This is a genomic window from Streptomyces vilmorinianum (genome assembly GCF_005517195.1).
GTDB classification, from domain to species: Bacteria; Actinomycetota; Actinomycetes; order Streptomycetales; family Streptomycetaceae; genus Streptomyces; species Streptomyces vilmorinianum.
Genome location: NZ_CP040244.1, coordinates 6,627,682 through 6,739,474, shown reverse-complemented (window position 1 = coordinate 6,739,474; position 111,793 = coordinate 6,627,682). Strand labels below are relative to the sequence as shown.

Annotated in this window: 109 protein-coding genes and 1 riboswitch (1 of these 110 cut by a window edge); of the genes, 63 read left to right on the top strand and 46 right to left on the bottom strand. The window is 72.2% G+C overall.

The window, feature by feature from the left end; genetic code table 11:
* The first annotated feature begins 19 nt into the window (after positions 1-19).
* Positions 20-427 (top strand): cobalamin B12-binding domain-containing protein, encoded by a 408-nt coding sequence (locus FDM97_RS31190; protein ID WP_137993850.1) that lies wholly within the window; start codon positions 20-22, stop codon positions 425-427.
* Positions 428-870: 443 nt separating this feature from the next.
* Here the strand turns inward: FDM97_RS31190 and FDM97_RS31185 are convergent, their stop codons facing one another.
* Positions 871-2,457, bottom strand: coding sequence for a DUF5691 domain-containing protein (locus FDM97_RS31185; protein WP_137993849.1), 1,587 nt, complete (start codon positions 2,455-2,457; stop codon positions 871-873).
* A gap of 37 nt (positions 2,458-2,494) precedes the next feature.
* The gene (locus tag FDM97_RS31180; protein WP_175439300.1) at positions 2,495-3,844 is read right to left on the bottom strand and encodes an SWIM zinc finger family protein; all 1,350 of its coding nucleotides are present in this window, start codon (positions 3,842-3,844) and stop codon (positions 2,495-2,497) included.
* A gap of 117 nt (positions 3,845-3,961) precedes the next feature.
* Here FDM97_RS31180 and FDM97_RS31175 point away from each other — a divergent pair, with 117 nt between their 5' ends.
* The 5 genes from FDM97_RS31175 to sucD all read left to right on the top strand — a co-directional run bounded on the left by FDM97_RS31175 (position 3,962) and on the right by sucD (position 11,637).
* Positions 3,962-5,116 carry an ATP-binding protein gene (locus FDM97_RS31175; RefSeq protein WP_137993848.1) on the top strand — a complete coding sequence of 385 codons (1,155 nt, stop codon included), beginning with the start codon at positions 3,962-3,964 and terminating at the stop codon, positions 5,114-5,116.
* A gap of 524 nt (positions 5,117-5,640) precedes the next feature.
* Positions 5,641-7,923 carry a DUF5682 family protein gene (locus FDM97_RS31170; protein ID WP_137995136.1) on the top strand — a complete coding sequence of 761 codons (2,283 nt, stop codon included), beginning with the start codon at positions 5,641-5,643 and terminating at the stop codon, positions 7,921-7,923.
* Between the two features lie 56 nt (positions 7,924-7,979).
* Positions 7,980-9,158: a VWA domain-containing protein gene (locus tag FDM97_RS31165; protein WP_137993847.1), complete on the top strand. Its 1,179-nt coding sequence runs from the start codon at positions 7,980-7,982 to the stop codon at positions 9,156-9,158.
* Between the two features lie 395 nt (positions 9,159-9,553).
* Positions 9,554-10,732, top strand: coding sequence for an ADP-forming succinate--CoA ligase subunit beta (sucC, locus tag FDM97_RS31160; RefSeq protein WP_137993846.1), 1,179 nt, complete (start codon positions 9,554-9,556; stop codon positions 10,730-10,732).
* Positions 10,733-10,752: 20 nt separating this feature from the next.
* Positions 10,753-11,637, top strand: coding sequence for a succinate--CoA ligase subunit alpha (gene sucD, locus FDM97_RS31155; RefSeq protein ID WP_137993845.1), 885 nt, complete (start codon positions 10,753-10,755; stop codon positions 11,635-11,637).
* Between the two features lie 103 nt (positions 11,638-11,740).
* Here sucD and FDM97_RS31150 read toward each other — a convergent pair whose 3' ends face one another.
* Positions 11,741-13,102: a helix-turn-helix domain-containing protein gene (locus tag FDM97_RS31150; RefSeq protein WP_137993844.1), complete on the bottom strand. Its 1,362-nt coding sequence runs from the start codon at positions 13,100-13,102 to the stop codon at positions 11,741-11,743.
* A 119-nt stretch (positions 13,103-13,221) separates the two neighbouring features.
* On the opposite strand from FDM97_RS31150, the gene FDM97_RS31145 reads away from it, so the two are divergent.
* The gene (locus FDM97_RS31145) at positions 13,222-14,748 is read left to right on the top strand and encodes a cell division protein PerM (protein ID WP_254705814.1); all 1,527 of its coding nucleotides are present in this window, start codon (positions 13,222-13,224) and stop codon (positions 14,746-14,748) included.
* Between the two features lie 9 nt (positions 14,749-14,757).
* Here the strand turns inward: FDM97_RS31145 and FDM97_RS31140 are convergent, their stop codons facing one another.
* Positions 14,758-15,465, bottom strand: coding sequence for a hypothetical protein (locus FDM97_RS31140; RefSeq protein ID WP_137993843.1), 708 nt, complete (start codon positions 15,463-15,465; stop codon positions 14,758-14,760).
* Positions 15,466-15,734: 269 nt separating this feature from the next.
* On the opposite strand from FDM97_RS31140, the gene purN reads away from it, so the two are divergent.
* Both purN and purH read left to right on the top strand, forming a co-directional pair.
* Positions 15,735-16,349 carry a phosphoribosylglycinamide formyltransferase gene (purN, locus tag FDM97_RS31135; protein ID WP_137993842.1) on the top strand — a complete coding sequence of 205 codons (615 nt, stop codon included), beginning with the start codon at positions 15,735-15,737 and terminating at the stop codon, positions 16,347-16,349.
* Positions 16,346-17,914: a bifunctional phosphoribosylaminoimidazolecarboxamide formyltransferase/IMP cyclohydrolase gene (gene purH, locus FDM97_RS31130; RefSeq protein ID WP_137993841.1), complete on the top strand. Its 1,569-nt coding sequence runs from the start codon at positions 16,346-16,348 to the stop codon at positions 17,912-17,914. The genes purN and purH overlap by 4 nt, the downstream gene beginning before the upstream one ends.
* A 132-nt stretch (positions 17,915-18,046) precedes the next feature.
* Here purH and FDM97_RS31125 read toward each other — a convergent pair whose 3' ends face one another.
* Positions 18,047-18,484, bottom strand: a complete 438-nt coding sequence (locus FDM97_RS31125; protein WP_137993839.1) for a peptidoglycan-binding domain-containing protein — start codon at positions 18,482-18,484, stop codon at positions 18,047-18,049.
* A gap of 145 nt (positions 18,485-18,629) precedes the next feature.
* On the opposite strand from FDM97_RS31125, the gene FDM97_RS31120 reads away from it, so the two are divergent.
* Positions 18,630-19,658, top strand: a complete 1,029-nt coding sequence (locus FDM97_RS31120) for an ArsR/SmtB family transcription factor (RefSeq protein WP_137995134.1) — start codon at positions 18,630-18,632, stop codon at positions 19,656-19,658.
* A gap of 120 nt (positions 19,659-19,778) precedes the next feature.
* Entirely contained in the window at positions 19,779-21,230 is a 1,452-nt protein-coding gene (locus FDM97_RS31115) for a DUF2079 domain-containing protein (RefSeq protein WP_175439299.1), read from the top strand.
* 55 nt (positions 21,231-21,285) lie between these two features.
* Here the strand turns inward: FDM97_RS31115 and FDM97_RS31110 are convergent, their stop codons facing one another.
* Positions 21,286-21,867, bottom strand: coding sequence for a hypothetical protein (locus FDM97_RS31110; RefSeq protein ID WP_137993835.1), 582 nt, complete (start codon positions 21,865-21,867; stop codon positions 21,286-21,288).
* 245 nt (positions 21,868-22,112) lie between these two features.
* On the opposite strand from FDM97_RS31110, the gene FDM97_RS31105 reads away from it, so the two are divergent.
* The 4 genes from FDM97_RS31105 (at position 22,113) to FDM97_RS31090 (ending at position 25,785) form a co-directional block, all read left to right on the top strand.
* The gene (locus FDM97_RS31105) at positions 22,113-22,973 is read left to right on the top strand and encodes a bifunctional methylenetetrahydrofolate dehydrogenase/methenyltetrahydrofolate cyclohydrolase (RefSeq protein ID WP_137993833.1); all 861 of its coding nucleotides are present in this window, start codon (positions 22,113-22,115) and stop codon (positions 22,971-22,973) included.
* Between the two features lie 2 nt (positions 22,974-22,975).
* The gene (locus FDM97_RS31100; RefSeq protein ID WP_432816264.1) at positions 22,976-23,485 is read left to right on the top strand and encodes a DUF3017 domain-containing protein; all 510 of its coding nucleotides are present in this window, start codon (positions 22,976-22,978) and stop codon (positions 23,483-23,485) included.
* Positions 23,486-23,730: 245 nt separating this feature from the next.
* Positions 23,731-24,633, top strand: coding sequence for a helix-turn-helix domain-containing protein (locus tag FDM97_RS31095; RefSeq protein ID WP_137993830.1), 903 nt, complete (start codon positions 23,731-23,733; stop codon positions 24,631-24,633).
* A gap of 162 nt (positions 24,634-24,795) precedes the next feature.
* Positions 24,796-25,785 (top strand): malate dehydrogenase, encoded by a 990-nt coding sequence (locus tag FDM97_RS31090; protein ID WP_137993829.1) that lies wholly within the window; start codon positions 24,796-24,798, stop codon positions 25,783-25,785.
* Positions 25,786-25,884: 99 nt separating this feature from the next.
* On the opposite strand, the gene FDM97_RS31085 is transcribed toward FDM97_RS31090, so the two are convergent.
* Complete coding sequence (locus FDM97_RS31085) at positions 25,885-26,649, bottom strand: isocitrate lyase/PEP mutase family protein (protein ID WP_137993828.1); 765 nt, start codon at positions 26,647-26,649, stop codon at positions 25,885-25,887.
* Positions 26,646-27,158 carry a carboxymuconolactone decarboxylase family protein gene (locus FDM97_RS31080; RefSeq protein ID WP_137993826.1) on the bottom strand — a complete coding sequence of 171 codons (513 nt, stop codon included), beginning with the start codon at positions 27,156-27,158 and terminating at the stop codon, positions 26,646-26,648. The genes FDM97_RS31085 and FDM97_RS31080 overlap by 4 nt, the downstream gene beginning before the upstream one ends.
* A 47-nt stretch (positions 27,159-27,205) precedes the next feature.
* Here FDM97_RS31080 and pdxR point away from each other — a divergent pair, with 47 nt between their 5' ends.
* The 3 genes from pdxR to FDM97_RS31065 all read left to right on the top strand — a co-directional run bounded on the left by pdxR (position 27,206) and on the right by FDM97_RS31065 (position 30,232).
* Positions 27,206-28,621, top strand: coding sequence for a MocR-like pyridoxine biosynthesis transcription factor PdxR (pdxR, locus tag FDM97_RS31075; RefSeq protein WP_137993825.1), 1,416 nt, complete (start codon positions 27,206-27,208; stop codon positions 28,619-28,621).
* 142 nt (positions 28,622-28,763) lie between these two features.
* On the top strand, positions 28,764-29,042 hold the full coding sequence (locus tag FDM97_RS31070; protein ID WP_137993823.1) for a hypothetical protein: 279 nt from the start codon (positions 28,764-28,766) through the stop codon (positions 29,040-29,042).
* The gene (locus tag FDM97_RS31065; protein WP_137995133.1) at positions 29,042-30,232 is read left to right on the top strand and encodes a glutathionylspermidine synthase family protein; all 1,191 of its coding nucleotides are present in this window, start codon (positions 29,042-29,044) and stop codon (positions 30,230-30,232) included. The genes FDM97_RS31070 and FDM97_RS31065 overlap by 1 nt, the downstream gene beginning before the upstream one ends.
* An 84-nt stretch (positions 30,233-30,316) precedes the next feature.
* Here FDM97_RS31065 and rocD read toward each other — a convergent pair whose 3' ends face one another.
* On the bottom strand, positions 30,317-31,522 hold the full coding sequence (rocD, locus tag FDM97_RS31060; RefSeq protein ID WP_137993821.1) for an ornithine--oxo-acid transaminase: 1,206 nt from the start codon (positions 31,520-31,522) through the stop codon (positions 30,317-30,319).
* Positions 31,523-31,630: 108 nt separating this feature from the next.
* A riboswitch (ZMP/ZTP riboswitch) is annotated at positions 31,631-31,719 on the top strand.
* A 116-nt stretch (positions 31,720-31,835) separates the two neighbouring features.
* Here rocD and FDM97_RS31055 point away from each other — a divergent pair.
* Complete coding sequence (locus FDM97_RS31055) at positions 31,836-33,101, top strand: serine hydroxymethyltransferase (RefSeq protein WP_137993819.1); 1,266 nt, start codon at positions 31,836-31,838, stop codon at positions 33,099-33,101.
* Positions 33,102-33,144: 43 nt separating this feature from the next.
* Here FDM97_RS31055 and FDM97_RS31050 read toward each other — a convergent pair whose 3' ends face one another.
* Complete coding sequence (locus FDM97_RS31050) at positions 33,145-33,954, bottom strand: hypothetical protein (RefSeq protein ID WP_137993818.1); 810 nt, start codon at positions 33,952-33,954, stop codon at positions 33,145-33,147.
* Entirely contained in the window at positions 33,947-34,531 is a 585-nt protein-coding gene (locus tag FDM97_RS31045) for an RNA polymerase sigma factor (RefSeq protein ID WP_137993817.1), read from the bottom strand. Before FDM97_RS31045 ends, FDM97_RS31050 begins: the two co-directional genes overlap by 8 nt.
* Positions 34,532-34,587: 56 nt before the next feature.
* On the opposite strand from FDM97_RS31045, the gene trpS reads away from it, so the two are divergent.
* Entirely contained in the window at positions 34,588-35,601 is a 1,014-nt protein-coding gene (gene trpS / locus FDM97_RS31040) for a tryptophan--tRNA ligase (RefSeq protein ID WP_137993815.1), read from the top strand.
* Between the two features lie 94 nt (positions 35,602-35,695).
* Positions 35,696-36,286 carry a 2'-5' RNA ligase family protein gene (locus FDM97_RS31035; protein ID WP_137993813.1) on the top strand — a complete coding sequence of 197 codons (591 nt, stop codon included), beginning with the start codon at positions 35,696-35,698 and terminating at the stop codon, positions 36,284-36,286.
* A 27-nt stretch (positions 36,287-36,313) separates the two neighbouring features.
* Here the strand turns inward: FDM97_RS31035 and FDM97_RS31030 are convergent, their stop codons facing one another.
* Together FDM97_RS31030 and FDM97_RS31025 are read right to left on the bottom strand one after the other, a co-directional pair.
* Positions 36,314-37,069, bottom strand: a complete 756-nt coding sequence (locus tag FDM97_RS31030) for a decaprenylphospho-beta-D-erythro-pentofuranosid-2-ulose 2-reductase (RefSeq protein WP_137993812.1) — start codon at positions 37,067-37,069, stop codon at positions 36,314-36,316.
* 25 nt (positions 37,070-37,094) lie between these two features.
* Positions 37,095-38,459 carry an FAD-binding oxidoreductase gene (locus FDM97_RS31025; protein WP_137993810.1) on the bottom strand — a complete coding sequence of 455 codons (1,365 nt, stop codon included), beginning with the start codon at positions 38,457-38,459 and terminating at the stop codon, positions 37,095-37,097.
* 169 nt (positions 38,460-38,628) lie between these two features.
* Here FDM97_RS31025 and FDM97_RS31020 point away from each other — a divergent pair, with 169 nt between their 5' ends.
* The 3 genes from FDM97_RS31020 (at position 38,629) to FDM97_RS31010 (ending at position 41,180) form a co-directional block, all read left to right on the top strand.
* Positions 38,629-39,228 (top strand): phosphatase PAP2 family protein, encoded by a 600-nt coding sequence (locus FDM97_RS31020; protein ID WP_137993809.1) that lies wholly within the window; start codon positions 38,629-38,631, stop codon positions 39,226-39,228.
* Between the two features lie 91 nt (positions 39,229-39,319).
* Positions 39,320-40,195 carry a decaprenyl-phosphate phosphoribosyltransferase gene (locus FDM97_RS31015; RefSeq protein WP_254705987.1) on the top strand — a complete coding sequence of 292 codons (876 nt, stop codon included), beginning with the start codon at positions 39,320-39,322 and terminating at the stop codon, positions 40,193-40,195.
* 79 nt (positions 40,196-40,274) lie between these two features.
* On the top strand, positions 40,275-41,180 hold the full coding sequence (locus tag FDM97_RS31010) for a YihY/virulence factor BrkB family protein (protein WP_137993808.1): 906 nt from the start codon (positions 40,275-40,277) through the stop codon (positions 41,178-41,180).
* Here FDM97_RS31010 and FDM97_RS31005 read toward each other — a convergent pair.
* Positions 41,110-42,375: a D-alanyl-D-alanine carboxypeptidase family protein gene (locus FDM97_RS31005; protein WP_254705812.1), complete on the bottom strand. Its 1,266-nt coding sequence runs from the start codon at positions 42,373-42,375 to the stop codon at positions 41,110-41,112. The two genes, FDM97_RS31010 and FDM97_RS31005, sit on opposite strands and share 71 nt — an antisense overlap.
* A gap of 118 nt (positions 42,376-42,493) precedes the next feature.
* On the opposite strand from FDM97_RS31005, the gene FDM97_RS31000 reads away from it, so the two are divergent.
* The 3 genes from FDM97_RS31000 (at position 42,494) to FDM97_RS30990 (ending at position 45,979) form a co-directional block, all read left to right on the top strand.
* Positions 42,494-42,739 (top strand): SCO4848 family membrane protein, encoded by a 246-nt coding sequence (locus FDM97_RS31000; RefSeq protein WP_137993805.1) that lies wholly within the window; start codon positions 42,494-42,496, stop codon positions 42,737-42,739.
* 12 nt (positions 42,740-42,751) lie between these two features.
* Positions 42,752-44,230 carry a metallophosphoesterase gene (locus tag FDM97_RS30995; RefSeq protein WP_137993804.1) on the top strand — a complete coding sequence of 493 codons (1,479 nt, stop codon included), beginning with the start codon at positions 42,752-42,754 and terminating at the stop codon, positions 44,228-44,230.
* A 192-nt stretch (positions 44,231-44,422) separates the two neighbouring features.
* Positions 44,423-45,979 (top strand): ABC transporter substrate-binding protein, encoded by a 1,557-nt coding sequence (locus tag FDM97_RS30990; protein ID WP_137993803.1) that lies wholly within the window; start codon positions 44,423-44,425, stop codon positions 45,977-45,979.
* A gap of 100 nt (positions 45,980-46,079) precedes the next feature.
* Here FDM97_RS30990 and FDM97_RS30985 read toward each other — a convergent pair whose 3' ends face one another.
* The 3 genes from FDM97_RS30985 to FDM97_RS30975 are packed head-to-tail and all read right to left on the bottom strand — an operon-like array spanning position 46,080 to position 47,795.
* Positions 46,080-46,895: a TetR/AcrR family transcriptional regulator gene (locus FDM97_RS30985; RefSeq protein ID WP_432816263.1), complete on the bottom strand. Its 816-nt coding sequence runs from the start codon at positions 46,893-46,895 to the stop codon at positions 46,080-46,082.
* 11 nt (positions 46,896-46,906) lie between these two features.
* Positions 46,907-47,338 (bottom strand): thiol-disulfide oxidoreductase DCC family protein, encoded by a 432-nt coding sequence (locus FDM97_RS30980; protein ID WP_137993801.1) that lies wholly within the window; start codon positions 47,336-47,338, stop codon positions 46,907-46,909.
* A 7-nt stretch (positions 47,339-47,345) separates the two neighbouring features.
* On the bottom strand, positions 47,346-47,795 hold the full coding sequence (locus FDM97_RS30975; RefSeq protein WP_137993800.1) for a hypothetical protein: 450 nt from the start codon (positions 47,793-47,795) through the stop codon (positions 47,346-47,348).
* 135 nt (positions 47,796-47,930) lie between these two features.
* On the opposite strand from FDM97_RS30975, the gene FDM97_RS30970 reads away from it, so the two are divergent.
* Entirely contained in the window at positions 47,931-48,734 is an 804-nt protein-coding gene (locus tag FDM97_RS30970; protein WP_175439297.1) for an alpha/beta fold hydrolase, read from the top strand.
* 7 nt (positions 48,735-48,741) lie between these two features.
* Here FDM97_RS30970 and FDM97_RS30965 read toward each other — a convergent pair whose 3' ends face one another.
* Positions 48,742-49,749, bottom strand: coding sequence for a hypothetical protein (locus FDM97_RS30965; protein ID WP_137993799.1), 1,008 nt, complete (start codon positions 49,747-49,749; stop codon positions 48,742-48,744).
* A 45-nt stretch (positions 49,750-49,794) separates the two neighbouring features.
* Entirely contained in the window at positions 49,795-51,048 is a 1,254-nt protein-coding gene (locus FDM97_RS30960) for an MFS transporter (protein WP_137993798.1), read from the bottom strand.
* An 86-nt stretch (positions 51,049-51,134) separates the two neighbouring features.
* On the opposite strand from FDM97_RS30960, the gene FDM97_RS30955 reads away from it, so the two are divergent.
* Positions 51,135-51,701, top strand: coding sequence for a MarR family winged helix-turn-helix transcriptional regulator (locus FDM97_RS30955; RefSeq protein WP_137993796.1), 567 nt, complete (start codon positions 51,135-51,137; stop codon positions 51,699-51,701).
* Positions 51,702-51,716: 15 nt separating this feature from the next.
* Here FDM97_RS30955 and FDM97_RS30950 read toward each other — a convergent pair whose 3' ends face one another.
* From FDM97_RS30950 to FDM97_RS30920, 7 genes are all read right to left on the bottom strand, one after another.
* On the bottom strand, positions 51,717-52,787 hold the full coding sequence (locus FDM97_RS30950) for a serine hydrolase domain-containing protein (RefSeq protein ID WP_137993795.1): 1,071 nt from the start codon (positions 52,785-52,787) through the stop codon (positions 51,717-51,719).
* Between the two features lie 75 nt (positions 52,788-52,862).
* Positions 52,863-53,375 (bottom strand): hypothetical protein, encoded by a 513-nt coding sequence (locus FDM97_RS30945; protein WP_137993794.1) that lies wholly within the window; start codon positions 53,373-53,375, stop codon positions 52,863-52,865.
* Between the two features lie 81 nt (positions 53,376-53,456).
* Positions 53,457-54,215, bottom strand: coding sequence for a succinate dehydrogenase iron-sulfur subunit (locus FDM97_RS30940; RefSeq protein WP_137993793.1), 759 nt, complete (start codon positions 54,213-54,215; stop codon positions 53,457-53,459).
* Entirely contained in the window at positions 54,215-55,969 is a 1,755-nt protein-coding gene (gene sdhA / locus FDM97_RS30935; RefSeq protein WP_137993792.1) for a succinate dehydrogenase flavoprotein subunit, read from the bottom strand. Before sdhA ends, FDM97_RS30940 begins: the two co-directional genes overlap by 1 nt.
* Positions 55,970-55,994: 25 nt before the next feature.
* Entirely contained in the window at positions 55,995-56,468 is a 474-nt protein-coding gene (locus FDM97_RS30930; protein ID WP_137993790.1) for a succinate dehydrogenase hydrophobic membrane anchor subunit, read from the bottom strand.
* Between the two features lie 8 nt (positions 56,469-56,476).
* Positions 56,477-56,857 (bottom strand): succinate dehydrogenase, cytochrome b556 subunit, encoded by a 381-nt coding sequence (gene sdhC / locus FDM97_RS30925; RefSeq protein ID WP_137993788.1) that lies wholly within the window; start codon positions 56,855-56,857, stop codon positions 56,477-56,479.
* Positions 56,858-57,049: 192 nt separating this feature from the next.
* Complete coding sequence (locus FDM97_RS30920) at positions 57,050-57,565, bottom strand: 2-oxo-4-hydroxy-4-carboxy-5-ureidoimidazoline decarboxylase (RefSeq protein WP_137993786.1); 516 nt, start codon at positions 57,563-57,565, stop codon at positions 57,050-57,052.
* A gap of 216 nt (positions 57,566-57,781) precedes the next feature.
* Between FDM97_RS30920 and FDM97_RS30915 the strand changes: the two genes are divergently transcribed.
* The 3 genes from FDM97_RS30915 (at position 57,782) to FDM97_RS30905 (ending at position 60,831) form a co-directional block, all read left to right on the top strand.
* Positions 57,782-59,413, top strand: coding sequence for a beta-N-acetylhexosaminidase (locus tag FDM97_RS30915; protein WP_137993784.1), 1,632 nt, complete (start codon positions 57,782-57,784; stop codon positions 59,411-59,413).
* Between the two features lie 171 nt (positions 59,414-59,584).
* Positions 59,585-60,223, top strand: a complete 639-nt coding sequence (locus FDM97_RS30910) for a DUF4328 domain-containing protein (protein ID WP_137993783.1) — start codon at positions 59,585-59,587, stop codon at positions 60,221-60,223.
* Positions 60,224-60,282: 59 nt separating this feature from the next.
* Entirely contained in the window at positions 60,283-60,831 is a 549-nt protein-coding gene (locus FDM97_RS30905) for a hypothetical protein (RefSeq protein ID WP_137993782.1), read from the top strand.
* Positions 60,832-60,925: 94 nt separating this feature from the next.
* Here FDM97_RS30905 and FDM97_RS30900 read toward each other — a convergent pair whose 3' ends face one another.
* Positions 60,926-61,660 carry a Clp protease N-terminal domain-containing protein gene (locus FDM97_RS30900; protein ID WP_137993781.1) on the bottom strand — a complete coding sequence of 245 codons (735 nt, stop codon included), beginning with the start codon at positions 61,658-61,660 and terminating at the stop codon, positions 60,926-60,928.
* Positions 61,661-61,930: 270 nt separating this feature from the next.
* Between FDM97_RS30900 and FDM97_RS30895 the strand changes: the two genes are divergently transcribed.
* The 8 genes from FDM97_RS30895 (at position 61,931) to FDM97_RS30860 (ending at position 68,916) form a co-directional block, all read left to right on the top strand.
* The gene (locus FDM97_RS30895) at positions 61,931-62,326 is read left to right on the top strand and encodes a hypothetical protein (RefSeq protein WP_137995130.1); all 396 of its coding nucleotides are present in this window, start codon (positions 61,931-61,933) and stop codon (positions 62,324-62,326) included.
* Positions 62,327-62,442: 116 nt separating this feature from the next.
* Positions 62,443-63,021 carry an RNA polymerase sigma factor gene (locus FDM97_RS30890; protein ID WP_137993780.1) on the top strand — a complete coding sequence of 193 codons (579 nt, stop codon included), beginning with the start codon at positions 62,443-62,445 and terminating at the stop codon, positions 63,019-63,021.
* Positions 63,018-63,707, top strand: a complete 690-nt coding sequence (locus tag FDM97_RS30885; RefSeq protein WP_137993778.1) for a hypothetical protein — start codon at positions 63,018-63,020, stop codon at positions 63,705-63,707. The genes FDM97_RS30890 and FDM97_RS30885 overlap by 4 nt, the downstream gene beginning before the upstream one ends.
* Before the next feature lie 173 nt (positions 63,708-63,880).
* Complete coding sequence (locus tag FDM97_RS30880) at positions 63,881-65,020, top strand: hypothetical protein (RefSeq protein ID WP_137993777.1); 1,140 nt, start codon at positions 63,881-63,883, stop codon at positions 65,018-65,020.
* 140 nt (positions 65,021-65,160) lie between these two features.
* Positions 65,161-65,598, top strand: coding sequence for an NfeD family protein (locus FDM97_RS30875; protein WP_137993776.1), 438 nt, complete (start codon positions 65,161-65,163; stop codon positions 65,596-65,598).
* Between the two features lie 30 nt (positions 65,599-65,628).
* Positions 65,629-66,738, top strand: a complete 1,110-nt coding sequence (locus tag FDM97_RS30870) for an SPFH domain-containing protein (protein ID WP_137993775.1) — start codon at positions 65,629-65,631, stop codon at positions 66,736-66,738.
* Between the two features lie 379 nt (positions 66,739-67,117).
* Positions 67,118-67,783 carry an RNA polymerase sigma factor gene (locus FDM97_RS30865; RefSeq protein WP_137993774.1) on the top strand — a complete coding sequence of 222 codons (666 nt, stop codon included), beginning with the start codon at positions 67,118-67,120 and terminating at the stop codon, positions 67,781-67,783.
* Positions 67,783-68,916: a hypothetical protein gene (locus FDM97_RS30860; RefSeq protein WP_137993773.1), complete on the top strand. Its 1,134-nt coding sequence runs from the start codon at positions 67,783-67,785 to the stop codon at positions 68,914-68,916. The genes FDM97_RS30865 and FDM97_RS30860 overlap by 1 nt, the downstream gene beginning before the upstream one ends.
* 204 nt (positions 68,917-69,120) lie before the next feature.
* Here the strand turns inward: FDM97_RS30860 and FDM97_RS30855 are convergent, their stop codons facing one another.
* Positions 69,121-69,978, bottom strand: coding sequence for a L,D-transpeptidase family protein (locus FDM97_RS30855; RefSeq protein ID WP_137993772.1), 858 nt, complete (start codon positions 69,976-69,978; stop codon positions 69,121-69,123).
* 207 nt (positions 69,979-70,185) lie between these two features.
* Between FDM97_RS30855 and FDM97_RS30850 the strand changes: the two genes are divergently transcribed.
* The 3 genes from FDM97_RS30850 to FDM97_RS30840 are packed head-to-tail and all read left to right on the top strand — an operon-like array spanning position 70,186 to position 73,327.
* The gene (locus FDM97_RS30850; protein WP_137993771.1) at positions 70,186-71,766 is read left to right on the top strand and encodes an acyl-CoA mutase large subunit family protein; all 1,581 of its coding nucleotides are present in this window, start codon (positions 70,186-70,188) and stop codon (positions 71,764-71,766) included.
* 48 nt (positions 71,767-71,814) lie between these two features.
* Positions 71,815-72,468: a leucine efflux protein LeuE gene (gene leuE / locus FDM97_RS30845; protein WP_137993770.1), complete on the top strand. Its 654-nt coding sequence runs from the start codon at positions 71,815-71,817 to the stop codon at positions 72,466-72,468.
* Between the two features lie 37 nt (positions 72,469-72,505).
* On the top strand, positions 72,506-73,327 hold the full coding sequence (locus tag FDM97_RS30840) for a MerR family transcriptional regulator (protein ID WP_137993769.1): 822 nt from the start codon (positions 72,506-72,508) through the stop codon (positions 73,325-73,327).
* Positions 73,328-73,400: 73 nt separating this feature from the next.
* On the opposite strand, the gene FDM97_RS30835 is transcribed toward FDM97_RS30840, so the two are convergent.
* Positions 73,401-74,750, bottom strand: a complete 1,350-nt coding sequence (locus tag FDM97_RS30835; protein WP_137993768.1) for an alpha-2,8-polysialyltransferase family protein — start codon at positions 74,748-74,750, stop codon at positions 73,401-73,403.
* Complete coding sequence (locus FDM97_RS30830) at positions 74,747-75,751, bottom strand: glycosyltransferase family 2 protein (RefSeq protein ID WP_137993767.1); 1,005 nt, start codon at positions 75,749-75,751, stop codon at positions 74,747-74,749. Before FDM97_RS30830 ends, FDM97_RS30835 begins: the two co-directional genes overlap by 4 nt.
* A 187-nt stretch (positions 75,752-75,938) precedes the next feature.
* Between FDM97_RS30830 and FDM97_RS30825 the strand changes: the two genes are divergently transcribed.
* From FDM97_RS30825 to FDM97_RS30770, 12 genes are all read left to right on the top strand, one after another.
* Complete coding sequence (locus tag FDM97_RS30825; protein ID WP_137993766.1) at positions 75,939-77,222, top strand: DUF6716 putative glycosyltransferase; 1,284 nt, start codon at positions 75,939-75,941, stop codon at positions 77,220-77,222.
* Complete coding sequence (locus tag FDM97_RS30820) at positions 77,222-78,598, top strand: N-acylneuraminate cytidylyltransferase (RefSeq protein WP_137993765.1); 1,377 nt, start codon at positions 77,222-77,224, stop codon at positions 78,596-78,598. The genes FDM97_RS30825 and FDM97_RS30820 overlap by 1 nt, the downstream gene beginning before the upstream one ends.
* Before the next feature lie 14 nt (positions 78,599-78,612).
* On the top strand, positions 78,613-79,506 hold the full coding sequence (locus tag FDM97_RS30815) for an N-acetylneuraminate synthase family protein (protein WP_137993763.1): 894 nt from the start codon (positions 78,613-78,615) through the stop codon (positions 79,504-79,506).
* The gene (locus FDM97_RS30810) at positions 79,503-80,753 is read left to right on the top strand and encodes a hypothetical protein (protein ID WP_137993761.1); all 1,251 of its coding nucleotides are present in this window, start codon (positions 79,503-79,505) and stop codon (positions 80,751-80,753) included. Before FDM97_RS30815 ends, FDM97_RS30810 begins: the two co-directional genes overlap by 4 nt.
* A 116-nt stretch (positions 80,754-80,869) precedes the next feature.
* Complete coding sequence (locus tag FDM97_RS30805) at positions 80,870-82,129, top strand: amidohydrolase (RefSeq protein WP_137993760.1); 1,260 nt, start codon at positions 80,870-80,872, stop codon at positions 82,127-82,129.
* 185 nt (positions 82,130-82,314) lie between these two features.
* Complete coding sequence (locus tag FDM97_RS30800) at positions 82,315-82,644, top strand: hypothetical protein (RefSeq protein ID WP_137993759.1); 330 nt, start codon at positions 82,315-82,317, stop codon at positions 82,642-82,644.
* A 244-nt stretch (positions 82,645-82,888) separates the two neighbouring features.
* Entirely contained in the window at positions 82,889-83,929 is a 1,041-nt protein-coding gene (locus tag FDM97_RS30795; protein ID WP_137993758.1) for a BMP family lipoprotein, read from the top strand.
* A 208-nt stretch (positions 83,930-84,137) separates the two neighbouring features.
* Positions 84,138-85,730 carry an ABC transporter ATP-binding protein gene (locus FDM97_RS30790; protein ID WP_137995129.1) on the top strand — a complete coding sequence of 531 codons (1,593 nt, stop codon included), beginning with the start codon at positions 84,138-84,140 and terminating at the stop codon, positions 85,728-85,730.
* Positions 85,727-86,839, top strand: a complete 1,113-nt coding sequence (locus tag FDM97_RS30785; RefSeq protein WP_137993757.1) for an ABC transporter permease — start codon at positions 85,727-85,729, stop codon at positions 86,837-86,839. Before FDM97_RS30790 ends, FDM97_RS30785 begins: the two co-directional genes overlap by 4 nt.
* On the top strand, positions 86,836-88,125 hold the full coding sequence (locus FDM97_RS30780) for an ABC transporter permease (RefSeq protein ID WP_137993756.1): 1,290 nt from the start codon (positions 86,836-86,838) through the stop codon (positions 88,123-88,125). The genes FDM97_RS30785 and FDM97_RS30780 overlap by 4 nt, the downstream gene beginning before the upstream one ends.
* On the top strand, positions 88,122-88,520 hold the full coding sequence (locus tag FDM97_RS30775; protein ID WP_137993755.1) for a cytidine deaminase: 399 nt from the start codon (positions 88,122-88,124) through the stop codon (positions 88,518-88,520). Before FDM97_RS30780 ends, FDM97_RS30775 begins: the two co-directional genes overlap by 4 nt.
* An 81-nt stretch (positions 88,521-88,601) precedes the next feature.
* The gene (locus FDM97_RS30770; RefSeq protein WP_137993754.1) at positions 88,602-89,879 is read left to right on the top strand and encodes a thymidine phosphorylase; all 1,278 of its coding nucleotides are present in this window, start codon (positions 88,602-88,604) and stop codon (positions 89,877-89,879) included.
* A gap of 71 nt (positions 89,880-89,950) precedes the next feature.
* Here FDM97_RS30770 and FDM97_RS30765 read toward each other — a convergent pair whose 3' ends face one another.
* Entirely contained in the window at positions 89,951-90,619 is a 669-nt protein-coding gene (locus tag FDM97_RS30765; protein WP_175439296.1) for an HAD family hydrolase, read from the bottom strand.
* A 22-nt stretch (positions 90,620-90,641) separates the two neighbouring features.
* Between FDM97_RS30765 and FDM97_RS30760 the strand changes: the two genes are divergently transcribed.
* The gene (locus FDM97_RS30760) at positions 90,642-90,944 is read left to right on the top strand and encodes an STAS domain-containing protein (protein ID WP_254705810.1); all 303 of its coding nucleotides are present in this window, start codon (positions 90,642-90,644) and stop codon (positions 90,942-90,944) included.
* A 12-nt stretch (positions 90,945-90,956) separates the two neighbouring features.
* Here the strand turns inward: FDM97_RS30760 and FDM97_RS30755 are convergent, their stop codons facing one another.
* From FDM97_RS30755 to FDM97_RS30745, 3 genes are all read right to left on the bottom strand, one after another.
* Positions 90,957-91,907, bottom strand: coding sequence for a sigma-70 family RNA polymerase sigma factor (locus tag FDM97_RS30755; RefSeq protein ID WP_137993753.1), 951 nt, complete (start codon positions 91,905-91,907; stop codon positions 90,957-90,959).
* Positions 91,908-91,988: 81 nt separating this feature from the next.
* Positions 91,989-92,636, bottom strand: coding sequence for a L,D-transpeptidase family protein (locus tag FDM97_RS30750; protein WP_254705985.1), 648 nt, complete (start codon positions 92,634-92,636; stop codon positions 91,989-91,991).
* A gap of 125 nt (positions 92,637-92,761) precedes the next feature.
* Entirely contained in the window at positions 92,762-94,030 is a 1,269-nt protein-coding gene (locus FDM97_RS30745; RefSeq protein WP_137993752.1) for an MFS transporter, read from the bottom strand.
* A 63-nt stretch (positions 94,031-94,093) separates the two neighbouring features.
* On the opposite strand from FDM97_RS30745, the gene FDM97_RS30740 reads away from it, so the two are divergent.
* Positions 94,094-95,047, top strand: coding sequence for a LysR family transcriptional regulator (locus FDM97_RS30740; protein WP_137993751.1), 954 nt, complete (start codon positions 94,094-94,096; stop codon positions 95,045-95,047).
* A 593-nt stretch (positions 95,048-95,640) separates the two neighbouring features.
* Here the strand turns inward: FDM97_RS30740 and FDM97_RS30735 are convergent.
* Positions 95,641-96,417 (bottom strand): alpha/beta hydrolase, encoded by a 777-nt coding sequence (locus FDM97_RS30735; protein ID WP_137993750.1) that lies wholly within the window; start codon positions 96,415-96,417, stop codon positions 95,641-95,643.
* A 115-nt stretch (positions 96,418-96,532) separates the two neighbouring features.
* Between FDM97_RS30735 and FDM97_RS30730 the strand changes: the two genes are divergently transcribed.
* Together FDM97_RS30730 and FDM97_RS30725 are read left to right on the top strand one after the other, a co-directional pair.
* Complete coding sequence (locus FDM97_RS30730; RefSeq protein ID WP_137993749.1) at positions 96,533-97,687, top strand: adenosine deaminase; 1,155 nt, start codon at positions 96,533-96,535, stop codon at positions 97,685-97,687.
* A 174-nt stretch (positions 97,688-97,861) separates the two neighbouring features.
* On the top strand, positions 97,862-98,224 hold the full coding sequence (locus FDM97_RS30725; RefSeq protein WP_137993748.1) for a hypothetical protein: 363 nt from the start codon (positions 97,862-97,864) through the stop codon (positions 98,222-98,224).
* A 98-nt stretch (positions 98,225-98,322) separates the two neighbouring features.
* Here the strand turns inward: FDM97_RS30725 and FDM97_RS30720 are convergent, their stop codons facing one another.
* The 5 genes from FDM97_RS30720 to afsQ1 all read right to left on the bottom strand — a co-directional run bounded on the left by FDM97_RS30720 (position 98,323) and on the right by afsQ1 (position 102,078).
* Entirely contained in the window at positions 98,323-98,523 is a 201-nt protein-coding gene (locus FDM97_RS30720; RefSeq protein ID WP_137993747.1) for a PspC domain-containing protein, read from the bottom strand.
* A 94-nt stretch (positions 98,524-98,617) separates the two neighbouring features.
* Complete coding sequence (locus FDM97_RS30715) at positions 98,618-99,214, bottom strand: VanZ family protein (RefSeq protein WP_137993746.1); 597 nt, start codon at positions 99,212-99,214, stop codon at positions 98,618-98,620.
* Between the two features lie 58 nt (positions 99,215-99,272).
* The gene (locus tag FDM97_RS30710; protein ID WP_137993745.1) at positions 99,273-99,887 is read right to left on the bottom strand and encodes a hypothetical protein; all 615 of its coding nucleotides are present in this window, start codon (positions 99,885-99,887) and stop codon (positions 99,273-99,275) included.
* Positions 99,884-101,404, bottom strand: a complete 1,521-nt coding sequence (locus FDM97_RS30705) for a sensor histidine kinase (RefSeq protein WP_137993744.1) — start codon at positions 101,402-101,404, stop codon at positions 99,884-99,886. The genes FDM97_RS30710 and FDM97_RS30705 overlap by 4 nt, the downstream gene beginning before the upstream one ends.
* Complete coding sequence (afsQ1, locus tag FDM97_RS30700) at positions 101,401-102,078, bottom strand: two-component system response regulator AfsQ1 (RefSeq protein ID WP_175439295.1); 678 nt, start codon at positions 102,076-102,078, stop codon at positions 101,401-101,403. Before afsQ1 ends, FDM97_RS30705 begins: the two co-directional genes overlap by 4 nt.
* Positions 102,079-102,237: 159 nt before the next feature.
* On the opposite strand from afsQ1, the gene FDM97_RS30695 reads away from it, so the two are divergent.
* Complete coding sequence (locus FDM97_RS30695; RefSeq protein WP_137993741.1) at positions 102,238-102,963, top strand: SigE family RNA polymerase sigma factor; 726 nt, start codon at positions 102,238-102,240, stop codon at positions 102,961-102,963.
* 115 nt (positions 102,964-103,078) lie between these two features.
* On the opposite strand, the gene FDM97_RS30690 is transcribed toward FDM97_RS30695, so the two are convergent.
* Positions 103,079-103,774, bottom strand: coding sequence for a uridine kinase family protein (locus tag FDM97_RS30690; RefSeq protein WP_137993740.1), 696 nt, complete (start codon positions 103,772-103,774; stop codon positions 103,079-103,081).
* Between the two features lie 54 nt (positions 103,775-103,828).
* On the opposite strand from FDM97_RS30690, the gene FDM97_RS30685 reads away from it, so the two are divergent.
* Positions 103,829-104,224 (top strand): hypothetical protein, encoded by a 396-nt coding sequence (locus FDM97_RS30685; protein WP_137993739.1) that lies wholly within the window; start codon positions 103,829-103,831, stop codon positions 104,222-104,224.
* Here the strand turns inward: FDM97_RS30685 and FDM97_RS30680 are convergent.
* Positions 104,154-105,692 carry an MDR family MFS transporter gene (locus FDM97_RS30680; protein ID WP_254705809.1) on the bottom strand — a complete coding sequence of 513 codons (1,539 nt, stop codon included), beginning with the start codon at positions 105,690-105,692 and terminating at the stop codon, positions 104,154-104,156. The two genes, FDM97_RS30685 and FDM97_RS30680, sit on opposite strands and share 71 nt — an antisense overlap.
* A gap of 3 nt (positions 105,693-105,695) precedes the next feature.
* Positions 105,696-106,283: an NADPH-dependent FMN reductase gene (locus FDM97_RS30675; protein WP_137993738.1), complete on the bottom strand. Its 588-nt coding sequence runs from the start codon at positions 106,281-106,283 to the stop codon at positions 105,696-105,698.
* A gap of 112 nt (positions 106,284-106,395) precedes the next feature.
* Between FDM97_RS30675 and FDM97_RS30670 the strand changes: the two genes are divergently transcribed.
* Complete coding sequence (locus FDM97_RS30670) at positions 106,396-107,124, top strand: TetR/AcrR family transcriptional regulator (protein WP_137993737.1); 729 nt, start codon at positions 106,396-106,398, stop codon at positions 107,122-107,124.
* Between the two features lie 157 nt (positions 107,125-107,281).
* On the opposite strand, the gene FDM97_RS30665 is transcribed toward FDM97_RS30670, so the two are convergent.
* From FDM97_RS30665 to deoC, 3 genes are read right to left on the bottom strand one after another with little or no spacing between them, the layout of a single operon-like run.
* Positions 107,282-108,172: an aldehyde dehydrogenase family protein gene (locus tag FDM97_RS30665; RefSeq protein WP_137993736.1), complete on the bottom strand. Its 891-nt coding sequence runs from the start codon at positions 108,170-108,172 to the stop codon at positions 107,282-107,284.
* Positions 108,165-109,601, bottom strand: a complete 1,437-nt coding sequence (locus FDM97_RS30660; protein WP_137993735.1) for an aldehyde dehydrogenase family protein — start codon at positions 109,599-109,601, stop codon at positions 108,165-108,167. Before FDM97_RS30660 ends, FDM97_RS30665 begins: the two co-directional genes overlap by 8 nt.
* A 5-nt stretch (positions 109,602-109,606) precedes the next feature.
* Entirely contained in the window at positions 109,607-110,563 is a 957-nt protein-coding gene (gene deoC / locus FDM97_RS30655) for a deoxyribose-phosphate aldolase (protein WP_137993734.1), read from the bottom strand.
* A gap of 254 nt (positions 110,564-110,817) precedes the next feature.
* On the opposite strand from deoC, the gene FDM97_RS30650 reads away from it, so the two are divergent.
* Positions 110,818-111,793: the 5' portion of a hypothetical protein gene (locus FDM97_RS30650; protein WP_137993733.1), read on the top strand. 188 nt of this gene lie beyond the right edge of the window; 976 of the gene's 1,164 nt are visible here — the first part of the coding sequence; its start codon is at positions 110,818-110,820; the stop codon falls past the right edge of the window.

Below are 111,793 nucleotides of genomic sequence, written 5' to 3'. Positions count from 1 at the left end.
GTCGCATGTGGAGGCAGTGATGGGTGTGACCGGTCCGATCCGCGTGGTGGTGGCCAAGCCGGGTCTCGACGGCCACGATCGCGGTGCCAAGGTGATCGCGCGAGCACTGCGCGACGCCGGCATGGAGGTCATCTACACGGGGCTGCACCAGACGCCCGAGCAGATCGTGGACACGGCGATCCAGGAGGACGCCGACGCGATCGGCCTGTCGATCCTCTCGGGCGCGCACAACACGCTGTTCGTGAAGGTCCTGGAGCTGCTCCGGGAGCGCGACGCGGAGGACATCAAGGTCTTCGGCGGCGGCATCATCCCGGACGCGGACATCGCACCGCTGAAGGAGAAGGGCGTGGCGGAGATCTTCACGCCGGGCGCGACCACGGCGTCGATCGTCGACTGGGTCAACGCGAACGTCCGCGTCGCCGCGTAGCCCCGCGGAGCGGGGTGCGGCGGGCGTCCCCGTCGTGACCCGCCATCCGGGCCATCCGGGCCATCCGGGCCATTGGGCCGTCGGGCCATGGGCACCGGGCAGGCTTGCCGCCGGCCATCGGACCACGAGACCCGCGGATCCGTGACTGCCGGATCCCTGACCACTGGACACGAGACTGCCGGACCTCGGACCGCCGGACCACAAGTCCGCCGGGGGTCGGACCGCCGGACGCCGGACCCCGGATTGCTGGATCACGGGACCGCCAGACGCCGGACCACACGACTGCCGGGCGTCGGGACGGCGGGCAGGCCTGCTGCCGGGCCATCGGACCGCCGGGGACACCAGATGCCGGCCCTCCTGAAGACAGCGCGGCCGTATGGCGGGTAGCCGGTTCGCTGGCGGCATCTGGTGACCGGCCAGTCCGGCCGTGGGCCCCAGGGACGTCAGCCCGCCAGCTCCGCTCGCATCGACGCCCGCAGGTGCAGCGTCGACACCAGACGCTGGAACGCCTCGGACCAGTACCCCCCGGCTCCCGGGGACGCGTCCTCCGCTTCCGCGGGGAGCGCGGTCAGGGACTCGAGCTGGGCCGCCGCGTCCGGGGACAGGCAGCGCTCCGCGAGTCCCATCACCCCGCTGAAACTCCAGGGGTAGCTGCCCGCTTCCCGCGCGATGTCCAGGGCGTCGATCACCGCGCTGCCCAGCGGCTCCGCCCAGGGGACCGTGCAGACGCCGAGGAGTTGGAAGGCCTCCGACAGACCGTGCGCCGCGATGAACGAGGCGACCCAGAGGGCCCGTTCCCCGTCCGGGAGCGTCGAGAGCAGCTTCGCCCGTTCCGCGAGGGACGAGGTGCCCGGGCCGGTCGCCGGCGGGACGGCCGGGGCGCCGAGCAGGGCCCGTGACCAGTCGGCGTCCCGCTGCCGTACCGCCGCGCGGCACCAGGCGGCGTGCAGTTCCGCCTGCCAGTCGTCGGCGACCGGCAGGGCGACGATCTCCTCGGGCGACCGCCCGCCGAACCGCGCCGGCCAGCAGGACAGCGGCGCCGACTCGACGAGCTGCCCCAGCCACCAGGAGCGCTCGCCCCGGCCCGTCGGCGGGGTGGGTATGAGTCCGTCCCGCTGCATTCCCGCGTCGCACTCGTGCGGCGCCTCGACGACGATCGTCGCGCCCCCTTCCGTACGGTCCAGGGAGACGCAGGACTCCGCGCGCCGTGCCATCCGCCCCGCGAGCGCCGACTGGGGCAGCGCGGAGAGCAGTTCGGCCGCGGTGGAGCGGACGTTGCGGCTGCGGTCGGACAGCGCCGCCTCCAGGAACTCCTCGTCCGCGTCCGAGAGTCCGGCCCGCAGGGAGTCAAGGAACATCAGCCGGTCCTCGGCCCGCTCCGCCGCCCAGGTGGAACGGAGCAGCGCCAGGGCGGCCGCCGGGTCCGCGGCCCGGAGGGAGCCGAGCAGCGCGACCCGCTCGGCGAACAGGCCCTCCTCCCACAGCGCCCATACCGCCTCGCCGTCCCGGGTGTCGGGGAGCGCGGTGCTTCCGGCGGCCCCGCGCAGGGCGAACTTCCAGTCCGGGTTGAGCCGGGCCAGCCACAACCCGCGCGGCCCGGCCAGGGCGAGCGCCTGGGGCCGCAGATCGGTACGGGCGCGGGCGGCGTCGAGGAGGGCGGGCAGCGCGGAGGCGGGCGCCCGGTAGCCGTGCTCGTTGGCGGCGGCGAGCCACTGCGGGAGCAGCTCGGCGAGGTCGGGCGCGGCCCCGCGTCGCCCTCCTGACGGTGCGGGCGTGGCGCGACCCGCGAGAAGCTGACCGAGACGGCGGCGGGCGGCTTCGGGCAGGGGCGTGCGGTCGTCCGCGGGGGCGGGCTCCGGCGCCGCACCGGCGGGCCCGGGCCGCAGCCCCGCCCTGCGCCGTACGGTGTGCAGCGCGGCGGCGTCGAGCAGCGCGACGGGTGCGTCGCCGGCAGCCGCGCCGGGGAGCGAGGGCGGCCGCCGGTCGGTGCCGAGCAGCGCCGAGGTGACGAGTTCTTCCCAGGCGTCCATCGAAGCCTCCAGGCTGGCGTCGTTCGGTCGTGAGGGGTCAGTGGAGCGGGACGGTCTCGCCGGGGGCGTCGGCGGACCACGCGGCGAGCGGGGTGAACCCCCGGTGCCCGCACTCCCCGAACACGGTCACGGGCCCGCCCCCGGAGAGCGCGGCGAGCCGCCACAGCCCCGGCCGGGCGGCCGCGGGACCGGTGAGCGGCAGCGCCTCGCCGCCGCCCGCGCCCGGTGCCGCGTCGGCGAGCTGCCAGCCGTGCTCCGTCGGTATCGGTACGACGTCGCAGAGCGTCGCCGGCCAGGAGTCCAGCCAGGGATCCTCTTGCAGGGCGCGCCCGTAGTCGCTGAGCGCGTCCCCGACCGTTCCGCCCCGGGGCGGGGCGTCGAGCGGGACCGGGGCCGCGAACTGTTCGCCCAGCTCGGCCCGTACCGCTCCCGCGCCCGTGTGGAGGGTGAGCGCGGCGTCGACGACCACGCCTACGGGGAGCGCCAGTTGGGGCGCGCGTCCCGCGGCTCCGAAAGAGAGGAGCAGCGCCGTGCGCCCGGTGTCCCGGCCCTGGAGCCAGATGCGGCGGGTCGTCAGCTTGCCGTCGGCGGAGTCGTACTGGGAGAGGACCAGCCAGCGGTCCCGTACCGAAGGGCCTTCCGCGGGCGTGGTCAGGCCCACCCGGGTGCGGACGGTCGCCGCCAGCGGGGCGGGGAGCCGGTCGACGCGGAGCCAGGCCCGGTCGAGGAGATGGGTCAGCGCGCACTCCTCCAGGAGCCGGACTGGCCAGCCAGGGCCCGAGCCCGGTATCGCGCCCAACTCCCTGACCCGGCCCGCGAGCCCCGGTGCCTGGGCGTCGACCATGCGGGCCGCGGTCTCCTCCCAGAGGCCGTAGCCCGACTGATCGGCCGAGGCCAGTCCGCCGCGCAGCAGGTCGGCGAGCCGCTGCTCCAACTCCTCGGCGCCCGCGGTGATCCGGGCCGCCCGGCGCTCCGCCCTGCGGCGTGCGGCCGCCGGGTCGGCGGGGCCTGCGGGGCCGGCCTCGCTCTGCTGCTGCTCGGCGCGCTTGCGTCTGCCCTCGAGCCACTGCGCCGCCCAGTCCGGAACGTCCGTGCCCGCGACGGCCGTCGTGTCCGACGCCCAGAGCAGCAGCAGCCCCAGCGCGTGCTTGCACGGGAACTTCCGGCTGGGGCAACTGCAGGTGTACGCCGGGCCCGTGGTGTCGACGACCGTGCGGTACGGCGTGCTGCCGCTGCCGCGGCACAGCCCCCAGACCGCCCCGCCGTCGCTGCCGGCACCGGACCACGGCCCGGCCGCGCCGAGCTTGCTTTCCGCTCTGCGTGAGGCGTCGTCAGGAGCCAGAGCCAGCACCTGATCCGCCGTCCAGCGCACCCCCTGTGTGTCCATGCCCACGACCGTAGGGGGCGCCACTGACAACGGGTCCGACCTGCGGCGACGGTCGATTGTCAGTGGCGTGGTGCACGGTGGGTCACACATCAGGTCGAACGATCTGGAGGGGGATCCATGACCGTGCCCGAAACCATCGCGAGCCACGTGTCCGACGCCGGGGCCGACGCCGACGCCGACGCCGACACCGGGGCCGAGGCCCTGCGGCCGCACGCCGAGCACGCCTTCGCGGACGAGCTCAAGGCGCTCGCCGCCGCCGACGACCGGCCGAGGCCCGTCCGTTGGCAGCTCTCGCCGTGGGCCGTCGCCACCTATCTCCTCGGCGGCACGCTCCCCGACGGGACGGTGATCACACCGAAGTACGTCGGGCCGCGCCGGATCGTCGAGGTCGCCGTCACCACGCTCGCCACCGACCGGGCGCTGCTGCTGCTCGGCGTCCCCGGCACCGCCAAGACCTGGGTCTCCGAGCACCTCGCCGCGGCCGTCAGCGGCGACTCGACTTTGCTGGTCCAGGGCACGGCCGGGACGCCCGAGGAGGCGATCCGGTACGGCTGGAACTACGCCCGGCTGCTCGCCCACGGCCCCAGCAGGGACGCGCTCGTGCCCAGCCCCGTCATGCGCGCGATGTCCGAGGGGCTCACCGCGCGCGTCGAGGAGCTCACCCGCATCCCAGCCGACGTGCAGGACACGCTCATCACGATCCTGTCCGAGAAGACCCTGCCCGTGCCGGAGCTGGGCCAGGAGGTGCAGGCCGTCCGCGGCTTCAACCTCATCGCCACCGCCAACGACCGCGACCGAGGGGTCAACGACCTCTCCAGCGCGCTGCGCCGCCGCTTCAACACCGTCGTGCTGCCGCTGCCCGCCACCCCGGACGCGGAGGTCGACATCGTCGCGCGCCGCGTCGACCAGATCGGCCGCTCGCTCGACCTGCCCGCCGTGCCGGAGGGCGTCGAGGAGATCCGCCGGGTCGTCACCGTCTTCCGCGAGCTGCGCGACGGAGTCACGACGGACGGCCGCACCAAGCTCAAGTCCCCTTCGGGGACGCTGTCGACGGCCGAGGCCATCTCCGTCGTCACCGGCGGCCTCGCCCTCGCCGCCCACTTCGGCGACGGCGTCCTGCGCCCCGGCGACGTCGCCGCCGGCATCCTCGGCGCGGTCGTCCGCGACCCGGCCGCGGACCGGGTCATCTGGCAGGAGTACCTGGAGACGGTCGTCCGGGAGAGAGACGGCTGGAAGGACTTCTACCGCGCCTGCCGCGAGGTGAGCGCGTGACGGCGCCCTCGACGGTGACGGGGGCGGCTCCGGCCCCGGCGGGCCCGAGCGCCCGCACTGCGTCCGCCCTCCCAGGACCCGCGGCGCCTCCGCCCGGCGCCGATACCGCCGAGCGCGGGGAGGCGCGGCGTGGCTCGGCGGTGGGGGAGCGGGTCGGCGGAGAGGCCGACGAGCGCCGGGAGCTGCGGCGTGACTCGGGGGTGGGGGAGCAGGCCGGCGCCGGGCCCGCCGGGCCCGCCGGGCACTGCGGGCCCGGGGAGCGCGCGGAGGCGGGGCGTGGCCTGCCGGTGGGGGAGCGGGCCGGCGCCGGGCCCGCCGGGCACTGCGGGCCCGGGGAGCGCGCGGAGGCGGGGCGTGGCCTGCCGGTGGGGGAGCAGACCGGCGCCGGGCCCGCCGGGCACGCCGAGCCCGGGGAGCGCGCGGAGGTGCGGCGTGGCCTGCCGGTGGGGGAGCGGGCCGGCGCAGAGGCCACCGAGCCCTCCGGGCGCGGGGAAGTCCGACGTGGGTCGGGCGGAGGGGATCGCGTGTCCGGTGGGCGGGGTGCGCCGCTGGTCCTTGGCGTGCGGCATCACGGGCCCGGGTCCGCGCGGGCCGTGCGCGCGGCGCTCGACGCGGCGCGGCCCGCGGCCGTGCTGATCGAGGGGCCGCCCGAGGCCGACGGGCTTCTCGCGCTCGCCGCCGACGACGGGATGCGGCCGCCGGTCGCGCTGCTGGCCCACGCCGTGGACGATCCCGGACGGGCCGCGTTCTGGCCGTTCGCGGAGTTCTCGCCCGAGTGGGTGGCCATCCGCTGGGCCCTGGCCCACGGCGCCGCCGTCCGCTTCGTCGACCTCCCCGCCGCGCACACCCTCGCCGGCGCCGAACCCACCTGGGGCGACGGCGAAGCCGGCCAGGGAGGCCTGCGGATCGACCCGATCGCCGAGCTCGCGCGGGCCGCCGGATACGACGACCCCGAGCGCTGGTGGGAGGACGTGATCGAGGTGCGCGGGGCCGACGCCCCCGCCGACCCCGTGGCTCCGTTCGAGGCGCTCGCCGACGCCATGGGTGCCCTGCGCGAGGCCTACGGCCACGGCGGCCACGCCCGCGACCTGGTCCGCGAGGCGTACATGCGCCTCCAACTCCGCTCCGCCCGCAAGGAGTTCGGTGACGACGTGGCCGTCGTCTGCGGCGCCTGGCATGCGCCCGCGCTGACCCGCAAGGCGACCGCCACGGCCGACCGCGCCCTGCTCAAGGGCCTGCCGAAGGTCAAGACCGAGATGACGTGGGTCCCCTGGACCCACCGCCGGCTCGCCCGCCGCTCGGGCTACGGCGCCGGTATCGACGCGCCCGGCTGGTACGGCCATGTCTTCGCCGCCCCCGACCGGCCGGTCGAGCGCTGGATGACCAAGGTCGCGGGCCTCCTGCGCGCGGAGGACCGGATCGTGTCCCCCGCCCATGTCATCGAGGCCGTACGGCTCGCGGAGACCCTCGCGGCGATGCGCGGCCGGCCGCTGGCGGGGCTCGGCGAGACCACCGACGCCGTACGGGCCGTGATGTGCGACGGGTCCGACGTGCCGCTCGACCTCATCCGTGACCGCCTCGTCGTCGGCGACGTCCTCGGCGAGGTTCCCGCCGCCGCCCCCGCCGTACCGCTCCAGCGCGACCTGGCCCGCCTCCAGCGGAGCCTGCGCCTCAAGCCCGAGGCTCAGGAGCGGGAGCTGGAGCTCGACCTGCGCAAGGAGAACGACGCCGCCCGCAGCCGGCTGCTGCACCGACTGCGGCTCCTCGCCGTCGGCTGGGGCGAACCCGTCGCCGGACGCGGCAGCACCGGCACCTTCCGGGAGAGCTGGCGGCTGCGCTGGGAGCCGGAACTGCACGTCCGGGTCGCCGAGGCCGGCGTCTGGGGCACCACCGTCGCCTCCGCCGCCACCGCCAAGGCCGAGGCCCGCGCCCTGGAGGCCACCGCACTCGCCGATGTCACCGAGCTCGCCGAGCAGTGCCTGCTCGCCGGACTCGGCGAGGCCCTACCCGTCGTGATGACGGCCCTCGCCGACCGGGCCGCGCTCGACACCGACGTCGGCCACCTCGCCCAGGCCCTGCCCGCGCTCGCCCGCTCCCTGCGCTACGGAGACGTACGCGCCACCGACACGGCCGCGCTCGCCGAGGTCGCGGCCGGGCTCGCCGACCGGATCTGCGTCGGCCTTCCCCCCGCCTGCACCGGCCTCGACACCGACGCCGCCGCCGAGATGCGCGGCCGTCTCGACGCCGTCCACACCGCCCTCGGACTGCTGCCCGACAGCGCGGAGCGCACCGACCGCTGGACGGGAGTGCTCCGCGGGCTCGCCGCCCGCGACAGCGTGCCGGGAGTCATCCGGGGCCGGGCCGCCCGGCTGCTCCTCGACGAGGGACGGCTCGACGAGGACGAGGCGGCGCGGCTCATGGGCCTCGCCCTCTCGCCCGGGACCCCGCCCGCCGACGCCGCCGCCTGGATCGAGGGCTTCGTCGGCGGCGCCGGCGGGGGAGGAGGCATGCTCCTCGTCCACGACGAACGGCTGCTCGGCCTGGTCGACGACTGGCTGACCGGTGTGACGGGGGAGGCGTTCACCGACGTACTGCCCCTGCTGCGCCGCACGTTCTCGGCGTACGAGCCCGGCGTGCGCCGCACCCTGGGCGAACTGGTCGCACGCGGCCCCTCCGCGGCCGCGACCCGTTCCGAGGCCGGAACACCCGGCTTCGCCGAGGGCCTCGACGAGGAGCGGGCCGACGGAGTGCTGCCGGTGCTGCGGCTGCTCCTGGAAGACGACGAGCCGGGAAGGGCGGACCGATGAACGGACCGATGAACGGACCGATGAACGGACCCACGAGCGGACCCACGAGCGGACCCATGCGCGGAACGACGAACGGAGCCGGGCAGGACGAGCGGCTGCGGCGCTGGCGCATGGTCCTCGGCGGCGGCGAGGCGGACGGCACCGGCCGCTCCCTCGCCGGTACGGACGCCTCGATGGACGGGGCCCTGACCGCGCTCTACGGACGCGGCCCGGCCACCCCCACCCCCACCGCCACCGGGCGCGAGCGCTCGGCAGGCCTCGGCGCCTCGGCCCCCTCCGTCGCCCGCTGGCTCGGCGACATCAGGACGTACTTCCCCAGCTCCGTCGTCCAGGTCATGCAGCGCGACGCCATCGACCGCCTCGGCCTCTCCACACTGCTCCTGGAGCCCGAGATGCTGGAGGCCGTCGAGGCGGACGTCCATCTCGTCGGCACGCTCCTCTCCCTCGACAAGGCCATGCCCGAGACGACCAAGGAGACGGCGCGCGCGGTCGTGCGCAGGGTCGTCGACGACATCGAGCGCCGCCTGGCCACCCGTACCCGCGCGACCCTCACCGGCGCGCTCGACCGCTCGGCCCGGATCAGCCGCCCCCGGCACCGGGACATCGACTGGGACCGCACGATCCGCGCGAACCTCAAGAACTACCTGCCCGAGTACCGCACGGTCGTACCCGAACGGCTCATCGGCTACGGCCGGGCCGCCCGCTCGGTCAAGAAGGACGTCGTCCTCTGCATCGACCAGTCCGGCTCGATGGCGGCCTCGGTCGTCTACGCGTCGGTGTTCGGCGCGGTCCTCGCCTCGATGCGGTCGATCGCGACCCGGCTCGTCGTCTTCGACACGGCGGTCGTCGATCTGACCGACCAGCTCGACGACCCGGTCGACGTGCTCTTCGGCACCCAGCTCGGCGGCGGCACCGACATCAACCGGGCCCTCGCGTACTGCCAGTCGCAGATCACCCGCCCCGCCGACACCGTCGTCGTCCTCATCAGCGACCTCTACGAAGGGGGGATACGCGACGAGATGCTGAAGCGGGTCGCGGCGATGAAGGCCTCCGGCGTGCAGTTCGTGGCCCTGCTCGCGCTCTCCGACGAGGGTGCCCCGGCCTACGACCGCGAGCACGCGGCCGCCCTCGCCGCGCTCGGCGCCCCGGCGTTCGCCTGCACCCCGGACCTCTTCCCCGAGGTGATGGCGGCGGCGATCGAGAAACGCCCCCTGCCGGTACCGGACGGCCACTAGCGGCTGCGGAATCCGCAGCCCCGCCGCGACCCGGCAGGGCCCGCACCGCCGCACTGAGGTCCATATCACAACCGGTCCGGCGGGCCCCTCACCCCGTGGACGGGCGCGTCGTGAGGTCCGCAACCCCCCGTCCCCACCTGTGTCGTGGGCTCAGGGGGCACCCCCGTGGCCCCCTACGCACCGCCTCCTCACCCCTACGATCTGTGACCCGTATCACCGCTCCGTTGTGATCTGCGATTTAGGGACCCACGTCCCTCGGGGATAACCTGCGAGACGGACATGCCGCGTCCACGGACACCGTGTACGCCTCCCTTGTGACAGCGCAGTCACGTTGCCCTCCGCGGCACGCCCACGCAGACAACGAACCGCGATCATCAGAAAAGGGACGGACGCGCGTGGACCTGTTCGAGTACCAGGCGAGGGACCTCTTCGCCAAGCACGGTGTACCGGTGCTGGCCGGTGAAGTCATCGACACGCCTGAGGCGGCGCGCGAGGCCACCGAGCGTCTTGGCGGCAAGTCGGTCGTCAAGGCGCAGGTGAAGGTCGGCGGCCGCGGCAAGGCCGGCGGCGTGAAGCTGGCCGCCACCCCGGACGAGGCCGTCGCCCGCGCGACGGACATCCTCGGGATGGACATCAAGGGCCACACGGTCCACAAGGTGATGATCGCGGAGACCGCTCCGGAAATCCTCGAGGAGTACTACGTCTCGTACCTCCTCGACCGCACCAACCGCACCTTCCTGGCCATGGCCTCGGTCGCCGGCGGCATGGACATCGAGGAGGTCGCCGCGACGACCCCCGAGAAGCTCGCCAAGGTGCCGGTCAACGCCAACGAGGGCGTCTCCATCGAGAAGGCCCGCGAGATCGTCGCCCAGGCGCAGTTCCCGGCCGAGGTCGCCGAGAAGGTCGCCGAGGTCCTCGTGACCCTGTGGAAGACCTTCATCGCCGAGGACGCGCTCCTCGTCGAGGTCAACCCGCTCGCCAAGGTCGCCTCCGGCGACATCCTGGCCCTGGACGGCAAGGTCTCGCTCGACGAGAACGCCGACTTCCGCCAGCCCGAGCACGAGGCGCTCGAGGACAAGGCCGCAGCCAACCCGCTCGAGGCTGCCGCCAAGGCCAAGAACCTCAACTACGTCAAGCTCGACGGCGAGGTCGGCATCATCGGCAACGGCGCCGGCCTGGTCATGTCGACCCTGGACGTCGTCGCGTACGCCGGTGAGAACCACGGCGGCGTGAAGCCCGCCAACTTCCTCGACATCGGCGGCGGCGCCTCCGCCGAGGTCATGGCGAACGGCCTGGAGATCATCCTGGGCGACCCGGACGTCAAGTCCGTGTTCGTCAACGTCTTCGGTGGCATCACCGCCTGTGACGAGGTCGCCAACGGCATCGTCCAGGCCCTGGAGCTCCTCGCCTCCAAGGGCGAAGAGGTCACCAAGCCGCTGGTCGTGCGCCTCGACGGCAACAACGCGGAGCTGGGTCGCAAGATCCTGTCGGACGCGAACCACCCGCTCGTGCAGCGTGTGGACACCATGGACGGCGCGGCCGACAAGGCCGCCGAGCTCGCGGCTGCGAAGTAAGGGACGAGGTCAAGCACACCATGGCTATCTTCCTCACCAAGGACAGCAAGGTCATCGTCCAGGGCATGACCGGTGCCACGGGCATGAAGCACACCAAGCTCATGCTGGGTGACGGCACCAACATCGTCGGTGGCGTGAACCCGCGCAAGGCCGGTACGTCCGTCGACTTCGACGGCACCGAGGTCCCGGTCTTCGGCTCCGTCGCCGAGGCGATGGAGAAGACGGGCGCCGACGTCTCCGTCCTCTTCGTCCCGCCGGCCTTCGCCAAGGCCGCCGTGGTCGAGGCGATCGACGCCGAGATCCCGCTCGCCGTCGTCATCACCGAGGGCATCGCCGTCCACGACTCCGCCGCCTTCTGGGCGTACGCGCAGGCGAAGGGCAACAAGACCCGCATCATCGGCCCGAACTGCCCCGGTCTCATCACCCCGGGCCAGTCCAACGCCGGCATCATCCCGGGCGACATCACGAAGCCGGGCCGCATCGGCCTGGTCTCGAAGTCCGGCACGCTGACGTACCAGATGATGTACGAGCTCCGTGACATCGGCTTCTCGTCCGCCGTCGGCATCGGTGGCGACCCGGTCATCGGCACGACGCACATCGACGCCCTCGCGGCGTTCGAGGCCGACCCCGACACCGACCTGATCGTCATGATCGGCGAGATCGGCGGCGACGCCGAGGAGCGTGCGGCGGACTTCATCGCGAAGAACGTCACCAAGCCGGTCGTCGGCTACGTCGCGGGCTTCACCGCGCCCGAGGGCAAGACCATGGGCCACGCCGGCGCCATCGTCTCCGGCTCCTCCGGCACGGCCGCCGCGAAGAAGGAGGCCCTCGAGGCCGCCGGCGTCAAGGTCGGCAAGACGCCGACCGAGACGGCCAAGCTGGCGCGCGCGATCCTCGCGGGCTGAACAGCGGGCTGAAACAGCGGGCTGAACAACTGCGTGACCGCACAGGTGGGCCCCGCCCCTCCCGGGAAACCGGGCGGGGGCGGGGCCCACTCGCGTACGCCGCCTAACGCGCGTCCGGGATCAGCCGCTCCGGGCCGGAGTGCGGCTGGGAGCGGAGCTGGTCGCGCAGCTGCCTGTCCTGCGGGGTGAGCTTCTGCGGGCCCCCGCGGACGGGGACGCCGTCGACCGTCTCGCCGGGGGCGTTCACCGGGATGTACTGGGTGGGCGCGGTCGCCGCCGTGAGCGCGGTGACCGCGATGAGCGCCGCGGTCACGCCGAGCGTCGTACGCGTCCACAGCCTGATGCGCCGCTCGCTGCCCGTCCGTACGCTCCGCGCCGCGGGCAGGGTCGCCGTGGGCGCCTCCGCGACGAGCGCGCTGAGCCGCCGTTGCAGGGCGTCCGGGTCGGCGAGCTCGGGCACGCGCTGCCCGATGACCGTACGGGCGTGCAGCAGCCGGTTGGCGGCTGCGGGGGTGCTCGCCTCGGTCTCGGCGGCCGTCTCGGGCAGGTCGAGGCCGAGCCCGTCGTAGAGCAGGACGGTACGGCGGTACGGGGGCGGCAGTTCGAGCAGGGCCGCGAGCAGGTCCCGCCGCCCGGCCTCGGTGGGCGGGGCGTCCGGGTGCTTGTGGGTGCGGCGCAGCCGGTGCCAGGGGGAGAGCGCGTACTCGTACGCCGCCGCCCGCACCCAGCCCACCGGGTCCGCGTCGACCGCGACCTCGGGCCAGCGCTGCCAGGCGTGGTGGAAGGCGTGCTCGACGGACTCCCGGGAGAGGCGCCGGCGGCCGGTGAGCAGGTACGTCTGGTGGACGAGACCGGGGGCGGCGTAGGCGTACAGCGCGTCGAAGGCCTCCTCGGGGGTGAGGGAGGACCTCGTCGGGGGCTGGGAGGCCGTGGCTCCCGGTGCCTCGGGTGCCCCGGGTGTCGCGGCCGGCGCCTCGGGTTTCAGACGCTCCGGGGGCTGCTGGGCGGCCGGGGCACCTGCCCGGACCGGCCGGGAGGCCTTCGGGCCGGGGGAGGCCGGCGCGGGGGCGTTCGGCGGCTTCGCGGCGCGCTTGGCCGCGGCCCGGGGCCGCGTGTGCGCGGGGGGCGCGGCGGGCGCAGCGGACGCGGCGGGCTTGGTGAGCTTCACGGGCTTGACGTGCGTCGGGGGCTCGGGCGCCGCGGGGGACGGCGCGGGCGCCGTGGCGGAGGGCGTGAGCTCGTCCTCGTACGACCGCAGGAGCTTCGCGTACGCCTCCCGCTTGCGCCCCCGTGGATCGGTGCGGCCGGTCTCCCAGGACCGGACGGTGGCCCGCGTGACGCCGATCGCCTCGGCCACATCTTCCTCGCTCAGAGCCATGGCCTCGCGCAGTCTGCGTCGCTCCTTGGGGGACGGCAGTGCGACGGCGGATGCCGAATCGGCGCTTCCCCGACTCGTCGGACTCATCGGTGACGACCTCCCGCAGTGCTGCTCCGGGCCGAAAAGTACATAAACGTATCTTGAGCGACACAACGGCGGTTTGCCTGTTACGCGTGAAAAGCGCGTGTCGTTGGGAGCATGGGCGCGTGACCCACCTGACCGAGCAGAGCGCCTTGCCGACGGCCGATCCGCTGGTCCAGGGCGGCCGTTCCGCCGCGCTGGCCACCGCCTTCGTGCGCGGCGGGGTCGCGGCGGGGCTCGGGCTCGGCGCGCTGGCGGTGCTGGTGACGGCGGCGTGGATCAGTTCGCCGTACCCCGACAGCGGGCCGGGCGGGGCCCTGCACACGGCCGCCGGGCTGTGGCTGCTCGCCCATGGCGTGGATCTGATCCGCACGGAGACCCTCTCCGGGGTGCCCGCGCCCCTCGGGATCGCCCCGCTGCTGCTCATGGCCCTGCCGACGTGGCTGGCGCATCGGGCGGCCAGGGACACGCTGGAGTCGTACGCCGAGGAGACAGCCCGGCCGAGGCCCTCCGCGGGCGGGGCGGTGGCCGCGGTGGCGGGGGGATATCTGCTGGTCGCGGCCGGTGTCGTGCTCTACGCGGCGAGCGGTCCGTTCCCCGCGGACCTGCTGACGGCCGGGCTGTGGCTGCCGGCCGTGGTGGTCGGCGCGGCGGGTCTGGGCGTCTGGACGGCGAGCGGGCGGCCACTGCCGGAACAGGAGCAGGCGGCCGTCGCTCTACGCGCGGCCGGACCGGCGCTCGTGGCCCTGCTCGGCGGCGGGGCGGTCCTCTTCGGCGCCTCGCTGGTCTGGCACGCCGGCGCGGCCCAGGAGTCGTTCGACTCGCTCACGGGTGAGTGGTCGGGGCGGGTCTCGGTCCTGCTCCTGGCCCTCGCGCTGGTGCCGAACGCGGCGGTGTGGGGTGCGTCGTACGGACTCGGCCCCGGATTCGCGCTCGGTACGGGTGCTTCGGCGACGCCGCTGGGCCTCACCGGCGCCGCGGCCGTCCCGCCCTTCCCGGTCCTGGCCGCCCTGCCCGGCGAGGGCCGCGGCATGTGGCTGCACTGGACCGCCGCCACGATCCCGCTGGTCGCGGCGCTGGTCCTGGGCGCGTACGTGGGGCGGTCGGCGCGGATGTGGACGGGCCGGGAGACGGCGCTGACGGCCGTGACCTGCGCCTGGGTGTGCGGGGCGGCGGTGGCGCTCCTCGCGGCGGCCGCGGGCGGGCCGCTCGGGTCGGGCCGGCTGTCGGCGTTCGGCCCGGTGTGGTGGCAGGCGGGGGCGGCGGCGGTGTTGTGGTGCGCGGCGCTGGGGGTGCCGGTGGCGCTGGGGGTACGGGCCTGGGCGCGGCGCGGCCTGAAGCCGGAGGCCGGGACATCGGCCCCCGCCCCGGCGCCCGCCCGCGCGGACGAGGCCGGGCCGCTCGCCACCGTCCCCCCGGCGCCCGGGTTCGAGCCGTTCGCCGAGGAGGACGACGACGAGGCCGGGTTCGAGCCGTACGACTTCCTCCCGGCGGCCTGGGAACCGACCCTGCCGCCCCCGCCGCCGCCCCTTCCTCCGGCCCCGGCCCCGGCCCAGGCACCGGCCCAGGCACCGGCCTCGGCCCAGGGCCCGGCCCCGGCACCGTCGCCTGCGCCGGAGCCGGAGACCGGGACCCCGGCCGAAGGCGACTGACCGGAGTCCCTACTCCCGTACGCCGAAGACGTCCCGCAGCGGCTCCGGCAGCAGGTCGTTGCAGGCCAGCTGGCCCGACTTGGTCAGGGCGTCGTCGGCGCAGGTGTAGAAGTCGCGGTAGACGAGCTGGATGGTGAACGTGCCCGCGACGATCAGCAGCGCCAGGGCCGCCGCGACCAGGCCGCTCACGGCCGCCGTGCGCTGGGAACGTGCCGGGGCGGTGGAGGCGGGCGTGGGAGGACCGGGCGGCGCGGGCGTCGCGGAGAGATCCGCGACCGTGGCCGTGGCGGGCTTCGGCTTGGCGCGCAGCGCGCTGATCGCCCAGTACAGAGCCAGCGCGCCCAGGAGCAGCGCCAGTTCCTGGATCTCGAAGATGGCGAAGAAGAACGCCCACATGCCCGCGAGCAGCGCGTACCGCGCCCGCCGCTGCGCCGGGTCCGTCGGGTCCCACTTCGGGCCCGGCGTCTGACCCTGGTCCGGGCCACCCGGGCGTTCGGGACGGCGGCCGAAGCCGTCGGAGGAGCGGCCGGGCTGCCGGCTGCTCCAGCGACCCCCGGAGCCTCCGGAGCCCTGGGAGCCGTCGGAGGACCCGGACGACCCGGACGACGCGTCGTCGTCCGAGCCCTCCGGCCGCCGCGGCTGCCACGGCTGGTCCGGCTGCCCCTCGGGCGGCGGCGCGAACGGATTGTTGTCGTCCGTGGACTGGCGTTCCGGCATCTGCTGAACGTCTTCCCTCTGTCGTCGCAACTGCTGTCTCAACTGCTCTCGATCAACTGCCGGCTCAACCGCTGGCTCAACCGCCGTGTCGACTGCTGTCTCGTCTGTCGTCGAACCCCGACGCTACCCCCCGCCCGTCCCCCCGTCCCGTGGGGGCCGTCCGGTGTGCCGGTATCGTTGCTGACGGTCGGGCCCTTCGTAGGGTTCCCCGTATCGAGGGGCACGATTCGTTTGTGCGACCGTACAAACACCACGGAAAGAGTGACCCTGTGGCCGCCGCCCGCCTCGTCGTCCTGGTCTCCGGCTCCGGCACCAACCTCCAGGCCCTGCTCGACGCCATCGCCGCCGACCCCGACGGCTACGGCGCCGAGATCGTCGCCGTCGGCGCCGACCGCGACTCCATCGTCGGCCTCGAGCGCGCCGAGCGCGCCGGACTGCCCACCTTCGTGTGCAAGGTGAAGGACTACGCGACCCGCGAGGAGTGGGACCGCGCCCTGACCGAGGCCACCGCCGCCTACGAGCCCGACCTCGTCGTCTCGGCCGGCTTCATGAAGATCGTCGGCAAGGAGTTCCTCGCCCGCTTCGGTGGCCGGGTCGTCAACACCCACCCGGCGCTGCTCCCCAGTTTTCCCGGTGCCCATGGAGTGCGGGACGCACTCGCGTACGGCGCGAAGGTCACCGGATGCACCGTCCACTTCGTCGACGACGGCGTCGACACCGGCCCGATCATCGCCCAGGGCGTGGTCGAGGTCCGGGACGAGGACGATGAAGCCGCTCTCCATGAGCGCATCAAGGAAGTCGAGCGCTCGCTGCTCGTCGAGGTCGTGGGGCGTCTGGCCCGGCACGGCTACCGCATTGAGGGACGAAAGGTAACAATCCCGTGACCGCCGAAGGTACGAAGCGCCCCATCCGCCGCGCACTCGTCAGCGTCTACGACAAGACCGGCCTTGAGGAGCTGGCCCGCGGCCTGCACGAGGCGGGTGTCGTCCTCGTCTCCACCGGCTCCACCGCCTCCAAGATCGCCGCGGCCGGCGTCCCGGTCACCAAGGTCGAGGAGCTCACCGGCTTCCCCGAGTGCCTGGACGGCCGCGTCAAGACGCTCCACCCGCGCGTGCACGCCGGCATCCTCGCCGACCTGCGCCTGGAGGATCACCGGAACCAGCTCGCCGAGCTGGGCGTCGAGCCCTTCGACCTGGTGATCGTGAACCTGTACCCGTTCAAGGAGACCGTCGCCTCCGGCGCGACCCCGGACGAGTGCGTCGAGCAGATCGACATCGGCGGCCCGTCGATGGTCCGCGCGGCCGCCAAGAACCACCCCTCCGTCGCGGTCGTCACCAGCCCGGCGCGCTACGCGGCCGTCCTCGCGGCGGCCAAGGACGGCGGCTTCGACCTCACCGCGCGCAAGCGCCTGGCGGCGGAGGCCTTCCAGCACACCGCCGCGTACGACGTCGCCGTCGCCTCGTGGTTCACCGACAGCTACGCGGCCGACGAGGACGCGGAGCTGCCGGAGTTCCTCGGCAAGACCTGGGAGCGCAAGTCGTCCCTCCGGTACGGCGAGAACCCGCACCAGAGCGCCGCGCTCTACACGGACGGCCTGCGCGGCGGGCTCGCCAACGCCGAGCAGCTGCACGGCAAGGAGATGTCCTTCAACAACTACGTGGACACCGAGGCGGCCCGTCGCGCCGCCTTCGACCACGACGAGCCCTGCGTCGCGATCATCAAGCACGCCAACCCGTGCGGCATCGCGCTCGGCGAGGACGTCGCCGAGGCACACCGCAAGGCGCACGCCTGCGACCCGCTGTCCGCGTTCGGCGGCGTCATCGCCGTCAACCGTCCGGTGTCGGTCGCCATGGCCGAGCAGGTCGCGGAGATCTTCACCGAGGTCATCGCCGCTCCGGACTTCGAGGACGGTGCTGTCGAGATCCTGGCCCGCAAGAAGAACATCCGCGTCCTGAAGGTCGAGGGCTACCCGGCCGCGATGATCGACGACATCAAGCCCATCTCCGGTGGCGCCGTCGTCCAGCACCTCGACCTCTTCCAGGCCGAGGGCGACAACCCGGAGAACTGGACCCTCGCGACCGGCGAGCCCCTCTCCGCCGAGGACCTGGCCGAGCTCGCCTTCGCCTGGAAGGCCTGCCGCGCGGTCAAGTCCAACGCGATCCTGCTCGCCAAGGACGGCGCCTCGGTCGGTGTCGGCATGGGGCAGGTCAACCGCGTCGACTCCGCGAAGCTCGCGGTCGAGCGGGCCGGCGAGGAGCGGGCGCGCGGTGCGTACGCCGCGTCGGACGCGTTCTTCCCGTTCCCGGACGGCCTGGAGATCCTCACGGAGGCCGGCGTCAAGGCGGTCGTGCAGCCGGGCGGATCGGTGCGCGACGAGCAGGTGGTGGAGGCCGCGAAGAAGGCGGGCGTGACGATGTACTTCACGGGCACGCGCCACTTCTTCCACTGACCTTCCGACCTTCCGACCTTCCGACCTTCTGGCCTTCTGAGCATTTGGTCTTCTGGTCTTCTGGTCTTCTGGTCTTCGCGCTGGGTGAGGCACCGCGGGCCGGCACGCGCCGGCCCGCGGTGCCTCCGTGCGTCAGCGCTTCGCGCAGTAGCCGGTGAAGCGATGGGTGCTGTCGGAGAACCGGGGCCACTTGATCGCGTCACGGGTGTTCGGCCCGTAGATGCCGTCCGCCGTGACACCCGCCGCGCGCTGCGCCGCCTTGAGTGCGGATTCCGTCGCCGGCCCGAAGCTCCCGTCCGAGGAGATGCCCGCGCTGTAGCAGTGGTTCAGGGCGTTCTGCAGGGCCCGGACGTGTGTGCCGTTGGATCCCTCGGCCATCTCGCAGGTGATGCCGCTGCTGGTGGCGGGCAGCCGGATGTAGGTGGTCGACGTCTTCTCGATCACCCGCGTCGTGGTGCACCAGGTGGCGGCGGCGCCGAGGTCCGCCGCGGCGGCGGTCGGGGCCATGGCGCCCAGGCCGGTGAGCAGGAGCGCGGCGGTACCGAGCGTCGCCCCGAGCTTGATCCTCATCTGTTCCCCCTTCAGGGTCGGTTCAGGCCTTTCACCGGCGAGGAGTCCCGCCCGTGTTCCGGCGTGTCCACCTTGGCCCGGCGTCACCGGCCCGGCCATGCTGTTGACGCTGAACGCAAAAGCCGAGCTCATCGGGGGGAACGAGATGCTCCGCGTCCATTTCAGCGACGCCGACCTGGGCAGGACACGGGTGGCCGCCGCACCGGATCCGCTCTGGGAGATCGCCACCAGCCTGCACCGGCTCCAGACCCGGACCGGCCGCTGGGCCTACGCGGGCTGGTACCGAACCGTCCGCACCCGTCTGCGGGAGCACGGCCTCGAACGCGCCCTGCGCACCGTGCTGTTACCGCTCTTCCCGCGCGCCGCCTACTTCCCGGACTTCCTGACCCCGGCCCAGTCGGCCGAGGGCTTCGACGCCGGTCTCGACGCGATCGTGGCGGCCCCGCCGTGGCGGATCCGGTACGAGATGGCCACCCTCGACCGCGTGGTCGGGGCTCCCTCGTGGGCCCCACGCCTGGCCGAGACCCAGACCCGCCACGAACTCGTACGGGTGCTGCGCGCCTACTACGAGGTCGCCGTCACCCCGTACCGCGAACAGATCCAGGTCCGGATCGACGCCGAACGGTCCGCGCGCGCCCGCGGGATCCTGGACGGCGGTGTCGAGGGCATGCTGGACGGCCTCGGCCCCGCGATGCGCTGGCGACGGCCCGTCCTGCACGTCGAGTACCCGACGAAGGACCGCGATCTGCTGCTGAACGGCCGGGGCCTCACCCTGGTCCCGTCCTATTTCTCCTGGCGTACGCCGAACAGTCTCGCCGACCCCGCGCTGCCACCGGTCCTCTGCTATCCGGTGCTGCGCGAACCGGCCGCCCCGCCACCGGGCATCGGCATCGGCACCGGCATCGGAAGCGAGGCCGGCCACTCGGCCGCCCCGCTGGCCTCCCTCCTGGGCCGGGCCCGTGCCGCCGCCCTGCTGGCTGTGGCCGGCGGTGCCACGACCGGTGAGATCGCCCGGGCCGTGGGGGTCTCCGCGTCCGCCGCGAGCAGACACGCCACCGCGCTGCGCGACGCGGGACTGATCACCACCAGCCGGCACGCCGCGAGCGTGCTGCACACCCTCACACCGGTCGGCGCCTCCGTGCTCCGGGCCGGTACGCGAGCGGCGCAGCCCTGAGGGCGCCCGTCCCGTACGGAGCGGTGGGGGACGAACGCGGAACGTGACGCCGGGGGTGCGCGGCGCCCCCTCTGGTCTAATGGGTTGCTCTTTTGTCGGCGGCTGGTGGGTGGGGGCGCGGTGTTGGATGTGCGGAGCGGGGCTGCGGCGGAGACCTCTGCCCCCGAGGCCGGTGCCGGGCCGCCGGAGGGCGGTCTCTCCGAGGCGCCCCTACGCCCGTACGCGCTCGTGGCGGGCGTGCTGTGCGCCCTCTACTTCCTCTACTCCTGGGTGCAGTACGAGCAGTTCCGTACGCCCTCCTGGGACCTCGGGATCTTCAACCAGTCCGTCCGGGCCTACGCCGAGTTCCGGGCGCCCGTCGTCGACATCAAGGGCCCCGGCTTTCTCATACTCGGGGACCACTTCAGTCCGGTGACCGCGCTTCTCGCGCCCCTGTACTGGATCTGGTCCTCCCCGCTCGCCCTCCTCTTCGCGCAGGCCGCGCTCTTCGCCGCCTCCGCCGCCGTCGTCGGGCGCACCGCCCAGCAGGTGCTCGGCAGCCGCGCCGCCGGCCTCGGCCTCACCGTCGCGTACGGCCTGTCCTGGGGCCTCCAGGAAGCGGTCAAGTCCGACTTCCACGAGATCGCCTTCGCCGTCCCGCTGCTCGCCCTGACCTGCCGGGCGCTGCTCCTGGGGCGCTGGACCGCGGCCGTCGCCTGGTCCTCCCCGCTCGTCCTGGTCAAGGAGGACATGGGGCTCACCGTCGCCATGGTCGGCGCGGTGCTCTTCGTACGGGGCCAGAAGCGGCTCGGCGCCGCGCTCGCCGCCTTCGGCGCCGCCTTCTTCGCCCTGACGGTCCTGGTCCTGATCCCGGCCGCGAGCCGGGTCGGCCAGTACGACTACTGGGCCAAGATCGAGAAGTCGAGCGAGGGCGCGGACGTCTCCCTCGTGGACGCCGTGCTGACCTCGCTCGGCTCCGGTGTGAAGTGGGAGATGCTCTTCTTCCTCGTCGGCATCACCGGCTTCCTCGCGCTGCGCTCTCCGCTGATGCTCCTCGTGCTGCCGACGCTCGGCTGGCGCTTCCTCTCCCAGGACCCGAACCACTGGGGGATGATCTGGCACTACAGCGCCATCCTGATGCCGGTCGTCTTCCTGGCCCTGGTCGACGCGGTCCGTACCGTCCGCACCTCACCCCGGCCCTGGCTCGTCTCGTACGGGAAGGTCGTCGTCCCGGTCGTCACGGCGGTCGCGATCGTGATCGCCCTGGACCTGCCGCTTCGGGAGCTGCTGCGCTCGGAGACGTACCGTACGGACGCCCGGACCCTGGAGGCCCGCAAGGCGGTGGACGCGGTGCCCGAGGGGGCGAGCGTGGAGACCAATGTGACGCTCATGGCCCATCTCACGGCGGACCACAAGGTCTACTGGGTCGGCGGGGCGAAGGGCGTCAGCCCCGACTACCTCGCGCTCGACCTCGGCTCGGGCTGGTCCCAGCCGGTGACGGACCCGGTCGGCCTCGCCTCCCAGCTGCACCCGGAGGCGCGGTACGCGGTCTCGTTCCAGGCGGGGCAGTTCGTGGTGCTCAAGCGGACCTGAGAGACAGCGAAAGGGCCCGGTTCCTGGTGGAACCGGGCCCTTGTGCGTGAGTGGATCAGTACTGCTGCTTGTTGCGGTTGAACCAGGCCGCGCCGTCCGCCTTCGACACGAAGACGATGATCAGGATGCCGAGCACGAGGCTGATGATGCCGGCGGGCAGCGAGAAGAGGCTGAACAGCACGATGAAGCCCGCGTACACGATCGTGCAGACGCGGACGCCGCTGCCGCCGGACTTGAACTTGGCGGCCAGCACCATGCCGAGCACGGCGAAGATGATCGAGAAGACGGCCATGCCGATGAGCAGGCCCTGGCCGAAGTCCTGGAACATCTCGGCGTCGGAGGACGAGGCACCCGTGGTGTCGAGCTCGTCGACGGCGAAGGACAGCGCGAAGATCGCCAGTCCGCCGAGCAGGTTGAGGGCGCCGATGATCCACAGCATGACGCGGGCCGACTTCACGCCGCCCGGCATCTCCATGACCGCGCCCGGGTAGCCGCCGCCGTAGGGCTGGACCGGGGGAGCCTGCGGGTAGCCGTACTGCGGGGGGACACCCTGCGGAGTCTGCTGCGGGTATCCGTAGCCGGGCTGCTGCTGGCCCTGCGGCTGGCCGTAGGGGTTGTTCGGTTCGCCGAAGCTCATCGCGGGTTTCCTCCGTGGGGTTGTGCGGGGACCACGCGGCCCGCACGGAGGAGATTTCACGGCTTATGAGTGATGTGCCCCCCGGCGCTGCGCGTGGCGCTGCGCGGTCATCGTCCTCGGAGCATCGACTTTTTGTCCAGTCGGAATGCCGGGAGTTGTGCAAGTGCAACTTCTCCGTCCGCCTGCGGACGGGTCGCGCGCGACCGAATTGGAACTAGCGAGGGGTCATCCGGGAGGATGGCTCCATGAGCGCCCAGATTCTCGATGGCAAGGCCACCGCGGCCGCGATCAAGTCCGACCTGACCGCCCGTGTGGCGGCCCTGAAGGAGAAGGGCGTCACGCCCGGCCTCGGCACGATCCTGGTCGGCGACGACCCGGGCAGCCAGAAGTACGTCGCGGGCAAGCACCGCGACTGCGCGCAGGTCGGCATCGCCTCCATCCAGCGCGAGCTGCCCGCCACCGCCACCCAGGAGGAGATCGAGGCGGTCGTACGGGAGCTCAACGAGGACCCGGCGTGCACCGGCTACATCGTGCAGCTCCCGCTTCCCAAGGGCATCGACGAGAACCGTGTCCTGGAGCTGATGGACCCGGCCAAGGACGCCGACGGCCTGCACCCGATGAACCTCGGCCGTCTCGTCCTGAACGAGCCGGCCCCGCTGCCGTGCACCCCGAACGGCATCATCACGCTGCTGCGCCGCCACGGCGTGGAGATCAAGGGCGCGGAGGTCGTGGTCGTCGGTCGCGGTGTCACCATCGGGCGCCCGATGCCGCTGCTGCTCACGCGCCGCTCGGAGAACGCGACGGTGACGCAGTGCCACACGGGCACGCGTGACCTGGCGGCGCACCTGCGGCGGGCCGACATCATCATCGCGGCCGCCGGTGTGCCGCACCTGATCAAGCCGGAGGACGTGAAGCCGGGCGCGGCCGTGCTCGACGTCGGCGTCTCGCGCAACGGCGAGGGCAAGATCATGGGCGACGTCGACCCGGGCGTGGCCGAGGTCGCCGCCTGGATCTCGCCGAACCCCGGCGGCGTGGGTCCGATGACCCGCGCGCAGCTCCTCGTCAACGTCGTCGAGGCCGCGGAGCGCGCGGCCGCGGCGCTCTGACGGTGACCTCGCGCGTGGGTGCGGTGGGCGCCTCCGGCGCCGAGAACCCGGACGTGGAGCCGGCCGACTCCGTGGCGCCCGTCGTTGCGGAGACGCCCGACGGCCCCGCCCAGGGGCGGACGCGGCGGCCGGCCGCCATGACGACCGACACCGCGCGCCCCGAAGGGGGCGGGCGGGCCGCGTCCGGAGGGGCGTCGGCGCCGGCGCGGCAGTGGCCGCTGCTGACCGTCCTCGCGCTGGCCGCGCTGGGGCTGTTCATCGTCGGGACCGATCTGTTCGCGCAGTCGTTCCGGGTCGGGGCGATCCTCGTCGGGGTCGCGCTGCTCACCGGCGCGGCGCTGCGGCGCGCGCTGCCGTCGGTCGGGATGCTCGCCGTGCGCTCGCGGTTCACCGACCTGGTCACGTACGGGGTGATGGGCGGGCTCATCGTGCTGCTCGCGCTCATGGTGCAGCCGGACCCGTGGCTGAAGATCCCGTTCCTGGAGGACATCCTCCACCTCACGGTGACGTAGCTCCTGGGCCCCAGGACATCGCGACGGCGCCCGTCCTCTCCCCCGAGGGAGGACGGGCGCCGTCTCTCTTCGAGGGTCATGTACGCGCCAATGTGGATCAAGTGCCGTCGGCTCCCTGTGGCACGGAAGTGACCATTCCGCTACGTCCCCGGGGCGCGCGCGATTCGTACGCACCCGTAGGCACCCGTGCGCTCCTGCCCCCGGAACTGCCATCCTTGCCCCGAGCAGGCGAGGGGGAACCACACATGCCCACAAGAGAGTTCGCGAGCGAGTTACGGCGCCTGATCGACCGCAGCGGACTGAGCCTCGCCGCCGTCGCGGACCGCACCGGTCACAGCACGGCCTCGTGGGAGCGGTATCTCGACGGGCGACTCCCCGCGCCCAGGAGTGCCGTCGTCGCGCTCGCCGAGGTGACCGGCACCGACGCCGGGCGTCTCACGGCGATGTGGGAGCACGCCGAGCGTGCCCGGAGCAGCTCCGCGCCGCCCCCCGACGGCGCCCCCGCGGAACCGCCGCCGCCACCGTCACCACTCCCGCCCTCAACCCCGCCCCCGCCCCCGCCCCGGCAGGGCTCCGGCGCGTCCCGCGTACGCCGTGCCGCCCTGCTGCTCACCGGGATCCTCGGCGCCCTGCTCGTCATCGCCGCCGCAGTCCTGCTCACCGACCTCGGACGCGGCGCCACCGGCGCCACCGGCGCCACCGGCGGAACCGGCCCCGCCGGCGGAAAGGGAGGCGGGACGCAGGCCGCCGGTACGCCGACGGCGACCCCGAGCTCCACCCCGGGCACGCCCCTCCCCGCAGGGGTGAAGTGCACCGGCACCGGCTGCACCGGCCAGGACCCCGAGACCATGGGATGCGGCGGCACCTTCGCCACCACCGTCGCCCGCGCCCAAGTCGGCCCGGCCGGCGGCCAGGTGGAGCTGCGGCACAGCAGGACGTGCGGGGCCGCCTGGGCCCGTATCACCGGAGCCGTACCCGGCGACACCATCCATGTCACCGCCGCCGGCGCCGTCCAGAACGCGGTCGTGGACGCGGACGCCGCCGCGTACACCCCGATGGTCGCCGTGACCAGGGGCGCGGACGCGACGGCCTGCGCCACGCTCAGGAGCGGAGAGCGGGCATGCGCCGCCGGCCATCGGCCCCAGTAGGGTGGCAGTGAGCCGGACCACAAGGGGGTGGGGGTTCGAAGGGGTCCGGGTCGGATAGCCTGACCGCTGGATATCTCTTCACGTCGAGACACCGATCGATCAGAGGGCTATCCAGCACCCGGGGCAGGGACCCCCACCGCCAGCTGTCTTACGGAGATCGCCATGACCCGCACTCCCGTGAATGTCACCGTCACCGGCGCGGCCGGCCAGATCGGCTACGCGCTGCTCTTCCGCATCGCCTCCGGCCACCTGCTCGGCGCGGACGTGCCGGTCAAGCTGCGCCTCCTCGAGATCCCGCAGGGCGTCAAGGCCGCCGAGGGCACCGCCATGGAGCTCGACGACTGTGCCTTCCCGCTCCTCAAGGGCATCGACATCTTCGACGACCCGAACCAGGGCTTCGAGGGCGCGAACGTGGCGCTGCTCGTCGGCGCCCGCCCGCGCACCAAGGGCATGGAGCGCGGCGACCTGCTCGCCGCCAACGGCGGCATCTTCAAGCCGCAGGGCAAGGCCATCAACGACCACGCCGCGGACGACATCAAGGTCCTCGTCGTCGGCAACCCGGCCAACACCAACGCCCTCATCGCCCAGGCCGCCGCCCCCGACGTGCCGGCCGAGCGCTTCACCGCGATGACCCGCCTGGACCACAACCGCGCGCTCTCGCAGCTGGCGGCCAAGACCGGCGCGTCCGTCGAGGACATCAAGCGCCTCACCATCTGGGGCAACCACTCGGCGACCCAGTACCCGGACATCTTCCACGCGGAGATCGCCGGCAAGAACGCCGCCGAGGTCGTCAACGACGAGCAGTGGCTGGCCGACACCTTCATCCCGACCGTCGCCAAGCGCGGCGCCGCGATCATCGAGGCCCGTGGCGCGTCCTCGGCCGCCTCCGCCGCCAACGCCGCGATCGACCACGTCCACACCTGGGTCAACGGCACCGCCGCGGGCGACTGGACCTCCATGGGCATCCCGTCGGACGGCTCCTACGGCGTCCCGGAGGGCCTCATCTCCTCCTTCCCCGTCACCTGCAAGGACGGCACGTACGAGATCGTCCAGGGCCTGGACGTCAACGAGTTCTCCCGCGCCCGCATCGACGCCTCGGTGAAGGAGCTGGCCGAGGAGCGCGACGCCGTGCGCGAGCTGGGCCTCATCTGAGTCCCGCGCAGCTGAGCACGAGCTCCGCCCCCAGCCGTTCGCGGCCGGGGGCGGAGCTTTTTCGGCAGCGGGAGATCCTGACGACGGCGCCCACCTTCCTCACGCCCGGGGCGGCCCGAACTCCCCTAACTCCCCGAACTCCCCGAGCTCTCGGGCCAGTTCCGCGACGCCCCGCAGCGTGCGCAGCAACAGCCCCTGGCCGAAGGTGATCCGGGCCGCGCCCAGCCGTCCGAGCTCGGCGAACGGCGGGCCGCCGGGCAGGGCCAGGGCGTTGAGCGGCGCGTCGATCCCGGCGCGCAGCGGCGGAAGATGCTCCGCCGGCGCCGTGATCGGGTAGACGCAGTCCGCGCCGGCCGCCGTGTAGAGCCGGGCCCGCTCGATCGCGGCGGCCGGGTCGTCCACGCCGTGCACATAGGTGTCCACGCGCGCGTTGACGAAGAGGGCAGGCCCGGCCTCGGCCCGTACCTCCGCCAGCCAATCGGCGTGCCGCCGCGGGTCCTTGAGTCCTCCGGACCGGTCGGAGTCCTCCAGGTTCACGCCGGCCGCGCCCGTCTCCAGGACCCGCGCCACGAGCTCCTTCGGCGCCAGGCCGTAGCCGTCCTCCAGATCGGCCGTGACCGGTACGGAGACCGAGCGGACGATCCTCGTCACGGCCGCGAACATCTCCGCGGCCGGGGTCCGGCCGTCCTCGTACCCGAGCGAGGCGGCGATCCCGGCGCTCGGGGTGGCCAGCGTCGGGAAGCCGGCCTCTTCGAAGGCCCGGGCGCTGGCCGCGTCCCACGGCCCCGGCACGACCAGCGGATCGTCGGCGGCCCGTCCGGAGTGCAGCGCCCGCAGGGACCCCGTCAGGGCGTCGGCGGTCACTTCTTGTACTGACCGGGGGTGTAGTGGCCGGGGGTCAGGCGGGTGGTCACGGCGATCCGGTTCCAGGCGTTGATGACCGTGATCGCGGCGATGACCCGGGCCAGTTCGGTCTCGTCGAAGTGGGCCGCGGCCCGCTCGTACACCTCGTCGGGGACGAATCCGTCGGTGAGGACGGTGACGGCCTCGGTCAGCGCGAGCGCCGCGAGCTCGCGCTCGGTGTAGAAGTGCCGCGACTCCTGCCAGGCGGACAGCTGGACGATCCGCTCGACGGACTCACCGGCCGCCAGTGCGTCCTTGGTGTGCATGTCGATGCAGAACGCGCAGCGGTTGATCTGCGAGGCGCGGATCTTGATCAGTTCGTACAGGGTCGGGTCGATGTCCTTCGCGGCGGCCGCGTCCAGCCGGATCATCGTCCGGTAGAACTCGGGGACCTTCTCGGCCAGCGCGAGGCGGGGGCCGTGCTCGGGGGCGTACTCCGTCTTCACGTGATCGGTCGTCGTGGTCGTCATGCTCATCACCGTACGGTCGTGATGGCTCAGGAGTATGGTCCATTCCCATGGCAAACGACTGGGCCACTTTCGGGTCCGACCTCCATCTGGAGCTGCGCGGACCGGGGCTGCGTACGGGACTGATGGACGCCCTGCGCGAGGCGGTGCGCAGCGGGCGGCTGGAGGCGGGCGTACGGCTGCCGTCCTCGCGCTCGCTCGCCGCGGATCTCGGCGTGGCCCGCAACACGGTCGCCGACGCGTACGCCGAACTGGTCGCCGAGGGCTGGCTGACGGCCCGGCAGGGCTCCGGCACCCGGGTCGCCCAGCGGGCTGTGCCGCGCAGGCCGGCCGGCGCGGGAGCCCGGCAGGCGGTGCCCGCGTCCCGGCCCCGGACCGGACGGCCCGCGTACGACCTCAAGCCCGGTGTGCCCGACCTCGCCTCCTTCCCGCGCGCCGAATGGCTCAAGGCGTCCCGGCGCGCGCTGACCGCCGCGCCCCACGAGGCGTTCGGCTACGGCGATCCGCGCGGCCGGATCGAACTGCGCACCGTGCTCGCCGAGTACCTCGCCCGGGCGCGGGGCGTCCACGCGCGGCCGGAACGGATCGTGATCTGTTCCGGGTTCGTGCACGGGCTGATGCTGATCGGCCAGGTGCTGCGGGCGCGCAGGGTGCGGGAGGTGGCGGTCGAGTCGTACGGGCTCGACGAGCACTGGGAGCTGCTGAGGCGCGCGGGGCTGCGGCTGCCCGCCCTGCCGTTCGACGAACTCGGCACCTGGACCGAGGCGTTGGGGGGCATGAAGGGTGTCGGGGCGGTGCTGATGACGGCCGCCCACCAGTTCCCGCTCGGCGGCGCGCTCCACCCCGACCGGCGGGTGGCGGCGATCGACTGGGCGCGCGCCTCGGGCGGGCTCGTCCTGGAGGACGACTACGACGGCGAGTTCCGCTACGACCGCCAGCCCGTCGGCGCGCTCCAGGGCCTCGACCCCGAGCGGGTCGTCTACCTGGGCACGTCCAGCAAGTCCCTGGCGCCCGGCCTGCGGCTGGCGTGGATGGTGCTGCCGGAGAGCCTGGTGGACGAGGTGGTGGCGGCGAAGGGGACGGTGGACTGGATGTGCAGCTCGCTGGAGCAGCTCACGTTCGCGGAGTTCCTCCGGTCGGGGGCGTACGACCGGCATGTACGGGCCATGCGGCTGCGCTACCGGCGGCGCCGCGACGAACTCGTGGAGAAGGTGGCCGCCCACTCGCCGGACACGACGGTGAGCGGCATCGCGGCCGGCCTCCACGCGGTCCTTCGACTCCCGCCCGGCCAGGAGCCCGAGGTCCTGCGGTCCGCCGCCTGGCAGGGGCTCGCGCTCCTCGGCCTCAACCGCTTCCGCCACCCCGACGTGCCCCAGACCCAGGACGGCCTGGTCGTCGGTTACGCGACACCCCCCGACAGCGGCTGGGCGGGCGCGCTGAGCGCGCTCTGCCGGGTCCTGCCCTGACCGTGTCCCCAGGACGAAGTCCCGGGGCCGAGGATCCCGGCGCACAAATCAGCCCGAAGAGCACAAAGGAACTCTCGTGCGAGAGCGTCGGGGCACCGGCCTAAACTGTGCGGTCGCGACCACGCGATGGGGAGGCTGATTCATGCGCAGGCTGAGGTCGAGCACGGTCGTGCTCGGCGGTATGGGAGTGCTCGCGGCGACGATCACGTCCTGCGGCTCCGAACCCGACAAGCGGTGTGTCGACCCGCTGACCCGCGAGAAGCTGCCGAGCTACGAGTGCGACAGCGGCAGCGGCAGCTCGACCCGCGGCTCGTACTACTACGGCGGCCGGGTGAGCGACAACAAGGTCAGCGGCGGCAGCTTCGACAAGACGGCCGTCGACACCGGTGGCTTCGGATGCTCGGGATCCGGCGGCGGCTGATGGAGCGGCACACGATCGAACCCCGGCCCGGCTGGCAGCAGACCGTGGAGGAACAGGGGCTCGTCTACCCCCTCACCCGCTACCCCGACGGCTCCCTGCGCCCGTACTGGGACGAGAGCGCGTACTACTCCTTCACGCTGCCCGAGGTCGAGGCGCTGGAGGAGGTCGTCGAGGAGCTGCACGCCATGTGTCTGGCGGCGGCCGCGCACATCGTCGAGAAGGACCGTTTCGCCGATCTCGGTCTCACCGACCCCCGGCTCGCCTCCCTCGTGGCCGATTCCTGGCGCCGCCGGGACGAACTGCCCTCCCTCTACGGCCGGTTCGACCTCCGCTACGACGGTACGGGCCCGGCCAAGATGCTGGAATGCAACGCCGACACGCCGACCTCGCTGGTCGAGGCCGCCAGCCCGCAGTGGTTCTGGATGGAGGAGCGCTTCCCCGGCGCCGACCAGTGGAACTCCCTCCACGAGCGGCTCGTCGACGCCTGGAAGCGGCAGGCCCACCTGTTGCCGCCGGGCAGCCCGGTGCACTTCGTCCACTCCGACGGCGACGAACTCGGAGAGGACCTGATGACGGTCGCGTACCTGCGCGAGACCGCCCAGCAGGCCGGGCTCGACACGGAGGCGCTCTCGGTCGAACGCATCGGCTGGGACCGGCTCTCGGGACGGTTCGTGGACGACCGGCTCCGGTTCATCCGCAGCTGCTTCAAGCTCTACCCGTGGGAGTGGCTGACCACCGACCGCTTCGGCCCGTACGTCCTGGACACCCTCGACAACGGCGGCGGTACGGGCACGACCTGCTGGATCGAGCCCGCCTGGAAGATGCTCCTGTCCAACAAGGCGCTGCTCGCGGTGTTGTGGGAGCTCTACCCCGGCCACCCGAACCTGCTGCCGGCCTATCTGGACGGCCCGCGCGAACTGGCCGCGGACACGGGCCCCGGCTACGTCGCCAAGCCGCTCCTCGGCCGCGAGGGCGCGGGCGTCACGGTCCATGAGCCGGGCGCTCCCGCCGTCGTACGCGAAGAGCCCTGCTGCTACCAGGAGTTGGCCCCGCTGCCGGACTTCGACGGCAACCGGGTGGTGCTCGGCGCGTGGGTCGTCGAGGACGAGGCGGCGGGGCTCGGGATCCGGGAGTCGGCAGGTCTGATCACGGACGAGTACGCCCGCTTCCTGCCGCACGTCATCCTCTGAAGCCGGTCCGGGGCGGTGCGGGTCCGGGGCGCCCGAGAAGGGCACCCCGGACCCCTGCCACCGGTCCCGGTCCCGGTCCAGGTCTCAGTCCGAGAGCACCGACCGCAGCTGCTCCAGACCCCAGTCCAGGTCCTCCTTGCTGATCACCAGCGGAGGAGCGATCCGGATCGTCGAACCGTGCGTGTCCTTCACCAGCACACCCCGGTCCATCAGCTTCTCCGAGATCTCCCGGCCCGTGCCCCGGGACGGCGCGATGTCCACACCGGCCCACAGGCCGCGCCCGCGCACCGCCTCGACCGCGCCCCCGCCCACGAGCAGCCCCAGCTCGGCGTGGAGATGCTCGCCCAGCTCGGTCGCCCGCTGCTGGTACTCCCCGGTGCGCAGCATCGCGATCACCTCCAGGGCCACCGCGCACGCCAGCGGATTCCCGCCGAACGTCGACCCGTGCTCACCCGGCCGGAACACCCCGAGCACATCGCGGTCCGCCACCACCGCCGACACCGGGATCACGCCGCCGCCCAGCGCCTTGCCCAGGATGTACACGTCCGGGACCACGCCCTCGTGCTCGCACGCGAAGGTCCGCCCGGTCCGGCCGAGGCCCGACTGGATCTCGTCCGCCATGAACAGCACGTTCCGCTCGCGGGTCAACTCCCGCACCCCGCGCAGATACCCGGCCGGCGGCACCAGAACGCCCGCCTCGCCCTGGATCGGCTCCAGGAGCACCGCCACCGTGTGGGCCGTGACCGCGGCCTCCATCGCCGTCAGATCGCCGTACGGGACGATCTCGAAGCCCGGCGTGTACGGGCCGTAGTGGTCGCGGGCCTCGTGGTCCGTGGAGAAACTGACGATCGTCGTCGTCCGGCCGTGGAAGTTGTTCGCCGCGACCACGATCTTCGCGTGCCCGTCCGGCACGCCCTTGACCTCGTACCCCCACTTCCGGGCGGTCTTCACGGCCGTCTCGACCGCCTCCGCGCCCGTGTTCATCGGCAGGACCATGTCCTTGCCGCACAGCTCCGCGAGGCGCGTGCAGAACTCCGCGAACCGGTCGTGGTGGAACGCCCTCGACGTGAGCGTCACCCGCTCCAGCTGCGCCCGCGCGGCCTCGATCAGCCGCCGGTTGCCGTGCCCGAAGTTGAGTGCCGAGTATCCGGCGAGCATGTCGAGATAGCGGCGCCCCTCGACATCGGTCATCCATGCCCCGTCCGCCGAGGCGACGACGACGGGCAGGGGGTGGTAGTTGTGCGCGCTGTGCGCCTCCGCGGAAGCGATCGCGTCTTGCGTACTCGACACGGGATCTCCGTTCGTCCTGCGGCCCAGGGGGTGGGTGTGGCCCCTTTCTTATCGTCGCTCGGATGATGGACGAAGAAACCTGGGTGACGGCGCGCCCGCTAGGCTGGAAACACGCACGGCGACTGGCGTACGGGGAAGCGACCCCGGGGGAGCCGTGCGCGGCAGAACACGAGATGCCGCCCGCCTGGGCATCGCGGGAAAGAGACAGTTCCCGTGTGGATGCCGCCCCACGGGACCACCCCGTCCCGCGTGGTGCCGCCCCTCCACATCGAGCAGCACCCCCGGGATCCGCCGATACGCCCGGAGGAACGCCATGAACGCCACCCCCCATCCCGCACTCGCCGCCACGGACCCCGAACTCGCCGCGCTCGTCGGCGCCGAGGAGCGGCTGCAGGCCGAGACGCTGCGGCTGATCCCCAGCGAGAACTACGTCTCCCAGGCCGTGCTGGAAGCCTCCGGCACCGTCCTGCAGAACAAGTACAGCGAGGGCTACCCCGGCCGCCGCTACTACGAGGGCCAGCAGAACATCGACCAGATCGAGACCCTCGCCATCGAGCGCGCGAAGGGCCTCTTCGGCGTCGACCACGCCAACGTCCAGCCCTACTCCGGCTCCCCCGCCAACCTCGCGATCTACCTCGCCTTCGCCGAACCCGGCGACACCGTCATGGGCATGGCCCTGCCGATGGGCGGCCACCTCACCCACGGCTGGGGTGTCTCCGCGACCGGCAAGTGGTTCCGGGGCGTGCAGTACGGCGTACGCAAGGACAACGGGCTCATCGACTTCGACCAGGTCCGCGAGCTCGCCCTCAAGGAGCGCCCGAAGGTGATCTTCTGCGGTGGCACCGCGCTGCCCCGCACGATCGACTTCGCCGCCTTCGGCGAGATCGCCCGCGAGTCCGGGGCCGTGCTCGTCGCCGACGTCGCCCACATCGCCGGCCTGATCGCGGGCGGCGCCCACCCTTCCCCGGTCCCGCACGTCGACGTCATCTCGACGACCACCCACAAGACCCTGCGCGGCCCGCGCGGCGCGATGCTGATGTCCCGTGAGGAGCACGCCAAGGCCCTCGACAAGGCCGTCTTCCCCGGCCTCCAGGGCGGCCCGCACAACCAGACCACCGCCGCCATCGCCGTCGCCCTGCGCGAGGCGGCCCAGCCCTCCTTCCGTGACTACGCCCAGGCGGTCGTCGCCAACGCCAAGGCCCTCGCCGAGGCGCTGCTCGCCCGCGGCTTCGACCTGGTCTCCGGCGGCACCGACAACCACCTGATCCTCATGGACCTCACCCCCAAGGAGGTCCCCGGCAAGGTCGCCGCGAAGGCCCTCGACCGGGCCGGGATCGTCGTCAACTACAACACCGTCCCCTACGACCCCCGGAAGCCCTTCGACCCCTCCGGCGTCCGCATCGGCACCCCCTCCCTCACCTCTCGCGGCCTCGGTACGGAACACATGGCCCAGGTCGCCGACTGGATCGACCGCGGTGTCGCCGCGGCGGGCGCGGGCGACGAGGACGCCCTCCTCACGATCCGCGCGGAGGTCGCGGACCTCATGGCGGCCTTCCCGGCCCCGGGCCTGCCCGTCTGATCCGCTGATCCGGTAACCCGCTGATCCGGTCGGCCGGGCCGCGTCAGCCGGCCGACTCCGCCGACTCCGCCGTCCTGCGGGCCTCCTCCCGGTCCGCCACACCCTCCAGCCGGAGCGTGAGCGCGCCCCCGTTCCTCGTCCAGAGGAGCGTGGGGCCCGCCGTGCGGACCGCGTGGGTCCACACCGAGCCGCTCGCGTCCGTCATCGGGAACGTCAGGAGATGCGGGGTCGCGAACCAGTAGCCCTGCTCGCCGTCCGGCAGGTCGACCCACTCCGGATGCGTCCGGACCTGCTTGGCGAAGCCGATGTCCAGCCGCGCCGGGAACTCGTCGAGCCGGATCGCCCGGCGGCCGTCGCCGTCGCCACCGCCACCGCCACCGCCGTCGCCACGCCAGCACAGGCTGATCACCGCCCGCCCCCGCTCGGCCGAACCCGTCACCGAGACCGCGTCCGGGGTGCCGAGCGCGCTCGGTATCAGCGGCTCGAACCCGGCCCTGCCCGCGGCCTCCGCCAAGGGCACGGGATCGGGGCACCCCGGCACCGCCGCTCCCGGGCGGGGGCGCGCCCCGGGGTCGTAGCGCACCTCGACCCCGCCGAAGCCGAACCAGTCCGCCACCGTCGCCCGGACCGGGGGCGTGAGCACCAGAACCACCAGGACCCCGGAGAGGGCCGCGAGCAGGGCCTTCCAGCGCCTGCGCAGAGACGCGAACCGCCGCCGGGGGACCGGCGTCGGGACCTGCTCCGCCAGGAGCTGAGCGAGCACCCGCTCGGCCATCGTCTCGCCGCCCACGTCCGGCACCTTCAGATGGCGCCCCAGCTCCCGAAGCTCCTCGGGGAGCCGTTCCTCACTCATGCCCGTCACCTCCCTCCAGCACCAGTCCGAGTTTTTTCAGCGCCCGGCTCAGCCGGGACTTCACCGTCCCCCGCGGCCAGCCCAGCGCCTGCGCGGTCTCCGTCTCGTCCAGCTCCAGCAGATACCGGTGGATCACCACCTGCCGGTGGTCCTCGCCCAGCCCGTCCAGCGCCGCGAGCAACCGCCGGCGCCGCTCGTCCTCCTCCAGGGCGAGTGCCGGATCCGCCGCGTCCGGTATCAGCGGCTCGCCCGCCAGCAGCTCCGCCTCCCGGCCGGCGACCGCCCGCTGCCGCCCCGCAGCCCGCACTGTGTTCCTCGTCTCATTGACCACGATCCGCAACAGCCACGGCCGGAACGCCGAGCCCTCCTTGAACCGCCCCAGCGCCTGATACGCCTTGAAGAAGGCCTGCTGCACCACGTCCTCGGCCTCCGCGCCCGCGCCGCACGCCACGGCCGCCCTGAGCGCGACCGCCGTGTGGGCGCGGACCAGCGTCGCGTACGCCTCCGCCTCCCCGGCGCGCACCCGTGCGATCACCGCCTCCTCGTCGACGATCAGGCCCCCCTCCCGCGTCCTCACACTCTTGATACACCGGCAGTCCGGGATCGGTTCCCACACCTGAGAGAATGAGGAACATGGCCTCGAATCGTCCTCGCGCGCTCTCCGGCATCCAGCCCACCGCGGGCTCGTTCCACCTCGGCAACTACCTCGGTGCGATCCGTCAGTACGTCGCGCTGCAGGAGACCCACGACGCCTTCTACATGGTCGTGGACCTGCATGCCATCACGGTTCCGCAGGACCCCGCCGAGCTGCGCGCCAACACCCGGCTTGCCGCCGCCCAGCTGCTCGCCTCCGGCCTCGACCCGGAGCGCTGCACCCTCTTCGTACAGAGCCACGTCCCCGAGCACGCACAGCTCGGCTGGGTCATGAACTGCCTCACCGGCTTCGGCGAGGCCTCCCGCATGACCCAGTTCAAGGACAAGTCCGCCAAGCAGGGCGCCGACCGTGCCACCGTCGGCCTCTTCACGTACCCGATCCTCCAGGTCGCCGACATCCTGCTCTACCAGGCGAACCACGTTCCGGTCGGCGAGGACCAGCGCCAGCACATCGAGCTGACCCGTGACCTCGCGGAGCGGTTCAACAGCCGCTTCGGCGAGACGTTCACCGTCCCGGAGCCGTACATCGTCAAGGAGACCGGGAAGATCTACGACCTCCAGGACCCGACGATCAAGATGAGCAAGTCGGCGTCCACCCCCAAGGGTCTGATCAACCTGCTCGACGAGCCGAAGGTGACGGCGAAGAAGGTCAAGAGCGCGGTCACCGACACGGACACGGTCATCCGCTTCGACCCCGTGAACAAGGCCGGCATTTCCAACCTGCTCACCATCATGTCCACGCTCACCGGGACGGCCGTCGCCGACCTGGAGAAGAGCTACGAGGGCAAGATGTACGGCGCCCTGAAGACCGACCTGGCCCAGGTCATGGTGGACTTCGTCACGCCGTTCCGTGCCCGTACGCAGGAATATCTGGACGACCCGGAGACGCTGGACTCGGTCCTGGCCAAGGGCGCCGAGAAGGCCCGCGCGGTCGCCGCGGAGACCCTGGCGCAGACGTACGACAAGGTGGGCTTCCTGCCCGCCAAGCACTGAGTCCAAGGACCCTGGCCACAGGGGTGGTGCAGGCCGCACACTGGCGGCTGCACCACCACGTGCCCACCACCCATCGACGACGGAGGAGAACGACGTGGGGACCGTAACGCTCGGCGTTTCGATCGCGGTCCCGGAGCCCTACGGCAGCCTGCTCCAGGAGCGGCGCGCGGGCTTCGGGGATCCCGCCGCGCACGGCATCCCCACGCACGTCACGCTCGTCCCGCCGACCGAGGTCGACGAGGAGCGGCTGCCCGCGATCCAGGCGCATCTCGCCGAGGTCGCGGCCGGCGTCCGCCCCTTCCCGGTCCGGCTGAGCGGCACGGGAACGTTCCGTCCGCTGTCGCCCGTCGTGTACGTCCGGCTCGCGGAGGGTGTCTCGGCCTGCTCCTGGCTCCAGGAGCGGGTACGGGACGAGTCCGGGCCGCTCGTACGCGAGCTGCAGTTCCCGTACCACCCGCATGTGACGGTGGCGCACGGCATCGCCGAGGAGGCGATGGACCGGGCGTACGAGGAGCTGGCCGACTTCGAGGCGGCCTGGACCTGCTCGTCCTTCGCGCTCTACGAGCAGGGCCCGGACGGGGTGTGGCGCAAGCTCCACGCGTACGCCTTCGGCGGCGACCGTACCGTCACCGCGGTCCCGGCGCAGGGCAGCCCCGTCGACACCCCGACCCCCACGGCCGGCTGAGCCCCCGGGGCCGAAGGCCCCGCCCGCTCACACCGGCAGGCGCCGGAACAGCGGCCTCGGCACGTGCCGCAGCGCCGACATCACCATCCGCAGCGCTCCCGGCACCCACACCGCCTCCGAGCGCCGCCGCAGCCCCAGCTCGATCGCCGTGGCGACCGCCTCGGGAGTGGTCGCCAGCGGCGCCTCCTCGAGACCGGCCGTCATCCTCGACCGGACGAATCCGGGCCGTACGACCATCACGTGCACCCCGGTCCCGTACAGCGCGTCCCCGAGCCCCTGGGCGAACGCGTCGAGACCGGCCTTGGACGAGCCGTAGATGAAGTTGGCGCGGCGGGCGCGCTCGCCGGCCACCGAGGAGAGCACCACCAGCGAGCCGTGCCCCTGCGCCTGCAGCGCCGCCGCGCAGACCAGACCCGCCGAGACCGCCCCCGTGTAGTTGGTCTGGGCGACCCGGACGGCGGCGAGCGGATCGGCCTCGTCGTGTGCCTGGTCGCCGAGGATCCCGAAGGCGAGCAGCACCATGTCGATGTCGCCCTCGGTGAAGACCTTGCCGAGCCGCTCCGCGTGCGACTCGGTGTCGAGCGCGTCGAACGGGACGGTGTGCACCTCCGCTCCCAGCGCCCGCAGCGAGTCGGCGGCGGCCGTGAGGTCGGGGGAGGGGCGTCCGGCGAGCCAGACCGTACGGGTGCGGCGGGCGATCAGCCGGCGGGCGGTGGCGAGCCCGATCTCGGAGGTGCCGCCGAGGAGAAGCAGGGACTGCGGGGTACCGAAGGCGTCCTTCATGACGATCAAACTCCTCAGAGAGCAATCACAGGGCGAGACGACGGGAGAGGTCCGAGGTGAAGACGGAGCGCGGGTCGAGTGCGGCGCGCAGCGCCCGGAAGTCGGCGAGCCGCGGATACATCGCGTCCAGGAGCTCCGGCCGCAGCCGGGAGTCCTTCGCGAGGTAGACCCGCCCGCCCGCGCCCGCGACCTCCTCGTCCAGCTCGTCGAGGAACGCGCCGAGCCCGGAGAGACGGGCCGGGATGTCGAGCGCGAGCGTCCAGCCCCGCACGGGGAAGGAGAGCCAGCCCGGGTCGGCCTCGCCGAAGCGCTTCAGGACGGCGAGGAACGACGGGCAGCCGCGGCGCGCGATCCGCTTCACGATCCGGTGCAGGGTGGCCTCCTGCCCGTGGCCGACGACGAACTGGTACTGCACGAAGCCGCCGCGCCCGTAGATCCGGTTCCAGTGCGGGACGCCGTCCAGGGGGTGGAAGAAGGTGGAGATCCGCTGGAGTTGGCCGGTGCGGCGGCGCGGGGCCCTGCGGTACCAGAGTTCGTTGAAGAGGCCGACGGTGGTGCGGCCGAGCAGCCCCTCGGGGACGAGCGCGGGCGCGGCCGGCAGCTGTCCGGGGCGGAAGGCGAGCGGGGCGCGGCGGGCGCGGCGGTCCCGTACGGGGATCGCGGCGTACGGGGCGTGGTCGCCGCGGGTGAGGACGGAGCGGCCGGTGGCGGCGCCGCGGGCGAGCAGGTCGATCCAGGCGACGGAGTAGCGGTAGCGGTGGTCGCCGTCGGTCAGCCGGGCCATCAGGTCGTCGAGGTCGGTGGCGCGTTCGGTGTCGACGGACATCAGCGAGGTCTCGACGGGCAGCAGCCGGAGCGTGGCGGAGAGGATCACCCCGGTCAGGCCCATGCCGCCGGCGGTGGCGTCGAAGAGGTCGGTGCCGGGGACGACGGTACGGATCTCCCCGTCGGCCGTGAGCAGGTCGAGGGAGGCCACATGGCGGGTGAAGGAGCCGGAGACGTGGTGGTTCTTGCCGTGGATGTCGGCGCCGATCGCGCCGCCGACGGTGACGTACCTCGTCCCCGGGGTGACGGGGACGAACCAGCCGAGCGGGAGCAGCACCTCGATCAGCCGGTGCAGGCTGACACCGGCGTCGCACACGACGAGGCCCTCGACGGCGTCGACCGAGCGGATGCGGTCGAGGCCGGTCATGTCGAGCACCGAGCCGCCGGCGTTCTGCGCCGCGTCGCCGTAGGCGCGGCCGAGGCCGCGGGCGATGGAGCCGCGGGCACCGCAGGCGCGGACGGTTTCGGACGCCTCCTCGTAGGTACGGGGGCGGTGCACGCGCGCGAGGGTGGGGGCGGTGCGGCCCCAGCCGGTGAGGGGTTCGACGTCGGTGTGGGCAGCCATGGAGGCGACCGTATCGCCCGGTATACAAGTTATGCCGGGTTTGACCTTCGGTTCGCCGAATGGGTGATTAAAGGAGTGTCAGGAAAGATTGCCGTGCGGTCGCCGACGCGCCGGGTCAGAGTCACCTCTGGTTGACCGGAATGGTGCCGGGACCGGGGAGGCGGAGTCGATGCGAAACGCGGACTGGGCCGGGGCCGAGAGGAGACTCCTGGCCACGCTGCGCGCCTGCGGGCGCCGCGCGCCGGTCGCGACGGCCGCCCGCGCGCTGTCCTTCGGCGGTGAGCACGGCGCCCTGTGGCTCGCGGCCGGGCTCGCGGGCGCGGCCGTGGACCGGGAGCGGCGGACCGGCTGGCTGCGCGGTACGGCGCTGATCGCCGGGGCCCATCTGGTGAGCATGGGCGTCAAGCGCGTGGTGCGGCGGCCGCGGCCGGGGACGGTCGAGTACGAGCCCCTGGTCCGCACCGCGGGCCGGCACTCCTTCCCCAGCTCCCACGCGACCTCCGCGGCCGCGGCCGCGGTCGCCTTCGGCGCCCTGCACCCGACGGGCCGCCGCCTCGCCGCCCCGGCGGCGGCCGCGATGTGCCTCTCCCGGCTGGTCGTCGGCGTCCACTACCCGACGGACGTGGCCGCGGGCGCCCTCCTCGGCGCGGCGACGGCGTCCCTGGGCCGCGACTGGCTGCGCACCGCGCCCCGCGCGCGTGGCGCGGTGTCCGGCATGGTGTCCGGGGCTGTGACGGCCCCACGCGCGCGTGGGGGCCGCCGTGGCTGAGCGAGCCGGCGGCGGGGCCGGCGCCGCGGTGCTGGAGAAACCCGTCGCCGTACGGGATCGGCAACGCGGCGGCGGACGGCAGGCGTTCGCCGTGTCGGCCGGTCTGGTACGGACCGCGCGGCCCCGGCAGTGGGTCAAGAACGTGCTCGTCGTCGCCGCGCCCGTCGCCGCCGGCCAGCTCGTCTCCTGGCACACGGCCGCCCGACTCGCCCTGGTCTTCGCCCTGTTCACGGCCGCCGCCTCCGCCGTCTACCTGGTCAACGACGCCCGCGACGCCGCCGCCGACCGCGCGCACCCCGTCAAGTGCCGCCGCCCCGTGGCCGCGGGCCTCGTCCCGGTGCCCCTCGCCTACGCCACCGGGGGCCTGCTCGCCCTGGGAGCCGCCGCCGCGAGCGCGGCCCTGTGCAACCCCATGACCGCCGCGCTGCTCATCGCGTACCTCGTCATGCAGGTCGCGTACTGCCTGCGGCTCAAGCACATCCTCGTCGTCGATCTCGCCGCCGTCACCACCGGCTTCCTGATGCGGGCGATGATCGGCGGGGTCGCGCTCGGGATCCCGCTCTCCCGCTGGTTCCTGATCACCACCGGCTTCGGCGCGCTCTTCATGGTCGCCGCCAAGCGGTACTCGGAGGCCGTGCAGATGGAGAGCGCGCAGGGGGCGACCCGGGCGCTGCTCACCCAGTACACGACCGGATATCTGCGGTTCGTCTGGCAGTTGGCGGCCGGTGTGGCCGTCCTCGGCTACTGCCTGTGGGCCCTGGAGAGCGGGGGCGTCGCCAACGGCTCCCTGCTGCCCTGGCGCCAGCTCTCCATGATCGCCTTCATCCTCGCCGTGCTGCGCTACGCCGTCTTCGCCGACCGGGGCACCGCCGGCGCCCCCGAGGACGTCGTGCTGCGCGACCGGCCGCTCGCGGTCATCGGCCTGGTCTGGGCGGCGATGTACGGCATGGCGGTCACCGACCTGTGAGAGGTCTCGTCATCCCTCTGCGATTCTGGAGAACTCGGACGACCCGGACGACCCGGACACAAAGAGGTGCGCGTACGACATGGACTGGCTGACCAAGCTCCCCGTCATCGGCCCCTGGGTCACCCGGCTCATGCGGACCCACGCCTGGCGCTCGTACGAGACCCTCGACGAAGCCCACTGGACCCGGCTCGCCGCCGCCATCACCTTCATCAGCTTTCTCGCGCTCTTCCCGCTGATCGCCGTCGGCGCCGCCGTCGGTGCCGCGCTGCTCTCCCAGGATCAGCTCGACACCATCGAGTCGAAGATCTCCGAACAGGTCCCGGGCATCTCCGACCAGCTCGACATCGACGGGCTCGTCGCGAACGCGGGCACCGTCGGGCTCGTCGCCGGCGTGCTGCTGCTCTTCACCGGCATCGGGTGGGTCGGCTCGATGCGGGACTGCCTGCGCGCCGTGTGGGGCAAGGACGACGAGGACGAGGGCAACCCCTTCCTCCGGAAGGGGAAGGACGCGATCGTGCTGTTCGGGCTCGGCGCGGTCGGGCTCTGCTCGCTCGCCGCGTCCTGGCTCGGCTCCACCGCCGTCGACTGGAGCGCCGACCAGGTGGGGATCTCCCACAGCGGGGCGGGCGGCATCCTGCTCCAGGCCGCCGCCGTCGCCGTGGCCGCCGCCGCCGACTTCCTCATGCTGCTGTACGTCCTGACGCTGCTGCCCGGCGTCCACCCGCCGCGCCGCCGCCTGGTGGTGGCGGCGGTGATCGGCGCGATCGGCTTCGAACTCCTGAAACTGCTGCTCGGCGGTTATATGCGGGGCGTCGCGGGGAAGTCGATGTACGGCGCGTTCGGCGTGCCGGTCGCGCTGCTGCTGTGGATCAACTTCACCGCGAAGCTGCTGCTGTTCTGCTCCGCCTGGACCGCTACGGGTTCACGCTCTCGTCCGTCCGAGGACGGCGACGGACCAGCTCCGGCAGCGGCCAGCGACGATTGACGAGGAAGACCCCGCCCGCGAGCAGCACCAGGACCCCGCCGGCCACCGCGAGGGCGATCCCGACCCCGCCGGACCTGTTCGCGGCCGCGGACGCCTCGGCCGCCGTACCGGAGGTGGTGCCCGGGGCGTTCTTGCCGGGTGCGGGCGCCGAGCTCGTGTCCGAAGCCGGACCGGTGCGGGCGGACTTCGGCGGGACGAGCTCGCCGACCGGCTTCACCTTCCCGGCCGCCGCGAAGCCCCAGTCGAGGAGCCGCGCGGTCTCCTTGTAGACCGCGTGCTGCTCCTTGGACGACGGGTTCATCACCGTCACGAGCAGGACTTTGCCGTTGCGCTCCGCAACGCCGGTGAAGGTGGAGCCGGCGTGCGTGGTGTTGCCGTTCTTGACGCCCGCGATGCCCTGGTAGGGCGCGACGCCGAAGTCGCCGGTGAGCAGCCGGTTGGTGTTCTGGATCTGGAAGGTCTCGCGCTTCTTGCCCGGCTTCTGCTCGCCGGGGAACGTGGCGCGGGCCGTGGCCGCGTACTCCCGGAAGTCCGCCTTCTGCATGCCGCTGCGGGCGATGAGGGTGAGGTCGTACGCGGAGGAGACCTGGCCCGGGGCGTCGTAGCCGTCCGGGGAGACGACGTGGGTGTCCAGGGCCTGGAGCTCGGCGGCGTGGTCGTTCATGTCCCGCACGGTCTGCGGGATGCCGTTGTTCATGCTCGACAGGACCCGGACGGCGTCGTTGCCGGAGCGAAGGAAGACGCCGAGCCAGAGGTCGTGGACGCTGTAGGTCTGCTTCTCCTTGACGCCGACGAGGCTGGAGCCGCTGCCGATGCCCGCCAGGTCCTCGGGCTTGACCGTGTGGTTCGCCGTCCTGGGGAACTTCGGCAGGAGCGTGTCGGCGAAGAGCATCTTGAGCGTGGAGGCGGGCGCGAGACGCCAGTGGGAGTTGTGCGCGGCGAGCACGGCGCCGCTCTCCGCGTCCGCGACGATCCAGGACCGGGCGCTCAGCTCCTTGGGGAGCACCGGGGCCCCCGGCCCGAGCTGGACCTGGGTGCCGGGCCTGCCGAGCAGCGCGCCGCCGACGGTGGACATCATCGCCGGCGGCTTGGGCTGTTGGTCCTCCTTCTTGTCCGCGTGCGCCGGGGAGGCGGCGACGAGGGGGAGCAGCGCAGCAGCGGTGACCGCCCAAGCGGTCTTCTTCGAAGCAGACACGGTCGAAAACGTACAGGTACGGAAGAGCGAACCGAACCCCACCGGGCGGTTCGCCCCGGGGCGTCCACCCGGACGCCCCGGCGACGGGGCGCGCGGGGCAGGTGGTGATACTGGGGGTATGAAGCTCAGCCGCCCGGTCTCCTGGTTCCTGCTCGCCTTCGGAGTCTGGTCTTGGTTCATCTGGGTCACTTTCGTCAAGAACCTCTCGAACGACGCGAGCGGCCTCGCCTTCGACGACGCCGGTGACCCGACGGCCTACTTCTGGGTTCATCTGCTGCTCGCCATCACGTCCTTTGTCCTGGGGACGGTGGTCGGCGTGATCGGGTTGCGTGGCGTGCGCGCATTGCGTCGCGAACGCGGATAGGGGTTGGGGCGCGTGCTCGTCTTCCTGCTGGTGTTCGTCGTGGTCCTCGCCGTGCTGGGCGGGGTCCACTGGTATGTGTGGCGGCGCCTCGTGCGCGACGTGACGGCGCGGGGGAGCGTGACCCGGCGACTGGGCACGGCGGCCGCCGTCGTCCTTCCGCTCCTGTCGATCGCCGCGCTGGTCTCGGCCCGCGCCGGAGCCCCGTTCTGGCTCGAGCAGACCGTGGCCTGGCCCGGCTACCTGTGGCTGGCGCTGCTCCTGTACATGACCCTGGCCCTGCTGGTCGGCGAGGCGGTACGTCCGCTCCTGCGGCGGTGGCTGGAGTCCCGGGCGGCCGGTCGCACCGCGGGCGACGCGCCCGCGGAGGAGCCCGCCGACTCGGTGCGTACCGCATCGCCGGTCGGTGGCGCGCCGCGTGCGGCGGCCGCGGGCGGACCGGGCCCTGCCGCTCCTGGGCGGCTCGCACCGGCCGGCATCGATGACGACCCGTCGGGAACGACGACGGCGGTGGCCGACGCGGCGGTGGGCGACGCGGCGGTGGGCGACGCGGCGGTGGGCGACGCGGCGGGAGCCGGCCGCCCGGACGCCGGACCGTCCCGGGACGCCCGGGCCCACGACGCCCCTGCCTCCGGGCCGGAGGGGCGCGCCGCCGGCGCCACGCCTGTGTCCCGGCGGCTGTTCGTGTCGCGGGTCGTCGGCGGGGCCGCCGCCGCGGCGGCCGTGGGGACCGTCGGGTACGGGACCTACGGCGTGATGCGCGGGCCGCGCGTCAAGCGGGTCACCGTGCCGCTCGCCAAGGTGCCGCGCGCCGCGCACGGCTACCGCATCGCGGTCGTGTCCGACATCCACCTCGGGCCCGTCCTCGGCCGTGCCCACAGCCGGCGCATCGTCGACGCGATCAACGCCACCCAGCCCGACCTGATCGCCGTCGTCGGCGACCTCGTCGACGGCACCGTCGAGAACCTCGGCCCCGCCGCCGAGCCGCTCGCCCAGCTCCGGGCCCGCCACGGCTCGTTCTTCGTGACCGGCAACCACGAGTACTTCTCCGGCGCCGACGCCTGGGTCGACCACGTCCGTGAACTCGGCCTGCGCCCGCTGCGCAACGAACGCGTCGAGATCGCGGCCGGGTTCGACCTCGCCGGCGTCGACGACATCGCCGGCGAGAGCGAGGGCCAGGGCCCCGACTTCGCCGCCGCGCTCGGCGACCGCGACCGCGCCAAGGCCGCCGTCCTCCTCGCCCACCAGCCGGTCGTCGTCCACGACGCCGTCCGCCACGGCGTCGACCTCCAGCTCTCCGGCCACACCCACGGCGGCCAGCTCTGGCCCGGGAACTTCCTCGCCGATCTCGCCAATCCGACCGTCGCCGGCCTGGAGCGGTACGGCGACACCCAGCTCTACGTCTCCCGGGGCGCGGGCGCCTGGGGACCCCCCGTCCGCGTCGGCGCGCCCTCCGACATCACCGTCGTACAGTTGGCGTCGAAGCAGGCGTGACGGAGCGGTCACTCACCGCTCCGGGTCCGATACGTGCTGCTCAGTCACCCGAAGTCCCCTATCCCGGGACATATACCTGCAGTGTGAAGGTTTACTCTTCCACTTGTGAAATGGGTGTGATTGGGTGGCGCCATCGCGGCATGGCTGGAGGCCGTCGCGGCAGGGGTGGGCTCGAAAAAAGGAAGCACGGCGATGCGGTCGACGGTCCGTCTGCGGATCCTCATCACTTGTGGAGTTCTGGTGGCCGCCGGCGTGGGGGGCTGGCAGCTCCTGCCCTCCGACGACGTCCGGACCGACGCCATCACCGTCGGCACCACCGACGAGGTCACCTCCCTCGACCCGGCCGGTGCCTACGACGCGGGCTCCTGGGCGATGTACAGCAATGTCTTCCAGTCGCTGCTGACCTTCAAGCCCGGCTTCACCACGCCCGTCCCCGACGCCGCCGAGAGCTGCAAGTTCATCGGGGCCAAGCTCACCGCGTACCGGTGCGAGGTGCGCGACGACCTCACCTTCGTGAGCGGCCGCAAGGTCACCGGCGAGGACGTCAAGTACTCCATCGAGCGGATGGTGAGCATCAACGCCGACGTCGGCCCGGCCCCGCTCTTCCAGACCCTCAAGAGCGTCGTGGCCGACGGCCAGACGGTCACCTTCAACCTGAACAGCCGTGACGCGACCTTCCCGCTGAAGCTCGCCACCGGCGCCGGCTCGATCGTCGACCGCACCAAGTACCCGGCCAAGCAGCTGCGCGAGGACACCACGGTCGACGGCTCGGGGCCGTACATCCTCAAGGCGTACAAGCCGGGCGAGCGCGCGCGCCTGGAGCCCAACCCGGCGTACAGGGGCTCGATCGGCAAGGTCGGCGGCCCGGTCGAGGTGAAGTACTTCACCGAGTCCGAGCAGCTCGCCGCCGCCTGGAAGACCAAGGTGATCGACGTCACCCACCGGCAGATGCCGCCGGAGTTCCTCTCCACGGTGGGAAGCAGCACGGACTCCGTCCGGATCACCGAGGCGCAGACCGCCGAGATCCGCAATCTGTACTTCAACGTGAAGTCCGGCTCGGTGATGGCGAAGAAGGCGGTCCGGCAGGCCGTCGCCGCCGTCATCGACCGTCCGGCGATCGTCACCGGCGCCTACCACGGCACGGTCGAGCCGCTGTACTCCCTCATCCCGCAGGGCTTCAACGGCCACAGCACGTCCTTCTACGACGCCTACCCGGAGCCGTCCACGAAGAAGGCCGAGAGCCTCCTCGAGGACGCCGACGTCGAGACCCCGGTGAGCTTCACCCTCGGCTACCGCAAGGACGCCACCTACGCCGCCGAGGCGGCCGAGCTGAAGCGGCAGCTGGAGAAGACCGGCCTGTTCAAGGTCAAGCTCGCCGAGGCGGAGTGGAAGGACTTCCAGAAGGCGTACGTGAAGGGCGACTACGACGCGTACCCCGTCGGCTGGCTCCCCGACTTCCCCGACTCCGACAGCTTCACCGCCCCGCTCGTCGGCTCCGACAACGCCATGCACAACGGGTTCAAGAGCCTGAAGATCGACTCGCTGATCTACGCCACGCAGCAGTACAGCGACCGCGCCGCCGCCGCCAACGACTTCGAGGCCATCCAGGAGGAGGTCGCCGCCGACGTCCCGCTGGTGCCGCTGTGGCAGAAGAAGGACTACGTGCTGGCGACGGAGGAGGTCGCCGGGTCGCAGTACCTCACCGACGGCACGGGCATCTGGCGGCTCTGGGAGCTCGGCTGGATCTAGGTGGCTCCTGACGCGAGGGGCCCCGAGCCGGTGCGTTCGGCTCGGGGCCCCTCGGCGTCAGGTCCCTGGTGTCAGGGCCAGGCCCGCGGTGTCCGCCGGTTCAGGACTCCGGTTCGGTCTTCTTCTTCCCGGAGGACTTCGGCACCGCACGCTTGGGCTTGCCGGAGGCCGCCATGCCCGCCGCCGTCGGCATGAAGTCGGCGAGGAGGTCGTGCGTCTCGCGGACCAGAGGGCGCAGCAGCCGGAAGCGGGAGAGCGAGATCGCCCGGGCGGTGACCGGCGCGAGGCGCTCCACGAGCCGGCGGCTGTTGGCGCATCCCTCGGAGCGGTCGTACACCCAGAACAGCACCAGGCCCATCTGCTGAAGCCACAGCAACTGCGGCAGCGGCTCGGCCAGTTCGGGGTCGATCTTGACCGAGGCGCCGGAGATCACCCGGCGGTGGACGTCGATCGCGGCCTCGCGCGGGCCCTCCGACTCGGGGGAGAAGGGGCTGAGTGGACTGTCCGGATCGGCCGCGTTCTTGAAGAACTGGGCCGCGAACTCGTGGTACGGCTCGGCGATGTCGAGCCAGCCGAGCAGGACCCCGCGGATGCGGGCCGTGAGGTCCTTCTCGTCGCTGTCGAGGATGCCCGCGACGGCCGCCTGGTGGGCCTCGGCGATCTGGTGGTAGAAGCCCTGGACGAGGTGTTCCTTGGAGGCGAAGTAGTAGTACGCGTTGCCGACGGAGACCCCGGCCTCCTGGGCGATCGCCCGCATCGTCGTCTTGTCGTAACCGCGCTCCTTGAAGAGCCGGAGGGCGGTCTCGAGGATGAGCGTGCGGGTCTGTTCGCTCTTCGCGGCCTTGGCCGGGGCCTTCGCCCCGTCGGCGGCGGGCTCGGCGGGCTCGGCGGGCTGCACTTCCTTCACGTCCTTCACAGTCCCCGAGCCTAGCCGGGCGCGCCGGGGAGCTCACACGTCCCGTCCTCGCAGGCCGGTCCGTAGGCCTTGACCGCCTCGCGCCACTTGGCGGCGGCGAGGACGGTCGCCCGGGCGAACGGCTGCCCGGCCGGGGTGGCCAGCCAGTGGGCCTTGGGCCGGTGGTCGGCCAGGGCCCAGAGGCAGACGATCCAGGCGGAGGCTCCGCGGTAGATCTGTCCCCGGTCCCCGATCACGGTGATCTCCTTCAGGGTGGACTCGTGGTCGAGGCCGGGGAAGCGGCGGCGGGCCTCCTGGGAGGCGGCCGGGACGAGGTCGAGCGGGACGAGCTGGCGCTGCCGCAGGAGCCAGTGCCGCAGATGGACACAGAGCGAGCAGTCGGCGTCGTACAGCACGGTCAGGCGGCGTACGGGCGTGACGGGTCGTCCGGCCGGCGTCGTCATGGCCGGCTCACGCCCCGGCGCCGGCGCCGGTCGCGGGCGGTGCCCAGGGGCCGCCGCGGCCGTCCTCCTTGGTCCAGCCCTGCGGGGGCACCGGCGGGACCTGCTCGCGCTCCATCACGCCCCGGCGGCGGATCTTGTTGAGGACGTAGACGTTGCCCAGGTGCATCACGCCGAGGACGAGGAGGACCACGCCGAGCTTGACCGAGAGGGCCTCGAAGAGCGCCCGGGCGTCGGCGACGGCCTCGTCCTGGCTGAGGTAGAGGGCGACGAAGCCGAAGTTGACGAGGTAGAAGCCCACCACCAGGAGGTGGTTCACGGCTTCGGCGAGCTTCTCGTTTCCGTGCAGGACGTCGGCGAGGAAGATCCTTCCGTTGCGGCTGAGCGTACGGGCGACCCAGATGGTCAGGGCCACGGCGATCAGCAGGTAGACGATGTACGCGACGACAGTGAGGTCCATGCCCCACCCTCCCTTGAACACGTTCAAAAGCTGGCGGTCATGACTGTAGACCCTCGTTTGAACATGTTCAAGTGGGGGTCGGTGCTGCCCGAAAAGGGCAGGCGACGTCCGTCACCGCCGCGTAGGGTCGGGCGGGTGACGCTCTCTCATGACCTGGCCGGTGAAGGCCCCTCGACCGTCGTCCTGCTCCACTCCGGCGTGTGTGACCGGAGGATGTGGGACGGGCAGTTCGCGGCCCTGGCGGACGCCGGACAGCGCGTGGTGCGCTGCGACCTCCGCGGCTTCGGCGACACCCCCGTCGACGCCCCGCACACCCACGCCGAGGACGTCCGCGCACTCCTCGACGCCCTCGGCGTCGAACGGGCCGCCCTCGTCGGCTCCTCCTTCGGCGGCAAGGTCGCCCTGGAGCTCGCCGTGCTGCACCCCGAGCGGGTCTCCGCCCTCGCGCTGCTGTGTCCCGCGGTGCCCGGCCACGAGCCGAGCGCCGAGCTGGAGGCCTTCGACGAGCGCGAGGACGCGCTCCTGGACGCCGGCGAGATCGCGGCGGCCGTCGACCTCAACGTGGACTTCTGGCTGGGCCCGGAGGCCGACGCCACCACGCGTGAGCGGGTACGGGAGATGCAGCGGCGCGCCTTCGACGTACAGCTCGCCGCGCCGGAGGAGTTCGACCCGGTCGGCGCGGGCGTCGGACCGGCCGACCTCGCCCGGATCGACGTGCCCGTCCTGGTCGTCTCCGGCGCCCATGACGTCGGCGACTTCCAGGAGATCGCCAAGCGGCTCGCCGCCGCCCTGCCGGACGCCCAGCATCTCCACCTGGACTGGGCGGGCCATCTCCCCGCCCTGGAGCGCCCGGAGGAGACGGCGGGGCTGCTCGTCGAGTTCCTGACCGAGGCGGGCGGCGAGGGAGCCGCTACGGCCGCCGGCGTCCGCGCGTCCTGACCCCGCGCTAGCCGGCCTCCAGCGCCCTGGCGGCCGCGTTGAGGATCGTCCGGCTGCGCGTCTTCTCCCTGACGCGCCCGAGCCACTGGACGGCCTGCTCGCCCCGCGGGCCCTCGAACGCGCCGAGCACGGCCACGGCCGTGGAGGCCAGCGGCCGGCTACGGCAGGAGCCGCCGGAGCCGCCGGAGCCGCCCGAGCCGCCGGGCGCGGTGCCGGCGTGGAGCGCGACGGCGCCGGTCAGCGGGACCGCCCAGTCCGCGTCCAGGTCGAGCGCCGCCCACAGCAGCCCTCGCACCAGGCAGGTGTTGGTCTCGCCCGCGATGTTCGTGCTGCGCGTGTTCCAGACGTTCAGGTCGGGCACCTGGTGTTCGGGCTGGGCGGCGATCCCCTCCAACAGCCGCCGCACCAGCTCGACACCGGCCTCGGTCTCCGCCAGGAGCGCCGAGGCCCGTCTGCGCCACGCCCGGGTGGCCTTCACCTTGTCCACGAGCGCGCAGTGCGCGAGGAACGCGGCCACGCCCCGGCCCGCGAGCAGCTCCGCGTGGGCGGCCCGCATCGCCGGGCCGTACGCGTCCAGCGTGTCGAGCACATGGTGGGGCAGCCGGCCCTCGACGACGGGCGTCTCGCGGCGCAGCAGCGCGTCGATCCGGTCCCGTATCCCCGCGTACTCGTCGCTCCCGGCGTCACGGAGTTCCTCGGCCGCCCGGCGCAGCGCGCGCATCCGGGGCCGGTCGAACTCCTCGGCCTGCTCGGCCGCCGCCAGGGCGATCGGCACGAGCGCCGGGAACGACGCGTGCAGCTCGTGCGGCGCGACGGCGGCATCCGGGCCCACGAGCCGCCCGAGCAGCACGTCCGCCTCCGCCGTCGACCAGCCGAGCCGCTGCGTGGACAGCCGCGCGAGCGCCCGCTCGACGGCGGTGTCCGGATGCCGGCACATCCGCCGATGCAGCAGCAGCGCGCTCTCCCGCCGCCCCGCCGCGTCCAGCCCGCTCTCCAGGCCCGTCGTCTCCACCATGCGTACGACGGTAGGCGGCCCCACTGACAACGCCCGTGCCCGGGCTCAGCGTTCGGCCGTGAACCTCCGTACCCCCGGCACCAGGGCCGTCCCCAGGCAGCAGCCGCCCACGATCACCGCGGCGGCGACCAGCGGGACCTCCGGGCCCCACGCGGAGGCGGCGATCGGGGCGAGGGCGTAGCCCAGCGGCATGGCGGCCAGGGAGAGCAGCCAGTCGTAGGAGGTGACGCGGGCCAGGGCGTGGGCGGGGATCGCCTGCTGGACGGCGGTCTCCCAGACGGGGGAGAGGAAGCCGAGACCGGCCTGGGCGATCCCGTACGCGGCGATGGTGACCGGCGCGGGGGCGGATGCGGCCAGGAGCAGCAGGGGCAGGGCGTAGGCGGCGAGGCCGAGGTTTGCCGTCAGGACGGGGCGCCGGGGGCGCAGGCGGTCGGCGAGCAGGGCGCCCAGGAGGAAGCCCACCGCGCCCACCTGGAGGAACGCCACCCAGACCGCCGTGCCGCCGAGCCGGGTGAGCGCGATCGCCGGGCCGAGGGTCATCAGGACGGCGGCGGCCCCGTTCCAGGCGCTGTGGCCGATGAGGCTGGTCCAGTACCAGTCACGGGACCTGACCTCCCGCCAGCCCTCCTTGAGGTCGGCGCGCAGGGAGCGGCGGGGGATCGGCACGCGGACGACCCGTACGGCGAGCAGGAGTGCGGCGCTGAGCGCGAAGGTGGCAGCGTCCAGGACGAACGCCCAGCCCGCGCCCGCCGTCCAGATCAGCGCGCCGGCGAGGGCGGGCCCGCCGAGGCGGGTGGCGCTCTGGGCCACGCCCATCGCGGCGTTGGCGCGCTGGAGCGCCTCGGGGGCCACCGTTCCCTTGATCAGCGGGGAGCCGGCCGGCATCGAGAACGCGCCGGCCGCGCCGCCCACGACCTCGGCGCCGGCGATGAGCCAGAGGGACGGCTCACCGCTCAGCAACTGGACACCGACGAGGAGTTGGGTGGCGCAGCGGACGAGATCGGTCGTCAGGGCGACCGTACGGGCGTTGAAACGGTCGCCAATCACCCCGCCGACCGGCAGCAGGAGCAGCTTGGGGACCATCGCGCAGGCCAGGACGAGCGCGAGCGCGGAGGTCGAACCGGTGGCCTGCCAGACGGCGATGGCGAGGGCGGGCGGGATGACCGCGTCGCCCAGGAGCGAGAGCGCGCGGCCGGTGAACAGCAGCCGGAAGGAGCGGGTGCGCAGCGGGTGGGGGACGGGCGGGGGTGTGGGCTTGGGCGCGGACACGGACGCCGTGTCGGAAGGAGCGGCAGGCATGACTCGGAGGGTATTTCGGCACCGAATAATTCGTCAACGAATTATTCGGGAGCGAAGGATTCTGGGTGCCGACGTACGATCGACCCATGGAGTCGACCGAGCCCACGGGGCCGACGCAGCGGGACTGGACCGACGAGCACGTGGCCCGCTGGCAGCCCGTCCTGCCCGGCCTCGACCCCGTCGTGGAGGGCGCGGTCACCCGCATGAAGAAGCTCTCCGTCCATCTGCGCCGGGTGCGTGAACAGTCCCTGGTCGACTTCGACCTGGAACGCCACGAGTTCGACACCCTCCACAAGCTCGCCGGCCGCGGCGGCAGCGCCGCCCCCTCCGAGCTGGCCCAGGACCTCGACCTCGCCCCCGCCTCGGTCACCGGCCGCCTGGACGCCCTGGAGAAGCGAGGCTTCGTCCGCCGCACCCAGTCCACGACCGACCGCCGCCGGGTCGTCGTCGAACTCACCGCCTCCGGCCGCGAGACCTGGCTCGGCGCGATGGACGTCCTCGGTCACGAGGAGTACCGCCTGCTCGGCGTCCTCGACGAGGAGGAGCGGACCCTGCTCAACGACATGCTCCGCCGGATCATGGTCGTCGCCGAGGAGCCCGAGGAGCCCGAGGAGCCCGAGGAGCCGGGCGCCACGAAGGCCTGGCACGGCTGACGGGCGCCCGCTCGCCTACGCGTGCCCCTGGAACGCGGCCCTGGCTATCCGCAGGATCCGGTCCAGCTCCTGGTCGGCGTCCTGCCCGGTCGGAAGCGTGGAGTACACCAGGACACGGTCCAGGTCGGGAGTGGCGAACACCCCGCTCGCGTAACCCCGGTTGGACCCCGTCTTGCCCCAGACCAGCGGCCCGCCGCCGGGCAGCCGCGTGTGCGTCAGGCCGCCGTAGCTGAAGCTCGCGCCCGGCACGGGCGGGGTGGTGAACAGCAGCCTCTGCTCGGCGGGGCGCAGCAGCACGCCCCGTATCAGCGCGTTCATGAAGCGGGTCAGATCGGGGGCGGTGGACACCAGCCCGCCCTCGGCCCAGGCCCAGTCGTCGGCGGGCAGGGAGGTGTGCCGCAGACCGAGGGGGCGCAGGACCCGGTCGCGGAGCTCCTCGCCGTACGTCCGGCCCGTCACCTTCTCGACGACGAGGCCCGCGAGGAAGTAGTTGACGCCGTTGTACTGGACGGCCTTTCCCGGCGTCGTCGGGCTCCCGCACGACACCGCGGAGGTCACCACCTCCACCGGCGTGCCGGCCCGGACACACTCCGGCTTCTGCAGGCCGCTGGTGTGGCTGAGCAGCTGCCCGACGGTGATGGGCTCGTACGAGGCGGGCAGCAGTCCCGGCAGGAGCTCCTGGACGGTGTCGTCCAGGGACAGGCGGCCCTCGCCGACGAGTTGGAGCGCGACGGCGCCGGTGAAGACCTTGGTGACACTGCCGACCGCGAACCGCGCGTCCACGGGCCCCGTCCACTCCCCGGCGGTCCCGCTCCACCGCCCCTCACGCCCGGAGACCTTGACCATCGCCCCGCGCACATAGGCGTCGGGCAGGCCGGCGAGGGCGCCACGCAGGGCGACCGGGTCGACCCTGCCGTGCGCGCGGACGGCCACCGAAGAAGCCGCCACCGAAGCCGGCACCGTCACCGGCACCGGTGTGGTGGCGGCTGCCGGGACCGTCGCCCCGATCACGCCGACGAGTGCGGCGCCCGCCGCGACGGCGACCGCCACCGCCCAACGCGCCGTGCTGATCCGTGAGTTCGTCATGGATCAAGGCTCCCGCGCCCCCGCCGCCCCGGCCATCGGGGACGCCCCTGACCGAACCCTGGTACGCCCCCTACGTCACACGCTCAGCGAGCGCGCGTAGTTGAGCTGCCCCATCACCCGGTGCATCGTGTCCGGCCCGGTCGCCGGAATCATCGTCGCGTGGTGCCGGCCCCCGCTGGTCACCGTGACCTGGATGAAGCCGGTCGTCTGCTTCTCCTTCATCAGCAGGAACAGCAGACCGATCAGGCACAGCAGGGCGAAGATGATCGCCAGCACGATCGCGACCGTCGGGATCTTCTCCTCGGTCCGCGACATGTCCATCGCGTTCCACACCGCGCCCTTCAGGGGCATCGCCCCGGCCGGCGTGATGATCTGGTCCCCGACGATCGTGATGTCCCCGAGCGTCAGCAGGGGCGCCGCCCCGGCCGGCGCGGGCGGATACTGCGGCGGCACCGGCACACCGCCCGCGACGGTCGGCTCGTAGCCTCCCGCCTGCGGATGCGGATACCCGTAACCGGGCGCCCCCGCCTGCTGATCCGGCCCCCACTGGTAGTCAGGGCCATCCTTGTAAGGGTTCGGCTCGCTCATCAATCCCCGCTCTCCACAACGACGAAGCCCGCTTCTGCACGCCGAGCGTACAGAAGCGGGCTTCCCCGCTGTGACCAGGTGTCAGAAGCGACGCGTGATCAGCGCGCGCTTCACTTCCTGGATCGCCTTCGTGACCTCGATGCCACGCGGGCACGCGTCCGTGCAGTTGAACGTCGTGCGGCAACGCCACACGCCGTCCTTGTCGTTCAGGATCTCCAGACGCTGCTCGCCCGCCTCGTCACGCGAGTCGAAGATGAAGCGGTGCGCGTTGACGATCGCGGCCGGGCCGAAGTACTGGCCGTCGTTCCAGAAGACCGGGCAGGACGACGTGCACGCGGCGCACAGGATGCACTTGGTGGTGTCGTCGAAACGCTCGCGGTCCTCGGCCGACTGCAGACGCTCACGCGTCGGCTCGTTGCCCTTGGTGACCAGGAACGGCATGACGTCCCGGTACGCCTGGAAGAAGGGCTCCATGTCGACCACGAGGTCCTTCATCACAGTGAGGCCCTTGATGGCCTCGACGGTGATCGGCTTCTCGGGGTTGATGTCCTTGATCAGCGTCTTGCAGGCGAGCCTGTTCTTGCCGTTGATCCGCATCGCGTCCGAGCCGCAGATGCCGTGCGCGCACGAGCGACGGAAGGTCAGCGAGCCGTCGACGTCCCACTTGATCTTGTGGAGACCGTCGAGCACGCGCTCCTTCGGGTCGATCTCGATCTGGAAGTCCTCCCAGACCGCCGCGTCCGAGACCTCGGGGTTGAAGCGGCGGATGCGGAAGGTGACCGTGATGTACGGGGAGGCGGCGGACTCCGCCTCGACCTTGTCCAGTACGGGGGTAGCCATCAGTACTTACGCTCCATCGGCTGGTAGCGGGTCTGGACGACCGGCTTGTAGTCGAGACGGACGGTCTCGGAGCCGTCGTCGCCGACCTCGCGGTACGCCATGGTGTGGCGCATGAAGTTGACGTCGTCGCGGTTCGGGTAGTCCTCGCGGTAGTGACCGCCGCGGGACTCCTTGCGCGCCAGGGCCGAGACGGCCATGACCTCGGCCAGGTCGAGCAGGTTGCCCAGCTCGATGGCCTCGAGGAGGTCCGTGTTGAAGCGCTTGCCCTTGTCCTGGATGGAGACGTTGAGGTAGCGCTCGCGCAGCTCGGCGATCTTCTCGACGGCCGTCTTGATCGTCTGCTCGGTGCGGAACACCATCACGTTGGCGTCCATCGTCTCCTGCAGCTCACGGCGGATGTCGGCCACCCGCTCGTTGCCCGTGGAGTTGCGCAGCCGCTCGACCTGCTCCTCGACGAACGTCGCCGGGTTCTCCGGCAGCTCGACGTAGTCGGACTTCGCGGAGTACTCGGCGGCCGCGATACCGGCGCGCTTGCCGAAGACGTTGATGTCGAGCAGCGAGTTGGTGCCCAGACGGTTGGCGCCGTGCACCGACACGCAGGCGACCTCGCCGGCCGCGTACAGACCCGGGACGACGGTGGTGTTGTCCGCCAGGACCTCACCCTCGACGTTGGTCGGGATGCCGCCCATGGCGTAGTGCGCGGTGGGCTGGATCGGGATCGGGTCCGTGTACGGCTCGATGCCGAGGTACGTACGGGCGAACTCGGTGATGTCCGGGAGCTTGGCGTCGAGCTGCTCCGGCGGAAGGTGCGTCAGGTCCAGGTAGACGTGGTCGCCCTCGGGACCGCAGCCGCGGCCCTCGCGGATCTCCGTGTAGATGGAGCGCGAGACGACGTCACGGGACGCGAGGTCCTTCATGACCGGCGCGTACTTCTCCATGAAGCGCTCGCCGTCCTTGTTGCGGAGGATGCCGCCCTCACCACGGGCGCCCTCCGTCAGCAGGATGCCCATGCGCCAGATGCCCGTCGGGTGGAACTGGAAGAACTCCATGTCCTCCAGCGGCAGACCGCGGCGGTAGCAGGCCGCCTGGCCGTCACCCGTCAGCGTGTGCGCGTTGGAGGTCACCTTGAAGAACTTGCCCGTGCCGCCGGAGGCGTAGATCACGGCCTTGGCCTGGAAGATGTGGATCTCGCCGGTGGCCAGCTCGTACGCGACCACACCGGCGGACTTCTTGACGCCGTCGACCTCGGTGATCAGCTGGTCCAGGACGTAGAACTCGTTGAAGAACTCCACGCCCTCCTTGACGCAGTTCTGGTACAGCGTCTGGAGGATCATGTGACCGGTGCGGTCCGCGGCGTAGCAGGACCGGCGGACCGGGGCCTCGCCGTGGTTGCGGGAGTGACCGCCGAAGCGGCGCTGGTCGATGGTGCCGTTCGGGGTCCGGTTGAACGGCAGGCCCATCTTCTCCAGGTCGAGGACGGCGTCGATGGCCTCCTTCGCCAGGATCTCGGCGGCGTCCTGGTCGACCAGGTAGTCACCGCCCTTGACCGTGTCGAAGGTGTGCCACTCCCAGTTGTCCTCCTCCACGTTGGCCAGCGCGGCGGCCATGCCGCCCTGCGCGGCGCCCGTGTGGGAGCGGGTGGGGTAGAGCTTCGTCAGCACGGCGGTGCGGCTGCGCTTCGTCGCCTCGATGGCGGCGCGCATGCCGGCGCCGCCGGCGCCGACGATGACGGTGTCGTACTTGTGGATCTTCATGACGTGGATTACCTCAGCCCCGTGCCTAGCGGATGTTCGGGTCGAAGGTGAAGATCACCAGCGTGCCCAGAAGGATGGTGAACACCGTGGCGGTGTACAGCAGGCCCTTGAGCCACAGGCGCGTGTTGGCCCGCTCCGCGTAGTCGTTGATGACCGTGCGGAGACCGTTGGCGCCGTGCAGCATGGCGAGCCAGAGCATCAGCAGGTCCCAGACCTGCCAGAACGGGGACGCCCAGCGGCCGGCCACGAAGGCGAAGCCGATCTTGGAGACGCCGCCGTCGAGGAAGAGCTGGATCAGCAGGTGGCCGAGGACCAGGACGACGAGGACGATGCCCGAGAGGCGCATGAAGAGCCACGCGGCCATCTCGAAGTTGCCTCGGGTCGCCTTGGGCGTCTTGCCGGTGCGCTTGCGGGGGGCCTCGATGTACGGGGCCGGGTTGTCCACGTCGTAGGAGGCGCCCTCGACGGGACCGATCGCGGAAGTGGTGTCAGCAGACATGTCTGGCGTCAGCTCCCGAACAGTTCACGTGCGGCGTGGCCGAGGACGGGGTAGATGGAGCCCGCCATCAGCACGACCCAGATGCCCACGACGGTCCAGAGCATCTGCTTCTGGTAGCGCGGGCCCTTGGACCAGAAGTCCACGGCGACGACCCGCAGGCCGTTCAGCGCGTGGAAGAGGATGGCGGCGACCAGGCCGTACTCGAGGAGTGCGACGATCGGCGTCTTGTACGTGGCGACCACTTCGTCGTAGGCCTCGGGGGAGACGCGGACGAGAGCGGTGTCCAGCACGTGTACGAACAGGAAGAAGAAGATGAGGACGCCGGTGACTCGATGAGCCACCCAGGACCACATTCCTTCCCGGCCGCGGTACAGCGTTCCAGCCGGCACGGAAAAACCCTCCGGGAGCGGGGATCAGGGTCGGCCGGCTTCGATGTCGGTCTGACCCGGCCGGGTACGGTCCACCGGCCCTGGTCATCGTAGCGACGAGTTGTCGGTTCGCTCGCGCGGGGTCCATAGGTGTGATCAAAGAGGCACGGACGGGCTATCGCCTGGGCGGGAATCGCCGCATTCCGGACGGAATCACAAGGCGACGATCCCGAACGTGAGGCGGGCGCGGGTCAGCCGGCGCAGCTCGTCGGCGGCCACCACCCGCTCCTCCTCCGGCTCGTTGCCGAGCCGTGACCGGATCCGCGCCAGGGCGTGGTCGAGCCGCTCGTCGGGCCGTACGTCGTCCAGGCAGATCACGAAGGCGCGCCCGAAGCGGCTCTCGTACGCGGCGTGGGCGGCGCGCAGCGCGGTGAGGGCCGCCGCCGGGGCGTCGGGGTGCGGGGCGGCGGCGCACTCCGCGGCCAGCGCCTCGTCCAGCTCCGCGCGGGACAGGTCGTACGAGGCCTCGTCGGCGGCGGCGAGCAGCGCGTCGAGGGTCGGGTACGGGCGGTGCGCGCTCACCCGTTCGGCCCAGCGAGGGCTCGCGCAGCAGCCGAGCAGGAGCGACTCCGCGGCGTCGGCCCGGGCCGCGTTGAAGCGCACGAGCCCGGCGAGGTGCCGGGCCGCGCCCTGCTGGGCAGGTATGGCCGGGGTGTCGGTGGAGCCCAGGGTCCGGGAAGTGGCACGGGTGTCGCTGGTCAGCGTGGACTCCGGGAAAGGTGGGGTGGGTGTGACACAACGTTATCGACGGGGAGTGGGGACTGTCCGACGGATGCGCGAATTTCACCCGGAAGGGAGAGTTTCGGAACGCGTGAGTGACGTTCCGGTGTCGGCGCGAGTGCCCCGAATGGCCCTGTCCGACTCCCTGAGGGAGGATGCCGAGTGATGCGGTACGTCATACGAGGGCCCCACGCGGGCCCCACCCTCCTCGCGGCCGCGGTGGCACTGGCCACCGTGACGGCCTGTTCGAACGGTTCCCCCTCCGGAGCGGGTTCGCCCTCCTCGCCGTCCTCGCCCTCCCCGCCGTCCGCCGTCAGCGGCGCGCCGACGAGCGCGGCCCCGACGCCGAGCCCGACGCCGACCCGGACGTATCCGCTCTCCACCGCCCCGCTCACCGTCCCCGCCGTCCGCTCCCACGAGCCGGCCCGCGGACCGGGCTGGCGGCCCGTGCCCGAGGCCGGCGTCGTCGTCGCCCCGGGCAGCGGGGCGCTCGCGGACGAGGCGCGGCTGCTCGCGGGCGAGCTGAAGATCGCGTACCGGGGGGCCGTCCCCGCCCGCGCGGGCGATGTGGAGCTGGCGCTCGGCGGGAAGGGCGCCGCCGAGTCGTACACGCTCACCACCCGCGACAACCGGGTCCGCATCACCGGCCCCGACGAGGCGGGGGTCTTCTACGGCACGCGCACCCTCAAGCAGTCCGTCAAGGGATCGGGCGCCATGCCGGAGGGAGTGGTGGAGGACGGGCCCGCGAAGCCGCAGCGCGGCCTCCAGGTCGACACCGCCCGCAAGCACTTCACCGCGGCCTGGATCGAGGCCCGGCTGCGCGAGATGGCCGATCTCAAGCTCAACCAGTTCGGCCTGCACTTCACCGACGACCAGGGCTTCCGGATCGCCTCCGACAGTCACCCGGAGGTCGTCTCCGCCGATCACCTCAGCAAGGCCGAGGTGCGCCGGATCATCGCGCTCGCGCGGAGTCTGCACATCACGGTCGTGCCCGAGATCGACTCGCCGGGCCACCTCGGCGCGGTCCTGCGGGCCCACCCGGACCTCCAGCTGCGCAGTGTCGCGGGCGTCCCGCGACGGGGCGCGATCGACATCTCCAAGCCGGCGTCCGCGCGGATCGTGGACGACCTGCTGCGGGAGTACGCGGAGCTGTTCCCCGGCGGCTGGATGCACCTCGGCGCCGACGAGTACCAGGCGCTGACCGTGCGCGACCCGGCCGCCTCGTATCCGCAGCTCGCGCAGGCGGCCCGCCAGAAGTACGGCGCGCAGGCCGGGATCGAGGACCTCGCGGAGGGCTGGCTGAACGACCGCGCCGCCGTGGTGCGGGCGGCCGGCAAGACGGCCAAGGCGTGGAACGACGGGTTCTTCCGCGGCGGGCTCGTGAACGCCGACAGCCGTATCGAGGTCGAGTACTGGACGGGCAAGGAGATCGGCGCCCGCACGCCCACGGGTTATCTGGCCGAGGGCCGCAAGGTCGTGAACCTCAACGACGAGTACCTCTATTACGTCCTCGGTGAGCCGAACCAGTTCACGTACCCCACCGGCCGCCGCATCTACGAGCAGTGGACCCCGCTGGTGCTGCGCGGCACGACCCCCGTCCCGGCGCGGTACGGGCCGCAGATCCTGGGCGGCCGGTTCGCGGTCTGGTGCGATCTGTCGAACGCGCAGACGCAGGCGCAGGTGGCCGCCGGGATCCGGATGCCGCTGACGGCGACGGCGCAGAAACTGTGGGACGAGCGGAAGCCGGCGATGAGCTGGGCGGCGTTCCAGGCGCTCGCGGCGAAGGTGCGCGGCTGACCGGCGGATGAGCTGACCGGTGGATGAGCTGACCGGTGGATGAGCTGACCGGCGGATGAGGCGTGGACGCGGTTGCTCCGGTTCGCGTACGTTCCCCTCCACGGTGGCCGCTGGGCCGCCTCGGCGCCTCGGGGAGGGGCGCGTTTTCATCCCTGGGGGATCTGCCTCACCATGCTCCGCAATCCGAACGGCCTTTCGTACGCCGTGGTGTCCTTGCTCGGCGCCAACATCGTCTTCGACGTCCTGCTGGCCGTGTTCGACATCCGCCTCCTGCTCACCGACTACACGGCGGTCTCCTTCGACCCGGCCGTGTTCGGGAGCGTCGACCTGAACGTGGCGTACGGCATGGGTTTCACGCTGTACGTGGCGACCGCGATCGTCTTCATCGTCTGGTTCCACCGGCTGCGGAAGAACGCCGAGGTGTGGGCCGGCGACCTGCAGAGCCGGGGTCAGGGGTGGGCCATCGGCGGCTGGTTCATCCCGATCGCCAACCTGTGGATCCCGCGCGGGATCGCCGCGGACATCTGGCGGGCCAGCCGCCTGCAGCCGTACGCCGCCGACGGGAAGCGGGAGCTGACGCTGCTCAACTGCTGGTGGACGTTCTGGGTCGCCGGCACGGTGGTGGACCGGATCGCCGCGCGGCTGTACGACAGGGCCGAGACGGGCGACGCGCTTGCCGCGGCGGCGTACTGGTCGCTCGTCGCCTTCGCCCTGGACATCGTCGCGGCCGTCCTCGCGATCCTGTTCGTCCGCCGCCTGACCTCTATGCAGCACCACAAGGCCACTGGCATGATTCCGGCCGCACAGTGACGTAATCACGCCAAGCGGCGCAGTAAGTGGAAGAAAACCGTCCGCAACGGGAGGCCTCCATGAGCCTGCTGGAACTGATCGACCGGGCCGACGAGCGGAGCCTGGCCGCCGCCGGGCTCGCGTGCCTGGACCGGTGTCTGCCGCTGCTCGCGCCCGACGGAGGCGAGGCGCTGCGGCCCGTGTGGGCGGCGGTGGCCCGAGGTGACGGTGGGGCGTGGGGCGAGGCGGTCGCCAAGGCCCGCGTCGAGCTGGACGGTGACGCCGGGGACGACGAGGCCGCCCGGCTCGTACGCGAGATGCTGGGCGCCGCGCCCGCCGAGTGGGCCGAGGGACCGCTGCGGGAGTGGGCCTCCGGATGCTCCGCCACCGCGCTCGCCCTGCACGGCCGTTACGACGGCGCGGGCGGCGCGGCCGAGCTCGTGGAACGCTGCCAGGCCGGGGACGCGGACGGCGCGGGCCCGCTGCTCGCCGGGGAGCTGCGCCGGCAGCACACCGTCCTCGAATCGGTGACCCACGGCCCGACCGGTCTGCGCCGGGCCCGAGAACTGTCCACGGAGGGCGGCCGGGTGCTGCGCGCCGTGGTCTCCCGCCGGGCACGTACCGCCTGACGGTCCGATACGTACTGACACTGACAGTCCGATACGTGCCTCTGTGCACGAGCGGCCGGGCGCCCCCTTCTCGGCGGCCCCCGGCCGTTTCGCGTCACTCCTTCGGGCTCACCGTGATCTGCGCGATCGTCTCCGCGATGTCCGTCTCCGCCCGCGCCTTGTCCAGGCCCAGGCCCGTCAGGACCCCCTGCCCGTCCTCGTGCTCCAGCAGTGCCAGCAGGATGTGCTCCGTGCCGACGTGGTTGTGGCCGAGCCGGAGCGCCTCGCGGAACGTCAGCTCCAGGACCTTCTTCGCCGCCGCGTCGTACGGGACGAGCGCCGGCGGCTCCTCCACCGCCGGCGGCAGCGTCGCCGTGACGGCCTCGCGCAGCTGCTCGGGGGTCACCTCCCGCGAGGCGATCCAGAGCGCCGCGAGCCCCTCGGGCTCGGCCAGCAGGCCCAGCGCCAGGTGACCCGGGGTGGTCTCGGCGCTGCGGGCGGCCTTGGCCTCGTTGTGGGCGGCCATGACGACGTTCCTGGCGCGGGGGGTGAACCGGCTGAACCCGGCGTTCGGGTCCATCTTCTCCGCGTCGGGTTCCTTCGGGACGAATCGCTTCTGGGCCGCCTGCCGCGTGACGCCCATGCTCCTGCCGATGTCGGTCCAGGAGGCTCCCGAGCGCCGCGCCTGGTCCACGAAGTGGCCGATCAGATGGTCGGCCACGTCGCCGAGGTGGTCCGCCGCGATGACCGCGTCGGAGAGCTGGTCGAGCGCGTCGGTGTGGGTCTTCTTGATCGCTTCGATGAGGTCGTCGAGCCGGACGGGGTTGGTCATGCCGACTGGGTTCGTCATGAGTGCAACCCTAGGTTGACAGTCCCTCACTGTCAACCATTGGTTGACAGTGCGCCCGGTCGGCATGCTCACGTCCTGGCGCTGGTCCGCCGACCCGCGAACGTGACGGGTGGTGTGACCAGTACCACTCCCGTCACCTGTGACACTCGCGCCCCTCACGTCGCTTTGTTGGGCATGCACCGGGAATCCGACCACGCGCCGACCGTGCCCTCCGCCCTGCCCTCCGCCCTGCCGTCCGTTCCGCCGTCCGCCCTGCCCTGCGCCGACGGCATGCGCGCCTACGTGGCCCACTTCGTCGACCGGCTCTCGCGCAGGAGCCGGCTGCCGCTCGACTACTCCGTCGCCAGCCTCCGCCTCGTCGACCTGATCGTCGACGGACTGCGCCGCGACCAGCCCGACCGGGCCAGGGTCGACGAGGTCCTCCAGGGCCTCGGCGCGTACACCGGCGAGGTGATCGTGCGGCGGGCCGGGGCGCACTGGGTGGACTTCGACGAGGGGCAGCGGGAGTTCTTCGGCCAGGCCGTCGGGATACGGATGCCCGACGGCCGTGCCTGGAACCCGCTCGGCAAGGTCGTCAACCGGTTCGAGACCGGCCCCGAAGAATCCGTACAGCGCTTCTACCTCCTGCTGCACGGGCGGGCCAGGACCCCTGTGCGCTGCCTGTGAGCCTGTGACGTTTCCGGGGGTCCGTGCGCTGAACGAAGGGGTATGGCGCGCGGCGCCCTGCCTCAGGGGGGCATGGGGCACGGGGCTCGGTGCGGAGTCGGTACGAAGAGGGAAGCGTGGGCGCGTACGACGCGGAACTGGGGATCCTTGTCGAGCGCGCGCAGGGCGGCGACGAGGACGCCTTCGCGCAGGCCTACCGCCTCGTGCAGCCGGGACTGCTGGGCTATGTACGGGGCCTGGTCGGGGAGGACGCCGAGGACGTCGCCTCCGAGGCCTGGCTGGAGATCGCCCGCGACCTGGGACGCTTCCGCGGCGACGGCGCCGGCTTCCGGGGCTGGACCGCGGCGATCGCCCGCAACCGGGCGCTGGACCATCTGCGCCGGCAGCGGCGACGGCCCCGGACCTCTTTACTGGAACAGGACGTCCTGGAGCTGCCCGGCGGCCACGACACGGCGGCCGCGGCCCTGGAGACCCTCTCGACGGAGCAGGCGCTCGCCCTGGTCCGCCGCCTGCCGCGGGACCAGGCCGAGGCCGTGCTGCTGCGGGTCGTGGTCGGCCTGGACGGACCGGCGACGGCCCGTGTCCTGGGCAAGCGCCCCGGGGCGGTCCGCACGGCGGGCCACCGGGGGCTGAGAAGACTGGCGGGGCTGCTCGCCGCCGCGGAGCCGCCGCGACGGCGGAAGGACGGGACATGACACGGGAACGGGCCACGAAGGCGGACCCCGCCGCCGGAACCGGCGACGCGCCGGCCACCGAGCAGGACGCCGAGCTGAGTACGGCGCTGCGCGCGGCGCTCTGCCGTGAGCAGGGTGGCGGCGAGGCCGGCGAGGCGCGGGCGCGCGAGGCGTTCCGGGCGGCCCGGTACGGAGCGGGGCACACCGCGCGTCGCACCAGACGGCGCGACGACTGGCGGCCGGTCGCGGTACGGGGACGGTGGCGCGGGGCCCTGCGGACCACCGCCTTCGGGGTTGCCGCGACCGTGCTGCTCGGCGGCGTCGCCGTCGCGGCGGCCGGGACGCTCGACCGCGGCGCGCCCGCACCGGAACCCGGCCGGACCCTGGAACACCCCGAGACCCCCGACGCCCCGGGGCCCTCCGGCGCGCCCGGCACGACCCGCGGAACCCCGGCCGCCCCCGGCGCGACGGACGGCCCCGACGCGGGCGCCGCGCGCCGCGACCAGGTGGCCAGGGACGAGGAGGCGCGGGCGGAGGAGGCGCGGTGCCGGGCGGCACTCGCGGCGCGGGAACGAGGCGCCGAGGCGGACGTTCCCGAGGCCGTCGCCGCGTCCTGCGCACCCCTGGCCAGGGAGACGGCCCCGGGCCAGGAGAAGACCGAGGGCCAGGACACGAGGCGTCCGACGGAACGGGGGCAGCGTCCCTGAACGGCGGGCGGCAGCAAGCGGCCGAACCTGCGTCGCGACTCTGTGGAGGCGGCCATGTCCACGCGTGGGCAGCACCGGGCGGCGTCGCCTGACCCGTTGGGATGTGGACGCACGGCGCATGGAAGGCTGGTTGCCCTGTTGCGGACGTGGCGATCGGGATAGCGGGGGAACACATGGGGGATTGGGCACCGCGGCGCCGTAAGTGGCTGTGGAGCGTGGCCTGTACGGGGCTCGTACTGGTCATCGTCGGGTTCTCGGTCCGGGCGCCGGTGAAGGACTGGTGGCTGGCACGTGAGGCGTGCGGGGGCGCATTGCCCGGTGGTGACCTGAAGACGGTACGGACTGACGTACGGCTCGGCTCGGAACGGGAGTCCTTCGACGCGGACCTCGGCGAGTACCACTGCGTGCTGAAGAGCGACGCGGACAAGGTCGTGGTCGCGGTGGACTCCTACCCGCCCGGAGCGGCCCGCGACGATGAGTTGCGGTTCGTCGGGGTCTACTATCCGCCGCACGCGGTGTTGCCGGGCGGTCTGCCCGGATTCGAAGACCAGCACAGCCGGGTCTTCCTCATGCCCGAGTGCCCGAATGGCGTCAAGGCCCCGCTCGGGGAGGACCACCGACTCCTGGTGACCACGTGGACCTACTTCGCTGAGACCCGCGAGGAGAAGGCCGCCATGCTGCGGCTCGCGGTACGGATGACGAACACGGTGACCGCGAAGCTCGGTTGTGGTGGCCGGCCGCTGCCCGCACCGAAGGACGGTGCGGTCCCGGACACCGGCCGGTTCGTGTCCCGCGCGGACGCGAAGGGCACCGCCTGCGACGCGCTCGCCACCACCCGCGTCCCGGCGGAAGGACGCGACGGGGAGGTGCGCATCGCCATCGCGGAGGGCGGGATCGTCGGACGGTGCACCCTGTACGCGCCGAAGGGCGACGACTCGTACCGCGGTGACGGGCGGGGCCGACCGCTCGTCGAGCTCACCCGTTGGCGTGGGGACTGGGGCACGAACGTACGCGAGATGGGCTCCGGCCCCGACCCGCTGCCGATGGGCGCCGGCCCCTGGAAGCCCGCACTGACCCAGGACAGAGCGTGGGCCGTGGCCCGGTGCGACGGCGAGAAGGTCGGCTTCGCCGCGCACTGGGGCTACGACAGCCGCCCCCGCGAGGAGCGCGAGCAGGACAAGAAGGACGAGCCTCCGACCGAGGCCGAGCAGCACGAGCAGCGCGTCCTGCTGCGCGAGTACGTTGCCGCGTTCGCGAAGGACCAGGTCAGGCGCGAGCACTGCTCCGGTTTGGAGCTGCCTGCGAGTCCGTGAGACCCGTTCTCGCACTCCCCCGCTTTCGGCGGAGGAGCGGAGCAACGAGCATGTGCTCGCGGACCGGGCCGGATGAGTCCCTTCTGTCCTGGTTCCGGGGGATTGGTTCTTGGGTAAATCCCCGAGAGGAGGCTGACTCGATGCCTTGGTTCGTTTGGCTGCTCGCCGCCGGGGTGCTTGGTGTCGCGGAGTTTTTCACCCTGACCCTGGTCTTCGGGTTGCTGGCGGGCGCCGCACTGGTCGCCGCTGTCGTCGCCGGTGTGGGCATCGGCCTTCTCGGCCAGCTCGTGGCGCTCGGGGTGGCGGCGGCAGCGGGCCTCGTCCTCGTCCGTCCTGTCGCGCTGCGGCATATGGCACAGGCACCCCTCGCACGTGAGGGCAGCGACGCGCTGATCGGCAAGCGGGCCGAGGTCATGCGGGAGGTCACCGCGACCGGCGGCCTGATCAAGGTATCCGGCGAAGAATGGTCCGCCCGTGCCCTCGACGAAGGCCACGTGATCCCGGTGGGAGCGCTGGTGGATGTCATGGAAATCGAAGGTGCGACGGCTGTCGTCTACCCCCGCGAACTCCTTCCATGAAACGTCCGAACACATCCCAACGGAGGAATTGTGGATCCGGTTGTCATCCCGATTCTTGTCGCGGCGATCGTCGTTGTCTTCCTCGTGGCTTCCACGGTGCGGATCGTCCCGCAGGCGCGCCGCTACAACATCGAGCGGTTCGGCCGGTACCGGCGGACGCTGCAACCCGGCCTGAACTTCGTCGTGCCGGTGGCGGACCGCGTCAACACCAAACTCGACGTGCGCGAGCAGGTGTACTCGTCCGACCCCAAGCCGGTGATCACCGAGGACAACCTCGTGGTGAACATCGACACGGTGCTCTACTACCAGATCACCGACCCGCGGGCAGCGGCCTACGAGGTCGCCGACTACCTGCAGGCGATCGATCAGCTCACCGTGACCACGCTGAGGAACGTCATCGGCTCCATGGACCTGGAGGAGACGCTCACCTCGCGTGAGGAGATCAACGCCCGCCTCCGCACCGTCCTCGACGACGCCACCGGCAAGTGGGGCATCAAGGTCAACCGCGTCGAGATCAAGGCCATCGATCCACCGCACACCATCCAGGAGGCGATGGAGAAGCAGATGCGGGCCGAGCGTGACAAGCGCGCGGCCATCCTGCACGCCGAAGGGGAACGGCAAGCCAAGATCCTCACCGCCGAGGGCACGAAGCAGAAGGACATCCTGGAAGCACAGGGCACACAACAAGCCATGATCCTGCGGGCGGACGGCGAGGCGAAGGCGGTGGAGCGCGTCTTCCAGGCCGTTCATCGCAACAATGCCGACCCGAAGATCCTTGCCTACAAGTACCTGGAGACGCTCCCGCACTTGGCGAAGAGCGACAACAACACGTTCTGGGTGATCCCGGGGGAGCTGACCGAGGCGGTTCGCAGCGTCACTCGCGCGTTCGGCGATCACTCGACGATGGGCCTTCCCGGAGTCGCGCAACCGCAGGAGGCGACCACTACCGGTGCCGACGGCGCGTCGGACGAAGGCGGGGCGCCGGAGCTCCAGGCAGGGCCGTCGCTTTCGCTCGACGCCGCCGCGGCTGCTGATGAGGTCGCCAAGCAGGCCGCCGCCGTGGTGAGCGACGCGAAGGCCGAGGCCGAGGCCGCCAAGACACCCCAGCTGCCGGGCCGGGGGCAGAGATCCGGCGATTGAGCGGCCGGCATCGGATCGGACCGGCCGCGTACGAAGACGGCCTGGCGGATCGGCCAGGAAGTCGCCCTGCGATGTGGCGCTGGTTACCGATTCCGTACATCGCCCCAGGTCAGAGCGGCAAAACCGGGGCGACGACCGGGGCCGCCACCCCCCACAGGAGAGGCCCCGGTCGCCGTCCGCCGGGGCCGCAGCACGGCCCCGTACTCCTATCAGCGCCGCGCATGCGTTTTCTGTCACACCGCATGGCGTCCCCGGAAGGTTGCAGGTTGCACAAAGTCCGGACGAACATGGACGCGGTGACAGGTAAGGACGTAGCGTTCTGCTGTGCGCCGGGCGGTGCGGCGGCGATGACCAGCCGCGATGACGAACAGGGTGGGGAGTGCTGGGGGACGACGCGGAGCTGACGGCCGCGGTGCTCGCTGCGCAGAACGGGGACGAGGACGCCTTCCGTTCTGTGTACCGCGCCGTGCATCCCCGGCTGCTGGGCTACATACGCACACTCGTCGGTGACGCCGACGCCGAGGACGTCGCGTCGGAGTCCTGGCTCCAGATCGCGCGCGACCTCGACCGCTTCAGCGGCGACGCCGACCGGTTCCGGGGCTGGGCGGCCCGTATCGCCCGCAACCGGGCGCTCGACCACATCCGGATGCGGGGCAGACGTCCCGCCGCGAGCGGCGACGAGACCGAACTCACCGACAAACCGGCCGAATCCGACACCGCGGACGAGGCCCTGGAAGCACTGGCCACCGGCCACACCATGAATCTGATCGCCCAACTGCCGCAGGACCAGGCCGAGGCCGTGGTGCTGCGGGTCGTGGTCGGCCTGGACGCCAAGAGCGCCGCCGACACGCTGGGAAAGCGTCCCGGCGCGGTACGGACAGCGGCACACCGCGGTCTCAAGCGGCTCGCCGAACTCCTCGGAGCCGAGGGCGACGGCGCGATCGCCGCACTCGGGGGCGTACCACCGCAACGCGGTCGCGGCCCGGGGGCCCCGGCCCCCGGTGGTGTGACGCAATCGCGTGCGCGGACGCAGAAGGACATGTGATGGCCGACGAGCGGTACGAATGGCTCGACCCGGAGGCCGCGGAGCGACTGCTGCGCGGCGAGCCGGTCGAGGTCGTCGGCGACCATGCCCGCGTGCAGGCCGAACGCCTCGCCGAGGTCCTCGCGTCGGCCCGTTTCGAGCCCCTCGCGCAGGTGGCGGAGGCCGAACTTCCCGGTGAGGCGGCGGCTCTGGCCGCCTTCCGCAAGGCCACGGCCGAGCGTGGCCTCGCCACCTCCCCTTCTTCTCCGCGGGCCTCCGCCGCCGCCGAGCTCGGCGGGGTGCGGCTCGCACCGGTGACCGCCGCCCGGCGGTGGGGACGCTCGCTGCGGTTCGGACTGGCCGCGGCGGTCGCCGCGGTCGCGGTCGGCGGCGTCGCCGTCGCCTCCGGGTCGGGCATGCTGCCCTTCGACTCGGACCGTCCCGCTCCGGCCGGCTCCGTGTCGGCCCTGGACACCCCCGACCCGAACGACTCCGGGTCTCCGGAGGACGGCTTCGGCACGGCTACGCCCTCGGTGCCCCCGAGCGGCGACGGCGTGTCTCCCGGTGTGTCCCCCTCGGCGTCCCCGTCCACGCCCGCGGGCGGTTCCGGCGGCGAGACCGGCGGGACCCCGGAGCCGGGGACGAGCGCGATCCCCTCCGACAAGGCCGGCAAGGACGACCCGGCCTTCAGCACCCTCACGATCAAGGCCTGCCAGGACTACCGGGCCGGACGCATCGACGACAGCGCCCGGCGCCGCCTCGCGGACTCGGCGCGCAAGGACGAGACCGTACGGCAGTTCTGCGACCGCGTCCTGGCCGCCGGCTCGACGGGCTCCGCGACCGGCGCCGTGTCCGGTGGCTCGACCCGCGCGCCGTCCGGCGGCGCCACCTCGGGCGACACGGGTGACGGCAAGGGCGACAGCGGCTCCTCCGACGAAGGCGAACGAGCGGGCTCAGGCTCCTCCTCGGGTGCCGGCGGCCAGGGCGGCCGCGGCGGCCAGCGCCGCGGCGACACGCGGTCCGGCGACACGCGGTCCGGCGACACGCGTTCGAGCGACAAGCGCACCGGCGAAAAGCGGTCGGCCGACACGCGGTCCGACGCCCCGACCACCGGTCGCGACAAGGGCTCCGACCGCGCCCGGAACCAGGCCTGACACAGCTCCACGAGCACCTCGCGGAACGTGCGACACGCAGGGTGTGACACTTTTCGGCCCGTCGGCGCAGTACATAGTGAGCCGACTGGTCATCGGCCGCGCAGAGAGCCGGGGTTCCCCCCGTACCTTCGGCTCCGCGCACCCGGCGCGGGTGGGACACGTTCCCCCGGTCCCACCCGCGCCCCCTTTCTTCTCTCCCCGCTCCTACCAGTGGACGACGACCTTGTCGCCGACGTTCACCTGGTCGAAGACCGCCGCGAGCTTCGCCTTGTCCCGGACGTTCACGCAGCCGTGCGAGGCCCCGTTGTAGCCCCGGGCCGCGAAGTCGGCCGAGTAGTGCACCGCCTGGCCACGGCTGAAGAACATCGAGTACGGCATGGGCGTGTGGTAGAGCGTCGACACCCAGTCCCGCCTCTTGCTGTCCACCTTGAACTCGCCCTCGCGGGTCGGGGTGTTCTCCGAGCCGAAGCGGACGTCCATCGACGAGACGACCTTGCCGTCGATCATCCAGGCCAGCGTCCGCGTCTCCTTGCTGATGCACAGCACCCGGCCGGTCATGCAGCGCGGGTCGGGCGTGTCCAGCTTGTTGGAGGTGGACGGCTTCAGCTCGTCGGCCGTCGGCTTCTTCGTCATCGCGAGCAGCCGCTGCCAGGTGATCTCGTCCACCGAGCCGGTCTGCGGCAGCTCCCGCTTCTTCTGGAACGCCTTGACGGCGTTCCCGGTGATCGTGCCGTAGAAGCCGGTGGGGGCGCGGTCGAAGTACCCGATCTGGCGCAGCCGCGCCTGCAGCTCACGCACCTGGGCGCTCTCGTCGCCGTCCTTCATCAGGACCTTGGCGGCCGGCTGCGTGGGGGAGGGGGTGGGGGAGGCAGTGGGCGAGGAGGACGGCTTGTCGTCCGTCGTCGGGCTCGTGGAGGGCGCGGGCGCCGAGGACGACGTGCTCGGGCTCACCGACCCGCCCCCGCCCCCTCCCGCACCCACGGCCTCGGCCTTGCAGCCGGCGACGAGCGCCACCGCGGCGACGGCGAGCACTGCTCTGCGTATGACGGACGAACGATTCATCTCTCTCCCCCGGGAAAGTCGTGTGTGTACCTAGGGATGCTTCCCGCGCCCTCTTGGTTGCGCACCTGAGGCAAGTCCGGAGCATGCTGTGAAAGAGGCCCTGTGAGGAAGGTCCCAGCGTGCTGGCCTCCACCGGTCGCACGGCCGCCGCTACAGTCCGTCGCGAGGGTCGATACCACTCAGTAGGTCTATCGGGAGGCACAACAGATGGCGCGCGAGTCGGAGTCGGGGCTGCCCATTGAGCCGGTCTACGGACCGGACGCTCTGGACGGGTGGGATCCCGCCGAGAAGCTGGGCGAGCCGGGCTCGTACCCCTTCACGCGCGGCGTGTACCCGTCGATGTACACCGGCCGTCCCTGGACCATGCGGCAGTACGCGGGCTTCGGCACCGCGGTCGAGTCCAACGCACGCTACAAGCAGCTGATCGCGAACGGCACGATGGGCCTGTCCGTCGCCTTCGACCTGCCGACGCAGATGGGCCACGACTCGGACGCGGCGATCTCCTCGGGCGAGGTCGGCAAGGTCGGCGTGGCCATCGACTCGATCGACGACATGCGCGTGCTGTTCGACGGCATCCCGCTGGACAAGGTCTCCACGTCGATGACCATCAACGCGCCCGGCGCCCTCCTGCTGCTCCTCTACCAACTCGTCGGCGAGGAGCAGGGCGTCCCGGCCGACAAGCTGACCGGCACCATCCAGAACGATGTGCTCAAGGAGTACATCGCGCGCGGCACGTACATCTTCCCGCCCAAGCCGTCGCTGCGGCTGATCGCGGACATCTTCAAGTACTGCAAGACCGAGATCCCGAAGTGGAACACCATCTCGATCTCCGGCTACCACATGGCCGAGGCCGGCGCCTCGCCCGCGCAGGAGATCGCGTTCACCCTCGCCGACGGCATCGAGTACGTCCGTACCGCCGTCGCCGCCGGCATGGACGTGGACGACTTCGCGCCCCGGCTCTCCTTCTTCTTCGTGGCGCGTACGACGATCCTCGAAGAGGTCGCGAAGTTCCGGGCCGCCCGCCGGATCTGGGCGCGGGTGATGAAGGAGGAGTTCGGCGCGAAGAACCCCAAGTCGCTGATGCTCCGCTTCCACACCCAGACCGCCGGCGTGCAGCTCACCGCCCAGCAGCCCGAGGTCAACCTGGTGCGCGTCGCCGTCCAGGGCCTCGCGGCCGTCCTCGGCGGTACGCAGTCGCTGCACACGAACTCCTTCGACGAGGCCATCGCCCTGCCGACGGACAAGTCCGCCCGGCTCGCCCTGCGCACGCAGCAGGTCCTCGCGTACGAGACGGACGTCACCGCCACCGTCGACCCCTTCGCCGGCTCGTACGTCGTGGAGAAGATGACGGACGACGTCGAGGCCGCGGCCCTGGAGCTGATGGCCAAGGTCGAGGACATGGGCGGCGCGGTCAACGCGATCGAGCGCGGCTTCCAGAAGAACGAGATCGAGCGCTCCGCCTACCGCATCGCACAGGAGACCGACAGCGGCGAGCGGGTCGTCGTCGGCGTCAACCGCTACACGATCGACGTGGAGGAGCCCTACGAGCCGCTGCGCGTCGACCCGGCGATCGAGGCCCAGCAGGCCGAGCGTCTCGCCAAGCTGCGCGCCGAACGCGACCAGGCGGCCGTGGACGCGGCCCTCGCCGAGCTGAAGAAGGCCGCCGAGGGCACGGACAACGTGCTCTACCCGATGAAGGACGCGCTCAAGGCGCGGGCGACCGTCGGCGAGGTCTGCAACGCGCTGCGCGAGGTCTGGGGCACCTACGTCCCGACCGACGCCTTCTAGGCCGCACGTCACAGCGGAGTGTCGTACCCACGTGCGACACTCCGCCTCATGCTGGGTGTCATCGATCTTCCGACCTATCTCGCGGGTCTCGTCCTCATCATCCTTCTCCCGGGGCCGAACTCGCTGTACGTGCTGTCCGTCGCCGCCCGTAAGGGCACCCGGACCGGTTACAAGGCCGCCGCCGGGGTCTTCACCGGTGACGCGGTCCTGATGACGCTGTCGGCGCTGGGCGCGGCCTCGCTGCTCCAGACCACGCCGGTGCTCTTCATGATCGTGAAGTACGCGGGCGCGGGCTATCTGAGCTGGATGGCGATCGGGATGCTCCGGGCGGCCTGGTCGATGTGGCGTTCGCGTGGGGAGACGGCGGTCGAGGAGTCCGACTCGGCCCCGGCCGGTCAGGAGGAGGCCCCGTACCGCCGGGCGCTGATCATCAGCCTGTTCAACCCGAAGGCGATCCTCTTCATGGTCTCGTTCTTCGTGCAGTTCGTGGACCCCGGCTATGCCTACCCGGCGCTGTCCTTCCTCGTCCTCGGCACGCTGCTGCAGCTCGGCAGCTTCCTCTACCTCACGATGCTGATATTCGGCGGGACGCGGCTGGCGGCCACGTTCCGGCGCCGCAGGCGGCTCTCGGCGGGGGCCACGACGGCCGCCGGCGCCCTCTTCCTCGGGTTCGCGGCCAAGCTCTCGCTGGCCGGTGCTTGACCCTGACACCGTGTGAGGCCGTTGCGTAGGGGGCGTCATGTTCACCATCGGAGACTTCGCCCGGCACGGGCGGGTGTCGGTCCGCATGCTGCGCCACTACGACGCCATCGGACTGCTGCGCCCGGCCCATGTCGACCCGCACAGCGGCTACCGCTTCTACGAGGCGGACCAGCTCGCCCGCCTCAACCGCGTCATCGCGCTCAAGGAGCTCGGCTTCACCCTCGACCAGGTCGGGGCGATCCTCGACGAGGAGGTCGGCGCGGAGGAGCTGCGCGGGATGCTGCGGCTGCGCCAGGCCGAGCTGGAGACGGCCCTGGCGGAGGCGGCGGGACGGCTGGCCCAGGTCGGCGCGCGGCTCCGAGCCATCGAGAGCGAGGGACGCATGTCCACGCAGGACGTCGTGATCAAGAAGGTTCCGCCCGTACGCCTGGCCGAGCTGAGCGGGGTCGCCGCGAGCTTCGGACCGGACGACATCGGCCCGGTCATCCAGCCCCTGTACGACGAGCTGTGCGACCGCCTGCGGGCCGCGGGCGTCACCGGGTTCGGCCCCGGGATCGCGTACTACGAGGACGCGGGCGCCGGCGACGGCTCGGTCGTCGTCCACGCCGGCATGACCGTCCCCGACGGCACGGAGGCGGAGGGCGTCGAGGTCGTCGTCCTGCCGGGCCTGGAGGAGGCGGCGACGGTCGTCCACCGCGGCCCGATGGACGACATCCTGCCGACCGCGCAGACCCTGGCCACCTGGATCGACGCGAACGGGTACCGGTCGGCGGGCTACGCCAGGGAGCTGTACCTGGAGTGCCCGGACGACACGGCGAAGTGGGTGACGGAGCTCCAGGAGCCGGTCACGCGCGCGTAGCCGCCGAACCACAGGGGCCCACCCGGTACGCCCACCCGGCACGCCACTCGGTACGCCCGGGTGGGCCCGCCTCTCATGTGGCCAGGGCCCGCTTCAGGCGCAGGGCCCGTCGGGCCAGGCGGCGGACCCTGGGGTGGCGGGGGACCGGAAGGCCGCCCGGGAGGCCCAGGACGGTGAGACGGCGGCGCTTGAAGTAGGGGCGGGTCCGTTCGGCGAGCGGCCCCGACAGGTGACGGACCGCCGCGCCCCGCAGGTCCGCGCGGACCTTGGGCTGCATCGCGAAGCCGACCGCCGCGACCAGGCCCGCCAGCGCCTCCGCGTCCAGCACCTCCACCGCCCGGGCCTCCACCGCCCGGGCCTCCACCGCCCGGGCCGCGCCCTCCTCCAGGTCCGGGACGAGCGCGTCGACGAGGGTGGCCGGGATGCGGTTGCTGTTCTGGTACGGGGTCAGCCGGTCCAGGAGCGTCCGGGTGCCGACCCGGGCCACCGGGATCCCGTAGAAGGTGCGCGCCGTCATCAGCGCCGTGGAGAAGCAGCCCACCACGAGCGCCGGGCGCTGCTCCCGGTACACGACCTCGGCGAGCACGGGCCGGTCGAGGACGGTCAGTTCGGCGCCGAGCGCCTCCGCCTCCCGCGCCAGGCGCCGCGTCCAGGCGTCCGGGGCCGTGGGATGCGGCTTGAAGACGAGCCGCCGGTGCCCGCGCGCGACCGCGCCTCGGACCATCCGTACGTGCAACTCCTCCTCCTCGGCCGGGCTGAGCAGGGAGAGGGCCGCCAGGTACTGGCCGAGCAGCAGCGCCGGACCCTCCTCCGGGCCGGCGACCGCGTCCGCCAGCTCGGCGACCACCTTCGTGAACGCCTCCGTCGGCACCACCTCGGCCCTCGCCCCGAACTCCCCGAGCAGCAGCGGCGCGAGCCCGGGCACCAGGTCGAGATGGAGCAGCCGGCGCACCCGCTCGCCGACCAGCGGGTCGATCTTGTTACGGGTCGGGCCGTAGCTCATCAGCCCGTCCGCGTACACATCGAGCGCGGCCTCGGGGAACAGCCGGGCGATCGTCAGGGCCGGCGCCACCTGCACCGATTCCAGGGCGATCTCGAGCCGGTCGTCGCCCAGCCCCCACAGCAGCCGCAGATGGCGTTCGAGCAGGGGCAGGTCGTCCGCGCGCGGCGTCCAGCCGGAGGGGTGGAGCGGGGAGATCGCCTCGTTCCAGGACAGCACGGCGTCGAAGCGGCCGCGCAGCCGCTCGAAGCCGGGCATCCGGTCCAGTGCCGGGGTCGTCTCCGGCACCGCCGCGTTGTTGCCGACCAGCAGCAGCCGCCGGTCGGCCGGGCCGAAGCAGCCGCTGTCCAGGGCGGCGGCCAGCGTCGTCGCGCCGTACAGCGTGGAGGCGTAGAAGATCTGGGTGGTCCGGGTGGTGCTCACGCGGCGACCCCCGAGCCCGAGATCTGCGGGAGGGAGACCGTCCCCGCGCGGCGGCGGCGCAGCTTGCGCAGCACGACCGCCCGCTGCTCGTCCATCGAGGCCAGCGCCTCGCCGAGCACGTCCTGCGGCATGCGCCGCAGCGCCGCCGCACTCATCGAGCGCAATTTCTTCGCCACCGCCGGTTCGAATCGTTCAATGGAGGAGACGTGGTGCGAAATAAGCGCGCAATAGGTCCGGACGGCCTTCGGGAGAAGCCGGTCCGCATCCACGTCTTTCGCCGTTTCCTCGATCACCTGGTCGAATGCGCGGATGAAATCCAGTTGCCGGATGTCGCCGATCTGCGTCAGCGATGTGGACACTCCACGCCGGTAGAAGATTCCGAGTGTGCTCACCGCGGCGAAGGACTCCGCCTCCCGGTGCAGCCTCCAGATCCAGGGCCGGTCCTCCGCCGTCCGCAGCCCCGGGGTGAAGTGCAGCAGTCCGCGGTCGAGCAGCCGCCGGTGGTACATCCCCGCCCAGGCGTACGGATAGTCCACCGAGGTCGTCCGGTCGGCCGGCAGGATCGCGTCCCGGGGGCGCAGCACCTCGCCGCGCCGCCCGATCGGGGACCGGCGCACCGACCTGCTGCGTCCCGTGCACCGCACATGGTCGGTACGGAGGAAGTCGCAGCCCAGCTCGTCCATGGAGGCGACGAGACGGGCGTAGTGGCCGGGTGAGAGCCAGTCGTCCCCGTCGAGAAAGGCGAGGTACTGGCCACGGGCCGCGTCGAGTCCGGTGTTGCGCGCGGTGGCGAGCCCCTCGTTCTGTTCGTGTCTGAGGAGGACGGCCCCCGGGATCTCGCGCGCGGCCCGTTCGAGGAGCTCCGGGGTCCCGTCCGTCGAGCAGTCGTCGACGAGAAGGAACTCGAAGTCCTCACGGGCGTTGGCACGCAGGCTTGTGAGGGTGTCGGGGGCATATGTCTGCACGTTGAAGAACGGCACGACGACGGAGAGCTTGACCACCCGGCCGACGCTAGGCGCCGCCCCGGCATTCGTTCTGGCCGACAGAGGGATGTTCGGTGAACACAAAGCGGCGGGCGCCTTAACCGCCCCCGATCCCATCCGTTTTCAGAATGCGGGCAGGCTCTGTTCACCGTTTGTTGTGGCCCAGTTGGGCCGGGAAACGAAATGCCTCTCTAGCGTCCTCGACGTGCCAGCAAGTACCAAAGAAGCGGTACGCGTCGCCGTACTCGCCGACTCCGACACCCGGTGGAAATGGGGCGCGCTCACCGCACGCCGTATCGCGGCCGCCGAGCCCACCGGCTTCGTCCTCCGGGGCCGGGCCACGCCGACCGCGCGCCAGCTCGCCGAGACCGGGGCCTCCCAACTCCCCCCGCGCGAGGTGACGGGCGCGGAGTTCCTCCGTGAGGTACGGGACGCCGCGGCCCGCGGGGAGGGCTACGACGTCGTCGTGCTCGCCCTCGTCGGTGGCACGGTCCGGGCCGTCCTGGAGGGAATCGCCGAACTGGCCCTGGAACGCCGCCCGGTGGTCGTCACCGGCTACGTCGGGGTCGTCTACGAGAAGCTCGCCGACGGGCTGCTGCTGCGCCACGGCGCGGACGTCGTCCTCGCCAACTCCCGCCACGACGCGGAGCGTTTCCGCGCCGTGTACGAGGGAGTGGGCGCCGACGCCGCCTCGGTGGTGGAGGCCGCGCTGCCGTTCCTCGGCGGCGCGCCCTACGCTCCCGAGGCCGGCCGGGACACCCTCGTCTTCGCCGCCCAGCCGTCCGTGCCGGTCACCCGGGCCGACCGTACGTACCTGCTCCGCAGGCTCGTCGAGCACGCCCGGCTGCACCCGGGGCGGGAGGTGCTGCTCAAGCTCCGCTCCAAGCCGGGCGAGCACACGACGCACCTGGAGGAGCTGCCGTACCAGAAGCTCGTACGCGATCTGGACACCCCGCCCAACTTCCGCCTGGTCTACGGGCACATGGGCGAGGTCCTGGACCGCACCGACCTGCTGGTCACGGTCTCCTCGACGGCCGCCCTCGAAGCGCTGCACCGGCGCATCCCCACGGCGATCCTCACCGACCTGGGTGTGCGCGAGGTCCTCGGCAACCACCACTTCATCGGCTCGGGGCTGCTGACCTCCTTCGACCGGCTCGACGCGGACGTGCGCCCGGAGCCGGACAAGGAGTGGCTCGACCGGCAGGGCGTCGCCCCCGAGGGCTCGTACGAGACCGCCTTCGACGCGGCCCGGGCACGGGTCGCCGCACTCCTCGCGGGCCCCGCGCTGCCCCCGATCACCCCCTACTACACAGCGGAGACGGCTCCCGGGTACCTGCCCGGGATCCTCGCCCGCCACCGCCTCGACGTGACCGCGCCGGAGCCCCGCGACAGCGGGCTGCGCCGGATCGTCCGGGAGGCGGCGCGGGGCGCGTACCGCCACGGCGTGCAGCGCGTGGCCCCCGTCATCCGCCGTCTTGGAGAACTCTGATGACCACGACCGTGCTGGCCGTCATCCCGGCGAGGGGCGGCTCCAAGGGCGTCCCCGCCAAGAACCTCGCCCCGGTGGCGGGTGTCCCGCTGGTCTCCCGCGCGATCCGCGCCTGCCTCGGCGCCCGGCTGGTCACCGACGTCGTCGTCTCCACGGACGACGCGGCGATCGCGGCGGAGGCCCGGTCGGCCGGCGCGGAGGCGATCCACCGCCCGGCGTCGATCGCGGGCGACACGGCGACCAGCGAGTCGGCGGTCCTGCACGCGATGGACGCCTTCGAGGCCACGAGCGGCCGCCGCGTGGACGTGGTCCTCCTGGTCCAGTGCACGAGCCCCTTCCTCACGCCGGAGGAGGTGAACGGCACCGTCGAGAAGATCACCACCGGTGGCGCCGACACCGCCTTCACGGCGGCCCCGACCCACGGCTTCCTGTGGCGCGAGGCCGCGCCCGCGCCCGCGGGGCGCCCGGAGCCCGCCTCCGACGGCGCGCAGCTCACCGCCGAGCCGACCGCCGCCGAGCCGACCGCCGAGGTGACCGCCGCCGAGGTGACCGCCACCGAGCCGACCGCCACCGAGCCGACCGCCGAGGTGAGCGCCGCCGAGCCGACCGCCACGGACGCGGGAACGCCGACCGTGCCCGCCGCCGGGGCGTACGGCGTCAACCACGACAAGGCCCACCGCCCCCGCCGCCAGGACCGGGAGGCCGAGTACCTGGAGACCGGCGCCGCCTACGCGATGGCCGCCGAGGGCTTCCGTACCCACCGGCACCGCTTCTTCGGACGCACCGCCCTCGTCGTCACCGACCCCGCCCGGGTCCTGGAGATCGACGACCCGCACGACCTCGCCCGCGCCCGCGCGCTCGCACCGCTGCTCGACACCCCCATGACGCCCGGTCTCGACGACATCGACGCCGTGGTTCTCGACTTCGACGGCACCCAGACCGACGACCGGGTCCATCTCGACGCCGAGGGACGCGAGTTCGTCTCCGCGCACCGCGGCGACGGCCTCGGCATCGCCGCCCTGCGCCGCGCCGGACTGCCGGTCCTGATCCTCTCCACCGAGCAGAACGCCGTCGTCGCCGCCCGCGCCCGCAAGCTGAACATCCCCGTCCTGCACGGCATCGACCGCAAGGACCTCGCCCTCAAGCAGTGGTGCGAGGAGCAGGGGATCGACCCCCAGCGCGTGCTCTACGCCGGCAACGACGTCAACGACCTCCCGTGCTTCCACCTCGTCGGCTGGCCCGTCGCGGTGGCGAGCGCCCACGACTCCGTACGGGCCGCCGCCCGCGCGGTGACCCTCACCCCCGGTGGTTCCGGTGCTGTCCGCGAGATCGCGGCCTGGCTTCTCGGACCCGAGCTCCACACCCCCAACGCGTAAGGAACGCCAAGAACATGAACACGCGCACGCGCACCTTCGGCAGCAAGACCGCCGGCCCGGGACAGCCCGTATACGTCACCGGTGAGATCGGCATCAACCACAACGGCGAGCTCGACAACGCCCTCGCGCTCATCGACGTCGCCGCCGACGCCGGCTGCGACGCCGTGAAGTTCCAGAAGCGGACCCCCGAGATCTGCACCCCGCGCGACCAGTGGGACATCGAGCGCGACACCCCCTGGGGCCGGATGACGTACATCGACTACCGCCACCGTGTGGAGTTCGGCGAGGACGAGTACCGCGCCATCGACGAGCACTGCAAGAAGCGCGGCATCGACTGGTTCGCCTCCCCGTGGGACACCGAGGCCGTCGCGTTCCTGGAGAAGTTCGACGTCCCGGCCCACAAGGTCGCCTCCGCCTCCCTCACGGACGACGAGCTGCTGCGCGCCCTGCGCGCCACCGGCCGCACGGTCATCCTCTCCACCGGCATGTCCACCCCGAAGCAGATCCGCCACGCGGTCGAGGTCCTCGGCTCGGACAACATCCTGCTCTGCCACGCGACCTCGACCTACCCGGCCAAGGCCGAGGAGCTCAACCTCCGCGTGATCGACACGCTGAAGGAGGAGTACCCGAACGTCCCGATCGGCTACTCCGGCCACGAGACCGGCCTGCAGACCACGCTGGCCGCCGTCGCCCTCGGCGCCACCTTCGTCGAGCGCCACATCACCCTCGACCGCGCGATGTGGGGCTCCGACCAGGCCGCCTCCGTCGAGCCGCAGGGCCTGCAGCGCCTGGTCCGCGACATCCGCACCATCGAGACCGCGCTCGGCGACGGCGTCAAGAAGGTGTACGAGTCCGAGCTCGGCCCCATGAAGAAGCTCCGCCGGGTCCAGGGGCTCGTCGCCGCATGACCGGCCTGCTGGCGTTCGTCGAGAGCCCGGTCCAGCTCCTGAACGTCCTGGAGTGGGCGCACGCCCAGTCCGCTGCCGCGGACCCCAGCGGTCCCGGCCTGCCCGGAGTCCCGGGCAGGCCGGGCTCCGCCCTGCCCCACCATGCGACGGCGCCGCCCCCGTGCGCACCGCCAGGCGCGGGGAGCCTGGGCCCGGCAGGGGCGCCGTCCGTTGTGCCCACCCGTTCCGCCCCAGCGGAACGAACGCCCACACCGGGTGGAGCAGAGGTCCCGGCAGCCGCCCTCACCATCGTCGTCCTCTCGCCGAACGACCCCATGTCCCGCGGCCAGCTGCGGCGGATGGCCCAACTGGCCCGCGACGACGGGTTCAGTGTCCGCTGGCAGGAGGCCCGGGACGGCCGCGGCTCGCTGCCCCGTACGCTGCGGGACCTCGCCCCGCTGCTGCGGGCCGCGGAGCGGGTGATCGTCGGAGACCCCTTCTCCCGCTACGTCCAGCTCCTGCTCACCCTCTTCGCCCCGAAGCATCTGACCGTCGTCGACGACGGCACCGCCACCATGGAGTACGCCGCCCAACTGGCCCGCGGCGAACGCCTCGTGCGCTGGCACCGGCGCGGCAGCGGCGGACCGCGCGAACTCGTCCTCGCCCCGGTCTCCGCCGCCGCCCGGCGCAAGCTGGCCCCCACCCGCCGCCGTACGGTCGAGATCTTCACCTCGCTCCCGGTCGACCCGCCGCCGGGCACCGTCGTCACCGCGAACACCTTCGCGTGGACCCGCGCCCGCTTCGGCCCGCCCCGCCTCACCCGCGGCGCGGACCTGGTGGGGACCTCGCTGGTCGAGACGGGCGTGGTCGACCCCGACCGGTACGCGCGGGCCGTCGCCGACCTGGCCGGCGACCACGGCGCCACCCGCTACTTCGCGCACCGCCGCGAGAGCACGGAGAAACTGCACCGGATCGCGGTGGAGACCGGTCTGGAGATCGTCCGGCCGGATCTGCCGCTGGAGCTGATCGCCCGGCGCGGCCCGATCGGCCGCACGGTGGTCAGCTTCCCCTCGACGGTGGTGCACACCCTGCCGCTGGCGCTCGCCGGTACGGGAGTGAAGGTCGCGGTCTGCGAGATCGCGCCCGAGTGGCTCAGGGAGAACGCCTCCCCGCGGGCCCAGGGCTTCCTGGCGGGGGTCGCGGGCACGGCGGCCTTCGAGGTCGACCGTCTCACCACGTCGTCGTCACAACGTCTCGAATTCGGGTGAGCTTACCCACAAGGGATGGCCGTCATGCCTCGTGAACCCACTTTCTTTCCCCTATCGGGCTGAAGTTTTCGTGATCAACGGGCAGTTGATCTCTGAAGGGGCCTACCCTTCAAAAGGTGAACCACTTGAAGTCCCGTGAGCCCGGCTCCGTCGTTCTGCCCGGAACGGTGTCCGCAACGCTGCGCGCCGAACTGATCGCCTTCCGCCGCGACTTGCACATGCACCCCGAGCTCGGCAACCAGGAGATCCGCACCACCGCGGCCCTCAAGGCCCGCCTGGAGGCGGCCGGACTGGCGCCGAAGGTCCTCGCGACGGGCACGGGGCTCGTGTGCGACATCGGCACTTCGGAAGGGGCGCGAAGCTCGGACAAGGGTGGCGGCGGGCGACGGGTGGGCCGGGTACGCCCCATGCTGGCGATCCGCGCCGACATCGACGCGCTGCCCATCCCGGACGTCAAGACCGTCGCGTACCGCTCCACCGTGCCCAACCGGGCCCACGCGTGCGGCCACGACGTCCACACCACCACCGTCCTCGGCGCCGGGCTCGTCCTCGCCGAGCTCGACCGGCAGGGTCTGCTGCCGAACGCCGTGCGGCTGATCTTCCAGCCCGCCGAGGAGGTGCTGCCCGGCGGCGCCACCGACGCCATCGAGTCCGGTGTCCTGGACGGGGTCGGCCGGATCATCGCCGTGCACTGCGACCCGAAGGTGGACGCCGGCCGGATCGGGCTGCGCCCGGGCCCCATCACCTCCGCCTGCGACCGCCTCGAGGTCACGCTCGACGGCCCGGGCGGCCACACGGCCCGCCCGCACCTGACCACCGACCTGGTCACCGCCGCGGCCCGGATCGCCACCGACGTCCCGGCCCTGCTGGCCCGCCGGGTGGACGCCCGCTCGGGTCTCGCGGTCACCTGGGGCCGTATCGAGGCCGGCCACGCGTGCAACGTGATCCCGCAGCACGCCGAGCTCTCCGGCACCGTCCGCTGCCTCGACCTCCCGGGCTGGCGGGACGCGCCGGACCTGGTGCACGCGGCGATCGACGAGATCGCCACCCTCCACCGCGCGAAGTCGACCATCAACTACGTCCGCGGTGTCCCCCCGGTCGTCAACGACCCGGTGATCACCGAGCTGCTCCGTGACGCGATGACGGCCCGCCGCGGACCGTACGCGATCGAGGACACCGAGCAGAGCCTGGGCGGCGAGGACTTCTCCTGGTACCTGGAGCACGTCCCGGGCGCCATGGCCCGCCTCGGCGTGCGCACTCCGGGTGACCCCACGCGCCGAGACCTGCACTGCGGGGACTTCGACGTCGACGAGGACGCGATCGAGGTCGGCGTGGAGCTGTTCACGGCCGCCGCCCTGCTGGGCGGACGGGGCTGAGCCCGGACGGACAGGGCTGAGCCCGGTCGTCGCTGTCAAGATCATCCCTCGGCAGTGATCACGCCCCCAAGGGTGCGGTGGCAGGCATGGATAAGGCCTCCCGGAGGGCTCCATGATCGGTGATGATCATCCAACGGGGACCAACGGAGGGGACGTCCATGCGCAAGGTTTCACGAGGTGCAGCCGTGGCGGGTGCCGCGCTGTCGCTGCTGCTCGCCGGAGTCGGAACGGCCACGCCCGCCGCCGCGGGCGAGGCGGGTGTCCTGGGCGCGAGCTGTGACGTGTGGGACAACGGCTACACGGGCTACGCGAAGTGCTGGAACGGTGGCTCCTCGAAGCACCGTGTCGTGGTCACGTGCCGCGCGTGGAACAGCACCGCGACCGCCAAGTTCTACGGCCCCTGGTACAGCAGCCACTACGGCTACTCGGAGGCCAAGACCTCCAGCTACACCTGCTCCACGGACGGCAGCCGCTATGTCGTCGGCCGCTATGTGGAGAACCTGACCCAGTCCTGACCGGGCGCCCGCGGGGCTCGGCCTCGCACGTGCCCAACGGCCCGTTCGGCCCCGTCAGTGGGCCGGACGGGCCGTCCGCGTGTACGCTCCGTTACGTTCATGCCTCGCCTGGGTTCTGGCTGGTTCGCGACGATCCGATAACGACTCATGAACGGGTCTTTAACTGACATCTACGCGCGTTACGATCGCCGCGAAACCAGCGCCGGAAGAGGCGCTTTCGGTCAGTCTCGAAGGGACCCTCCTCTTGCGCCGGGTATCCAAGATCGTTTCCGCGTCCATCGCGACCGCGGCCCTCGCTCTCACCGCCACCGCCTGCGGCGAGTCCTCCACCGAGGACTCCGGCTCCGACAAGGGCGCCGTCAAGGTCGGTATGGCCTACGACGTCGGCGGCCGTGGCGACAACTCCTTCAACGACTCCGCCGCGCGCGGTCTCGACAAGGCCAAGGCCGACCTCGGTGTCGAGACCAAGGAGCTCACCGCCAAGACCGGTGAGACCCCGGCCGACCGTGAGCAGCGCCTGGCGTCCCTCGCCGAGGGCGGCTTCAACCCCGTCATCGGTGTCGGCTTCGCCTACAAGGACGCGATCGACAAGGTCGCGGCCAAGTACCCGAACGTCACCTTCGGCCTGGTCGACTCGGTCTCCGAGGCGAAGAACGTCGACTCGATCGTCTTCACCGAGGAGCAGGGCTCCTACCTCGCCGGTGTCGCGGCCGCGCTGAAGTCCAAGGACGGCCAGATCGGCTTCATCGGCGGCGTCGACATCCCGCTGATCAAGAAGTTCGCCGCGGGCTTCCAGCAGGGTGTCAAGGACACCAAGCCGAACGCCTCGGTCCAGATCCAGTACCTGTCCACCGGTACGGACATGTCCGGCTTCGGCGCCCCCGACAAGGGCAAGGCCGCCGCCAAGGGCATGCTCGACAAGGGCATCGACGTCATCTACGCCGCCGCGGGCGGCTCGGGCGCCGGCGCCATCGAGGCCGTCGCCGCCAAGCCGGGCACCTGGGCGATCGGCGTCGACTCGGACCAGGCCAAGGACCCGGCGCTGTCCAAGTACGCCGGCTCGATCCTGACCTCGGTCGTCAAGAACGTCGACACCGGTGTCTTCGAGCTCGTCAAGTCCGTCCAGGACGGCAAGCCGATGACCGGCACGCACACCTACTCGCTGGCCGAGGACGGTGTCTCCCTCACCACCACGGGTGGCCACCTCCAGGACATCCAGGCCCAGATCGACGCGGCCAAGAAGAAGATCGTCGACGGTCAGATCAAGGTCAACACGACCCTCTGACGCACGTCGGACAGGGGGCCCGGAGAGCGGCTTCGGCCGACACTCCGGGCCCCCTTCAGTCGTACGCCCGCGGGCAGTTGAACGATTTTCCAAATGCTACGCGCGTAGCGTCGGGCCCACAGGGTATTTTTCGCCACCGACAGCGCCTGCGTCCCAGCCCGCTCAGCCAGCTCATCCTCCTCACGCTCCCTGCCTAGGAGAGTGCGTCATCAAAGCCTCCAGCCCCAGTAGTCCGAACGCCGTAGAACTCCGCGGCATCACCAAGCGTTTCCCCGGCGTCGTGGCCAACCACGACATCGACATCACCGTGCGCCGCGGCACCGTGCACGCCCTCGTGGGCGAGAACGGCGCGGGCAAGTCGACCCTGATGAAGATCCTCTACGGCATGCAGAAGCCGGACGAGGGCACCATCACGGTCGACGGCGAGCAGGTGACGTTCCACGACCCCGGCGATGCCATCGCCCGCGGCGTCGGCATGGTGCACCAGCACTTCATGCTCGCGGACAACCTCACCGTCCTCGAGAACGTCGTCCTCGGCTCCGAGAAGCTGTACGGAATCGGTGACAAGGCCCGCGCCAAGATCAAGGAGATCTCCGACGCGTACGGCCTCGGCATCCGCCCGAACGCCCTCATGGAGGACCTCGGTGTGGCCGACCGCCAGCGCGTGGAGATCCTCAAGGTCCTCTACCGCGGCGCCCGCACCCTGATCCTCGACGAGCCGACCGCCGTGCTCGTCCCGCAGGAGGTCGACGCGCTCTTCGACAACCTGCGCGAGCTCAAGGCCGAGGGCCTCACCGTCATCTTCATCTCGCACAAGCTGGGCGAGGTCCTGTCGGTCGCCGACGAGATCACCGTGATCAGGCGCGGCACCACGGTCGGCACCGCCGACCCGAAGCACACCACCACCAAGCAGCTCGCCGAGCTGATGGTCGGCGCCGAGCTGCCCTCCCCGGAGACCCGCGAGTCGACGGTGACGGACGTGCCGATGCTGACCGTCCGGGACCTGTCCCTGAGCGCCGTCGACCCCGACGGCGTGGTCCGCGCGGTCCTCGACGGCATCGGCTTCACCATCCACAAGGGTGAGGTGCTCGGCATCGCCGGTGTCGAGGGCAACGGCCAGTCCGAGCTCGTCGACACGATCATGGGCATGCGCCACGCCGACCGCGGTGTGGTGACCCTGGACGGCGACGACATCTCCACCGCGCCGACGCGCAAGCGGCGCGAGGAGGGCATCGGCTGCATCCCCGAGGACCGCCACCGGCACGGGCTGCTCCTGGAGGCCCCCCTCTGGGAGAACCGCATCCTCGGCCACGTCACCGAGAGGCCGAACTCCAAGGGCGCGGTCCTGGACCTCAAGGCCGCCCGCAAGGACACCGAGCGGATCGTGCGCGAGTACGACGTCCGCACCCCCGGCATCGAGGTCACCGCGGCCTCCCTCTCCGGCGGCAACCAGCAGAAGCTGATCGTCGGCCGCGAGATGAGCCACAACCCCAAGCTGCTGATCGCCGCGCACCCCACCCGTGGCGTGGACGTCGGCGCGCAGGCCCAGATCTGGGACCAGATCCGGGCGGCGCGGCGCGAGGGCCTGGCGGTGCTGCTGATCTCCGCCGACCTCGACGAGCTGATCGGTCTCTCCGACACCCTGCGCGTGATGTACCGCGGCCGGCTGGTCGCGGACGCCGACCCGGCGACCATCACCCCGGAGGAGCTCGGCTCGGCCATGACCGGTGCCGCCGCCGGCCACCTTGAGCACGAAGAAAGCCCTGAGGGCACCGACGGCCCGGAGGACGAGGCCCGATGAAGAAGTTCGACAAGGAGCGGCTGCTCCTGGGCATCGCGGCCCCGCTGCTCGCGATCGTCGCCGCCTTCCTGATCACCGCCCTGGTGCTCGCGGCCACCGGCAAGGAGCCGTTCAGCGCCTTCGGGATCATGTTCGACTACGGCGTGAAGTCGGACAGCCAGGTCTACATCATCAACAAGGCGACGACGTACTACCTGGCGGGCATCGCGGTGGCCATCGGCTTCCGCATGAACCTGTTCAACATCGGTGTCGACGGCCAGTACCGTCTCGCGGCCTTCTTCGCCGCCGCCGTCGGTGGCGCGCTGACCCTGCCGGGCATCGTCCAGATCCCGCTGATCATCATCACCGCGATGATCGTCGGCGCCATGTGGGCGGGCATCGCCGGTGTCCTCAAGACCACCCGGGGTGTCAGCGAGGTCGTCTCCACGATCATGCTGAACTTCATCGCGACCGCGATCATCGGCTACCTCCTCCAGCCCGGCCGCCTCGGCCACCTGGACGCGGCCGGCACCAAGGTCGCCACGACCCCGCTGCCGGAGTCCTCGCACTTCTTCGAGTTCCCGACCACGCCGACCCCGGTCTACGGCTTCGTCGTGATCGCGGTCATCGCGGGCGTCGCGTACTGGTTCACGCTGTCGCGCACCCGCTTCGGCTTCGACCTGCGCACCGTCGGCCAGTCCGACACGGCCGCCGCCGCCAGCGGTGTCAACGTCAAGAAGATGGTCGTCACCTCCATGCTGATCTCCGGCGGCATGGCCGGTCTGATCGGTATGCCGACGCTGCTCAACGACTCGTACGAGTTCGGCGGCGACTTCCCCGTCGGCATCGGCTTCACCGGTATCGCCATCGCGCTGCTGGGCCGCAACCACCCGGTCGGCATCGCGCTCGCCGCGATCCTCTGGGGCTTCCTTGAGCGCGGCTCCCAGAAGCTCGAGTTCGAGGACTACGACAAGGAGATCGTCGGCGTCATGCAGGGCGTCATCGTCCTCTGCGTCGTCATCGCCTACGAGGTCGTGCGCCGCTACGGCCTCAAGCGCCAGCAGCGCCAGGTCGGCGAGAAGCTCGCCGCCCAGGCCCGTTCCCACGACACGACGGAGGTGTCGGCGTGACCGCCACGGCGACTTCCACCCCGCCGCCCGCCGCTCCCAAGGTGGCCGGCGGCAAGGGCGGCCGCACCCGCCTCTCCCTGCCCTGGATCCTGCTGATCGTCGCGGGCGGGCTCATCGCCCTCTCCGCCGTCCGCGCCATCACCGGCGCGCAGGACCTCACCTCGGCCGGCCAGATCAGCGCCGCGCTCTCGCTCGCCGTGCCGATCGGCCTCGCCGGTCTCGGTGGTCTGTGGTCCGAGCGCGCGGGCGTGGTCAACATCGGCCTCGAAGGCATGATGATCCTCGGCACCTTCTTCGGTGCCTGGGCCGGCTGGCAGACCAGCCCCTGGATCGGCGTCCTCGCCGGCATCGTGGGCGGCATGTTCGGCGGTCTGCTGCACGCGGTCGCCACCGTCACCTTCGGCGTCGACCACATCATCTCCGGTATCGCGATCAACATCCTGGCCGTCGGTATCACCACCTACTTCGCCAAGCTGTGGTTCAACACCGGTGAGGCGGCGGAGAAGGGCGGCAGCCCCAAGCAGTCCCCGCCGGCCGAGGAGATCACCTCGATCACCGTCCCGGGTCTGTCCGACTGGCTGGCCGACATCGAGAAGCACCACTGGTTCCTGGTCTCGGACATCGCCGGCATCCTCGGCGGCCTGGTCACCAACCTCTCGCTGGTCACGATCCTCGCCGTGCTGCTGGTGATCGGCACGTTCTTCGTGCTGTGGAAGACCGCGTTCGGTCTGCGCCTGCGCTCCTGCGGCGAGAACCCGATCGCCGCCGAGTCCCTCGGCGTCAACGTCTACAAGTACAAGTACATCGCCGTGATCGTCTCCGGTGGTCTCGCCGGTCTCGGCGGCGCCTTCCTGTCGCTGGTCACCTCGCACATCTACAACGAGGGCCAGACCGGCGGCCGTGGCTACATCGGCCTCGCGGCGATGATCTTCGGCAACTGGCGGCCGGGCGGCCTCGCCATGGGCGCGGGGCTCTTCGGCTTCGCCGACGCGCTCCAGCTGCGCAGCGGCGGCGAGTCCGTGCACGCGCTGCTCCTGCTGCTCTTCGCGGTCCTGGTCGCCATCGCGGCCTGGAAGGCGTACCAGAAGCGCTGGATCACCTCCTCGATCGCCACCGTCATCGGTGTCGGCGTGCTGATCTGGTACCTCGGCACGGAGACGGTCCCGGTCGAGTTCGTCAGCGCCACGCCGTACGTGGTGACCCTGCTGGTGCTGTCGCTCTCCGCGCAGCGCCTGCGGATGCCGAAGGCGGACGGCATGCGGTACCGCAAGGGCGAGGGCAAGTGACCAGCACGCCCGCCATCGGCTGGGAGGCCCTGCGCGTGGCCGCCCGGGACGCCATGTCCCGGGCGTACGCCCCGTACTCGGGCTTCCCGGTCGGCGTCGCCGCCCTCGTCGACGACGGACGGGTGGTCAGCGGCTGCAACGTGGAGAACGCCTCGTACGGACTCTCCCTGTGCGCCGAGTGCGGACTGGTCTCGCAGCTCCAGGCGACCGGCGGCGGCCGGCTCACGCACTTCGTGTGCGTGGACGGGCGGGGCGAGCCGCTGGTGCCCTGCGGCCGGTGCAGGCAGCTGCTGTACGAGTTCGGCGGCCCCGATCTCGTACTGGAGACCCCGGCCGGGTTCGTCACGCTGGCCGAGATGCTCCCGCAGGCCTTCGGCCCGGACCACCTCAGGTAGTACCTCGGAGCGGCCCTTCCGGCACGATGGGAAGGGCCGCTCCTCCTTTCCCCCTCTATGCGCGTAGAAAGAGGCACCACCATGGACGTCATCTCCGTCATCCGCACCAAGCGGGACAAGGGCGAGCTGAGCCCCGAGCAGATCGACTGGGTCATCGACGCCTACACCCGCGGCGAGGTCGCCGACGAGCAGATGTCCGCCCTGGCCATGGCCATCCTGCTCAACGGCATGAACCGCGCCGAGATCGCCCGCTGGACCGCCGCGATGATCGCGAGCGGCGAGCGGATGGACTTCTCGTCCCTCTCGCGCCCGACCGCCGACAAGCACTCCACCGGTGGGGTCGGCGACAAGATCACCCTCCCGCTCGCCCCGCTCGTCGCCGCCTGCGGCGCGGCCGTGCCGCAGCTCTCCGGCCGGGGTCTCGGCCACACGGGCGGCACGCTCGACAAGCTGGAGTCCATCCCCGGCTGGCGCGCCCTGCTCTCCAACGAGGAGATGCTGCACGTCCTCGACACCACCGGCGCGGTGATCTGCGCGGCGGGCGACGGCCTGGCCCCCGCCGACAAGAAGCTCTACGCGCTGCGCGACGTCACCGGCACGGTCGAGGCGATCCCGCTGATCGCCTCCTCGATCATGTCGAAGAAGATCGCCGAGGGCACGGGCTCGCTGGTCCTGGACGTCAAGGTCGGCACCGGCGCCTTCATGAAGACCATCGAGGACGCGCGGGAACTGGCGCGGACGATGGTCGGCCTCGGCACCGACAGCGGTGTGAGGACGGTCGCCCTGCTCACCGACATGTCGACCCCGCTCGGCCTGACCGCCGGCAACGCGCTGGAGGTCCGCGAGTCGGTGGAGGTCCTGGCGGGCGGCGGCCCGGCGGACGTCGTCGAGCTGACGATCGCGCTGGCCCGCGAGATGCTCGACGCGGCGGGCGTGAAGGACGCGGACCCGGCGAAGGCGCTGGCGGACGGCTCGGCGATGGACGTCTGGCGCCGCATGATCGCGGCCCAGGGCGGCGACCCGGACGCGACCCTCCCGGTCGCCCGCGAGCAGCACGTCGTCACCGCCCCCTCGACGGGCGTCCTCACCCGCCTCGACGCGTACGACATCGGCATCGCCGCCTGGCGCCTGGGCGCCGGCCGCGCGCGCAAGGAGGACCCGGTCCAGGCGGGCGCGGGCGTCGAACTCCACGCCAAGCCGGGCGACACGGTGACCGCGGGCCAGCCGCTGCTGACCCTGCACACGGACACCCCGGAGAAGTTCGAGTACGCCCTGAAGCCCCTGGAGACGGCCTGGGACATCGCGCCCGCGGGCACGGAGTTCACCCCGAAGCCGATCGTCCTGGACCGCATCGCCTGAGGCACCTGCTCGTCCGGCAGCCGCGGGTCACCCGAGGTGATCCCGCGGCTGCCGCGACCGGTCCGCCGCGCTCAGACCAGCGGCTCGCCGAGCAGCTTCGGCAGCCGGCTCATGTCGTCGAAGACCAGCGTCCGCGGGCCCATCAGCCGGTCCGCCCGCGTCAGGCCCCCGCAGTAGCCGAAGGCGCGCATGCCCGCCGCGCGGGCCGCCGCGACACCGTACGGGCTGTCCTCGACCACCGCGCACCGCTCGGGCGCGACCCCCATCGTGGCCGCCGCGCGCAGGAACAGGTCCGGGGCCGGCTTGCCCCGCGCCACATCGCGGGCGCTGAAGATCCGCTCCTCGAAGCGGTGGAGCAGACCCACCCGCGTCAGGTTGCGGCGGATCGAGGCGTGGCTGCCGTTGGACGCCAGGCAGAACGGGACCTCCAGGGCGTCCAGCGCGTCCGTGATCCCGTCGACCACCGTCAGCTCCGCGTCCAGGGCCTGCTCGTACCGGTGGCGGTACGGCGCGTGCCAGTCCGGCTCAAGGCGCCGCCCGAGCCTCTCCTCCAGCAGCGCCGTGTACGCCTCGTTCGACGAGCCGACGAAGTGCTCGACGACCTCCGCCTCCGTGAACTCCGCGCCGAGCGACGTGAAGACCTCGTGGTCGACACGGCAGTAGATCCGCTCGCTGTCCACCAGGACGCCGTCGCAGTCGAAGATCACCAGCTCGACCGGGGGCAAAGGATCTTGGGTCATGGGCCGCAGCCTAGGGGCTGCGATGAGTTCTGGCCGTGGCGCGGGTCTCCTTGGTGTGGACACCAGTCAACCGCTCGTTCTGACCCTCGCCGCCCGGGCCACCCCGGACGAGGTCGCCCGCCTGTGCGCCGCGCTCGAAGAGGTGCCGCCCACGGACGTGATCTGCGAGATCGGCGCGCTCGCGCACGCCGATCTCGCCGCCGTGGACGCCCTGGCCCGGCTGAGACTCACCGCCGGGCGCCTCGGCCACCGGCTGCGGTTCCAGGGCGCCGGGCCCGGACTGCGGGCCCTTCTCGACCTCGTCGGCCTCGCGGACGTCCTGTGATCAGGCCCCCGACTACGCCTCCAGGCGCTCCGGCAGGTCGAAGAGAGGGAACCAGCGCTTGGTGTCCAGGAAGAAGTCCATCCCGCCGACCTTGCCGTCCCTGACCTCCAGGACGATCAGCGCCCACGGGCTGTATCCGCCGTCCGGCTCCGGGTGGTAGTGCGCGAACGCCGGCGAACCGTTGGCCACGGTCGGCACCAGCTTCGAGCCCCGGCAGACGTCGCCGACCCCGAGCATCCAGCCCACGATGTCGTCGTGTCCGCGCAGCCACAGGTCGTACGGCGGCATGGACATCGTCGCGTCCTCGTGCAGGAGCGCGGTCAGCGCCTTCATGTCGTAGCCCTCGAAGGCGGCGACATAGCGCTCCAGGAGCTCCTTCTGCTCCTCGTCGAGCGGGTCGGCGCTGTCCGAGGCCTTGGGCTCGTTCTCGGCGAGGGTCGCGCGCGCCCGCTGGAGCGCGCTGTTGACCGAGGCGACCGTGGTGTCGAGCAGCTCGGCGACCTCGCTCGCCTTCCAGGCCAGCACCTCGCGCAGGATCAGCACCGCGCGCTGCTTGGGCGGCAGATGCTGCAGCGCGGCCACGAACGCCAGCCGCACGGTCTCCCGGGACACCGCCGTGTCCGCCGGGTCGGCCACCGACGGCAGCACCCGCCCGTCCGGCACCGGCTCCAGCCAGGTGATCTCCGGCCGGGCGGTCAGCTGCGCCTGGGCGACCGGCGTCGCGGCCGTCAGATCCATCGGCCGGGCCCGTCTGTTGCCCGCGTTGAGCGAGTCCAGGCACACGTTCGTCGCGATGCGGTAGAGCCAGGAGCGCAGCGACGAGCGCCCCTCGAAGGAGTCGATGGACTTCCAGGCCCGGACCATCGTGTCCTGCACGGCGTCCTCGGCCTCGAACGACGATCCGAGCATCCGGTAGCAGTAACCGGTCAGCTCCGTACGGTACGTCTCCAGCTGCTCCGTCATGCAGGTCCACCCCACTCGCCCCTCATCGGCACCCGTGCTGTGCCGATGAGGGGAAGCTACCGCAGCCCACCGACAACCGGGTCAGGTTCCCGGCTTCCGCCCGTAGACGAACACGTCGTCGCCGTTCCTCAGCAGGTTCCAGTACGCCTTGGCATCGGCCGGGCGCATGTTGACGCAGCCGCCCGAACCCGGCGGGTTCCACATGGACTTGGTGGTGGAGTGGAAGGCCTGCCCGCCGTCGAAGAACTGCGAGTACGGCATGGACACGTGGTAGATCGTCGACCAGTGGTTGATGTTGCGCCAGTAGATCCTCTTGGAGCCGGTACGGGTCTCCGTCCCGTCCTTGCCCGTACGGACCGGCACCGGGCCGTACTTCAGCCGGGAGCCGTCCTGGATCCAGCTCAGCTGCCGGGTCAGGTCGACACAGGCGATCCGGCCCTTGTTCGTGGGGCACTTCCCGGCCTTGTTCGGGTTCGTGCCGGCCGCCTTCTGCGCCAGCATCGTGTTCATCGTCCGCCAGGTCAGCGGACCGGCGTACCCCATGGTCGGGGTGATGCCGTGCTTGCGCTGGAAGGCCTGGACGGCCTGGCAGTCGGCGAGCGACTGCCGCCCGTCCACGGGCCGGCCCAGGAACTTCTCCACCTGCTTCTGGTACGGCCCCGTCGTCACGTTGCACGACGCCGCCTGGGCCGGGCCCGCACCGAGCGCGACCGTCAGCGGCACCACCATGGAGGTGATGCCGAGGACGATCCCCGCCCGCTTCCGCATCCCGTTCATGATCACCAACTCCCCCTTGAGTCCTATGACTTAGGACGAACGGGGGAGCGGTGCGGTTGTACGTTCCCGCTACGGATTCAGTGAGCCGTACGGACCTGGAAGCGCCGGGCCTCCAGGCGGGCGCTGTGGGTCCCGTACAGCGTGATCGACACGACGCCGAGGACCGCGATCAGGCCCAGCAGGACCGTGCCCGCCCAGCCGCCGGAGTGGAAGGCGACCGCGCCCAGCGTGCCGCCCGCGCTGCTGCCCAGGTAGTACGCGGACTGGTAGAGCGCCGAGGCCTGCGCGCGGCCGGTCTTCGCGGTCCGGCTCACCGCGGAGGAGGCGACCGCGTGCCCGGCGAAGAAGCCGGCCGTGATCAGGACCAGGCCGAGCAGGACCGCGGCCAGGCTGTCGGCGAGGGAGAGCAGCAGGCCCGCCGCGGTCGTGGAGACCGCCAGGTAGAGCGCCCCGCGCCGGCCGAGGCGGCCGACCAGCTTCCCGGCCGCGGCCGAGGAGACCGTACCGACGAGGTAGACCAGGAAGATCGAGCCGATCACGCCCTGCGGGAGCGAGAACGGGGCCTCGACGAGGCGGTAGCCGATCACGGTGTAGACCGCGCCGAACACCGTCATGAACAGCGCGCCGATCGCGTACAGGCGCATCAGCAGCGGGTCGGCGAGGTGGGTGCGGACCGTCGCCGCCAGCGCCTTCGGGTTGAGCGAACCGGGCGTGAAGTGACGGGCCTTGGGGATCAGGAGCCGGAAGACGACCGCGCAGACGACCGCCATCAGACCGACCGCGAGGAGCCCGGCACGCCAGCCGCCCAGCTGGGCCGCCCAGCCGGTGACGATCCGGCCGCTCATGCCGCCGAGGGAGTTGCCCGCGACGAACAGGCCGATCGCGGCGATCAGCGCCTTCGGCCGCACCTCCTCGGCCAGGAACGCCATCGCGGAGGCGGGCAGGCCCGCGAGCGCCGCGCCCTGCACCGCCCGCAGGGCGACCAGCCACTCCAGGTTCGGGGCGAAGGGGACGAGGAGGCCGACGGCGGTCGCGACGGCGAGCGAGGCGGTCATCAGCGTGCGCCGGCCGAAGCGCTCGGAGAGGGCGCTCATCGGGAGGACGAGGAGGGCGAGGGCGCCGGTCGCGGCGGAGACCGTCCAGGAGGCGGCGGAGGCGGTGGCGCCGAACTCCGCGGAGATCGCGGGGAGGAGGGCCTGGGTGGAGTAGAGGAGCGCGAAGGCGGCGAGACCGGCGGCGAAGAGGGCGAAGCTCATGCGGCGGTAGCCGGGAGCGCCGGGGGAGAGGCGGGTGTCGAGGGCGGCGGCCGTGCTGGTGGCGGCCGCCTTGGTACTGGCGGAAGGCATGCGTCGAACGTAGGCCGACCAGGTTTCATGCGTCCAATGCACGGAACTGCTGTAATCGTTCCCATGGCGCATGAGTACAGGTCACAGGGTTGGCTGTCACCGAACAGTAACGAAGAAGACATGGGACTGCTGCTCGCGCCACGGCTCGCGTACTTCGCGGCCGTGGCCCGGCACGAGCATGTGACCAGGGCGGCCGCCGAGATGGGGGTGCCGCAGTCGACGCTCTCGCGGGCGATGGTCCGGCTCGAACAGGACCTGGGGGTGGCCCTGTTCGCCCGCAAGGGCCGTACGGTCTCGCTCACCCCGGCCGGCCGCCGCTTCCTCACCTCCGCCGAGCGCGCCCTGGCGGAGGTCGAGCGGGCCGCGGACTCCGTACGCGCGGACGCGGACCCGGCGGCCGGGCGGGTCGCCTTCGGCTTCCTGCACACGATGGGCTCGGAGACGGTGCCGGGCCTCATCCGGGCCTTCCGCGTGGACCACCCCCGGGTGCGGTTCACGCTGGTCCAGAACTACGGCGAGGCGATGATCGAGCGGCTACGCGCCGGGGACCTGGACCTGTGCCTGACCTCGCCCGTGCCCGACGCCCCGGACCTGGTCGCCCGCCGCATCGACGAACAGCGCCTGCGCCTGGTGGTGCCCGACGACCACCGGCTCGCCGCGCGCAAGCGGGTCCGCCTCGCGGAGGCCGCCGAGGAGACCTTCGTGACCCTGGAACCCGGCTACGGCCTGCGCCGCATCACCGACGACCTGTGCGCCGAGGCCGGCTTCAAACCCCGCGTCGCCTTCGAGGGCGAGGAGGCCGAGACCCTGCGGGGCCTGGTCGCCGCCGGCCTGGGCGTCGCCCTCCTCCCCCCACCGGCGGTCCCCCGCCCGGGCGTCGTCGAACTCAACGTGACGGCCCCCCGCGCCATCCGCGAAATCGGCGTCGCCTGGCTCGACGGCCACCCGGACACGGCCCCGGTGGCCGCCTTCAAGAAGTTCCTCCTGAGCAAACGAGGCAACCTGCTCCCGGAGTAACGCCCCCACCCGCGACGGCGCGTAGCTGCCCCCTGCTGGCGGGCGGGGCGCTGGTCCGGGTCTTCGCGGCGCGTGGGGCTGCGGCGATGCCCCCGCCGGGGTGCTCGCGGCGCGCGGCAGCCGCTTCCGGCCGCGGGCCAGGCGGGGCCGGCCGGCCCAGATCCTCGACTTCAGGACCTGGCACGTGGCACGGGCCGGCCCCCGCCGGCGAGACCCGGCCGTGCCGGCGCACCGGATCCTCGACGTCAGGACCTGGCACGTGGCAGGCGCCGGCCACCGCCGGCGAGACCCGGCCGTGCCGGCGCACCGGATCCTCGACTTCAGGACCTGGCACGTGGCACGGGCCGGCCACCGCCGGCGAGACCCGGCCGTGCCGGTGCACACCGCACGGCGCGGCGGGCGAGCCGGTTCCGGCCGGGGGCGGGGACGGCATCGCCCTCGGTGGCCGTGGTGCGGACGTCCGCCGCGCCGGCGTCCCGGATGCCCCCCGCGTGCTCGCGGCGCGAAGCTGCCGCGTCGGGGGTGCGGGGGGCGGAGCCCCTGGTCTCGTCAGAGTTTCGGGGAGGGGTGGGGTGGGGGAGATCCCCCGCCCCCTACCGGCGCGGCGGCCGGCCGAAGCCCGCCGCCAGGGGCATGCGCAGTCCCAGCGGCGGCGGAGCCGCCAGCGCGTCGGCGACCGGGCGGGCGTACGGGCGGGAGAAGAGCGAGCCGAGCACGAAGTCCGCGGCCAGGGCGCGGACTTCCTCGTGGTACTGGCGCAGCGCGTGGCCGTCCGAGTGCACCTCGAACCGGCACGTGTCGCGGTTCGCCTTCTTCGCCCGCTCCGCCAGCCGGTACGACAGTTCCGGGTCCGTCCGCGCGTCGTTCGTGCCGTGCACGATCAGGACCCGCCGCCCCACCAGCTGCCGCACCGGCTCCGGCTCCGCCGCCACGTCGGCCTCCGGCAGCCACGGCGCCAGCGCGAGCACCGCGTCCACCGCCGTGTGCCCGGCCGCCCGCAGCGCCGCCCGCGCGCCCATCCCGTGGCCCGCCAGACAGACCGGGACGTCGCCGTAGCGCCGTACCGCCTCCGCCACCGCCCAGGACGCGTCCGCGGCCAACTGGGCGTCCGCACCGTTCCAGCCGCGCCCCCGGTAGCGCACCACGTGCGCCACCAGACCGTCCCCCTGCCCCGCCCTGACCAGGTGCCGGCCCAGCGGCAGCAGCGCCGCGTGCGCCCGGAGCGAGGCGCCCCGCGCGGAGGCCGGCTCCCCGTCCGGAAGGAGCAGGACCACACCGCCCACCGCCGTACCGGGGTGCGATGCGCCGACGGGCCGTCCGAGCCGGGGTGTCCGGCTGCCGGCAGTCCCTACGAGTGCGGAGTGCGCCATGGCAGAACAGTCTCAGAAGCCGAGGTGTACGCCATCCGTACGCGCGGTCACTGTTACGTATCGACAAGCGAGTTGAGGAGGGGCGCTCTACGCGCGTAGGGGCTAGAGTGCGGCAATGACGAGCCAGATCCCCAACGTCCCCACCGCGGACCAGATCCGCCGCGCCCCGAAGGTGCTCCTCCACGACCACCTCGACGGCGGACTGCGCCCCGGCACGATCATCGAACTCGCCCTCGCCCAGGGCTACGACAACCTCCCCGAGACCGAGCCCGACAAGCTCGGCATCTGGTTCCGCGAGGCCGCCGACTCCGGCTCGCTGGAACGCTATCTGGAGACCTTCGCGCACACCTGCGCCGTCATGCAGACCCGCGAGGCCCTCGTCCGCGTCGCCGCCGAGTGCGCGGTGGACCTCGCGGAGGACGGTGTCGTCTACGCCGAGGTGCGCTACGCCCCCGAGCAGCACCTGGAGGCCGGGCTCACCCTGGAGGAGGTCGTCGAGGCCGTCAACGAGGGCTTCCGCGAGGGCGAGCGGCGGGCCAGGGCCAACGGCCACCGCATCCGCGTCGGCGCGCTGCTGACCGCCATGCGGCACGCCGCCCGCGCCCTGGAGATCGCCGAACTCGCCAACCGCTACCGCGACTCCGGCGTCGTCGGCTTCGACATCGCGGGCGCCGAGGCCGGCTACCCGCCCACCCGCCACCTCGACGCCTTCGAGTACCTCAAGCGGGAGAACAACCACTTCACGATCCACGCCGGCGAGGCCTTCGGGCTGCCGTCCATCTGGCAGGCCCTGCAGTGGTGCGGCGCCGACCGGCTGGGCCACGGCGTCCGGATCATCGACGACATCGAGGTCGCCGAGGACGGCTCGGTGCGGCTCGGCCGGCTCGCCGCGTACGTGCGGGACAAGCGCATCCCGCTGGAGATGTGCCCGAGCTCCAACCTGCAGACCGGTGCGGCCACCTCCATCGCCGAGCACCCGATCGGCCTGCTCCGCCGGCTGCACTTCCGCGCCACCGTCAACACCGACAACCGGCTCATGAGCGGCACGAGCATGAGCCGGGAATTCGAGCTGCTGATCGAGGCATTCGATTACACGCTCGACGACATGGCGTGGTTCACGGTCAATGCGATGAAATCAGCGTTCATTCCTTTCGATGAACGTCTCGCGATGATCAATGACGTCATCAAGCCTGGATATGCCGAGCTGAAGTCCGAATGGCTGTTCCAGCAGACCGCCACGACCAGCGAGTCTTCCAGCCCGACGGAGTGAGGGCAGGCTTCGGGAGAAGGGGTGAGGCGGCCGCGGGACACGTCCCCGGCCGCCTTTCGGTGTTTGCGGGAGCGTCACTCGGTGGCTAGTTTGCAGAGCTGCTCTGCATTCCCCGGATTTCCCTGCTTTCCCCGAAGCTCCAAAATCCTCAAAATCCCCAAGGATGACTTTCTGATGAAGCAGTCTGCCGCCAAGACGCTCGGTGTCGCCGCTCTCGGTGCCGCTTTCGCCGCTGCCGCCGCCGGCACGGCCGCCGCCGCCCCGGCCGCGCCCGCCGTCCCCGACGCGCTCGGCCTGGTCACCCAGACCGTGCCGCTGGGCGACGGTCTCACCGAGCTCCCCGACGGCGCCGCCGAGTCCCTCGCCTCCGGCCAGAACGCCCTCGGCTCGGGCGCCGCGACCCTCCCGGCCACGGTCGACCACGCCACGAAGAACATCCCGCTCGACAACGCCACCGGCGCGCTCGGCAGCGCCTCCCCGGTCGGCGGCCTGCTCGGCGGCCTCCCCGTGAACGGCGGACTGCCGCTCATCGGCTGACCCACCCCGTGCACGCCGATGGGGCGTCCACCCGGACCGGGTGGACGCCCCATCGGCGTACGTGCGAGTCGGTCGCTCCTAGCAGGCCCTACCTGGCCCTACCAGGCCGTGCTCGCCGACTTCTCGGCCGGCAGCAGCATCCACAGCGCCAGGTACAGCAGGAACTGCGGACCGGGCAGCAGGCACGAGACGAGGAAGATGACCCGCATGGTGGTGGCCGAGGTGCCGAAGCGCCGTGCCAGCGCTGCGCACACTCCGCCGATCATGCGTCCGTCACGGGGGCGGGCAAGTGCGGCCATGGTGGGCTCCTTCGAGAGGCATCCGGAGAGAGCCGCTGCGTCGGGCTCCCTGATGACTCCATGGTCGCCCCGGACGGGGGGACAAAGCGTCGGTCTACGGGGCGATCCCGACCCTGGTAATCGTCGGGGTAGGCCCCTGAGAACCCTCGTCCCGCAGCAGGGCGGGACCCCGGCCCCGCCTGGTCCCCGAGGAGGACCGGCCCGGCCCGCCCTCCCTCCGGCGGCTGTCCCTCCGGCGGCGCAGCCGCGCCCGCCCCGCGGGGACGACGAGCACATGGGCCAGGGCGACCCCGGCGGTGTTCAGGAGCAGCGAGTCCACGTCCACGACCTGCCCGGGGACGGCCGTCTGCAGCAGCTCGACGGCGAGCGACACCAGCGCCCCGGCCGCGACGGTACGGGCCAGGGACGCCCACGGCGACACATGAAGCCGCCCGTCGGCCATCGGGAGCAGGACCCCGAGCGGGGCCAGGAGCAGTAGCCCCTCGCCGATCCGCCGGGCCGCCTCGGCCGGGCCGAGTACGAGATCCGCCTTGATCCCGGCCAGTGGGGTCAGGTTCGGCGCCGTCACCCAGGCCACGTCCCGTGGGCGGAGTGTCACCCAGGCGACGAGCAGCAGATGCGCGAGGAGGAGGGCGAACCCCGCCACGCGTACGACCACGGCGGCACTGCCGCCCGAACCTTGACGCTGCACGCCCCACAAGACGCGCCCCGTCCCGGAATCGGTTCCGCCGGGGACCGGAACAAACGCTTCAGGAAGCAGAAGGGCTCGGAACGGCCGTCGTCGGCGCCGCCGACTCCGGTCGCTCCCGCAGCTCGGTCGTGCACGCGTAGCGGCGCGGCGGGTAGCGGCCCGGGCCGCCGAGGACCACGGTCTCCTCGCCCGCCCCGGCCGAACTGTGCGCGAAGGTGCAGACGATCTGCGACAGCGCGGTCGCCGTCAGATCCTCCGGCTGCCGGCTCAGCCGCAGGGTGTCCGCGGGATCGCCCTTCTGCCCGCCGACGACGACCAGCGGCCCCTTCACCGCCGTCGAGAACCCGGCCTCCTGCTCGCTCTGCGACGGCTCGCTCTGCAACTGCGCGAGCAGCGCGGACGCGGTCCGCACCGGGTCCCCGCCCGCCTTCTCCTCCGGCAGCGGCGACCGCCGGTCGACCGCCTCCAGCTGCGAACCGCACAGCAGGAAGACCCGCACCGGGATGCCCGTCGTCTGGATGGCGACCTCCTCACCCGAGACGCTGCACGGCACCCGAGAGGGGGCCGGACCCGCGTCCACGGGCACCGACGTCGTCCTGATCCCGCACCCGGAAGCGAACGCGGCCGCCACGACGACCGCCGCCAGCACTCCCGTACGGCGAAGCCGTCTCAAGTCTCCTCCACCTCGCCCTGCTCGCCGCCGTCCGGAGTCCCCGCATCGGCGTCGGCGTCGGCGTCCTGCGGCAGACGCAGGACGAACACCGCGCCGTCGCCGTCCGGCGAGTTCGCGGCCGTGATCGAACCGCCGTGGATCAGCGCGTTCTCCATCGCGATCGACAGACCCAGACCGCTGCCGTCCGACCGGGGCCGCGACGCGCTCGCCTTGTAGAACCGGTCGAAGACATGCGGCAGGACCTCCTCCGGGATGCCCGGACCGTGATCCCGTACCTCGATCACCAGCTCCTGGCCCTCCGTATGGATCGCGACGCGCACCGGCGATCCGCCGTGCTTGAGCGCGTTGCCGATCAGATTCGCCAGGATCACGTCGAGCCGGCGCGGGTCGAGCCGCGCCATGATCCCGCGCTCGGCGTCCAGCTCCACGGCGTCCAGCCAGGCCCGCGCGTCGATGCACGCGGTGACCTGGTCGGCGACGTCGACGTCGTCGAGGACGAGCCGGGCGGTGCCCGCGTCGAAGCGGGTCACCTCCATCAGGTTCTCCACCAGGTCGTTGAGCCGCCGCGTCTCGCTCACCACGAGCGCCACGGCCGGCGCGATCATCGGGTCGAGGGAGTCCTGCTCGTCCTCCAGGACCTCCGTCACGGCCGTCAGCGCGGTCAGCGGGGTCCGCAGCTCGTGGGACATGTCCGCGACGAAGCGCCGGCTGGACTCCTCCCGCGCGCTCATGTCGGCGACCTTCTTCTGCAGCGACTCGGCCGCGCTGTTGAACGTCCGCGACAGATCGGCCAGTTCGTCCGTGCCCGAGACCCGCAGCCGGGTGTCGAGCTTCCCCTCGCCCAGCTGCCTGGCCGCCTCGCCGAGCCGGTGCACCGGCCGCAGGACGGTGGTGGCGGCGGCCTGCGCGAGCAGCGCGGAACCGACCAGCGCGAGCGCCGTCGCGATCCCCAACGACCAGGCGAGCGAGTTCAGATCGGCCCGCTCGGCCTCCAGCGACTTGAACATGTAGCCCGTCGGCCCGCCGCCGTCGACCTTCGTCCCGCCGACCAGATACGGCGTCTGGCCGCGCTGCGTGCGCTGCCAGAACAGGTGGTACGGGTGGGCGTTGCCCTCCTTGACCGGCCGCTCGGTCTCCACCGCGTCCTGCAGCGAGGACGGTACGTCGGCCAGCGTGAAGGTGTCCGGGTCCGAGGCCCCGACGATCGGCTTGCCCGCGTCCCGCTCCCCGAGCAGCAGCACGCTGTATCCGGCGCTCCCGTCGGCCATCTGCTCGGCGGTACGCCGCAGATCCTCCTCGGAGGGATGCAGCGGCAGCGTCGCGGCCCGGTTCTGCATCTCCTGCCGGAAGTCGTTCAGGGCCCCGTCCTGCGTGCGGGTCAGGACCGCCTCACGGTTCAGCCAGTACGCGATCCCGGAGGCGGACACGGCGGCGGTCAGCGCCACGAGCGCGAAGACGACGACCAGACGCAGCCGCAGGCTGGTGAAGCGCAGGCCCGCGAATATCCCCTTTCTCACGCAGGGACATCCAGCCGGTAGCCCACGCCCCGCACGGTGCGGATCAGGGTCGGCGAGGACGGCACGTCCTCCACCTTGGCGCGCAGCCGCTGGACGCACGCGTCCACCAGCCGCGAGTCGCCCAGGTAGTCGTGCTCCCACACCAGACGCAGCAGCTGCTGACGCGACAGGGCCTGTCCCGGCCGCCGGCTCAGCTCCAGGAGCAGCCGCAGCTCGGTCGGCGTGAGCTGCAGGTCCTCCCCGTTCTTCGTCACCGTCATCGCCGAACGGTCGATGACGAGCGAGCCGAAGGTCGCCGAGTCGGTGGACTCCCGCTCACCACGCCGCAGTACGGCCCGGATCCGGGCGTCGAGGACCCGCCCCTGGACCGGCTTGACGACATAGTCGTCCGCCCCGGACTCCAGGCCGACGACCACATCGATGTCGTCGCTGCGCGCGGTCAGCAGAATGATCGGCAGCTGGTCGGTGCGCCGGATGCGCCGGCACACCTCGAAGCCGTCGATCCCGGGCAGCATGACGTCCAGGACGACGAGGTCCGGACGCTGCTCGCGGAGCAGTTTGAGGCCGTCCTCGCCCGTCGCCGCGGTGGCCACACGGTGGCCCTGGCGTGACAGGGAGAGTTCGAGGGCCGTGCGGATGGCGTCGTCGTCCTCGATCAGCAACAGGAAAGGCACGGGCGCCATTCTGTCCCATGAGCCATCGGAGTTCGACCGCGCGGGCGGACCCGGCCCTGTGACACGCCTGTGACAGTCGGCGGACACCGCGATGAAGTGGGCCGGGCAAGCTTCTTGGCACACGGACAGAAACACACTCCAACCGACGGGGGGCGCGAGATGAACGCACTGCACAGCACCACCTCAAGCGCAGTTGTCACGCGTCTCCACGATGTCGTCGTGCGGAGCACGGAGAAGTCCGGCGCGGTGAACGGGCGGGGGTGCGTTCGCAGCGTCGGGCGTCAGCACAAGGCGCCGTACATGGTGGCCGTGGCTGACGGGGGAGCGGCGTACGGGGAGGTCAAGGGGGAGCGGCAGTCGCTGTCGGAGGCGGAGTTCACCGCCTACGTCCAGGAGCGCCGCGCCTCCCTGTACGCCACCGCCTACCACCTGACCGGGGACCGCTTCGAGGCCGAGGACCTGCTGCAGAGCGCGCTGTTCTCGACGTACCGGGCGTGGGACCGGATCAGCGACAAGGCGGCGGTCGGCGGCTACCTGCGCCGCACCATGACGAACCTGCACATCAGCGCGTGGCGCCGGCGCAAGCTCAACGAGTACCCGACGGAGGAGCTGCCGGAGACGGCGGGCGACACCGACGCGATGCGCGGGACCGAGCTGCGGGCGGTGCTGTGGCAGGCCCTGGCCCGGCTGCCCGAGCTCCAGCGCACGATGCTGGTGCTGCGCTACTACGAGGGCCGTACGGATCCGGAGATCGCGGAGATCCTGGACATCAGTGTCGGCACGGTGAAGTCGAGCATCTGGCGCTCCCTGCGCCGGCTGCGCGAGGACGAGGTCCTGAGCTTCGGCCGTGACGAGGAGGAGTCCTTCGGCGAGCTGGTGGCCTGAAGGCACGGGGGGCAACGGGGGCAACGGGGGAAACACGGGGGACGTACGGGGGAAACGGACGCGGGTCGGACAAGCCGGGGGGGCTTGTACGACCCGCGTTCTGTCGTCGGGGGCGTCAGCGCGCCGCAGGGGTGCGGTGGCGGCCCGCCGCCGCCGCGGCGAGGCGGCCCAGGGCCTCCTGCTTGGCGCAGGGGTGGGCGCCGAGCGCCGTCTGGCGGGCCACGATCGAACGCTCGGAGCGCATCAGGCGCCAGCCGCGGCGCAGCAGGAACGGGACCGACTTGCGGCCCTCCTTCAGATCGCGCACGAGCCGGCGGCGGAACGTCGTCGACGGGCGGCCCCGCAGGCACAGCGCGTCGGCGAGCACCCCGAGCTCCTCGCAGCGGCGCACGATCTCCGCCGCGAAGATCCCCTCGGCGACGAACAGCGGCGTACGGCCGATGTCCAGGGCGTCGTGGTCCACGCGCGCGCTGGTGGCGATGTCGTACACGGGGACGTCCGTCCGTCCCGTACGGCACAGCTCCACGATCGCGGCGACGGCGGCGTCCGCGTCCCACGAACGTGGGGAGTCCCAGTCGATGTCGGCGCTGCCCGCGACCAGCGGGAGTGTCGGGTCGTCGCCCTCCTTGTAGAAGTCGTCGAGGCGCAGTACCGGGAGGCCGGTGACGGCGGCGAGGGACGACTTGCCGGAGCCTGAGGGGCCCGCGAGCAGGACGACACGGGTCGGGATCGGTTGGGAACTCACGGGACACCAGTGTGAAGCATTCCCCCGGGCAGGGGACCCCCGAGGGAGGGCGTTGGTATCGAGCATCACACCTCAACTACGCTCGGTGTCTCTCCGATTACTCAACGCCGAAGGAATCCCATGGCGCGTCACGCACAATCCAGGACCTCCCGTCGCAGCGCCCTGCTGAAGGCCGGGCTGACGGCGACGGCGGCGGGCGCCGCGGTGCTCGGCGCGGGCGCCGCGGCGGCCCAGGCGGCCCCGGCTCCGGCGCCGCTGCCACTGGGCACGCTCGCCGGCAGCGACGCGGTCGCGGCGCTCGGGGCCACCGGCCACGCCGTCGGTCCGCTGACCAGCCTCCAGCTCGACCCGCTGGCCAACACCGGGGTCGACCCGCTGGACAACGGACTCGGCACCCAGGTCGCCGACTTCAAGCCCGTGGGCACGAACCTGGTGACGGACCACGTCACGAAGGGCGGCGCGCTGGACGATCTGCCGCTGGTCGGTGAGGTGACGGGGATGCTTCCCGCGAACTAGCGCCCCCGGGGGCCTCCGCGGGCGCGGTCCGCAGGGGGATCTCCCGTACGAACCAGGCCGCGGCGAAGGCGAGCGCGGCCAGCACGGCCGTCCCCAGGAGCACCCCGTGCAGCCCGCTCGTCACCGCCGCCGCGAACTCCTCCCGTACCGGCGCGGGGAGCTCCCGCAGCCGGTCCGGGGTCAGCCGGGTGTCCTTCCCGGCGAGCCGGGCGGTGAAGACCGCGCCGAGCGTCGCGACGCCCAGCGAGCCGCCGATCGTACGGACCAGGGTGACGGTTCCGCTGGCCGCGCCCATGTCGCGCGGCTCCGCGCTGTTCAGGGTGATCAGCAGCGTCGACTGCATGAGGAAGCCCATGCCGGCGCCGACGATCAGGGTCAGCGCGGAGGCGACGGGGGTGGGGGTGGCGACGTCGAGCGTGAGCAGGGCGAGCGCGCCGGCCGTCATCAGGGCGCCGCCGAGGATCGGGTGGACGCGGTAGCGGCCGGTGCGGCCGATGATCCGGCCCGTCACCAGCTGCACGCCGAGCATGCCGAGCATGAGCGGCAGCAGGAGCAGCCCGCTGGCCGTCGACGACTGGCCGCGCGCGAACTGAAGGTACTGCGGCAGGTAGTTCATCGCGGCGAGCATGCCCGCGCCGACGAGGAAGCTGAGGACCTGGGCGAGGGTGAAGTTGCGGCTGCGGAAGAGGCGGGGCGGGATGACGGGCTCCTCGGCCCGCCGCTCGGCCCGGACGAACAGGGCGAGCGCCGCGGCCGCGACCGCGCCCAGGCCCAGGATCTGTGGCGAGGCCCAGCCGTGGGCGGTGCCGGCCCAGCTCGCGAGCAGGGTCAGGGCGAGGATGGCGAGCGTGAGCAGCAGGGCGCCGGGCCAGTCGACGCGGGCCCGGATCCGCTCGGTGCGGACCCGGATGGCGAGGCCGACGATCAGCAGGGCGGCGAGGCCGACGGGCACGTTGACGTAGAACGCCCAGCGCCAGCTGAGATGGTCGGTGAGGAAGCCGCCGAGCAGCGGCCCGCCGACGAAGGCGATCGGCAGCATGGCCGCGCTGATCGACTGCACCTTGGCGCTGTCGCGCGGGGCGACGAGCACACCGATGAGGGCGAACGCGCCGACCATCAGGCCGCCCGCGCCGATGCCCTGGAGGGCGCGGAACGCGATGAGCTGCCCCATGGTCTGGGCGAGTCCCGAGAGGACCGAGCCGGCGAGGAAGACGGCCACGGAGGCGAGATAGGCGCCCTTGCGTCCGTACAGATCGCCGCACTTGCCCCAGAGAGGTGTGGCGACGGCCGTGGTGAGGAGGTAGGAGGTCACCACCCAGGAGAGCTCGTCGAGGCCGCCGAGCTCCCCGGCGATGGTGGGGAGCGCGGTGCCGACGATGGTGCCGTCGAGGGTGGCGAGGACGATGCCGAGCATGAGCCCGGAGATCCCCAGGTAGGGGATGCGCGAGGTTTCCTGAGGAGTCGTCATGGCTCAGGCCGCGTAGGGCTTCTTGGTGCGGGCCTCGCGCAGGGCCTCGGCCCACCAGGCGAGTTGGTCGAGCATCGACTTCGCGGCGGTGTCGGCCGCGGGGTCGGTCGCCTGGCCCTCGGCGTCGAACCGGCCCCAGACGCCCTGGAGTCCGACCGCCTCGCGGATGGTGACGGCGTGCAGTTCGGCGAAGACCGCGCGCAGATGCTCGACCGCGCGCAGGCCGGCGGAGAAGCCGCCGTACGCGACGAAGCCGACGGGCTTGGCGTGCCACTCCCTGTTGTGCCAGTCGATGGCGTTCTTCAGGGACGCGGGAAAGCTGTGGTTGTACTCGGGCGTGACGACGACGAAGGCGTCGGCGGCGGCCAGGCGCGGCGAGACGGCGGCGAGCAGGGCGCGGTCCTCGGCGGCGGTGGGCGCCTGGCCGAGCTGCGGGAAGACGGTGGGCAGCGGGGTCTCGGCGAGGTCGATCAGATCGGTGGTCATGTCGGGGCGGGCGGCGGCGTGCGCGAGCACCCAGTCGGCGACGACGGGGCCGAGGCGGCCGTCGCGGGTGGAGCCCTGGATCACGGCGATGCGGAGCGGGTTCATGGGTCCCTCAGCGGTTGCGTGTGTACGGCGTATCCGTTGGGTGTACAACGTACACGCGAGTGTGTACGGCGTCTACTGGGCATACGCTGTACGCGAGGAGAGGGAGGCCGACGTGGCGAAAGAGGACGAGACGAACAAGGTGTCGCTGTGGGAGCGCCTGGAGCGGCCCACGGCGACGCCACGGGCTTCCCTGACCCCCCAGCGCATCGCCTCGGTCGCGATCGAGGTCGCCGACCGCGAGGGCATGGCCGCCGTCACCATGCGGCGGATCGCCACCGAGCTGGGAGTCGCGCCCATGGCCGCGTACCGGCACGTGGCGGGCAAGGACGAACTGTGGGCGGTCATGGTCGACCAGGTCTCGGGCGAGCTGGAACCGGGGGAGGAGACGACGGGCTGGCGCGAGACGCTGCGCGCGTACGCGGTCTCGACGCGGGAGTCGATGCTGCGCCACCCCTGGCTGGCCCAGCTGCCGGCCCCGTTGTTCGCGATCACCCCGAGGCGGATGGCCGCGGCGGAACGTCAGTTGGCGTCACTGGACGGGCTCGGCCTGGACGTCGACACGATGATGGCCGCGTTTCGCGCGGTGAGCGCGTATGTGCACGGGGCGACGCAGGCGGAGGTGTCGCTCGCCCAGTACATGAAGGAACAGGGCTGGGAGAACGGCGACGACACGCGCCGCGGGCTCGCCCCGCAGATGTCGTACCTGATGGAGACGGGCCGCTACCCGACGTACCGCCGCTACACGCAGGGCGCGGCGCGCAAGGACGACGCGGGGTGGCAGTTCGAGACGGGCTTGGAGTGCGTGCTGGACGGCGTAGCGGCGAGGTTGGGGCTCGACTGACGCTGTTGTGAGCGGCTCAACGCCACGACGCGCGGCGCCCGTTGCTCGGGCCTGGACGACGTGTGCGCCCCAGGCCCACGGGGCGAACGGCCGGGAGAGCGCAGCGCGCCCCGGGGGTGTGCCAGATGCCCACCACCCCCGGGGCGGGTGACGTCGTCTAGTACGCGGAGCCGCTCGCGCCCAGAGAGCCCGTGGGGTGCCAGACCGTCTTCGTTTCCAGGAAGGCCGTCAGGCGGCGCGTGTCCGGGGACTCCGAGAAGTCGACGGGGGCCGGGCGCAGGACGCGCTTGAGGTTGTCCGCCGCCGCGATCTCCAGGTCGCGCGCCAGATCCGTGTCCGCGCCCGTCAGGTCGATCGCGTTCACGTCCTGGTGGGCCGCCAGGTGCGGGCCCATCTCCGCGGCCTTGCCGGAGAGGATGTTGACGACTCCGCCCGGCAGGTCGGAGGTGGCCAGCACCTCGCCCAGGGACAGGGCCGGCAGCGGTGCCTTCTCGCTCGCGACGACGACCGCCGTGTTGCCGGTCGCGATCACCGGGGCGACGACCGAGACCAGGCCCAGGAACGACGAGTCCTGCGGGGCCAGTACCGCCACCACGCCCGTCGGTTCGGGCGTCGAGAGGTTGAAGTACGGGCCCGCGACCGGGTTCGCCCCGCCCACGATCTGGCCGATCTTGTCCGTCCAGCCCGCGTACCAGACCCAGCGGTCGATCGCCGCGTCGACGACCACGGCCGCCTTGGACTTCGACAGGCCCTCCGCGTCCGCGACCTCGCGGACGAACTGGTCCCGGCGGCCCTCCAGCATCTCGGCGATGCGGTAGAGGATCTGGCCGCGGTTGTACGCCGTCGCGCCCGACCAGCCGCCGAAGGCCTTGCGGGCCGCGACGACCGCGTCACGGGCGTCCTTGCGGGAGGAGAGAGGCACGTTCGCCAGCCACTTGCCCTTGGGGTCGGTCACCTCGTACACCCGGCCGCTCTCGGAGCGGGGGAACTTGCCCCCGACGTACAGCTTGTAGGTCTTGAAGACGCTCAGACGGGTCACGTCAGACATCGAGGTAGGCCTCCAGACCGTGACGGCCGCCCTCGCGGCCGAAGCCCGACTCCTTGTAGCCGCCGAAGGGCGAGGTCGGGTCGAACTTGTTGAACGTGTTGGCCCAGACGACACCGGCCCGGAGCTTGCTCGCGACCGCGAGGATGCGCGAGCCCTTCTCCGTCCAGATGCCGGCCGACAGGCCGTACTGGCTGTTGTTCGCCTTGGCGACCGCCTCGTCCGGCGTACGGAACGTCAGCACGGACAGGACCGGGCCGAAGATCTCGTCGCGGGCGACGGTGTGCGCCTGCGTGACGTTCGTGAAGAGCGTCGGGGCGAACCAGTAGCCGGCGGACGGGATCTCGCAGGCCGCCGTCCAGCGCTCGGCGCCCTCCGACTCGCCCTGCTCCACCAGCGAGGTGATGCGGGAGAGCTGCTCGGCCGAGTTGATGGCGCCGATGTCCGTGTTCTTGTCCAGCGGGTCGCCGAGGCGCAGCGTCGAGAGGCGGCGCTTCAGCGAGTCGAGCAGCTCGTCGTGGATCGACTCCTGGACCAGCAGGCGCGAACCCGCGCAGCAGACCTGGCCCTGGTTGAAGAAGATGCCGTTGACGATGCCCTCGACGGCCTGGTCGATCGGGGCGTCGTCGAAGACGATGTTCGCGCCCTTGCCGCCCAGCTCCAGGGTGACCTTCTTGTGCGTGCCCGCGACCGAGCGCGCGATGGCCTTGCCGACCGCGGTCGAACCGGTGAAGGCGACCTTGTTCACGTCCGGGTGCTCGACGAGCGCGGCGCCCGTCTCGCCGTAACCGGGAAGGATGTTGACGACACCCTTCGGCAGTCCGGCCTGGCGGCAGATGTCCGCGAAGAAGAGCGCGGAGAGCGGGGTCGTCTCGGCGGGCTTCAGGACGACCGTGTTGCCGGTCGCGAGCGCCGGGGCGATCTTCCACGCCAGCATCAGCAGCGGGAAGTTCCACGGGATGACCTGGCCGGCCACGCCCAGCGGCCGCGGGTTCGGGCCGTAGCCCGCGTGGTCGAGCTTGTCGGCCCAGCCCGCGTAGTAGAAGAAGTGCGCGGCGACCAGCGGGAGGTCCGCGTCGCGGGTCTCCTTGATCGGCTTGCCGTTGTCCAGGGTCTCCAGGACGGCGAGCTCGCGGCTGCGCTCCTGGATGATCCGGGCGATACGGAAGAGGTACTTGGCGCGCTCGGAGCCGGGCAGCGCCGACCACTTGTCGAACGCCTTGCGTGCCGCCTTCACCGCGCGGTCGACGTCCTCGGCGCCCGCCTGGGCGACCTCGGAGAGGACCTCCTCGGTGGAGGGGGAGACGGTCTTGAAGACCTTGCCGTCGGCCGCGTCGACGAACTCGCCGTCGATGAACAGGCCGTACGACGGAGCGATGTCGACGACGGAGCGGGACTCGGGCGCCGGTGCGTACTCGAATACAGATGCCATGTTGATCAGTCCACCGTCACGTAATCGGGGCCGGAGTAGCGGCCGGTCGCCAGCTTCTGACGCTGCATGAGCAGGTCGTTGAGCAGGCTGGAGGCACCGAAGCGGAACCAGTGGTTGTCCAGCCAGTCCTCGCCGACGGTCTCGTTGACCAGGACCAGGAACTTGATGGCGTCCTTCGTGGTGCGGATGCCGCCCGCCGGCTTCACGCCGATCTGGACGCCGGTCTGCGCGCGGAAGTCGCGCACGGCCTCCAGCATGAGGAGCGTGTTGGCCGGGGTGGCGTTGACCGCGACCTTGCCGGTCGAGGTCTTGATGAAGTCCGCGCCCGCCATCATGCCGAGCCAGGAGGCACGGCGGATGTTGTCGTACGTGGACAGCTCGCCGGTCTCGAAGATCACCTTGAGCCGTGCGGGGCCGGAGGCCTCCTTCACGGCCCGGATCTCCTCGTAGACCTTCATGTAGTCGCCCGCGAGGAAGGCGCCGCGGTCGATCACCATGTCGATCTCGTCGGCCCCGGCGGCGACGGCGTCACGGGTGTCCGCGAGCTTCACGGGGAGCGCGGCGCGGCCGGCCGGGAAGGCGGTGGCGACGGAGGCGACCTTGACGGCGGAGCCCTTCAGGGCCTCCTTCGCCGTGGCCACCATGTCGGGGTAGACGCAGACCGCGGCGGTCGTCGGGGTCGTACGGTCGGTCGGATCGGGGTTGACGGCCTTGGCGGCGAGCGCCCGGACCTTGCCCGGGGTGTCCGCGCCTTCGAGCGTCGTCAGGTCGATCATGGAGATGGCCAGGTCGATGGCGTACGCCTTGGCCGTGGTCTTGATCGAGCGGGTGCCGAGGGACGCGGCGCGCGCCTCCAGGCCGACGGCGTCGACGCCGGGCAGCCCGTGGAGGAAGCGGCGCAGCGCACTGTCGGACGCGGTCACGTCGGAGAATGCGGGTGCTGCGGATGCAGTGGTGGGCATGGTCACCAGTCGAGCATATCTACGCGCGTAGCGGCCTGTACAGCCCCGCGCTCGTACGCGCCTGCGAATCCCCAGGTGAGCGCGGGGGACGTGAGGCCTGTCACACGCCTGTGACAGGGAGCGGACGGCTCCTCCATACAAGATCATTAAATTCTTTCCTGCAGCCAGCCAGAACTCACCGGCCCCAACCGAACGAGATGTCAGCGGCATGCGGCTCTTCCTCACCCGACCTGTTCTGATCCACAGGAGTCGTTATGCGCACCGCCCTTCGCACCGCCGTCGCCACCGCCCTCCTCGCAGGCGTCGCGATCACCCCGGCCCTCACCGCCGGTGCCGCCTTCGCCGCCGACGTGAAGCCCGCCGACGTGAAGCCCGCCGGCACCGCCGAGAGCGCCGGCACCCTCGTTCGGACCGAGACCCTCTCCGGCGGCACCATCGCCAAGATCTACAAGGTCGACGCGCTCCACCACCGCGCCGAGCTCTTCTTCGGGGTCCACCCGGTCGGTGTGCTCGACGCCGACACCCGCCCCGCCGCCGGCAACGACAACGGCGCCTTCTTCGTCCTCTTCGAGGACGGCCGCACCCTCCACTGGACCGGCAACTACGTCCCCGGCGCGGAGCCCGGCACGTACAGGCTCGCCGACGGCACCGTCCTCGAACTCGCCGAGAAGGACGGCCGTTACGGCCTCCAGCTGATCGAGAACGGCCAGGGCCGCGGCTTCACCTACCTGAACGGCGACCGGGCGGTCTGGACGTACGGCAAGGCCGTGGTGGTCCTGGAGCAGGACGGCGGGTTCGCCGCGTACATCCCCGGCTCCACGAAGCAGGCGGCGCCCGCGCTGGTGAGCACCGGCACCCCGACCCCCAAGCCCACCCCGTCGCAGTCCACCCCGTCGCAGTCCACGCCGACGCCGACGCCGACCCCGTCCCCCTCCCAGGACGGCTGCGTCGTCACGCAGGTCATCCCCTCGGTCTTCCTCGACGACGAGCTGAAGATCTTCCTGACCAACGACCCGGTCAAGGGCCCGAAGGCCGTGCTGAAGGACCTGGACGGCACGGTGGGCGCCACCGTCGACCGCAACCGGCCCGTCGACGAGGCCAACGGTCTCAAGATCGTGGGCGCCGACACCGCCACCCCGAAGCTCGGCCAGCGCACCCAGGGCGGCGACACGCCGTACCGCTACACCGACTTCCCGAAGCTCCCGAAGGACTGCGCGCCCACCACCGCTC

What these genes read in the sequence shown, in the direction of transcription:
- FDM97_RS30855 (WP_137993772.1), bottom strand. Translation starts at nt 69,978, where the DNA reads ATGAATCGTTCGTCCGTCATACGCAGAGCAGTGCTCGCCGTCGCCGCG.
- trpS (WP_137993815.1), top strand. Translation starts at nt 34,588, where the DNA reads ATGGCCTCGAATCGTCCTCGCGCGCTCTCCGGCATCCAGCCCACCGCG.
- FDM97_RS31055 (WP_137993819.1), top strand. Translation starts at nt 31,836, where the DNA reads ATGAACGCCACCCCCCATCCCGCACTCGCCGCCACGGACCCCGAACTC.
- FDM97_RS30785 (WP_137993757.1), top strand. Translation starts at nt 85,727, where the DNA reads ATGAAGAAGTTCGACAAGGAGCGGCTGCTCCTGGGCATCGCGGCCCCG.
- FDM97_RS30940 (WP_137993793.1), bottom strand. Translation starts at nt 54,215, where the DNA reads ATGGCTACCCCCGTACTGGACAAGGTCGAGGCGGAGTCCGCCGCCTCC.
- FDM97_RS30810 (WP_137993761.1), top strand. Translation starts at nt 79,503, where the DNA reads ATGACCGGCCTGCTGGCGTTCGTCGAGAGCCCGGTCCAGCTCCTGAAC.
- FDM97_RS30720 (WP_137993747.1), bottom strand. Translation starts at nt 98,523, where the DNA reads ATGGCCGCACTTGCCCGCCCCCGTGACGGACGCATGATCGGCGGAGTG.
- FDM97_RS30885 (WP_137993778.1), top strand. Translation starts at nt 63,018, where the DNA reads ATGACACGGGAACGGGCCACGAAGGCGGACCCCGCCGCCGGAACCGGC.
- FDM97_RS31030 (WP_137993812.1), bottom strand. Translation starts at nt 37,069, where the DNA reads ATGAAGGACGCCTTCGGTACCCCGCAGTCCCTGCTTCTCCTCGGCGGC.
- FDM97_RS31120 (WP_137995134.1), top strand. Translation starts at nt 18,630, where the DNA reads ATGCTCCGCGTCCATTTCAGCGACGCCGACCTGGGCAGGACACGGGTG.
- sdhA (WP_137993792.1), bottom strand. Translation starts at nt 55,969, where the DNA reads ATGAAGATCCACAAGTACGACACCGTCATCGTCGGCGCCGGCGGCGCC.
- FDM97_RS30895 (WP_137995130.1), top strand. Translation starts at nt 61,931, where the DNA reads ATGCGCGCCTACGTGGCCCACTTCGTCGACCGGCTCTCGCGCAGGAGC.
- FDM97_RS30725 (WP_137993748.1), top strand. Translation starts at nt 97,862, where the DNA reads ATGAAGCAGTCTGCCGCCAAGACGCTCGGTGTCGCCGCTCTCGGTGCC.
- FDM97_RS30685 (WP_137993739.1), top strand. Translation starts at nt 103,829, where the DNA reads ATGGCGCGTCACGCACAATCCAGGACCTCCCGTCGCAGCGCCCTGCTG.
- FDM97_RS30690 (WP_137993740.1), bottom strand. Translation starts at nt 103,774, where the DNA reads ATGCTCGATACCAACGCCCTCCCTCGGGGGTCCCCTGCCCGGGGGAAT.
- FDM97_RS30665 (WP_137993736.1), bottom strand. Translation starts at nt 108,172, where the DNA reads ATGTCTGACGTGACCCGTCTGAGCGTCTTCAAGACCTACAAGCTGTAC.
- FDM97_RS31065 (WP_137995133.1), top strand. Translation starts at nt 29,042, where the DNA reads ATGGAGCGGCACACGATCGAACCCCGGCCCGGCTGGCAGCAGACCGTG.
- FDM97_RS30675 (WP_137993738.1), bottom strand. Translation starts at nt 106,283, where the DNA reads ATGAACCCGCTCCGCATCGCCGTGATCCAGGGCTCCACCCGCGACGGC.
- FDM97_RS30660 (WP_137993735.1), bottom strand. Translation starts at nt 109,601, where the DNA reads ATGGCATCTGTATTCGAGTACGCACCGGCGCCCGAGTCCCGCTCCGTC.
- FDM97_RS31125 (WP_137993839.1), bottom strand. Translation starts at nt 18,484, where the DNA reads ATGAGGATCAAGCTCGGGGCGACGCTCGGTACCGCCGCGCTCCTGCTC.
- FDM97_RS31165 (WP_137993847.1), top strand. Translation starts at nt 7,980, where the DNA reads ATGCGCGGAACGACGAACGGAGCCGGGCAGGACGAGCGGCTGCGGCGC.
- FDM97_RS30815 (WP_137993763.1), top strand. Translation starts at nt 78,613, where the DNA reads ATGAACACGCGCACGCGCACCTTCGGCAGCAAGACCGCCGGCCCGGGA.
- FDM97_RS30930 (WP_137993790.1), bottom strand. Translation starts at nt 56,468, where the DNA reads ATGTCTGCTGACACCACTTCCGCGATCGGTCCCGTCGAGGGCGCCTCC.
- FDM97_RS31010 (WP_137993808.1), top strand. Translation starts at nt 40,275, where the DNA reads ATGGACTGGCTGACCAAGCTCCCCGTCATCGGCCCCTGGGTCACCCGG.
- FDM97_RS30680 (WP_254705809.1), bottom strand. Translation starts at nt 105,692, where the DNA reads ATGACGACTCCTCAGGAAACCTCGCGCATCCCCTACCTGGGGATCTCC.
- FDM97_RS30770 (WP_137993754.1), top strand. Translation starts at nt 88,602, where the DNA reads ATGGACGTCATCTCCGTCATCCGCACCAAGCGGGACAAGGGCGAGCTG.
- FDM97_RS30740 (WP_137993751.1), top strand. Translation starts at nt 94,094, where the DNA reads ATGGCGCATGAGTACAGGTCACAGGGTTGGCTGTCACCGAACAGTAAC.
- FDM97_RS30900 (WP_137993781.1), bottom strand. Translation starts at nt 61,660, where the DNA reads ATGACGAACCCAGTCGGCATGACCAACCCCGTCCGGCTCGACGACCTC.
- FDM97_RS31080 (WP_137993826.1), bottom strand. Translation starts at nt 27,158, where the DNA reads ATGACGACCACGACGACCGATCACGTGAAGACGGAGTACGCCCCCGAG.
- FDM97_RS30750 (WP_254705985.1), bottom strand. Translation starts at nt 92,636, where the DNA reads ATGGTGGTGCCGCTGACGGTCGCGCTCGGTGCGGGCCCGGCCCAGGCG.
- FDM97_RS31025 (WP_137993810.1), bottom strand. Translation starts at nt 38,459, where the DNA reads ATGGCTGCCCACACCGACGTCGAACCCCTCACCGGCTGGGGCCGCACC.
- FDM97_RS31095 (WP_137993830.1), top strand. Translation starts at nt 23,731, where the DNA reads ATGCCCACAAGAGAGTTCGCGAGCGAGTTACGGCGCCTGATCGACCGC.
- FDM97_RS31110 (WP_137993835.1), bottom strand. Translation starts at nt 21,867, where the DNA reads ATGAGCTTCGGCGAACCGAACAACCCCTACGGCCAGCCGCAGGGCCAG.
- FDM97_RS30975 (WP_137993800.1), bottom strand. Translation starts at nt 47,795, where the DNA reads ATGGACCTCACTGTCGTCGCGTACATCGTCTACCTGCTGATCGCCGTG.
- FDM97_RS30880 (WP_137993777.1), top strand. Translation starts at nt 63,881, where the DNA reads ATGGGGGATTGGGCACCGCGGCGCCGTAAGTGGCTGTGGAGCGTGGCC.
- FDM97_RS30755 (WP_137993753.1), bottom strand. Translation starts at nt 91,907, where the DNA reads ATGACGGAGCAGCTGGAGACGTACCGTACGGAGCTGACCGGTTACTGC.
- FDM97_RS31000 (WP_137993805.1), top strand. Translation starts at nt 42,494, where the DNA reads ATGAAGCTCAGCCGCCCGGTCTCCTGGTTCCTGCTCGCCTTCGGAGTC.
- FDM97_RS30910 (WP_137993783.1), top strand. Translation starts at nt 59,585, where the DNA reads ATGCTCCGCAATCCGAACGGCCTTTCGTACGCCGTGGTGTCCTTGCTC.
- FDM97_RS31140 (WP_137993843.1), bottom strand. Translation starts at nt 15,465, where the DNA reads ATGCCGGAACGCCAGTCCACGGACGACAACAATCCGTTCGCGCCGCCG.
- deoC (WP_137993734.1), bottom strand. Translation starts at nt 110,563, where the DNA reads ATGCCCACCACTGCATCCGCAGCACCCGCATTCTCCGACGTGACCGCG.
- leuE (WP_137993770.1), top strand. Translation starts at nt 71,815, where the DNA reads ATGCTGGGTGTCATCGATCTTCCGACCTATCTCGCGGGTCTCGTCCTC.
- FDM97_RS31050 (WP_137993818.1), bottom strand. Translation starts at nt 33,954, where the DNA reads ATGAGTGAGGAACGGCTCCCCGAGGAGCTTCGGGAGCTGGGGCGCCAT.
- FDM97_RS30745 (WP_137993752.1), bottom strand. Translation starts at nt 94,030, where the DNA reads ATGCCTTCCGCCAGTACCAAGGCGGCCGCCACCAGCACGGCCGCCGCC.
- FDM97_RS30955 (WP_137993796.1), top strand. Translation starts at nt 51,135, where the DNA reads ATGGAGTCGACCGAGCCCACGGGGCCGACGCAGCGGGACTGGACCGAC.
- FDM97_RS31020 (WP_137993809.1), top strand. Translation starts at nt 38,629, where the DNA reads ATGCGAAACGCGGACTGGGCCGGGGCCGAGAGGAGACTCCTGGCCACG.
- FDM97_RS31150 (WP_137993844.1), bottom strand. Translation starts at nt 13,102, where the DNA reads ATGAGTCCGACGAGTCGGGGAAGCGCCGATTCGGCATCCGCCGTCGCA.
- FDM97_RS31105 (WP_137993833.1), top strand. Translation starts at nt 22,113, where the DNA reads ATGAGCGCCCAGATTCTCGATGGCAAGGCCACCGCGGCCGCGATCAAG.
- FDM97_RS30765 (WP_175439296.1), bottom strand. Translation starts at nt 90,619, where the DNA reads ATGACCCAAGATCCTTTGCCCCCGGTCGAGCTGGTGATCTTCGACTGC.
- FDM97_RS30875 (WP_137993776.1), top strand. Translation starts at nt 65,161, where the DNA reads ATGCCTTGGTTCGTTTGGCTGCTCGCCGCCGGGGTGCTTGGTGTCGCG.
- FDM97_RS30820 (WP_137993765.1), top strand. Translation starts at nt 77,222, where the DNA reads ATGACCACGACCGTGCTGGCCGTCATCCCGGCGAGGGGCGGCTCCAAG.
- FDM97_RS31190 (WP_137993850.1), top strand. Translation starts at nt 20, where the DNA reads ATGGGTGTGACCGGTCCGATCCGCGTGGTGGTGGCCAAGCCGGGTCTC.
- FDM97_RS30695 (WP_137993741.1), top strand. Translation starts at nt 102,238, where the DNA reads ATGAACGCACTGCACAGCACCACCTCAAGCGCAGTTGTCACGCGTCTC.
- FDM97_RS30990 (WP_137993803.1), top strand. Translation starts at nt 44,423, where the DNA reads ATGCGGTCGACGGTCCGTCTGCGGATCCTCATCACTTGTGGAGTTCTG.
- FDM97_RS30965 (WP_137993799.1), bottom strand. Translation starts at nt 49,749, where the DNA reads ATGGTGGAGACGACGGGCCTGGAGAGCGGGCTGGACGCGGCGGGGCGG.
- FDM97_RS30850 (WP_137993771.1), top strand. Translation starts at nt 70,186, where the DNA reads ATGGCGCGCGAGTCGGAGTCGGGGCTGCCCATTGAGCCGGTCTACGGA.
- FDM97_RS31090 (WP_137993829.1), top strand. Translation starts at nt 24,796, where the DNA reads ATGACCCGCACTCCCGTGAATGTCACCGTCACCGGCGCGGCCGGCCAG.
- FDM97_RS30860 (WP_137993773.1), top strand. Translation starts at nt 67,783, where the DNA reads ATGGCCGACGAGCGGTACGAATGGCTCGACCCGGAGGCCGCGGAGCGA.
- FDM97_RS30950 (WP_137993795.1), bottom strand. Translation starts at nt 52,787, where the DNA reads ATGACGAACTCACGGATCAGCACGGCGCGTTGGGCGGTGGCGGTCGCC.
- FDM97_RS31185 (WP_137993849.1), bottom strand. Translation starts at nt 2,457, where the DNA reads ATGGACGCCTGGGAAGAACTCGTCACCTCGGCGCTGCTCGGCACCGAC.
- FDM97_RS30905 (WP_137993782.1), top strand. Translation starts at nt 60,283, where the DNA reads ATGAGCCTGCTGGAACTGATCGACCGGGCCGACGAGCGGAGCCTGGCC.
- FDM97_RS31180 (WP_175439300.1), bottom strand. Translation starts at nt 3,844, where the DNA reads ATGGACACACAGGGGGTGCGCTGGACGGCGGATCAGGTGCTGGCTCTG.
- FDM97_RS31070 (WP_137993823.1), top strand. Translation starts at nt 28,764, where the DNA reads ATGCGCAGGCTGAGGTCGAGCACGGTCGTGCTCGGCGGTATGGGAGTG.
- FDM97_RS30760 (WP_254705810.1), top strand. Translation starts at nt 90,642, where the DNA reads ATGAGTTCTGGCCGTGGCGCGGGTCTCCTTGGTGTGGACACCAGTCAA.
- pdxR (WP_137993825.1), top strand. Translation starts at nt 27,206, where the DNA reads ATGGCAAACGACTGGGCCACTTTCGGGTCCGACCTCCATCTGGAGCTG.
- FDM97_RS30945 (WP_137993794.1), bottom strand. Translation starts at nt 53,375, where the DNA reads ATGAGCGAGCCGAACCCTTACAAGGATGGCCCTGACTACCAGTGGGGG.
- FDM97_RS30915 (WP_137993784.1), top strand. Translation starts at nt 57,782, where the DNA reads ATGCGGTACGTCATACGAGGGCCCCACGCGGGCCCCACCCTCCTCGCG.
- FDM97_RS30730 (WP_137993749.1), top strand. Translation starts at nt 96,533, where the DNA reads ATGACGAGCCAGATCCCCAACGTCCCCACCGCGGACCAGATCCGCCGC.
- FDM97_RS30980 (WP_137993801.1), bottom strand. Translation starts at nt 47,338, where the DNA reads ATGACGACGCCGGCCGGACGACCCGTCACGCCCGTACGCCGCCTGACC.
- FDM97_RS30840 (WP_137993769.1), top strand. Translation starts at nt 72,506, where the DNA reads ATGTTCACCATCGGAGACTTCGCCCGGCACGGGCGGGTGTCGGTCCGC.
- sucD (WP_137993845.1), top strand. Translation starts at nt 10,753, where the DNA reads ATGGCTATCTTCCTCACCAAGGACAGCAAGGTCATCGTCCAGGGCATG.
- FDM97_RS31175 (WP_137993848.1), top strand. Translation starts at nt 3,962, where the DNA reads ATGACCGTGCCCGAAACCATCGCGAGCCACGTGTCCGACGCCGGGGCC.
- FDM97_RS30735 (WP_137993750.1), bottom strand. Translation starts at nt 96,417, where the DNA reads ATGGCGCACTCCGCACTCGTAGGGACTGCCGGCAGCCGGACACCCCGG.
- FDM97_RS30960 (WP_137993798.1), bottom strand. Translation starts at nt 51,048, where the DNA reads ATGCCTGCCGCTCCTTCCGACACGGCGTCCGTGTCCGCGCCCAAGCCC.